This window comes from Psychrobacter sp. CCUG 69069, assembly GCF_021023115.1.
In the GTDB taxonomy this organism is placed as follows: Bacteria; Pseudomonadota; Gammaproteobacteria; order Pseudomonadales; family Moraxellaceae; genus Psychrobacter; species Psychrobacter namhaensis.
Window position 1 is genome coordinate 57,672 of record NZ_QQAI01000006.1, and the last position, 103,377, is coordinate 161,048.

Annotated in this window: 83 protein-coding genes and 1 tRNA gene (1 of these 84 cut by a window edge); 39 read left to right on the top strand and 45 right to left on the bottom strand. The window is 44.9% G+C overall.

From position 1 onward, the window contains the following. A protein-coding gene (locus DVY93_RS05880) for a glycine betaine ABC transporter substrate-binding protein (RefSeq protein WP_230709718.1) crosses the window boundary here: on the bottom strand, positions 1-912 show its beginning. The gene continues 1,020 nt to the left of window position 1, outside the view; only the first 912 of its 1,932 coding nucleotides appear in the window; the start codon lies at positions 910-912; its stop codon lies beyond the left edge, outside the window. Positions 913-1,324: 412 nt separating this feature from the next. Continuing rightward, positions 1,325-2,704 (bottom strand): coniferyl aldehyde dehydrogenase, encoded by a 1,380-nt coding sequence (locus DVY93_RS05885; protein WP_230709804.1) that lies wholly within the window; start codon positions 2,702-2,704, stop codon positions 1,325-1,327. A 481-nt stretch (positions 2,705-3,185) separates the two neighbouring features. Between DVY93_RS05885 and lipB the strand changes: the two genes are divergently transcribed. The 3 genes from lipB (at position 3,186) to DVY93_RS05900 (ending at position 5,356) form a co-directional block, all read left to right on the top strand. Further along, positions 3,186-4,019 carry a lipoyl(octanoyl) transferase LipB gene (gene lipB / locus DVY93_RS05890; protein ID WP_230709720.1) on the top strand — a complete coding sequence of 278 codons (834 nt, stop codon included), beginning with the start codon at positions 3,186-3,188 and terminating at the stop codon, positions 4,017-4,019. 179 nt (positions 4,020-4,198) lie between these two features. Beyond that, the gene (locus DVY93_RS05895) at positions 4,199-4,729 is read left to right on the top strand and encodes an inorganic diphosphatase (protein ID WP_193006087.1); all 531 of its coding nucleotides are present in this window, start codon (positions 4,199-4,201) and stop codon (positions 4,727-4,729) included. Positions 4,730-4,891: 162 nt separating this feature from the next. Then, positions 4,892-5,356: a hypothetical protein gene (locus DVY93_RS05900; protein ID WP_193006086.1), complete on the top strand. Its 465-nt coding sequence runs from the start codon at positions 4,892-4,894 to the stop codon at positions 5,354-5,356. 136 nt (positions 5,357-5,492) lie between these two features. Here the strand turns inward: DVY93_RS05900 and DVY93_RS05905 are convergent, their stop codons facing one another. Beyond that, entirely contained in the window at positions 5,493-6,380 is an 888-nt protein-coding gene (locus tag DVY93_RS05905) for an SDR family NAD(P)-dependent oxidoreductase (RefSeq protein WP_230709722.1), read from the bottom strand. Positions 6,381-6,669: 289 nt separating this feature from the next. On the opposite strand from DVY93_RS05905, the gene DVY93_RS05910 reads away from it, so the two are divergent. Then, a complete protein-coding gene (locus tag DVY93_RS05910) occupies positions 6,670-7,056 on the top strand; it encodes a DUF1622 domain-containing protein (protein ID WP_230709724.1) in 387 nt (128 codons plus the stop codon). Between the two features lie 32 nt (positions 7,057-7,088). On the opposite strand, the gene dusB is transcribed toward DVY93_RS05910, so the two are convergent. The 3 genes from dusB to DVY93_RS05925 form a co-directional block, all read right to left on the bottom strand. Continuing rightward, the gene (gene dusB, locus DVY93_RS05915) at positions 7,089-8,120 is read right to left on the bottom strand and encodes a tRNA dihydrouridine synthase DusB (protein WP_230709726.1); all 1,032 of its coding nucleotides are present in this window, start codon (positions 8,118-8,120) and stop codon (positions 7,089-7,091) included. A gap of 133 nt (positions 8,121-8,253) precedes the next feature. After that, complete coding sequence (locus DVY93_RS05920) at positions 8,254-10,299, bottom strand: BCCT family transporter (RefSeq protein ID WP_230709728.1); 2,046 nt, start codon at positions 10,297-10,299, stop codon at positions 8,254-8,256. A gap of 303 nt (positions 10,300-10,602) precedes the next feature. After that, positions 10,603-11,043, bottom strand: coding sequence for an HIT family protein (locus DVY93_RS05925; RefSeq protein WP_193006134.1), 441 nt, complete (start codon positions 11,041-11,043; stop codon positions 10,603-10,605). A gap of 215 nt (positions 11,044-11,258) precedes the next feature. Here DVY93_RS05925 and DVY93_RS05930 point away from each other — a divergent pair, with 215 nt between their 5' ends. From DVY93_RS05930 to DVY93_RS05940, 3 genes are all read left to right on the top strand, one after another. After that, positions 11,259-12,065, top strand: coding sequence for a hypothetical protein (locus DVY93_RS05930; RefSeq protein WP_193006135.1), 807 nt, complete (start codon positions 11,259-11,261; stop codon positions 12,063-12,065). Between the two features lie 195 nt (positions 12,066-12,260). Beyond that, positions 12,261-14,171: a dihydroxy-acid dehydratase gene (ilvD, locus tag DVY93_RS05935; protein WP_193006136.1), complete on the top strand. Its 1,911-nt coding sequence runs from the start codon at positions 12,261-12,263 to the stop codon at positions 14,169-14,171. Positions 14,172-14,429: 258 nt separating this feature from the next. Further along, positions 14,430-15,677, top strand: coding sequence for a cation:proton antiporter (locus tag DVY93_RS05940; RefSeq protein WP_193006137.1), 1,248 nt, complete (start codon positions 14,430-14,432; stop codon positions 15,675-15,677). Between the two features lie 57 nt (positions 15,678-15,734). Here the strand turns inward: DVY93_RS05940 and DVY93_RS05945 are convergent, their stop codons facing one another. The 4 genes from DVY93_RS05945 to DVY93_RS05960 all read right to left on the bottom strand — a co-directional run bounded on the left by DVY93_RS05945 (position 15,735) and on the right by DVY93_RS05960 (position 20,595). After that, a complete protein-coding gene (locus DVY93_RS05945; RefSeq protein ID WP_230709730.1) occupies positions 15,735-17,147 on the bottom strand; it encodes a serine hydrolase domain-containing protein in 1,413 nt (470 codons plus the stop codon). Positions 17,148-17,340: 193 nt separating this feature from the next. Further along, positions 17,341-17,910: a beta-lactamase hydrolase domain-containing protein gene (locus tag DVY93_RS05950; RefSeq protein ID WP_230709731.1), complete on the bottom strand. Its 570-nt coding sequence runs from the start codon at positions 17,908-17,910 to the stop codon at positions 17,341-17,343. A 52-nt stretch (positions 17,911-17,962) separates the two neighbouring features. Then, complete coding sequence (locus DVY93_RS05955) at positions 17,963-18,880, bottom strand: MaoC family dehydratase (protein WP_230709734.1); 918 nt, start codon at positions 18,878-18,880, stop codon at positions 17,963-17,965. Between the two features lie 314 nt (positions 18,881-19,194). Further along, positions 19,195-20,595, bottom strand: coding sequence for a 3-oxoacyl-ACP reductase (locus tag DVY93_RS05960; RefSeq protein WP_230709736.1), 1,401 nt, complete (start codon positions 20,593-20,595; stop codon positions 19,195-19,197). A 568-nt stretch (positions 20,596-21,163) separates the two neighbouring features. Here DVY93_RS05960 and DVY93_RS05965 point away from each other — a divergent pair. Together DVY93_RS05965 and ppk2 are read left to right on the top strand one after the other, a co-directional pair. Then, on the top strand, positions 21,164-22,741 hold the full coding sequence (locus DVY93_RS05965; RefSeq protein ID WP_193006142.1) for an acetyl-CoA C-acetyltransferase: 1,578 nt from the start codon (positions 21,164-21,166) through the stop codon (positions 22,739-22,741). 233 nt (positions 22,742-22,974) lie between these two features. After that, positions 22,975-23,988: a polyphosphate kinase 2 gene (ppk2, locus tag DVY93_RS05970; RefSeq protein ID WP_230709738.1), complete on the top strand. Its 1,014-nt coding sequence runs from the start codon at positions 22,975-22,977 to the stop codon at positions 23,986-23,988. A gap of 142 nt (positions 23,989-24,130) precedes the next feature. On the opposite strand, the gene DVY93_RS05975 is transcribed toward ppk2, so the two are convergent. The 10 genes from DVY93_RS05975 to rsmG all read right to left on the bottom strand — a co-directional run bounded on the left by DVY93_RS05975 (position 24,131) and on the right by rsmG (position 33,920). Then, positions 24,131-24,478: a PilZ domain-containing protein gene (locus DVY93_RS05975; protein WP_193006143.1), complete on the bottom strand. Its 348-nt coding sequence runs from the start codon at positions 24,476-24,478 to the stop codon at positions 24,131-24,133. Positions 24,479-24,597: 119 nt separating this feature from the next. Beyond that, on the bottom strand, positions 24,598-25,734 hold the full coding sequence (locus DVY93_RS05980; protein ID WP_193006144.1) for a DNA polymerase III subunit delta': 1,137 nt from the start codon (positions 25,732-25,734) through the stop codon (positions 24,598-24,600). Positions 25,735-25,736: 2 nt separating this feature from the next. Continuing rightward, positions 25,737-26,555, bottom strand: a complete 819-nt coding sequence (gene kdsB / locus DVY93_RS05985) for a 3-deoxy-manno-octulosonate cytidylyltransferase (RefSeq protein WP_230709739.1) — start codon at positions 26,553-26,555, stop codon at positions 25,737-25,739. Between the two features lie 63 nt (positions 26,556-26,618). Next, complete coding sequence (lpxK, locus tag DVY93_RS05990; protein ID WP_193006146.1) at positions 26,619-27,734, bottom strand: tetraacyldisaccharide 4'-kinase; 1,116 nt, start codon at positions 27,732-27,734, stop codon at positions 26,619-26,621. Positions 27,735-27,806: 72 nt separating this feature from the next. Continuing rightward, complete coding sequence (gene msbA, locus DVY93_RS05995; RefSeq protein WP_230709741.1) at positions 27,807-29,594, bottom strand: lipid A export permease/ATP-binding protein MsbA; 1,788 nt, start codon at positions 29,592-29,594, stop codon at positions 27,807-27,809. A 90-nt stretch (positions 29,595-29,684) separates the two neighbouring features. Then, positions 29,685-30,116, bottom strand: coding sequence for an ExbD/TolR family protein (locus tag DVY93_RS06000; RefSeq protein ID WP_193006148.1), 432 nt, complete (start codon positions 30,114-30,116; stop codon positions 29,685-29,687). A 61-nt stretch (positions 30,117-30,177) separates the two neighbouring features. Then, positions 30,178-30,912, bottom strand: coding sequence for a MotA/TolQ/ExbB proton channel family protein (locus tag DVY93_RS06005; RefSeq protein WP_226949485.1), 735 nt, complete (start codon positions 30,910-30,912; stop codon positions 30,178-30,180). 85 nt (positions 30,913-30,997) lie between these two features. Continuing rightward, positions 30,998-32,128, bottom strand: a complete 1,131-nt coding sequence (locus tag DVY93_RS06010) for a ParB/RepB/Spo0J family partition protein (RefSeq protein WP_193006149.1) — start codon at positions 32,126-32,128, stop codon at positions 30,998-31,000. A 158-nt stretch (positions 32,129-32,286) separates the two neighbouring features. Further along, positions 32,287-33,066 carry a ParA family protein gene (locus DVY93_RS06015; RefSeq protein ID WP_230709743.1) on the bottom strand — a complete coding sequence of 260 codons (780 nt, stop codon included), beginning with the start codon at positions 33,064-33,066 and terminating at the stop codon, positions 32,287-32,289. 137 nt (positions 33,067-33,203) lie between these two features. Then, positions 33,204-33,920, bottom strand: a complete 717-nt coding sequence (rsmG, locus tag DVY93_RS06020; RefSeq protein ID WP_193006151.1) for a 16S rRNA (guanine(527)-N(7))-methyltransferase RsmG — start codon at positions 33,918-33,920, stop codon at positions 33,204-33,206. A 361-nt stretch (positions 33,921-34,281) separates the two neighbouring features. Here rsmG and DVY93_RS06025 point away from each other — a divergent pair, with 361 nt between their 5' ends. The 3 genes from DVY93_RS06025 to DVY93_RS06035 all read left to right on the top strand — a co-directional run bounded on the left by DVY93_RS06025 (position 34,282) and on the right by DVY93_RS06035 (position 39,048). Then, the gene (locus tag DVY93_RS06025) at positions 34,282-37,011 is read left to right on the top strand and encodes an ATP-binding protein (RefSeq protein ID WP_230709744.1); all 2,730 of its coding nucleotides are present in this window, start codon (positions 34,282-34,284) and stop codon (positions 37,009-37,011) included. Between the two features lie 168 nt (positions 37,012-37,179). Continuing rightward, a complete protein-coding gene (locus DVY93_RS06030) occupies positions 37,180-38,301 on the top strand; it encodes a helix-turn-helix transcriptional regulator (RefSeq protein WP_193006153.1) in 1,122 nt (373 codons plus the stop codon). A 99-nt stretch (positions 38,302-38,400) separates the two neighbouring features. Beyond that, complete coding sequence (locus DVY93_RS06035; protein WP_230709745.1) at positions 38,401-39,048, top strand: TerD family protein; 648 nt, start codon at positions 38,401-38,403, stop codon at positions 39,046-39,048. A 136-nt stretch (positions 39,049-39,184) separates the two neighbouring features. On the opposite strand, the gene DVY93_RS06040 is transcribed toward DVY93_RS06035, so the two are convergent. After that, positions 39,185-40,168 carry an ion transporter gene (locus DVY93_RS06040; protein WP_193006155.1) on the bottom strand — a complete coding sequence of 328 codons (984 nt, stop codon included), beginning with the start codon at positions 40,166-40,168 and terminating at the stop codon, positions 39,185-39,187. A 158-nt stretch (positions 40,169-40,326) separates the two neighbouring features. Further along, the gene (locus DVY93_RS06045; RefSeq protein ID WP_230709746.1) at positions 40,327-40,554 is read right to left on the bottom strand and encodes a hypothetical protein; all 228 of its coding nucleotides are present in this window, start codon (positions 40,552-40,554) and stop codon (positions 40,327-40,329) included. A 299-nt stretch (positions 40,555-40,853) separates the two neighbouring features. On the opposite strand from DVY93_RS06045, the gene DVY93_RS06050 reads away from it, so the two are divergent. Further along, positions 40,854-41,483 (top strand): OmpW/AlkL family protein, encoded by a 630-nt coding sequence (locus tag DVY93_RS06050; RefSeq protein ID WP_230709747.1) that lies wholly within the window; start codon positions 40,854-40,856, stop codon positions 41,481-41,483. Positions 41,484-41,674: 191 nt separating this feature from the next. Here the strand turns inward: DVY93_RS06050 and DVY93_RS06055 are convergent, their stop codons facing one another. Next, positions 41,675-43,423, bottom strand: coding sequence for a 2-oxo acid dehydrogenase subunit E2 (locus tag DVY93_RS06055; RefSeq protein WP_230709748.1), 1,749 nt, complete (start codon positions 43,421-43,423; stop codon positions 41,675-41,677). 25 nt (positions 43,424-43,448) lie between these two features. Continuing rightward, complete coding sequence (gene aceE / locus DVY93_RS06060; protein ID WP_193006159.1) at positions 43,449-46,262, bottom strand: pyruvate dehydrogenase (acetyl-transferring), homodimeric type; 2,814 nt, start codon at positions 46,260-46,262, stop codon at positions 43,449-43,451. A gap of 522 nt (positions 46,263-46,784) precedes the next feature. On the opposite strand from aceE, the gene DVY93_RS06065 reads away from it, so the two are divergent. The 4 genes from DVY93_RS06065 to DVY93_RS06080 all read left to right on the top strand — a co-directional run bounded on the left by DVY93_RS06065 (position 46,785) and on the right by DVY93_RS06080 (position 57,261). Continuing rightward, positions 46,785-48,902 (top strand): prealbumin-like fold domain-containing protein, encoded by a 2,118-nt coding sequence (locus DVY93_RS06065; protein WP_230709749.1) that lies wholly within the window; start codon positions 46,785-46,787, stop codon positions 48,900-48,902. A 266-nt stretch (positions 48,903-49,168) separates the two neighbouring features. Then, complete coding sequence (locus tag DVY93_RS06070; protein WP_230709750.1) at positions 49,169-49,639, top strand: hypothetical protein; 471 nt, start codon at positions 49,169-49,171, stop codon at positions 49,637-49,639. A 79-nt stretch (positions 49,640-49,718) separates the two neighbouring features. After that, positions 49,719-51,800 (top strand): DUF11 domain-containing protein, encoded by a 2,082-nt coding sequence (locus DVY93_RS06075; RefSeq protein WP_230709752.1) that lies wholly within the window; start codon positions 49,719-49,721, stop codon positions 51,798-51,800. 148 nt (positions 51,801-51,948) lie between these two features. Further along, complete coding sequence (locus DVY93_RS06080; protein WP_230709753.1) at positions 51,949-57,261, top strand: DUF11 domain-containing protein; 5,313 nt, start codon at positions 51,949-51,951, stop codon at positions 57,259-57,261. Positions 57,262-57,436: 175 nt separating this feature from the next. On the opposite strand, the gene DVY93_RS06085 is transcribed toward DVY93_RS06080, so the two are convergent. The 4 genes from DVY93_RS06085 to glpK all read right to left on the bottom strand — a co-directional run bounded on the left by DVY93_RS06085 (position 57,437) and on the right by glpK (position 62,273). After that, the gene (locus DVY93_RS06085) at positions 57,437-58,129 is read right to left on the bottom strand and encodes a TetR/AcrR family transcriptional regulator (protein ID WP_193006223.1); all 693 of its coding nucleotides are present in this window, start codon (positions 58,127-58,129) and stop codon (positions 57,437-57,439) included. 230 nt (positions 58,130-58,359) lie between these two features. Beyond that, positions 58,360-59,388: an endonuclease/exonuclease/phosphatase family protein gene (locus tag DVY93_RS06090; protein WP_230709754.1), complete on the bottom strand. Its 1,029-nt coding sequence runs from the start codon at positions 59,386-59,388 to the stop codon at positions 58,360-58,362. Between the two features lie 303 nt (positions 59,389-59,691). Further along, entirely contained in the window at positions 59,692-60,162 is a 471-nt protein-coding gene (locus DVY93_RS06095; RefSeq protein ID WP_226949493.1) for a hypothetical protein, read from the bottom strand. Positions 60,163-60,680: 518 nt separating this feature from the next. Continuing rightward, the gene (gene glpK / locus DVY93_RS06100; RefSeq protein ID WP_198334069.1) at positions 60,681-62,273 is read right to left on the bottom strand and encodes a glycerol kinase GlpK; all 1,593 of its coding nucleotides are present in this window, start codon (positions 62,271-62,273) and stop codon (positions 60,681-60,683) included. Positions 62,274-62,633: 360 nt separating this feature from the next. Between glpK and DVY93_RS06105 the strand changes: the two genes are divergently transcribed. The 5 genes from DVY93_RS06105 (at position 62,634) to DVY93_RS06125 (ending at position 69,046) form a co-directional block, all read left to right on the top strand. Beyond that, complete coding sequence (locus DVY93_RS06105; protein WP_230709763.1) at positions 62,634-64,292, top strand: TolC family protein; 1,659 nt, start codon at positions 62,634-62,636, stop codon at positions 64,290-64,292. Between the two features lie 102 nt (positions 64,293-64,394). Beyond that, positions 64,395-65,258: a YihY/virulence factor BrkB family protein gene (locus DVY93_RS06110; RefSeq protein WP_230709765.1), complete on the top strand. Its 864-nt coding sequence runs from the start codon at positions 64,395-64,397 to the stop codon at positions 65,256-65,258. Between the two features lie 48 nt (positions 65,259-65,306). After that, on the top strand, positions 65,307-66,515 hold the full coding sequence (locus DVY93_RS06115; protein WP_230709767.1) for an HlyD family secretion protein: 1,209 nt from the start codon (positions 65,307-65,309) through the stop codon (positions 66,513-66,515). Between the two features lie 3 nt (positions 66,516-66,518). Further along, a complete protein-coding gene (locus tag DVY93_RS06120; RefSeq protein WP_198334072.1) occupies positions 66,519-67,844 on the top strand; it encodes an ABC transporter permease in 1,326 nt (441 codons plus the stop codon). After that, complete coding sequence (locus tag DVY93_RS06125; protein ID WP_193006171.1) at positions 67,844-69,046, top strand: ABC transporter permease; 1,203 nt, start codon at positions 67,844-67,846, stop codon at positions 69,044-69,046. Before DVY93_RS06120 ends, DVY93_RS06125 begins: the two co-directional genes overlap by 1 nt. A gap of 87 nt (positions 69,047-69,133) precedes the next feature. Here the strand turns inward: DVY93_RS06125 and sthA are convergent, their stop codons facing one another. Then, positions 69,134-70,783, bottom strand: coding sequence for a Si-specific NAD(P)(+) transhydrogenase (gene sthA, locus DVY93_RS06130; RefSeq protein WP_230709770.1), 1,650 nt, complete (start codon positions 70,781-70,783; stop codon positions 69,134-69,136). Positions 70,784-70,945: 162 nt separating this feature from the next. After that, positions 70,946-71,842, bottom strand: a complete 897-nt coding sequence (gene ppsR / locus DVY93_RS06135; protein WP_226949486.1) for a posphoenolpyruvate synthetase regulatory kinase/phosphorylase PpsR — start codon at positions 71,840-71,842, stop codon at positions 70,946-70,948. A 626-nt stretch (positions 71,843-72,468) separates the two neighbouring features. Between ppsR and ppsA the strand changes: the two genes are divergently transcribed. From ppsA to DVY93_RS06165, 6 genes are all read left to right on the top strand, one after another. Beyond that, entirely contained in the window at positions 72,469-74,853 is a 2,385-nt protein-coding gene (ppsA, locus tag DVY93_RS06140) for a phosphoenolpyruvate synthase (RefSeq protein WP_230709772.1), read from the top strand. 129 nt (positions 74,854-74,982) lie between these two features. After that, on the top strand, positions 74,983-75,978 hold the full coding sequence (locus tag DVY93_RS06145; RefSeq protein ID WP_198334073.1) for an RDD family protein: 996 nt from the start codon (positions 74,983-74,985) through the stop codon (positions 75,976-75,978). A 302-nt stretch (positions 75,979-76,280) separates the two neighbouring features. Then, positions 76,281-76,685 carry a 30S ribosomal protein S6 gene (gene rpsF / locus DVY93_RS06150; protein WP_101205443.1) on the top strand — a complete coding sequence of 135 codons (405 nt, stop codon included), beginning with the start codon at positions 76,281-76,283 and terminating at the stop codon, positions 76,683-76,685. Positions 76,686-76,701: 16 nt separating this feature from the next. Next, positions 76,702-76,932, top strand: coding sequence for a 30S ribosomal protein S18 (gene rpsR, locus DVY93_RS06155; protein ID WP_010198808.1), 231 nt, complete (start codon positions 76,702-76,704; stop codon positions 76,930-76,932). Between the two features lie 20 nt (positions 76,933-76,952). Further along, complete coding sequence (gene rplI, locus DVY93_RS06160) at positions 76,953-77,456, top strand: 50S ribosomal protein L9 (RefSeq protein WP_193006175.1); 504 nt, start codon at positions 76,953-76,955, stop codon at positions 77,454-77,456. Positions 77,457-77,781: 325 nt separating this feature from the next. Further along, the gene (locus DVY93_RS06165) at positions 77,782-78,006 is read left to right on the top strand and encodes a hypothetical protein (protein WP_193006176.1); all 225 of its coding nucleotides are present in this window, start codon (positions 77,782-77,784) and stop codon (positions 78,004-78,006) included. A 77-nt stretch (positions 78,007-78,083) separates the two neighbouring features. On the opposite strand, the gene DVY93_RS06170 is transcribed toward DVY93_RS06165, so the two are convergent. Genes DVY93_RS06170 through cobT form a run of 3 tightly spaced genes read right to left on the bottom strand, consistent with a single transcriptional unit; the run spans position 78,084 to position 80,589 of the window. Next, positions 78,084-78,650: a histidine phosphatase family protein gene (locus DVY93_RS06170; RefSeq protein ID WP_230709774.1), complete on the bottom strand. Its 567-nt coding sequence runs from the start codon at positions 78,648-78,650 to the stop codon at positions 78,084-78,086. A gap of 32 nt (positions 78,651-78,682) precedes the next feature. Beyond that, a complete protein-coding gene (gene cobS / locus DVY93_RS06175; RefSeq protein WP_198334075.1) occupies positions 78,683-79,546 on the bottom strand; it encodes an adenosylcobinamide-GDP ribazoletransferase in 864 nt (287 codons plus the stop codon). Next, the gene (gene cobT, locus DVY93_RS06180; RefSeq protein ID WP_193006179.1) at positions 79,546-80,589 is read right to left on the bottom strand and encodes a nicotinate-nucleotide--dimethylbenzimidazole phosphoribosyltransferase; all 1,044 of its coding nucleotides are present in this window, start codon (positions 80,587-80,589) and stop codon (positions 79,546-79,548) included. The genes cobS and cobT overlap by 1 nt, the downstream gene beginning before the upstream one ends. 221 nt (positions 80,590-80,810) lie before the next feature. Between cobT and DVY93_RS06185 the strand changes: the two genes are divergently transcribed. Next, a complete protein-coding gene (locus tag DVY93_RS06185) occupies positions 80,811-82,169 on the top strand; it encodes a GntP family permease (RefSeq protein ID WP_198334076.1) in 1,359 nt (452 codons plus the stop codon). 31 nt (positions 82,170-82,200) lie between these two features. Next, on the top strand, positions 82,201-83,337 hold the full coding sequence (locus DVY93_RS06190; protein WP_193006181.1) for a glycerate kinase: 1,137 nt from the start codon (positions 82,201-82,203) through the stop codon (positions 83,335-83,337). Between the two features lie 83 nt (positions 83,338-83,420). Here DVY93_RS06190 and DVY93_RS06195 read toward each other — a convergent pair whose 3' ends face one another. Next, a complete protein-coding gene (locus DVY93_RS06195) occupies positions 83,421-84,290 on the bottom strand; it encodes a LysR family transcriptional regulator (RefSeq protein WP_230709776.1) in 870 nt (289 codons plus the stop codon). 107 nt (positions 84,291-84,397) lie between these two features. On the opposite strand from DVY93_RS06195, the gene DVY93_RS06200 reads away from it, so the two are divergent. Continuing rightward, positions 84,398-84,898 carry a lactoylglutathione lyase family protein gene (locus DVY93_RS06200; protein WP_230709778.1) on the top strand — a complete coding sequence of 167 codons (501 nt, stop codon included), beginning with the start codon at positions 84,398-84,400 and terminating at the stop codon, positions 84,896-84,898. Between the two features lie 73 nt (positions 84,899-84,971). Here DVY93_RS06200 and DVY93_RS06205 read toward each other — a convergent pair whose 3' ends face one another. Both DVY93_RS06205 and DVY93_RS06210 read right to left on the bottom strand, forming a co-directional pair. Continuing rightward, the gene (locus tag DVY93_RS06205; RefSeq protein WP_193006225.1) at positions 84,972-85,310 is read right to left on the bottom strand and encodes a RidA family protein; all 339 of its coding nucleotides are present in this window, start codon (positions 85,308-85,310) and stop codon (positions 84,972-84,974) included. Between the two features lie 58 nt (positions 85,311-85,368). Beyond that, a complete protein-coding gene (locus DVY93_RS06210; RefSeq protein WP_193006184.1) occupies positions 85,369-86,616 on the bottom strand; it encodes an NAD(P)/FAD-dependent oxidoreductase in 1,248 nt (415 codons plus the stop codon). A 501-nt stretch (positions 86,617-87,117) separates the two neighbouring features. Here DVY93_RS06210 and ychF point away from each other — a divergent pair. The 4 genes from ychF (at position 87,118) to DVY93_RS06230 (ending at position 91,312) form a co-directional block, all read left to right on the top strand. Beyond that, positions 87,118-88,209, top strand: coding sequence for a redox-regulated ATPase YchF (ychF, locus tag DVY93_RS06215; RefSeq protein ID WP_193006185.1), 1,092 nt, complete (start codon positions 87,118-87,120; stop codon positions 88,207-88,209). Between the two features lie 142 nt (positions 88,210-88,351). Next, positions 88,352-88,951, top strand: a complete 600-nt coding sequence (locus DVY93_RS06220) for a hypothetical protein (protein ID WP_230709782.1) — start codon at positions 88,352-88,354, stop codon at positions 88,949-88,951. Positions 88,952-89,127: 176 nt separating this feature from the next. Continuing rightward, a complete protein-coding gene (locus DVY93_RS06225) occupies positions 89,128-90,546 on the top strand; it encodes a deoxyguanosinetriphosphate triphosphohydrolase (protein WP_230709784.1) in 1,419 nt (472 codons plus the stop codon). Positions 90,547-90,631: 85 nt separating this feature from the next. Beyond that, positions 90,632-91,312, top strand: coding sequence for a TetR family transcriptional regulator (locus DVY93_RS06230; RefSeq protein WP_198334079.1), 681 nt, complete (start codon positions 90,632-90,634; stop codon positions 91,310-91,312). 21 nt (positions 91,313-91,333) lie between these two features. On the opposite strand, the gene gspK is transcribed toward DVY93_RS06230, so the two are convergent. From gspK to tsaA, 8 genes are all read right to left on the bottom strand, one after another. Then, the gene (gspK, locus tag DVY93_RS06235) at positions 91,334-92,416 is read right to left on the bottom strand and encodes a type II secretion system minor pseudopilin GspK (protein WP_230709787.1); all 1,083 of its coding nucleotides are present in this window, start codon (positions 92,414-92,416) and stop codon (positions 91,334-91,336) included. 54 nt (positions 92,417-92,470) lie between these two features. Next, positions 92,471-93,250: a type II secretion system minor pseudopilin GspJ gene (gspJ, locus tag DVY93_RS06240; RefSeq protein ID WP_230709789.1), complete on the bottom strand. Its 780-nt coding sequence runs from the start codon at positions 93,248-93,250 to the stop codon at positions 92,471-92,473. After that, complete coding sequence (gene gspI / locus DVY93_RS06245; RefSeq protein WP_230709791.1) at positions 93,247-93,690, bottom strand: type II secretion system minor pseudopilin GspI; 444 nt, start codon at positions 93,688-93,690, stop codon at positions 93,247-93,249. Before gspI ends, gspJ begins: the two co-directional genes overlap by 4 nt. Positions 93,691-93,720: 30 nt before the next feature. Continuing rightward, the gene (locus tag DVY93_RS06250) at positions 93,721-94,548 is read right to left on the bottom strand and encodes a prepilin-type N-terminal cleavage/methylation domain-containing protein (protein ID WP_230709794.1); all 828 of its coding nucleotides are present in this window, start codon (positions 94,546-94,548) and stop codon (positions 93,721-93,723) included. 157 nt (positions 94,549-94,705) lie between these two features. Beyond that, entirely contained in the window at positions 94,706-95,389 is a 684-nt protein-coding gene (locus DVY93_RS06255; RefSeq protein ID WP_193006192.1) for a TetR/AcrR family transcriptional regulator, read from the bottom strand. Between the two features lie 229 nt (positions 95,390-95,618). After that, on the bottom strand, positions 95,619-96,407 hold the full coding sequence (locus DVY93_RS06260) for a TatD family hydrolase (RefSeq protein ID WP_193006193.1): 789 nt from the start codon (positions 96,405-96,407) through the stop codon (positions 95,619-95,621). A gap of 143 nt (positions 96,408-96,550) precedes the next feature. Further along, entirely contained in the window at positions 96,551-98,338 is a 1,788-nt protein-coding gene (locus DVY93_RS06265) for a GspE/PulE family protein (protein WP_198334082.1), read from the bottom strand. 74 nt (positions 98,339-98,412) lie between these two features. Then, positions 98,413-99,261, bottom strand: a complete 849-nt coding sequence (gene tsaA / locus DVY93_RS06270) for a tRNA (N6-threonylcarbamoyladenosine(37)-N6)-methyltransferase TrmO (protein WP_193006195.1) — start codon at positions 99,259-99,261, stop codon at positions 98,413-98,415. A 438-nt stretch (positions 99,262-99,699) separates the two neighbouring features. Here tsaA and DVY93_RS06275 point away from each other — a divergent pair, with 438 nt between their 5' ends. The 4 genes from DVY93_RS06275 (at position 99,700) to DVY93_RS06290 (ending at position 102,558) form a co-directional block, all read left to right on the top strand. After that, complete coding sequence (locus DVY93_RS06275; protein ID WP_193006196.1) at positions 99,700-100,473, top strand: ferredoxin--NADP reductase; 774 nt, start codon at positions 99,700-99,702, stop codon at positions 100,471-100,473. Between the two features lie 144 nt (positions 100,474-100,617). Beyond that, positions 100,618-100,704, top strand: a tRNA-Leu gene (locus DVY93_RS06280). Between the two features lie 182 nt (positions 100,705-100,886). Then, the gene (locus tag DVY93_RS06285; protein WP_201600851.1) at positions 100,887-102,164 is read left to right on the top strand and encodes a tyrosine-type recombinase/integrase; all 1,278 of its coding nucleotides are present in this window, start codon (positions 100,887-100,889) and stop codon (positions 102,162-102,164) included. A gap of 79 nt (positions 102,165-102,243) precedes the next feature. Then, a complete protein-coding gene (locus DVY93_RS06290; RefSeq protein WP_230709796.1) occupies positions 102,244-102,558 on the top strand; it encodes a hypothetical protein in 315 nt (104 codons plus the stop codon). Between the two features lie 97 nt (positions 102,559-102,655). Here DVY93_RS06290 and DVY93_RS06295 read toward each other — a convergent pair whose 3' ends face one another. Continuing rightward, positions 102,656-103,120: a hypothetical protein gene (locus DVY93_RS06295; protein ID WP_230709798.1), complete on the bottom strand. Its 465-nt coding sequence runs from the start codon at positions 103,118-103,120 to the stop codon at positions 102,656-102,658. Positions 103,121-103,377 lie beyond the last annotated feature (257 nt).

Genomic DNA, 103,377 nt, shown 5'->3' on the forward strand with positions numbered 1-103,377 from the left:
CAAAAATACTAAGGCTTGCTCCTCCCCGCTGCGTTTATTTTCACTCATCTCTAAGATAGCACCATTGAGCTCATCCGAGGTAAATTGTACTTTTTTGAAGGCCTCTACCAACTCAGGGTTGTTATCGATAAATGGCGTAGATACCGCGATACCTAAAGGCGATACAGGAAACCCAGAGACACAGCTGGCGGTGCCATCGGCTCGTAACAAGTCTTGCCAACAGGCGTCATCATGATCGGGAAACTTGAGTGGGGCAAAATCATACTTTGCCATCAATCCTGTGGGTTGCCAATAATAAAACAATAGGGGTTTGTGTTGCTCAAAAGCGGAAGCAATCTCGGCATCAAGCGCAGCACCAGTCCCAGGATGAACGTTGTTAAATACTCTGTCCAGACCTGTGTTTTTTAACAACCGAGTATTAAAAATCTCGCACGTCCAACCAGAGGGACAGTTCATGAAGCGTGACTTGCTAGGGTCTTCTGGATCTTTAAAAAGATCCGCGTATTTAGGTAGATCTTGATAACTGCGTAGCCCAGGGTTCTCTTCTAGGACGTATTTAGGGACATACCAACCTTGAGTCGCTCCGCCCTTGAGCGTATCCCCAATGACTGCTACTTTGTCGTCTTCAATGGCCTGCTCCATGATTGGCGAGCGCCCAACCCACTGCTCACCAATAACCTGAATGTCATTTTGTGACAAGGCTGTCTCAAGCGCGGGCCCTGCTCCTGGCACCTCCTCTATCGTACAGCCATAACCGTCCTCTGCGATATGCTTGAGCACACCAGAGATGAATTGACCGCTCTCCCACGTTAGCGCCCCAAACTTGATGGGTGACGCGCAAGCGGCGGATGCCGATATGGGCAGTAAAAACGCACTCATACACAGTAAACTTAACGCAATCCATTGGCGCATGCTCTGTCCTATTTATTATCTGTATCAACATTAAAAACGTTGTTCAAAAAACAGACTGTTAGTCATACGCCTCCTACTCTGTATGAGTTCACATACCTACAGAGTAAACCTTGTATATTACTCAAACAGTATTCTACGGTTGTTTAGCCTTTTTATAAAGTGTAGCGATTTATAAGGGTGATCACAAACACTTATTTATCAATTATCTAGATGGCTTTTACACTACCCTACGCACAGACAGTCACCGTGAGCGCTTATCATCCGTTAATATCGATTTCTTGAGTAAAAAAAATAGCACCCACTTGCGTAGGTGCTATCTAGGTACTATCACTGATCAGTCCACTAATTTGAGCCAACCACTTTAAGACGGTTATTTTAAATCATGCATTTTAAAAGTTTTACTTTAAAACGATTATTTCAAAAACAGGGCCATGGCTTTTTTAAACAGCCCGCCATAAGGCGGCAGCAACAGATTCATGCCATTTAGCTTGGCTTGTACAAAGACAGGTTTCATGTGGCTTAGACGCTCAAATCCAGCTTTACCGTGGTAAGCACCTGTACCAGAATCTCCGACGCCACCAAACGGCAAATCATGCTGCGCAACATGCATAATCACCTCATTAATACACAGGCCACCAGAGACCGTATTGTGACGTATTTTTTCTAACCCACTGTGGTTATCGCCAAAAACGTATAGCGCCAATGGCCGTGGACGTGAGTTGACGAAGTGAATCGCGTCATCAAGCACCTCATAATGCACGAGTGGTAAAATGGGGGCAAAAATCTCCTCTTGCATCACCTCACTATCAGGCGCAGGCTCACTCACTATGACTGGTGGCATCAGGCGCGTTTCAATATGAGACTCAGCAGTGGTCAACGCATGTATTTGATCCGCTGACAGCGCGTTAAGATAGCCTTTTACGCGCTTGAATTGCTCAGCGTTGATAATGCGTGAATAATCTGGGTTATTTTCGATATTAGGATAGTGCTTTGCCATCCACTCTTTTGCCAGCTGAATAAATTGCTCATGATAGTGCCGCTGAATCAATACATAGTCCGGTGCGATACAGGTCTGACCCGCGTTTAATGTTTTGCCCATCATCACCCGATTGACCACAGACTCTAAGTTGGCATCATCTAGTACAATTACTGGTGACTTACCACCAAGCTCAAGTGTCACAGGCGTTAAATTAGGAGCAGCGGCGGCCATAACTTTTTTGCCCACGGCAGTGGAGCCTGTGTAAAGCAGATGGTCAAAGGGCAGCTCGCTAAAGGCTGCAGCAATCTCAACCTCGCCCAGCACCACACAGATCATATCTGGTGAGAAATAACGAGCAATCGTATCGGCAAACGTCTGAGCAAATTGCGGTGCTGCCTCACTCATTTTGATCATGATCCGATTACCCGCCGTAAGCGCATCGATCATCGGTCCGATTGCCAAAAACAGCGGGTAATTCCAAGGCACCATGATACCGACCACACCGAGCGGCTGTGGCTGAACTTCATTATGAGCTGGCATATACAATGGTGAAATAGAAACACGCTGTGCTTTCATCCACTTTTTGCCGTGTTTTTTGGCATGGCTGATTCCAGTGAAGCTAGGAAACAGCTCGGCAAATTGGGTCTCTGATTCGCTACGGTAACCGAAGTCCTCGCTAATCGCTTTCGCAAAACTGGCTTGGTTATCGCTAAGCATGATCTCTAGGTTGTCCAGCTGTGTCTCACGAGTGCCCCAGTCATTTATTGGCTGCGTACGGCTCAATGTTTGTAGGTGGGAAAACTGCGCTTTCATCTCATCGATTGTTGTTACTGTACTAAGCGCGTCAGGCAGACGTTGCGACGCAAGATCAGTGGCGCTTGAGGCTTGCTCATTGATGGCTTGGGTATTATCTGTCATTTTTCTTCCTTGTTGTATGCGTTGGTGTGAACAGGCGACGCTGGATTAAAGACGTTGAATGTTTAGTCCAACACTCACTTTAATAGCCTGTCCTGACCATAAAATTCATCAGATTCCGTTCATTATACTTTAATGTAGCGCATCGCCTGTTCAATGAACAGCACATTAAGTTGACTGCCGCGTTTGTATGAGTGAAGGGTCTATTCAAGGTGATGAGATGCAGCCCAGTTTGTGCTATTTCTAACTTTTTTCGTTATTCTTATTGAGAGATTTTTACAATGACAAGAGATAGTTTTGTGTAACTGTCTTTAAAACTGCTACACTGCTTACCAGTAATAAAGACCTTTAAACCTGACAAGAATAAGACACAACTCTCATGCAAAATGCCACGCAACCGCTTAATGACACGCTAATCAGCAAATCTCTGTCAGCCGCCGATTATGTTCCTACTCTCGATGCGATGCTGTCGCGCACCCTAGCGCGTATTGATTTAAAAAAACAACAAGGTCTGCGCACCCCTGATGAGCTATGGATCGTCGATCATAATGATGTCTATACGCTTGGACAAGCCGGCAAAGAAGAGCACATATTACAACGTACCAATACGCCTATTATCAAGACCGATCGCGGTGGTCAGGTGACATGGCACGGTCACGGACAGCTGGTGGTTTACTGGTTGTTTGATTTAGACAGTCTTAAGTGGAGTGTCCGCAATTTGGTCTCCCATGCTGAGCAAGCCATTGAAGATGTCATCAATGACTGCTTGCATAGCTCGTCTTTACCCAACACGGCTAATATCAGCGCGCATGCACGCCGTGATGCACCAGGTGTTTACTTATATGCTGATGCTTCAGCAGTAAACAATAAGGCTAACACGGGCGCTAACAACCTATCCTTTGATAGCACGATTATGCTGGGCAAAATGGCTTCTCTAGGTTTTAAGATCAAGCATGGTTTTAGCTATCATGGCATCGCGATTAATTTAAATTGCGACTTGGCAGCGTTTAATGCCATCAACCCTTGCGGTTATGCTGGTATGCAAATGTTACGGCTATCAGATTTTGTGACCATGCAAAAAGAGCCCGCGGCACAAACAATGCAGCCAATAAGCGAGTCATTAAGCTATGAGACAATCACCCAAAAGCTCATCGATAATATCGCCAAACGTCATGCTGGACTGATTGAGTTGCGAGCGATAACGCCAAAATAATGTCTTGAGTCTTTTTTTGCATAATATCTTGCACGCTTAGACTTAAGCATTATGAGAAAATTCAACCCAAACTTGTTATAATCGCATTCAGCATAAATCGGACGCAGCAACAGCCTTGCAGCATCCCAAGCTTAACCCCTTATTCAAACACCTAAAACAAAAGAAAATTGGAGTATTTTATGGCAGATTTTAACAAAATTTTAGATGCAGGCGACGTAGACGGCGGCGTTATCAACGTGGTAGTCGAAATCCCAACTGGCAGCAGCCATAAAATCGAATGGAATCGCGAACTGGCCGTATTTGAGCTTGATCGTATTGATCCACAGATTTTTGCTAAACCTTGTAACTACGGTTTTATCCCGCAAACGCTTGACGAAGATGGTGATGAGCTTGACGCGTTGATTTTAACTGAACAGCCTCTACCCACTGGTATCTTCCTAAAAGCCAAGGTCATTGGTGTGATGAAATTCGTCGATGATGGCGAAGTCGATGACAAAATCGTTGTGGTACCTGCTGACGACCGCGATACAGGCAACGCTTACAACAGCCTAGATGATTTACCAAAGCAGCTTATCAACCAGTTAGAGTTCCACTTCAGCCACTACAAAGACCTGAAAAAAGCGGGCACAACTGTGGTTGAGTCTTGGGGTGACGTGAGCGAGGCCAAAGAAGTGATCAAAGAATCTATCCAACGTTGGAAAGATTTATAATCCACCGAAGGTTGGTACTTGAGCTCATAAAGGTAAGTACATCTCAAATACCGCAGTCATCATCGTGATTGCGGTATTTTTTTGCTTGAATACGACGGGTTTAAAATGGTTATAATGAGCCCTATTACCCATTTTTGCAAATACGCCGTATTAAGGACAGACATGTTTAATCCCGACCCTAGCACAAAGGCGGTCAACACCAAGTTGCCAAAAGAGGTCATCATGATGATCGAAAAAAACAACTTAGTGATGGCCATCAAAACATTGGCCACAGACCAAAACATCAGTATGGATGAAGCCAAGAATAGGATCGATGCTTATGAGACGGTATTAAAGGTAAAACAACAACAAAAACTCAATACTATCGCCAGTAAACAAGGTATTCCTAATCAAGCTATCAGTTTTGATAGAGAGCAAGAATCTGACGCCTCCGGCCCACTCATAAAAAACCGTGTCAAGACGACTGAGGGGAGCCAAGGTTTCAAAGGCTTACAGGATGGTGTTGATAGCCAGCTCAATCACTTGGGCTATAAAAAACCCTTTCTACCTTATTGGTTAAAACGACTGCTCGTTATTGCCGTGGTGATGGCAGGGCTGTTCTGGATATTGTGGCAGGTATTTGGCTAAGGGATTCAACGAGAGGTTTGGATAGCGCTTAAAAAGCATCTCTAGTTTATAAAGTAGTGAGAGAGGTAATAACAAAGAAATACCGACATATCTGTTTTTTATTACCCTCTCAGCAAAAATATTGGCTCACTGTATGCTAGTGGTGCTCACCTGGTAGAATTCTGGCAAAGGCGCGCTGCGCAAAGTTTGGTTTACTATCCGTCGTTTGGGCTGCTGTCGAACTTGGAAAAATACGATAGCCAATGGACTGTATACCCACGTTAAACGCTGGCACCAATGAGTAAGTTGCCGATGCAAATTTACCCATATTACTGGCGATACTGTTTGGCTTATGGACGATGGCTTTTGCGACCATCATTGCCGCTTCATCTGGCATCAAGGCTGGCATGTAACGATACAGCTTGGTTGGTGCAATCATCGGCGTACGTACCAATGGCATAAAGATATTGGTCACTTTAATATTATCCCCTTTGACCTCAGCCGCCAAACAACGACTAAAAGCGTCTAGCGCGGATTTTGATGCGACATAGGCCGCAAAACGTGGACTGTTTGCCAATACGCCAATTGAGGAGATATTGACGATTTGACCGGTTTGGCGTCCAATCATCGTTGGGAGAAAACCAAGAATAATTTTGACCGCACCAAAGTAGTTAACCTCCATGGTGCGCTCAAAATCATGAAACCGATTGACCGACTCATGCACTGAGCGGCGAATTGAGCGCCCAGCGTTATTGACCAATACATCGATGTGCCCAAAATCCTCAAGAATTTTTTGACTGGTTTCTTCAATATCATCCATATCAGTGAGATCACATGGATAGTAACTGGCCCGACCACCAAGCGCTTCAATATTTTCTTTGACGGTTTTTAATTTGTCTTCGGTACGTGCCAATAAAATAACATGAGCACCGCATTCACTGAGCAAAAAGGCGGTACGCTCACCGATACCACTTGAGGCACCCGTGATGATAATATGTTTATCTTTAACGGTTTCCGTTATTGTCTTTTTCGAGGGATTCGCCATAAAAAGTCCTTTTTTTTGTTCTATGCCTATGAAGGTTCGGTTATAGCATAGCAAAAAAGCATGCGATGAAGGGGATAAAACAGTCGTCTCAGCCAGTTAATTTGACGATTTTAGACGCTCATGTTTAGACGCTCATAGATTTACAATAGCGTTTCTAGTGGAATATCGCTTTTTGCTTATTATTGATGTATTGATGTATTGATGTATTGATGTATTGATGTATTGATGTATTGATGTATTGATGTATTGATGTATTGATGTATTGATGTATTGATGAGGAGAATACGTTTTGATACCAACACTGGCCCACTATATTGACTTAATTGCTAAAATAGTCGAAGTCATTGGCGTGCTTATTATGTTTGTTGGACTGTTTTTTGCTTTTTATCGGGGCATACGTTCATCATCAGGTTTCAGTCATGACACCTACGTCGAAATAAGACAAACGGTTGGCAAGTCTATCTTACTAGGGTTAGAGGTATTGATTGCTGCTGATATCATGGCCACTGTCGTGACAGAACCAACACTACGCAGCATCCTTGTCTTGGGTTTTATCGTCCTCATTCGCACTTTTTTAAGCTTGTCTCTACAAGTCGAGCTAGAAGGCCGCTTCCCGTGGCAAAGCAAGCAATCTGCCACTAAAAAATCATCTCCCAATTCAGTCGAAAAAAATTAGCGTGTTCTGAATGAGGGAACACTGAGTAATTTTTATTCATGCGCGTGTAAGAAGTCCTCAACCACCCGAAACTGTCCAGCGGTGCTCTCTTCACCATACATCGCTTGACGAAAAGCATTAGAGTTCGGAATGCCTGTCGTGTACCAAGCGATGTGCTTACGAGCGATCCGGCAGCCAGAGTACTCTCCATAAAAATCATACAGCTCTTGTAGATGCGCCAGCACAATGTCTTTTATCTCACCCACACTAGGAGCAGCGTGGCTCTCACCAGTCCGTAAGAAGTGCTCGATATCACGAAATATCCATGGCTGTCCTTGCGCCGCACGTCCAATCATCACCGCATCACATCCTGTCAACTCGTAGACGCGCTGCGCTTTTTGCGCACTATCAATATCACCATTGGCGATCACTGGAATACTGATGCTTTCTTTGACCTCACGTATCAACTCGTAGCGCGCCTCGCCAGTATACATATCCTCACGTGTGCGCCCATGAATGGCAATCGCAGCAATGCCTGCTTGTTCAGCGCGGCGCGCCACACGCAAAATATTTTCTCGGCCATTTTCGAACCCCAACCGTGTCTTTAACGTCACGGGCACATCCACGGCATTGACAGCGGCATCTAGCAAGCGTGCGACCAAATCTTCATCTTGTAGTAACGCAGATCCTGCCAGCTTACGACAGACTTTTTTGGCAGGACAGCCCATATTGATATCGATAATCTGCGCGCCATTATCAACCTGATAACGGGCAGCTTCAGCCAGCTTGTCTGGCTCTGCTCCTGCGATCTGCGCAGAAATAGGCGCGATCTCGTTATCAAAATTGGCACGATAGAGAGACTTTTTGCGGGCATATAGTGCCGTATCGGCAATAATCATTTCGCTGACCGCGTGGCCTGCACCAAACGACTTACACAATCGGCGAAAGGGATTGTCTGTCACACCTGCCATAGGCGCAACCATAAGACGATTTTCTATCGCCAGACCGCCGATATTTAACGGCTGCAATAATGGATGGTCAGATACTGACAAAGAGGAAGATAAGACTGAAGAATCGGTAGGCATAGAAAACGGCTTGCAGTTAATGAAAGTAAGTCAATGAAAACAAGCCGTTATTCTAAGGGTTCGTACACATATTGCAAGCTATTCGCGCGAATAACTTGCATCGACAAGCACTAATTTTTAATCATGGAATGCATCATTTATCAAACACACTACCCTGCTCCAACGTGATGTCTTCATCATGTTCTTGCATACGCCACGGTAAACTATCAGGTGAGACGTTTAAGAAGTGTAGATATTTTTCGAACTGATCAATAATGTCATTAATGACCGACTCTGGCTGATAACCGTATAAATCATAAGTTTGTCCACCACGGCGCAGATAAACCTCTGCACGATGGTGATGCTCTTGGGGCAAATCACTTGCCTTATCTTCGGTATAATAATCAGGCGCATCGTGCTCAGACAAGCGCACTTCGTACCAGAAATCCACATCATCGCCGCGTTGTAGCTCTAATATCGCACGGTTATTAAGCTCATCATAGTTCACCGAAGGCTGCCAACCAGTCTCAGCGAATTTCTCTGACACCTCTATCATTGAGGGCATGACTACCTGTTTAATATAGCTTAAGACCTTGTCACGTGTAGGTTGATCGGTTATATAGTCAATCCGATCACGCCACGCTGATGATTTGAGCAGGTGCGGCGGCAGTTTGTTGTTATTGCCCAAGCTTTGGTTGCGATGGCCTTCGATACGTAACGCACGCCACATACCAAACATCGCAATCAACATAATAATGGCAAACGGTAAAGCACTAACGATAGCCGCTGTTTGCAAGGCTTCTAAGCCACCAGCCAGCAATAACGCTGAAGCTACTGCCCCTTCAGTGACCACCCAAAATGTTCGCTGCCACCAAGGCGTGTCACTACGACCACCGGCTGCTAACGCATCAATGACCAATGACCCTGAATCCGATGACGTCACAAAAAAAGTGATGATCAATAAAACCGTTAATGAAGATACGATCTGGGTAAAAGGCAAATTCTCTAGTAACTTAAACAATGCGATTGCTTGGTTGTTTTGAACTTCACCAATGAGTGAGTTATAGCCATCGACCATAATCATGTTCAGTGCAGTGTCACCAAACACCGCAAACCAAAAGAAAGTAAAGAAGGTTGGCACCAACATCACACCAAGTACAAACTCACGGATGGTACGCCCACGACTGATCTTAGCGATAAACAAACCGACAAATGGGGCCCAAGCAATGGTCCACGCAAAGATAAACAACGTCCAGTTACCAATCCAGTCATTGTGCTCATAGGCTTGTAAACTAAAGGTACGCTCAACGATATTACCTAAATAACTGCCCGTATTTTCCATAAAGGCATTGAGGATGAAGACTGTGGGGCCAACGATAAACACAAATAACATCAGTGCTGTCGCTAACACCATGTTTAAAATAGATAACCGTTTTACGCCTTTGTCCATACCCGCTAATACTGATATCAATGCTGCAGCGGTAATCACCGCAATGGCAATCACTTGAATCCCCGTACTGACTGGGATCATATCTGGCAGTAGATAGTTTAAACCTGCATTAATTTGCGATACTGAGAGACCTAGGCTGGTTGCGATACCAAACATTGTCCCTACAATGGCAAACACATCAACGGCATGACCGATAGGGCCATGGATTTTATCACCGATAAGCGGATAGAGCGTCGAGCGCATGGAGAGAGGAAGACCATGGCGAAAAGAGAAATAGGCCAACGACAACCCTACCACCGCATAAATCGCCCAAATATGAAAACCCCAATGAAAATAAGCAATTTGCATCGCCTCTTTTGCTGCCGCAATAGTCTCTGGTGCCGAGATGGGTGGACTCGCAAAATGCATGACCGGCTCTGCCACGCCAAAGAACAATAAAGCAATCCCGTAACCGGCCGAAAATAGCATGGCAAACCACTCAAGAAACTTATACTCCGCCTCAGCATGATCAGGACCCAGCTTAATTCCACCATAAGGTGAAAATGCTAATACAATAATAAACAATAAAAAGAGCGCCACTGCCAACATGTAAAACCACCCAAATGTTTCAGTGGTAAAATTGAGCACGTCGCTAAATAATGCGCCTGCAGCATCTGGATTGATGGCCGTACCAATCACCAACAGCAGCATAATAATGGCCGCTGGGACAAACACTGGCAGCAAAATAGTAGAGCGAGGTAATTTAGTCATAAAAAATGATTCCCTCAAAAAGTGATAATAAAAATAACTGTGCCTTTTTAAACAAAATTATTGTTTATTAAATTTGTTTAAAAAGGCAAAAATGTGGGCAAGTTTAGGTAAGTAGTCATAATATTTATCACAAACTTTCCCAAAACCCTAGATAAGCCTTGTATTTGTAACACTACTTTAACTAACATTACATGACTGTTACCAAAAAATAAAAAAGACAGCCCATAGGCTGCCCTTTCTCACATTAAAAATTAAGCGTTAAGAAGAAATCAAAAACGACGCCTATAGCCCCCGTTAAAGGGACTAAGCAGTAATAGCAGCAGCAAGTTGCTTTGCCATGTCTGCAAGTTTAGCGCTTTCTACTTGGGTCACCGCATGGCGACCTAGCTCATGGATACTTGAGGGTATCAGGTGCACATGATAGTGAAAAACAGTTTGCCCAGCTTGCGCGCCATTTAACTGCATTTGAATGACACCTTCACGCTCAAACACTTGACGCTGCGCCTGCATGACCTTTTTAGAAGTCATCAAAACAGCCGCTGCATAGTCAGGCTCAAGGTCTGCTAAATCAACGGCTTTTTGTTTAGGTATTACCAGCACATGACCTTCTGCTTGCGGCATGATATCCATAAAAGCAAGGGTTTTATCGTCTTCATAGACTTTATGATAAGGAATATCACCATTTAGCATTTTGGCAAAAATATTGTTGTCATCATAAGTGGTTTGTTGCTCGTTTTGGCTCATTTTTGTTCCTTTGAATGGTTATGAAATGAATAATACATGTATATTGAAACTATCCTCTATAATATACTGGACGAAATGGGGTTTAAGTACAAGCCGGGCAAGCATTGGTACGATAAATTAACAAGTCTAGGCTCACCGCTATCGCTCACTAATTTATTGGCGAGTCAGGCGCTTTAAATGTTATATTAATAGTCTATTTTAATAACGCTATGTCTATGGATTTGCCTACTTTTTCGACCCGCGCGTCAGATAACAACGACACTTACTCAACGCTTAATGATACGGCACCAACGTCAGTGTCCAATACCTCTCCGCCTAGTAATGGTATTGGCTCAGAACACCCTAACGCTACCAGCGAAGAGCATACTCAAACCATTGACCCAAACGCTATCATTTTAGCTGAAGCGTTGACAGACAAAACCATCAGTTGGCAGATACACAACTGTAAAATCATCAAAAAAACCGTAACGCAGGATTTGCCTCTACCTTTTTTATATCATTATGACAGCTTGAGTGATGCCGTGAAACAAACCCATCCGCTGACCCCTGCATTGCTGGCTTCCTTTAACACTCCCATGACACCAAACGATGCGGCACAGCTGATCGGTATTGAGGAAGGGCTGATAAGTAGCCCATGGCATGTAAAAGTGATTGGTTCGTTAGTGGTGTTTAGTGAAGCATTGCAGTTAGCGGTACGGCTACATTGGACGAACACAGGCAAAGAGACACAGCAGGTTTATGTTAAGGAGGCCGCTGATGCGATCGCCGCTGCTTTTAAAGACTGGCAGTTTTTTGGCCGTGTCGATGTCCTCTATAAAAACGACAAACAAACACTAATCAGTATTGACGAACAAGATAGCAGCGCTCAAACACCATCACCTGAGTCGTTATTGACGATAGACGCTAATGGCGAGTATCAATTGCTGTTGGCCACCCATGCGTTGGCCGTCATAACAAAGCTAGAAGCGGACAAAGTCGACTTGCCATGGTTTGATAAGGCGATATTAGAGCGCCTTGATTAGCATCTTACCTACATGTCTTTTACTGTGTTAAAAGCCGTGACGATCCACCAATTATTTTTAGTTACTCATATCTAATGGTATGGTAAAGACCTAGTATTATTCACTAGTCCTCGCCCTATATAAAAAGCACACTATCAGTACCACAGCTGAGGACGAACATTTTCACCACCCTCGCCTATTTGTAAGGAATATCACATGGATTATCGCTCAAAAACCTCTACCGGCGGTCGTAATATGGCAGGTGCCCGCGCTCTATGGCGTGCAACGGGCATGACTGATGGCGACTTTGGCAAACCAATTATTGCTATTGCCAACTCATTTACCCAGTTTGTACCGGGTCACGTGCATCTCAAAGATCTTGGACAGATGGTTGCACGTGAGATTGAAAAGGTTGGCGGTGTGGCAAAAGAGTTTAATACTATTGCAGTCGATGACGGTATTGCCATGGGCCACAGCGGCATGTTGTATTCACTACCAAGCCGCGACTTAATTGCGGATTCAGTGGAGTATATGGTCAATGCTCACTGCGCCGATGCCCTAGTGTGTATCTCCAACTGTGACAAGATCACCCCAGGTATGCTAATGGCGGCAATGCGCCTAAATATTCCAGTGGTGTTTGTCTCGGGCGGTCCGATGGAAGCAGGTAAAGTGATTGCCAGTACCGTGGGCCACAGTCATAACAACGATGGCGGCAGCGACGTCCACACCACTGACAGTAAAGGCAATGCCATTCGTAAGCTTGATCTTGTGGATGCGATGATGGATGCCGCTGATGACAGCATCAGTGATGAAGATGTGTTGGCTATTGAAAGCTCAGCCTGCCCAACCTGTGGCTCATGCTCTGGTATGTTTACCGCCAACTCAATGAACTGTTTGACCGAAGCACTGGGTTTATCATTGCCAGGCAATGGCTCACTATTGGCGACTCATGCCATGCGCCGTGAGCTGTTTTTAGAAGCAGGACGGACCATCGTTTCATTGGCCAAACGTCGCTATGAGCAAAATGACGACTCTGTGCTACCACGTTCTATTGCTACCAAAGCGGCTTTTGAAAACGCCATGAGCTTAGACATCGCCATGGGCGGCTCAACCAATACTATCTTGCATTTGCTGGCGGCGGCCAATGAAGCAGAAGTTGATTTTAAAATGGCTGATATCGACCGTTTGAGTCGCGGTGTGCCTTGCCTGTCTAAAGTTGCTCCCGCCTCGCAGAAGTACCATATGGAAGACGTGCATCGTGCAGGCGGTGTGATGGCTTTACTCGCTGAGCTTGATCGGGCAGATCTACTCACTACCGACTTGCCAACCATTCATAGTGCCACGATGAAAGAAGCCATCGACAAATGGGATATCATGAATCCGGACAATACCGAAGCACGAGCGTTGTATATTGCAGCGCCTGGTGGTGTTCGTACGACTCAAGCATTCTCGCAGTCAAAAGAGTGGTCTAATCTCGATGTCAATCGTGAGTCAGGTTGTATCCGTAGTGCTAAACATGCCTATTCAGAAGATGGCGGTTTGGCAGTGCTTTACGGGAATATCGCCGAGCGCGGCTGCGTGGTCAAAACCGCAGGCGTCGATGAAAGTATCTTAACCTTCACTGGTCGTGCGCGCATCTTTGAATCACAAGATGACGCAGTCGCTGCTGTGTTAGACGACAAGATCGTGGCCGGTGATGTGGTCATCATTCGCTTTGAAGGGCCGAAAGGTGGTCCTGGCATGCAAGAGATGCTTTATCCCACGACTTACCTTAAATCAAAAGGTTTGGGGAAAGAGTGCGCCCTACTCACAGATGGGCGCTTCTCTGGCGGTACGTCAGGGTTATCCATTGGTCACGCCAGCCCTGAAGCGGCTGAAGGCGGTGCGATTGGCTTGGTTGAAGAAGGAGATACCATTCACATCGACATCCCAAATCGTACCATCAATATGCTAGTAAGCGATGCCGATCTGGCCGCTCGTCGAGAAGCAATGGACGCGCGCGGTCGTGATGCATGGAAGCCTGTCAGTCGTGAGCGTCATGTCACGCCTGCCCTACGTGCCTACGCTGCTATGACCACCAGTGCCGATACTGGCGCGGTACGTGACGTCAGTCAAGTTGAACGTTAAGCCTTAGCTTCCAAGTAATTTCTTAAAATACTTCTATAACATCCTATTAAGCCTGCACTATGCAGGCTTTTTTTCACCAAAAAACAACACAGCTGTCGTTTTGATAACGATTTTTTGCGGTAATAAAATTTTTCTGGCGTCATGATAGGGTTTGTTGATAGCTGCTCTTTTTATCCTTCATACAGATAGTTATTGAATCCATTCATATTCCGTCTCACAGAATAGCCTTTTACCAAAATAGCAGCGTGCATAAAAACTATGATTGAAAACTACAATTTATTCTTATTGATCTGCGGTATCGCTTTTTTGCTCGGGGCGCTATTTCCTATCCTCTTTAAGCGCACCCCTGTCTCCTTGCCCATGCTCCAAGTCACGTTGGGGGCGATAGTGGGCTACTTTTGGATAACACTCGATTTTTTAAATCCCATTGAAAACGGTGTGGTGATTGAAAAACTGACTGAAATTGTGGTGTTGGTCTCATTAGTGGGTGCAGGTATCAAGATTGATACCGAACTATCTTGGCAGTTATGGCGGCCTACCGCTCGCCTTTTGCTGATTACCATGCCGATTGGTATTTTTGCGATGGCAATATTGGGTTATTACGCGTTTGGCCTAAGTCTAGGCGCCGCCATCTTGTTAGGTGCTGTCCTAGCACCCACTGATCCCGTATTGGCATCCAGCATTCAAGTCGGGCCTCCCAATACAGGCGGCGAGGACACACCGCGCTTTATTTTAACCTCAGAAGCAGGATTGAACGATGGGTTGGCTTTTCCATTTGTTTACTTGGCGATAAAGACAGCAGAAGCCTTTAGTGAAGGCGATCACTTTACTAGCGAGTTGCTTTGGTCGTGGTTTACCCATGATGTAGTATGGAAAATTGGTGCAGGCTTACTGGTGGGGATTTTTGTCGGAAAAATCATGGCCAAGCTGGTATTTTCAAAATACAGCAAAGAGACAACCATCTCCCAAGGTTATGTAGTCATTGCCCTGACATTGGTGGCTTACGGCCTAGCGGAATTTGTCCATAGTTATGGCTTTATCGCGGTATTTGTAGCAGCGTTTGTCTTTCGCCGCTCAGAACGTCAACATTCTTACCATCAAAAACTGCATGATTTCGCTGAACAATCAGAAGGCTTATTGATGTCATTGGTTCTGGTCACGTTCGGCATGTTCCTTGGACAAGGCTTACAATCTGGGGTTGAGCTAACCTGGCGAGTCTATATCGTCAGCTTTACGTTTTTGTTATTGATACGCCCTCTTGGCGGTTTTATTGCGCTAACAGGGTTGAGACTCCCGCATACCGAAAAATATGCGATCTCAGCCTTAGGTATTCGCGGGATTGGTACCCTATACTATTTGTCTTACGCACTCAATCAAGGTTTTTTTGGTGAGGAAGACGCGCTCAAATTATGGGTGGTCTGCTCCATTGTCATTTTGGCCTCAATTTTTATTCATGGTCTTAGCGCCCCAAGGCTGCTTAAAATGACGCCAAACAAAAATGATTAACCCAATAATAGGCTTGCTGTACATTCGCTTGCTTGAATGATGTATCAAACCATTTTTTTAGCTTTTTGCCAGCGCCTCATCTACCAAATCAAGTACGGCTTCTGTTAGGGCAAACTGACGGACATCATTTAGCATGGTGGCATCAAAGTTATGGATAAAGGCAAACGACAGTTGCCGCGCAGGGTCACACCAAGCCACCGAGCCGTTATAACCCATGTGTCCAAACCCTTGCTTGCGCGTATCTCCTACCTCGTTATCGGTTTTTTGACACAGACTAAATAACCGATGATAGCCCAAGCGCCACTGCATGGGCGCTGGCATGACTGCATCTAAACCTGCAACTTGCGGTGTGGATAGCTGCTCAAAAGTTGCTTTATCAATAAGCACTCGCCCCTGCCACGTACCGCCATTGGCTAACATCGCATAGATGACGGCCAACGCCTGAGCGGAAGCGACACCGTTGGCCGCGGGAATAATGGCCTGTAGTGTCTCACGACTGTGATAATCAATAGGCTGTTTACCAGCAGGTATGAGCGCCGCCTTATAATTTTTTAGGTTAAGCTGGCTGGTGTTGAAGTACAAACGATTAATACCAGCCGTGTCTAATACAGGCGGGGTATTTTGCGTATTATTAGATGAGCCTTCTACTTTTTTAGCATCGACACTGCGCTGCTGCCAACAAACCGCACTGGGTAAATTTGCATAAGTATGTAAGGTACGTTGCGAATCGACTTTCAAGGTAGGTTTATGGCGCTTGTTACGCAGCTGCGATCCGTCCTCATCTGACACCCCAAAGTCTTTGACCAGTGTGGCTACTTGCGCCACTTTTTTATTGGGTACGCCAAAATAACAACTGTCTGCAATGCCCAAAGGCTCAGTCAGATAGTGCTTCAATGCCTCAGCTAACGACAACTCAGTGACCGCTTCTATCACGCCGCCTAACACCCAACCATAGACCAACGCACTATAAGCACTGTCATATAATGTCGCGTTGTCAGGAGCTGCTATCGGCATCGCAGCAACTTTACTGAGCATCAAATGCCAATCAAGTAACGCATCACTGTCCGCATCGATACTCTGAATTGAAAATAAATTGGCCTGATGCGACATAACGCGACGCAAGGTGACTTTCTCTTTGCCACGCGCCGCAAAGGCTGGCCAATAGCTAGCGATAGTAGCATCATAGTCGAGCATTTTCTTTGATACCAACACATGAACCAGTGTGGCTAACACGCCTTTGCCGGTAGAAAAATTAATCGCCAAGGTGTCAGGTTGCCATGCCACGTCTGGGCGCGCCATGCCCACACTCACCTGAGCAATACACTTATTTGCCTGATAGACAACCACCGCGCCACCTGCCGGCGCATCATCAAGCTGTAAGTCTGTGAATAATTGCTGTAAACGGTGTTGTAAGTTGATAGTCATCTGTTTATTAGTTTCCTGATGGTTTTCTTTATTGTTATCAGTCATGGCAGGCTGCATCATTTTTATCAAACAACCCATTTATCAAATAAATAAGTGTCATACGTACCGCCCCTTAGCATTGAATGTTAAACACTTGTATGATCCATACCCATAGATTGCGTGCTCACAAAAAAGGCCACCTATTGGTCGCCTCTTTGGTACTCAGTGCTGCTTAATCACACTTTATCATATTCTTATCTTAGCGCGGCACCAACAAACGATTATGGACCTCTTGCTCAAGCTTCGTCAAACCATGACTACGCCCACGTTCCATAGCAGTATCCATCTTACGGCCACGCAGCCAACCTGCACGCAGCGCAATTGCTGCACCCACTCTATTGCCTGACCCACAATGCATGGCTATTTTTTTGCCATGATACTGGCGCAATATATTATCAAACGCCAGTATTTTAAGCTGTTTTAAGTCGGCAGCGCCATTGATCGGCAGATGCTCATAGTGCATACCTGCATGCTCAACTGCGGCTGCCTCATCAAAGCTCAATTCATCATCAGGCTGCAAGTTAATCACCAGCTCAACGCCAGCTTGCGCTAAGCTGGCCACCTTTTCATCATCAAGCGCTCCGCAGACTATGGTGTTTGCATCAGGACGAAAATAAGCGTCAAAAACAGTAGCGAGATCCACACCATTATCAGCAGGGCTACTGTCAGTGGTGGCTTCGTTGCTAGCGCTGTCGTTGGCAGCGGCTATATCAGCCACCGCAGCGCTATCAGATTGATATTTGCTGGTTACTTTTTTTTGTGAAGTCATAATGATAAATTTGTTCGTTAAATATGGCGGTTAAGATAAAAACTGTCGTCTGCTATTTACTATCGCTCTGTAGCGTCACAACCCCTGCCAGATGTGGCTTGTCATTTTTTGAGCTATACAAGCCAAACACACAAGTGTCTTCTGTGTCTTCAAGCTGTGCGACCGGATCAGCGATCAGCTCGACTTCAGCGGGCAAAAAGATTGGCAGCTTAAATGAGACGTCGACTTTACAGGCGTCAGGCAGCTCATCCATCATGGCAAGACACTTAGCCTTTGACCACATACCGTGAGCAATCGCCTTAGGAAAGCCAAACGCACGCGCTGATAGTGGATGTAAATGGATAAGATTAAAGTCCCCTGAAACAAACGCATAACGACGGCCAATATCTTCTGGCACCTCAAAGATACTATGCACCCCTTCCTCGTTGACCAGCGGTTTAACCGTGACGGGGCGTGGGGCACTTTTCTTGTCTTTGCTACTGCTAGGCTTTTTGCTGCGTGACAGATAAGTTGAGGTCCCCTCCCAAATCACCTCATTCTCTGATTTGACGGTAGTCACAAAGTCAAACTGTTGTCCTTGGGCATGGTCACGTAAATTATCAAAAGTGACTGACAGGGCCACCGTTTCACGCTCACCGATAGGACGATACTGAGTGACACTATTATCAACATGCACCAAACCTAACATGGCAAACGGGAATGGCTCTTTGACCATCATGTTCATTTGCAGGGTTTGGGACAGTACCGAAAAATAGGTAATAGGCACTTTACCGTTATCCGTAAAACCGCAGATTTTACGATAATCGTTTAAATTTTCCTGATCGATGTGCAGATCATCCACATAATAAGTCGCTTGCGGCAATTGTTCTCTACTAATTTTGCCACTATTGCCGATAGGCAGTAAACTTTTTACGATATTGGCGTAGGTAGTATGCGCTTTTGGCAACGCATCATAATGTTTGTCTGACATAAATAAATCCTAAGTGGGGCTTGAGCAAATTTTCTTGAGGCACCTAAAGATGCTATGAATACGTTGATAAAAGCCTGTCATTAAATGAGTTATAAGCTTATATTCTAATAATCGCATAAAATGCTACAACGGCAAAGCGCCATTTAGCTTGTAGTCCTTGTGTTTTTATCATAAAAAAGCCACCCTTGGGCAGCTTTATTACAATTTATCAGCAATTTTTTCGTAAGCATATGTGAGGTAATTTGGAAATAATATGACATATCATACATTTACCAGATACCTAAACCCTGTCTACGCTTACTGTTCGGTGAGGGCTAGGCACCAAGCAAGCTTTGACCACAAACGCGTACTGTGTTGCCATTCAAACCGCCAGACGCAGGCGATGCCAACCATGCGATGGTCTCAGCCACATCTACTGGTAAACCACCTTGGCTCATTGAGTTCATGCGACGACCTGCTTCACGAATGGCAAAGGGAATGGCTTCGGTCATTTGGGTTTCGATGAATCCTGGGGCAACGGCATTGATCGTCATGCCTTTTGCGTTGTCTTCTAATTGTTTTGCTGTGGCATTAACCAAACCAATAACACCCGCTTTAGAAGTCGCATAATTGGTTTGACCCAAGTTACCAGCAATACCTGAGATTGATGAGACACAGACGATACGCGCGTTTTCTTTTAGGATATCGTTGTCTAACAAGTAACGGTTTAACTTAGCAATGCTGCTTAAGTTGATATCGATAACCATGTCCCATTTTTTCTCGTCCATTTTTGCCAACGTCTTATCACGAGTCACGCCAGCATTGTGAATGACTGAGTCCAAACCACCGCGCTTTTGCGCTGCGTCTGCAATTTGTGCGCCAGCGTCATCACTAGTAATATCAACGGTTAAGATAGAGCCGCTGATTTCGCTAGCAACTTTTTGCAGATCCGCTTGTTGCTGCGGTACGTCAAGGCAGATAACATGAGCGCCTTCGCGGGCCAATACACGGGCGATGGCTTCACCGATACCGCGACTGGCACCAGTCACCAGCATGGTTTTTCCGCCTAGTGGTTGAGTCCAATCCACATCGACTGACTCGCCTTTGCTAACACGTACTACCTGTCCTGAGACATAGGCTGAACGTGCTGACGTAAAGAAGCGCAAAGTCGAATCTAGGTTTTGCTCAGCCCCTTCTTCAACATAGATAAGCTGAGCGGTAACACCACGCTTAAACTCTTTACCCACTGATTTTACAAAACCTTCAAGCGAACGCTGCGCCAAAGCAGTATCGATATCAGTAATGCGTTCTGGCGGACGGCCAATGACGATCACGCGACCAGATTTTTCGACGCGACGAGCAACGCTGTGAAAGAACTCATATACTTCTTTGAGCTGATCGGCGTTACTAATATTACTGGCATCAAACAATAAAACTTTGAATTTATCATCGCCACCCGTGTTGGCTTTTGCTTCTACGCCTGCATCTGCAAGTGCGTCTTTGATATCATCACGACTATTCACGAAAACTTCTGCATGGACGTCTGCCAAAATACGCGCTACTGACTCGCTAACACTTTTATTCTCACCATCAGCGCGTCCAACCAGCACACTCCCGCGTACCAAACGCTCACCACTCTCAAAACGATCAAGAGACACAGGTAAAGGTAAGCCTAGATTCTTGGCAACCTTTTTGCCAATAGAAGACTGAACAAAATCACCATAACGGTCTGACATAATATAATCCTATAGCTAATGGTTAAATAATAGTAAACAGAAAATGCAATGCTCCTATTATATGTATAGGCGCATCAACATCATCATCGATATTTCATAAATGGGTCTAAAACTTATCTTAACTATACACTTTCATCATAAACAAGTCCAAAAACTGCCGATGTCTACAACAATCTGTAAACAAGCTAGTATACAAGCTGGCAATCTTTTCTAGCGTCAAAAAATACCAGATTGTGCTAAAATTAGACCTATAAGTTATGGGGAATGCAATTATCGATAACAATATATTATTAAAAACACCAATATGCAATGCCAGTACTTGATACTCACTGGTATATGTAAATGGCGTTTGTGCGCCCAAAGTGGTGACTGCTCTTATAAAAGTGACACACAATTTGCCAAAGACATACATTAAGGGTATAAAAAACGCTTTATCTTAAACATCTATAAGGCGGCATAAATGATAGTATTTGCTCATTGTTTGTTTTCACTGATTTAACCCATACTTTTTATTTTATTGATTTGAACGCCCATTTTTCTTCTACCCATATTTTTTAAGGATAATACTATGAGTAATAAAAATAATCACTCTGATAGCCCTGTTGTCGAAAGCACGGTTGTAAAAGCTCATGACGAAGATAACAAAGACTCAGTGACTGAGTCAGTAGCGGATTCAGCTACTACCGACGCCAATGAGCCAAATGTTTTTGACACGGTTGCAAACTCAAAAGCGGCTGACGTAAAACCTACGGATAACCAGTCAGACAGTACCAAAAAAGAAGCAAAGGATGATAAAGCTGAAAAGACAGTTAACAAAAAATCAGCGGATACGGCTAAAAAAGCCAGCAAAACCAAGCCAGCCTCAGGTCAAAACCGGGTGGCTATCTTAGGTGGGAACCGTATCCCATTTGCCCGTTCAAACGGCTCATACGCTGATGTCAGCAATACAGACATGCTGACTGCCGCTTTAGATGGTCTGATTGAACGCTACAACCTGCAAGACGAAGTATTGGGTGAAGTGGTGGCTGGTGCAGTCATGAAGCTAAGCCGTGATATCAATTTAACTCGTGAAGCCACTCTAAACACAGCACTTAATCCCCATACGCCAACTTATGACATCTCGCAAGCGTGTGGTACTGGTTTGCAAGCGACGTTTGCCTCTGCCAATAAAATTGCGTTAGGACTTATCGATTCAGCCATTACCGGCGGTGTCGATACCACCTCTGATGCGCCTATCGCGATCGGCGATGGTCTACGTAAAGTACTAATTAAATTAGGTGCTGCAAAAAACAACAAACAACGTTTAAAAGCACTGATGGGCCTCAACCCAAAAGACTTGATAGATTCGCCGCAAAACGGTGAACCCCGTACTGGACTGTCGATGGGTGAACACCAAGCAATCACCACACTTGAGTGGAATATCAGCCGCGAAGCCCAAGATGAGCTTGCTTTCAACAGCCATCAAAACCTTGCGCGTGCCTACGATGAAGGTTTCTTTGATGACTTAATCACTCCATACAAAGGTCTGACACGTGACAATAACTTACGCCCAGATACTACGTTGGAAAAGCTAGGTAAGTTAAAACCTGTGTTCGGCAAAAAGAACGCCAATCCAACGATGACAGCTGCCAACTCTACCCCCCTAACCGATGGCGCTTCTTGTGTCCTATTAGGTACTGATGAGTGGGCAAAAGAACATGGTCTTAAGCCACTGGCTTATATCGTTCATCAAGAAACTGCTGCCGTTGACTTCATTGGTAAGTCTGGAACGACAGAAGGGCTACTAATGGCACCAGCCTATGCCGTACCGCGCATGCTTGAACGTGCTGGTTTGACGCTACAAGATTTTGATTTTTATGAAATCCATGAAGCCTTTGCTTCACAAGTGTTATCGACACTCGCTGCTTGGGAAGACGAGACATTCTGTGAAGAGCGTTTAGGGCTTGATGCACCGCTTGGTTCTATTGATCGCAGCAAACTCAATGTAAATGGTTCCTCATTAGCAGCAGGCCATCCATTCGCCGCGACTGGTGGTCGTATTTTAGCCACTGCTGCTAAGTTACTGGACCAAAAAGGCTCTGGCCGTGCCCTAATTTCTATCTGTGCCGCTGGTGGTCAAGGGGTGACTTGCATATTAGAGAAATAGATCTTTATTTGCTGGAGTCAACAAACAAGTAGCTTTGGTATTTTACGGCACCCTTTAATCCATAGATTAAAGGGTGTTTTTGTGTGCTCCTTCCACCCTCGCAAAACAATTTAGTTACACTCTCTTTAATAACACAATAATAAAACGTAGCCAACTCATAGCCGCACTAGGAGATATGCTAAAGTAAGGGGATAACCAATAAAAATCATAACAACACTTATTAGGAGTTTTTTATGGGTAGTATCCCATCGGCCATTGACCCAAAATCCCTAACGCGGCAAGAGCGTAAGGAGCTTAGTACACCTGAACAAGACAGCTTTATTGAACGTATGGACAAAGAAGTCTTTAACGATGAGCTACGTCGTAAGATGCATGAAGACCTCATTGACACTTATGATGAAGAGCTTGAAAACGAAATAGATGATTACATCCGTGATTTTCGTTTTGACGGACGCGAGATGAGCGAACAAGAAAGGTTGGATCGCCGTACGTATTTCCAAGAGTTGGTGCGACTACAGCGAGAGCTTATCAAATTACAGGATTGGGTGGTTGATCGTGGCGAGCGTATCGTCGTGATATTTGAAGGTCGGGACTCTGCAGGTAAAGGTGGGGCGATCAAACGTATCACTCAGCGCTTAAACCCACGCGTTTGTAGAGTGGCTGCCCTACCTGCACCGACTGAGCGCGAACAATCACAATGGTATTTTCAGCGTTATGTAGCACACTTGCCCGCAGCAGGAGAAATTGTGCTGTTTGATCGTAGTTGGTACAACCGTGTGGGTGTCGAGCGCGTCATGGGCTTTTGTACTGATGAGCAATATGAAGAGTTTTTTCAGTCGGTTCCTGAATTTGAACGTATGTTGGTACGTTCAGGCATCCGCTTAGTAAAGTATTGGTTTTCAATTACCGATGATGAGCAGCACTCGCGCTTTATGAGCCGTATCCATGATCCCCTTAAACAATGGAAGCTGTCAGCGATGGATTTACAATCTCGGCGACGGTGGGAGGACTACACCAAGGCAAAAGAGACCATGTTTGAGCGGACTCATATTCCTGAAGCCCCATGGTGGGTTGTCGAAGGAAATAATAAAAAACGCGCAAGGCTAAACTGTATTGCGCACCTACTAGAACAAATCCCTTACAAAGAAGTGCCTCGGGAAGAGGTGGAGTTACCTGAGCGCAAACGTGATGACGAGTACTATCGCGAACCTATACCAGACGACATGTATGTACCACCCCGTTATTAACCGTACTCATTCTATCAACGCTTATTTCGCCGACAAAAAAACCGCCTTATATGCTTATAACGCGGTTTTTTTCGATGATTTGTACAAAGCCTAGCCCTGATACAGTCGTTTTCATTGTAGATAGGTACAGATAAGACAAACTTTACATGGTATAAGTGGACTGCACACCCTCTACTTTACCCGCCAATAATCTTTCAACTTCGTTTTTAATTCTTTGACCCGCCACATCAGTCCCAATCTGCACCGCAAAACCGGCTGGACGTCCGCCTTGTGTTTTAGAGTTTATCCAAACCACCTTGCCATTCATGGGTAAACGTTCGCTAGAGTTGGGTAAAGTAACAGCGATAAACACTTCATTGCCTAATTGCTGAGCTTGGTTCGAGGGCACAAATAAGGCGCCATTGTTTACAAAGGAGAGATAGCTGGCGTATAACGTGTCGATATTTTCAATATGACAGGTTAAAATCCCGCCACGTCCTGGCATTGCCATAGTCAGCTTCCTTCATTAATTGGATATGATATGTGTTACTAATGGTATATAGACCAACACCTTTATGACGCATCAAACAAGCTATCATGAATCGCGATAGTAGTTCTTTATGTAGTTCTTTATAAGGATGCCAATTCTTGCATCAGCTTATCATAGACAAATTTTTCTTGCACATTTTGTTGCAGCGCAGTTTTGCCCTCTTGTAAGCTACTGGCAAACGCTACAAGTCCACTGTCAGCAGGTTGATAAACGTCTAAAATCGCTGTTAGATTGACATCATTTTGTAGAGCGCTCAGCCCTAGACAGACACGGCGCAAATCAAGCAGCATCATCTCAGACAGTTGGATAAATTCTTTGACATCCAGCTGATTTTGCCAATAATCACTTGCGGCCACACTACTGCGCTTACCACTACGTAATGCCTGCCACGTGGTCAGCCACAGGGCACGCTTGTCATACCATGGTGCTTGCGCCATGGCTATCGCGGCGAGCGGTGCACCATTTGCAAGTTGGATAAGCTGCTCAATTGCCGCCGTACTGACCGCTTCACGATTGATGGTATGGCCTAGCGCTTGTGTCACATAATCAACGGCTACCGTAGACTCAATTGTTTGCAATGCCAGCTGCTGGACACGACTTTTGATGGTGGGCAATAACTGGGCGGGCGCATCACTCATTAAAAACAAATGAACCTGTGCTTGTGGTTCCTCTAACGTTTTGAGTAACGCGTTGGCCGCAGCAACTGTCATTTGCTCAGCATGATCTAACACACAAATGCGCATCCCTTGCCCACCTTGATAAATAAAAGGCTGCAAGGCACGAATGTCATCCACTTTAATCTTAAGTGTGCTACTGCTAACTGCTTTGGCATTTTTTTTATCTGTTGCTTTGCTACTCAATTTTTCTGTGTTATCAGCATGGTCCACACCATTTGGCATACAAGCAATCGGTAACACTTGCAAGCTTGGATGCGTCCCTGATTTTAGCCACTGACAGCTCTCACATTCTGTACAAGCACCTGTGGGATGGCGGTCTCGCTCATGGCACAGTAACCAAGCCACGAACCGCCATACAAACGCACGTTTGCCCATCCCCTGCATACCTGCTGCGAGCAGCGCATGAGGCAAAGACTGCTGTGACGTCAGCACCCGCTGCGTCAATTGCGACCACAATTCTCGCTGCCACGGTAATAACGGCGCAAAATACATGCTGTCTGTGGTCTCTACTACGCCTTTATTTTCCATCATATCACTCATGGCTATGATTCAGCAGGGTTTTGAAAATCGGCTAAGCTCATCGCATTTAAACGATCCAAGTCTTCTTGGGTATCGACACCTGCTGGTAACTGGCAGGCAGCGGCGGCAATCGCGATATGTCCACCATTCTCTAAAACCCGTAGTTGCTCTAGGCTTTCGAGTACCTCAAGCGGTGTTTGTGGCCAATGCACAAACTGCTGCAACAGACTGACGCGATAAGCATACAACCCTAAATGACGATAAGCATTTTTTGGTGGTTGTTTGTCACGCTCATTGGCCAATACAACATCACGCTCGCAAGGAATGGGTGCTCGGCTAAAGTACAACGCACGTTGTCTGCTCTCAGAATGTTGACTGACCACTTTGACCACTGATGGACGCATAAAAGTCTCATAGTCGTCGATAGGCTCACACAAAGTGGCCATCACGCTGTCACTGTCTGCTACCAAAAGCGTCTTCACTTGCTCCAACAATAACGGCGGCACCAGTGGTTCATCACCCTGCATATTGACGATAATATCATGCTCAGCCCAACCTTTGAGGGCAGCGACTTCGGCCAAACGGTCAGTGCCTGACGCGTGCTCACTACTGGTCATCACCACCTCAAACCCAGCATCTATGCATACTTGCGCAATACGCTCATCATCCGTGGCAATGCACATATCGTCCGCGAACTGTGCTGCCTGTGCCTTTTCAGCCACCCAAAGAATCATTGGCTTGCCATGAATATTCAATAATGGCTTACCGGGTAGCCGTGTGCTTTTAAAGCGCGCAGGAATGACAATATGCGTTTTAGCGGTTGTGAGGTCGACTGGTAACATGCATTATTCCTATGGCAATTTTTATATGGTTTACAGCATTATCCATTGTTTGCTTTGGTGTCTTTACTTTTTTTTGATTTGAATGCCTACCTGTTTTAGCTGCTGCTCCAAACGAGCATAACAGCTGTCAGAGAGCACGGCGGTGACGGGTAACACCCATAACCTACTCACCAGTTCTATATACTCATCCGTTAGCGCTTGCTCGGCGGTATATTTTAATAAAAGCGCTCTTATTTTTACCGCGTCTTTTGTGGTAACAACGACTGGATAATCGCTATACTGTAACAGCTCAGCCAAGCTAAAATCATAATGGTCAGGATAAGGATGCCCGATAACTTCAAAGCCAAGTAAGTTTAAGGTATCAAAAAAGCGCTGCGGATAGCCGATACCACTCACTGCATGTACCTTGCTACCCTTTTTAGGCGGTTTGCTACTTATGGGATTATTAAATGATGCAGATTGCCATAAAAGCTGCATATCATCTGCTTTTAGATGCATTGTCTGGTCATTAACTTGAGGCTGACGACTGTCCTTTTGACGTTTACGAGTCTGAGCTGCTACAGCCTCTAGGCTTTTATGGTAAATGACACTTGCCCCTTCTAACCGTGACATTGGTTCACGTAAAAACCCTGTGGGTAGTAGCTGTTTGTTACCAAAACCCCGTGCCGCATCTACCACAATCCATTCGATATCACGTTGCAGAGCATAGTGCTGTAAACCATCATCGGCAATAATCAATTGCAAATCAGGATAAGCCTCTAACAAGGTGGTAATCGCTTGCGCGCGATTGGGGCATACCGCCATGGCCACCCCTGTCATGTTGACAATTAAACAGGGCTCATCCCCTACCACATTGGGCAAACTGGTGTCTCTAACCAGCGTTGGCATCTGGCTGGTGTCGCCGCCATAGCCGCGGCTAATAACACCAACTTTAATGCCTTGATCTTGCAAGTAGTCTACCAAAGCAATAATCAATGGTGTCTTGCCACTACCGCCTACACTAATATTGCCAATAACCATAACAGGTACGGGCGCACGATAACTGGATAACACCCCCACCTTATAAGCATAACGACGAATCGTCGTAATGAGGCCATATAACCAGCTAATAGGTAGCAGCAGCCATAGCCAAGCGGCTTGACGTTGCCATGCACGCGTTACTGTCGTCTCAATACTCATTAGGGTTGGCCATTTATCCTACTGGTTTCGCGCTGCGTAAACGTCAAAGTTGTCCTAAAATATCTACTACACTTACTCAAAATCACGTTCATACATTTGCGCATAGTGGCCTTGTTGCTGCATCAGCTCATCATGGGTGCCGAGCTCAACAATCTGCCCACCATCTAAGACAGCGATACGATCGGCTGACTCAATCGTTGTCAAACGGTGAGCAATGACCAACGTTGTACGGTCTTTCATAACATTATCAAGCGCTTGCTGAATGTAGTATTCTGATTCATTATCAAGGGCGCTGGTGGCTTCATCTAAGATCAAAATTGGCGCATCTTTTAATAAGGCACGAGCAATCGATAAGCGCTGACGCTGTCCGCCAGACAATTGTAACCCTTCTGCACCGATTTGACTTTGATAGCCGTTTGGCATCTTCATAATAAAATCATGCGCAAAGGCATCTTTTGCGGCTCTCTCAACTTCCGCTTGTGTCTTATTGGCTAAGCCACCATAAGCGATATTGTTAAATACGGTGGTATTAAACAGCACCACTTGCTGATTGACCATCGCAATCTGCGCGCGTAGAGACTCGAGAGTAATATCCTCAATCGGTATACCATCTAGCGTAATGTGACCTGACGTGGTCGATAAAGTACGTGTCAACAGATTAACCAAAGACGATTTGCCCGCGCCACTTCGCCCGACCAAAGCTACCGTCTCACCCGCTCTTACGTCTAACGTAAAGTCACGCAAGGCCACAGTAGAGTCTGGATAAACCAAGCTAACATTATCCAGTTTGATTTCACCTGTCAAAGCTGGGCTAAGCACCCCTGTATCTTGTTCTTCTGGCTCATCTAATAACGCAAATATTGATTCACCAGCGGCAATCCCTTTTTGCAGTTTTTGGTTGACATCAGTCAGCGAACGCACCGGCTTACTGAGCAAGCCTGCAGCCGCGATATAGGAGATAAAGGCACCGGCAGAGATGTTGTCTATCACTGCCGGACGCAAAGCGAGCCATACCACAACCGACATGGCTATTGCCATTAGTAGCTGCACAGCTGGCGTATTGATGCTGTTGGTCACGACGACCTTCATACCCTGGCGCAAGTTCTTTTTTGAGGTTTTATCAAAACGCTTGGCTTCGTAGGCTTGCCCACCATAGTTTTTGACCACTTGATAGCCACCGATGACCTCATTAGTGATGTGACTGACGTCGCCCATCGTCTCTTGTATGCCTTTAGACAGTCTAAGATAGCGCTTGGATGCCACACGGATTAACCACAATATAGGAGGGAGTACGACAAATAAAATTAAGGTCAGGCGCCAATTGCTATAAAGCAAAAAACCTATCAGTGCCACGACTGTCAAACCATCACGTAATAAGGTCTTCATTGAGTCTGTACTAGCAGCCGTTACCTGCTCAACATCAAATATCAATTTAGACGAGATGGTACCAGCTGGATTGGCCAGAAAAAATGAGCTTGGCAAGCGCAGCAGTTTATTAAAGACTTCCACACGCAGCTCATAAACCAGATTGCGTGACACCAAAGCAGAATAATAATTACCCAAAAAACTACCGACACCGCGTACAAAAAACAGTCCGATAATCATAAATGGAAACAAATTTTGCTTGCTCTGATCATTCTGATTGATAGCATCAGTAATGTACTGCAATAACTTAGCAATCCAAATTTCTGTTCCCGCATTAATAGCAAAGCCTAAAATGGTTAGCAGCAGGGCCCACCAGTACGGTTTTAGATAGCTCAATAGCCGCAATAATGTCTTATGTTTGGGTGTGCCTGATGATGCGACTGACACTTTTTTAGCAGAAGTTTTTGTAGAGTCAGGTTGATATGCTTGGCTCATAAAAGCCTCAGTTTGGGAGTTATATTATGAATAGGCTGTGCTTACCACACAGTCTTATAGGGTTTATTTGTGGCAAAAATTTGCTATATATTATTGCGGCAACGGTTGGCCAAGTGGCACGACCGTACTGATATTGAGGTTTAAAAACCCGAGTTTACCAGCGACATCCATCACCCGCACGACAGATTGGTGCGTGGCGTTGGCATCCGCGGCAATAACAAACAGCATATCACGGTTATTACCCGCTTCTTGCTGTAGCATGCTGGTTAACTCAGCTTCATTGCTGCTGGCAAGGGTGATGCCATTGACCAAATAACTGCCGTCTTCTTGTACCGCCACCTCGATGCTGTTTTTTTGCTCGGTCAGTGCGACACCTTCAGCTTCAGGGAGAATGATGTTTAAACGACTAAAGTGATTAAACGAGGTTGCCAGTAGCAAAAACACGATCAAAAACAGTAAGCAGTCAATCATCGGGGTCAAATTAATTTCAAGTGGTTCAACCGTCGGTTTTCTAAAGCGCATATCACTCTCTTTAATTTACCTAATAACCCTAGGCTCGAGGCTTACTAACATGATTGCTGTGTTAAGCATTGGCTGTGGCCACTTTGTCTAGATCTGAGGGGTTCACTGACGACCCATAGCCCACCCTCCCATCTAACGCTGTACCATGATCAGCCTGATTAAAACCAGAAAGATGCGTGCTGTCAAACAACTGATAGTCGTACAGCTCTTGAATCATAAGCCCAGCTTGGGTCTCAAATTGAGCATTAATATCGATAATGCGGCGCTGAAAGTAACGATAAGCAACAAGCGCAGGGATAGCAACAATCATCCCTGCGGCCGTAGTGATGAGCGCCTGTGACACGCCAGCTGCAAGCATTGTGGGATCTTGCATCGCCCCATCCGTAATCGCTAAGAATGAAGAGATAATACCCAATACCGTGCCCAGCAAACCTAGTAGCGGCGCAATGGCCCCGATGGTGCCTAGCATATTGATGTTTTTTTCTAATTGGTGAACTTGCACGCTCGCACGATTCTGCATATGCATCGTCATCGACTCTAATCCATACTGACGATACAGCAAACCAGTCGCTAAAATGTCACCAAGCGCCGTTTTTTCTTTCACGTTCATCAGTTGTGTGCGGCCAATATCCCCATTTTCCCGTAGGCGGGTTATCAACTGCTCGCGCAGTCTGCTCGGTACAATTTTGTTAAACTGTAAAGTATGGCTACGCTCGATAATGATAACCAACGCCAATATTGAGCACACCACAATAGGCGTCATGAGCCAACCACCCGCTTTCACCAACTCCCACATACTGACTCTCTTTTATATTTTTATAAAAACAGACATTGCCAAAACACTTGAAATTGGAACCGTCACTGCAAACGGGTTTAATGCCTCAACCCTGCGCTTCTATGTGCTTAATCAAAGCGGCCAGCTGATCTTGACTATGGAAGAATATCTCAACGCTACCCTGACCGTCTTTTTTATGCTTCAGTTTTACCTGCGCCCCTAGCACGTCTGTCAGACGTTGCGTCAACTGCTCAGCATCGCGAGATTGTACTTGTTCGGTGCGGTTGGTTTTAGGCGGTGGTTGCAAAATGGATTTAACCAGCTTTTCCGCTTCGCGCACCGTCATACCGCCATCAATGATTTTTTGGGCAATGATAGGCTGCTGGTCAGATGATAGGGCTAAAAGTGTACGCGCGTGCCCCATATCTAGAGCGCTGTTTGCCAAATGATCCTTTACCGTATCATGCAGCTGGTTCAGACGCAGTAGATTCGATACCGTCGTGCGTGCTTTACCAACTACCTCAGCGATCATAGCGTGACTCATACCAAACTCTGTATGAAAGCGCTGTAATGCGGCAGCCTGTTCGATCACTGATAGATCTTCACGCTGGATATTTTCAATCAGCGCTAGTGCAATCGCCAACTCATCGGATAAGGCGCGCTCAATTGCTGGAATAACGGACTTTCCTGCCATCTTTGCTGCACGCCAGCGACGTTCACCCGCAATGATTTCATGAGTCACGAATGCTTCACTTTTATCTTCATTCGCAAGCAATGGACGTATAACAATAGGCTGCATCACGCCATGTTGTTCAATAGAAGACGCCAGCTCTGCAAGCGCCGTTTCACTCATATCACGGCGCGGTTGATACTTGCCAGCTTGCAAACGCGTCACATCGATTTGCACCAAGCTGATTTGGTCTTCTACGCTCGTATCCGAGCCAATACCACGCGACTTGTTGGCAGCGGCTTTACTGGTCGTACGCGGCAAACGCGCTTTTCGATGACTGGTATCAGACGTGTCAGGAGCCGTTGGCTTGGCAATCAACGTCTCACTAGGTTTTGCACGGTCTGGATGAGCTGGCGCATGTTTAGTTGGCGTGTCAGCTGGCAAAGCATGGTCACGCGCAGCCATATCGTCTTGCAAGGCAGAGGCGGTAATTTGCTTTTCTTTTTTGATTGACCCCAACAAGGCATCCAAGCCTCGATTGGCAGCCAACCCTCTCTTCTTCGCCATGATTACCTATCCTCTAACGCTAAAATAAAAGCCAAATAATGATTAATGCGGCTTACTAAAGATACAATATTAATTGTTTTATTACCTAACTGGGTGCGTTCACTGCTGACTGGTCAGTTTCTCTTACACACCATTATATTCACTGATGCGCCCTATCATTAGCGGCTTTGTTTTATCACTTCTGCTGCTAATTTTTGATAAGCACGCGCCCCTTTGGACCATCTTTCATACGCGATCACAGGCAGGCCATGGGCAGGCGCTTCTGCCAAGCGAATATTTCTTGGAATGTGAGTTTTATACATAATATCGCCAAAGTGAGCTTCTAATTCAGCAGACACGTCACGAGCCAATGTGTTCCTCGCATCAAATAGCGTTCTTACCACACCGCGGATATACAGCTTAGGATTAAGCTCTGTCAAACGCTCAATGGTTTGCGACAAATCTGCCAATCCCTCTAGGGCGTAGTATTCACACTGCATCGGAATAATCACTCCATCAGTCGCAACCAACGCACTAATCGTCAGCAAGTTCAAGCTTGGCGCACAATCGATAATCACATAATCGTATGGCTGCTTTTGCGTCGCTACTTGGTCATTGACCAAATCAGCCATCGCTGTTTTAAACAACTCGTGACTGTCAGCCTTACCCATCAAAGTAATATCCATGCCGGCCAAATCACGATTGGCACCGATCACGTCAAACCCTGCAGGACTACTGACAATCGCATCGGACAGCGACACACCATCAAGTAGCACATCAGCGATGGTCAGTCCCAGCTCGTTTTTGTCCACACCAGTACCACTGGTCGCATTGCCCTGTGGGTCTAAGTCAATCAGCAGTACGTTCTTGTGCTTAGCAGCCAAGCTCGCGGTCAAATTTACTGCCGTCGTGGTTTTGCCTACGCCGCCTTTTTGATTCGCAATTGCTATGATTTCCATACACTCACTCAATTTAATTAGGGTCTGTTACTATTATTCTATTCTTTTTGTGTCAACTATCGTCATTCCTAGCACTGAATTGTCATCACTACCATACTGCTGTTGCATGACTGCTACCTCAACAAGGTGCTCATAGCTTAGACATTTTTAGCCGACAATTCAATTAAATGACGACTGTCATGCAGGCGTGGTACGGTCAATTTAATGGTTTTTATCAACCAATCACCCTCAAGTGCTTGTAGCTCTTCGTCGCTTGGCGCTTTACCTTTCATGGCGCATAAATAACCCTTGTCCGCCAACCGTGGCTGCGCTACTTCAACAAAGTCTATCAAGCTGGCAAACGCTCTGGACGTGACCACATCGTAGCTGGCCTCATGTGCTTCAATACGTGAGGCAATAGGCTGCATATTAGTTAAACCCAGCTCGCTACTGATTTGCTTAATAAAACGGATTTTTTTCTGATTACTATCAAGTGCCGTACACTGACGCTCAGGCTGGCAAATCGCGATAATAACCGCCGGCAAACCTGCCCCAGTACCGATATCAAGCAGTGACCCTGACGGCAAATGCGTTATAATAGCCAAACAATCAATCACATGTTTGATCAGTGCTTCTTCTGGATCGGTAATTGCGGTCAGATTATACGCTTTATTCCATAACAAAAGCTGATCTAAGTACAATAATAGCATGCGCTGCTGCGTCTCACTTAAGGGTAGACTTAGCGTGTTTATTGCTTGTGACAAGGTATTGGCGAGCGCTGGCAGTTGTGAGCCGAGCTTTACAAAGCCCGTCGGGTCAATATGGATATTGCCCATACTAGCAGACGATGAAGAGGTTTTAGTAGAAGCTGACATACAACGTATTATCCAGTTTTGACATGTGAACCGTCTATTTTATCATGCAGCCTGCCTATTGAATAGTTGCAGATTGCGTCAATGTGAGACATCTTATACTATCTGCCCTGACATGAAGCACATTAATCTTGTTTAATAGCTGCAAAACTACTGTTTATTTACCGCTATACTTGACTCATGATACTTATCTACAGCGTTATGGTAGCTTGTAAGCTATTTTTATTAACTGGCAAATGTTCCTCATAAAAACCCAGTAAACGTAGGGCGCTTTTAAAACGATCTACCAAACACTTATGACCGACAGCCACACCCTCCTATATCTCAAGTATTAAAATACACTAATCGTAAAGACACTAATAATATGGCAACACCTATTTCTACATTGAAAGACAATCAGCAAGCATCAGACACGCCGCACCCTGTTTTTACTGACGTTAAACAACGCTGCCTTATTACCGCAGAACAACTAAAGCGTTATAGTGAGCCAAGTGAGCTACCAACAGACACACGCACAGCGCCTGATTTAGACGTTGGTTTTGGGCAACAGCGTGCAATCAAAGCCTTGCAGACTGCTTTGGACATCAAAGCCAGTGGCTATCACGTGTTTGCCGCTGGTGAAAATGGCTTAGGTAAGCGTACTATTATCAGCCGCTTACTCAATCGCATTGCCGCCGACGCACCGACCCCTGATGATTGGGTCTATGTGCATAACTTCACCGATCCCCGTACGCCCTTGGCTTTGCGCTTGCCTGCTGGTCAAGCCGCACTACTGCAACAGCAAATCAACAGTTTATGGCAACAAGCAAAAAAACGCTTAAGTCAACGCTTTCGTAGTGATCAGTACCAAAGCAAAATCGAAGCCATTAAAAACAACACGCACGAGCAAGAGAGTCATGCTTATGAAGCGCTCAATGCTGAAGGCAAGCAATATGACCTAGCGTTGACGTTTCGCTCCTTTGATAATAAAGCGATGTTTGTCCATCCGAGCCAACTACCAACAGAGAACAACGATCATGATGGTCATAGCCCTAAAGCCTCTGACAGCCATATCAGTGAATCAGAAACAAGTGGCCGTAATAAGGAGGGTCGCCCTAGTACAAATGACCGTCCTACTGACTACGGTAATAGAGAATATGAAGCTGAACTGAGTAACTTTGCACAAAAAAACCACATGCAAAAACGGCTAAGTCAGCTGACCATCGCTTTAGAACAGCTAGAAGACGAAGCCAATGACGCCATAGAAGCGCTGCATCGTAGTATTGCAAGGCGTGCATTACAGCCTTTATTTGCGCCTGTTTATGAGCAGTTTTCCGCTCATCCACTTGTCATTGACTACCTCAAAGCGGTGTTTGCCGATATGGTCACTCACGTAGAGCGTATCGTCAACGGCGATGATGAAGAGTTTGTGACGGCAGTGCTCGCCACAACGCCAAGCCGCTATGCGGTCAATGTCATTGTCAGTCACCCGCCTGATAGTGGCGCCCCTGTCATCTTTGAAGACTTGCCAACACACTTAAACTTATTGGGACATGTTGAGCAAATCACGCAATTAGGCACAGTGACGACGGATGTTAGTATGATTCGAGCCGGCGCGCTACATCGTGCCAATGGTGGCTACCTATTGTTAGAGGCCAGCCACTTACTCGAGCACCCTTATGCATGGCAAGGGCTCAAGCGTGCCTTACAATCACGCAAAATTAAGCTGTCAAGCCTTGAGCAAATGCTGACCTTAACAGGCAGCTTATCGTTATCGCCTGCGCCAATCGACCTTGATATTAAGGTTATTTTGTTAGGCGAAGCGGATTTATATTATGAGCTGCTTGAGCTTGAGCCTGAGTTTGATGCCGTCTTCAAAGTTCGCGCTGACTTTCATGATGATGTGATACGTACCAGCGAGCACGAATTGGCACTGGTCGCCAAAATGGCTGACATCATAGACTATGCCAACCTTTACCCATTTGATCGTCACGCGCAAGCCACTTTGCTTGAGCATTTAAGCTTACAAGCGGAAGAACAAGACCGCTTGAGCCTACACAGCGATTTATTGATTAAACTCCTGCATGAATCCAACCGTCATGCGCGTTTAAACGATGAGAGTATTGTGACTGCTGAACACGTCACGCAAGCCATCAATGATATGGATGAGCGCTCAGGATACTTGCGTGACTTGTATTGGGATGAGCTTAAAAATGGCCAACAGCTGATCCAAACTCAAGGCCGTGCGGTCGGACAAGTGAACGCGCTCACGGTGGTCAGTTATGCTGATAGTGAGTTTGGTATGCCAGCACGTCTGACCGCTGTTATTCAACCAAATATCGGCGCCGGAGAGATACTCGATATTGAGCGCGATGTAGATTTGGGCGGCAGTTTACACGCCAAGGGCATGCTGATTATGACCAGCTATTTGCGTGCGTTATTTAGTCAACACCATGCCTTAAACTTTAGCGCCTCGCTTGCTTTTGAACAAAGCTACGCGCATATAGATGGCGATAGCGCCACTGTCAGCGAAGGCTGTGCGTTATTGTCCGCCTTAGCAAACGTACCTATTGACCAATCTTTTGCCATCACAGGCTCCATGAACCAGCTGGGTGAAGTACAAGCCGTGGGCGGTATCAATGCTAAAATTGCAGGGTTTTTTGATGCCTGCCGCGAGCAAGAACTGACGGGCCAGCAAGGGGTGGTCATACCGATGGCCAATGTCAAACAACTCATGCTGCGTGACGACATTATAGACGCCGTTAACGCTGGCAGCTTTCACATTTATGGCGTCCATACGCTAAGTGAAGCCTTATCATTGATGACCGGCCTGCCTATCGACACGATGAACAAAAAAGGTCGCTATCGCAAAGACACGTTGTTTGGCAAAGTGTTAAGCCGTTTGATGTTGTGGGATGAAAATCAAAACGAAGAAGATGACATTGACGATAAAAAGTCAAAAAAAGAAGACAAGAAAAAGCGCAAAGCCAAACGTCAAAAAAAAGAGGACAAAAGCAGAAAAGATAAACGTCAGGATGAGAAAAATAACAGCGAAGTAACCAGCAATGGGGCGCACGATGACGAACAAAACATTGATAACGATGAGGTCAAATAATTCCTTATATGATAGTCAATCTCCTATAAAATAAAAGCAGTCTATGAGGATACGTGATTACAGACGAACGTCCCTAGACGCTGCGCTGCTTTTCTGCGATGATAAACTGTGAATGGCCCACCAAAAACGGGTAAAAACTGACTGTGACTTCATAAAGGCTATCTCTTAATGACTGTACCTCTTACTGACGCCAACTCCCTGCACGTTCAGACGGACCCTAACGAGCAGGCTAATACGCCAGCTGCGACAGACAGTAGTGCCTCAGAAAGTGCCAGCGATGATCGACATGGCGCAGCAACGACGGCACGGCAATGGCAAGTGCTGTCCCAACTACAGCGCAATCGCTGGGTCGGCACGACACACGTATTTGAGCAGCTTATCATGGCAGGTTTTGACATCAGCTTACGCACAGTACAGCGTGACTTAAATGCGCTGGCCAAACGCTTCCCTATCGAAAAAAACAACGCCAATCCCCAAGGGTGGCGCTGGTGCGATGACGCGCCCTTACAAAGCTTACCGCATATGAATCTGTCGCAAGCAGTCGCTTTTAATATGGTTGAGGCCAATCTCACCCAACTTTTGCCCCCCGTTATCTTAGATGAGTTGTTCCCTTGGTTTGATTTAGCACGGCGACAGCTTAAAAACAGTAAGGTGACCCATTCATGGATAGACAGAGTGCGTATCGAACCTGCCACTCAGCCGTTGATTGCGCCGCATATTGACTTGGACAGCAAAGACAATATTTACCATGCTTTATTTTATCAATTACAGATAAAGGCCTGCTACACACGCAGCAACAAATCACAGGCCAGTGAATACACCCTAAATCCCATTGCGATTATCCAGCGCGGCGTCATTATATACTTAGTGGCCACCCGTACCGACGACCCAGAAGCCATCATCCGCACCTTTGCCTTGCATCGATTTGCCAGCGTGGAGATCCTTGAGAGTGCGGCACAAACACCTGAGAACTTCCAACTCGATACGTATTTGGATGCAGGTGGGATGGGCTTTAGTCATCCACTATTTAGTAAGCTACCCAGTCATGGCAAAAACACACCTATTGAGCTACAGTTCACCAAACAAGCGGGAAAAAGCCTCACTGAAAGTAAGCTAAGTGATGACCAAACTGTCACGTTGAATGACGACGACACCCTGACAATCCAAGCAACGGTCAATTTGACCTCCCAACTGGTCTGGTGGTTACGGGGTTTTGGCAGTGGTCTGTTAAAAGCCACGCCTGAGCTGCTGTATCAAGCTGTGTTGGATAAATCTATAGATCATGAATAACCCTCATAGATAGCCATCATGAATAATAATAGCGCTTAAATTCTGCGGTCTTCAAACCCATCCGACCACTTTCAACATTAAGAATTAAAAAGGAATGTTATGTCAACTACGACCCCATCACCATTACTTTCAGACAGTTTAAAAGGACTGGGTTTAGATGCGGGAACCTTGTTTTTTGCGCTGAACTACGAATTTACTAAGATTGAGCCAAAAGGCCTGTTTAAGCGCTTTAAGAAAAACCAAGGTGCGATTGACATTGACTTAGCCTGCGTCTTGTACGATGAGCTTTGCACCATTCGTGACATCGTTTGGTTCAAGCAATTGCGAGATAAAGCTGAATCCGTAAAACATCAAGGTGACAGTCTAAATGGCAAAGATCGCGGCGAACAAGCGATGTATCTGGCACCACTTGATCAAGAGCAGATAAGGCTATTCTTGGATAAGATTCCAGCCCATATCACCCACATCGCTATGATAGCCAACTCTTATCACGATCATCCGTTTTCTCGCGTCAAAAAAGGCGAGATTCATCTGAGTGATGATGAGGGCAATCGGTGTTTTGAAGTCAATCTAAAACAGCTACCCCGTGATTGCACGACGCTTTGGGTCGCCCATTTGCGCCGGGAGGTCGATGACTGGCATTTAACGCTACATAATTTGCCACTGTCTGCTGAGGGTCTAGCAGAGTCAGCAAAAGAAGTGGCACATGAATTGGCGCGATCCCTCCCCATTCCGCAAGGCGTGTAAGTACTACTGAGGGCGTGTCCTTATTTTGAAAACGTAGAAGGGTGCGGTGTGTTATAACACCGCACCCTTCTCTTTTTTAAAACATTAAATATTCACTATCAAGTTTCGTCATACAAACAGCTGACAAGACAAGACTTTATAGTGGCTCACCGCAATGGGGACAGAAGTTCTTTTGTCGTATTTCTACCTCTCTTTCGCGCCGCTCAAGCTCTTGCTCGCGCAGTACCTGCAGTACGATATTTTGTGCCTGCTCTTTATCCAGTCCTAGCTCTCGGCGAATTTTATCAATCATCATCTGATTCTGTACCAAGTCAAAGTCACTATCAATCAGTTGCTCGCGAAAGTGTTGCTCAAGCTCCTCTCGGCGCTGCGCCAACTCATTGGCCAGACCGGTCGCCAAAATACCGGCAGGCAATGCGGCCAAGCCCACACCCAATATCGTAATGATGGCACCCAATATTTTGCCCGCATTGGTAATTGGTATGACATCACCATAACCTACTGTGGTAAGCGTCACCACCGCCCACCACATGGCTTTGGGGATTGACTCAAACTCTTCTGGCTGCGCATGGTTTTCAACCAAATAGATACCACTAGAGGCGGTCACGATCATAATAATTAAGATAAAAATGACCGCTTGAAATGAGCCTCGCTCTTTACTGATCACCACCAGCAAGATACGCAAAGAAGCAAAATAGCGTGTCAGTTTAAGAATACGAAACAAACGTAGAATACGTAAGAAGCGCAAATCGATGGAGACAAAGAAGTTTAAGAATGCAGGGGCAATAGCGATCAAATCAATCAACGCTGAGGGGCTCTTTAGCCACTCCCAACGCTGTCGCCAAGTCGTGTGATCGGGCTTTGCTTCGGCAACACTCCACAAACGTAGCAAATACTCGATAGAAAATATCACAATAGAGAAGTTTTCAAACCAAGTAAAATAACTTTGATAGGGGTAATACCACTGATCAACAGATTCGGCAATGACTGCAGCCACATTGGTCATAATGAGAAATATAAGAAAATAGTCGACACAACGGCTAAATAGCGTGTCATGCTCATCATTTTGCAAGATGTTGTAAACAAAAAGACGCAAGCGCCGTATAGATTGGAGTAGCATGCCGTCCCTATGCGGTGAAACACCGGTCTTATATTAATAGAATAAAGCAGCCATCACAGACTATGACCCTAACGCACGTTTCTCGCAACCAGCTTACCACCATAAAAAAGTACGACTAATGGCGAGATTGGCTGTTTATTATGCATTATGATAAGTGATTATACAAAATTTGAATAATAAATGTAGACAGCGACAAACAACACAAATGCCACCGCTAAGACAGCGTATCTTAAAAACTGCTCATCCGCACGTAATTGCTGGCTGACATCTTGCGCAGGTAATAAGAACAAACCGCACTCCGGACAACAAGCATCCATTCGATTCAATATCTTTGCAGAACGGGCGTTTTCACAGCGGAGTGGAGAGTTACTACAATAGCCAAGCATACTAGGTTACGCCTCCTTTATATCATAATGACTCAGTCACAATACAGGTCAAACCCGACTCCCAACGCTCATCACTTTTACAGAATCTCTGACTGCTTAATTTTGAGTAACAACAGCGCTATTTAAGAAATAAAGAAATATAAAAGCAATTAAAACCTTACAGAAAGAAGGGTTTTGTACTATAATAGAGAGACAGTGTTACAGATTACTAAAGAAACATAACATTGTGTATCGGTAACTAATGTCATCCCTCATTAGGTATTTACCAATCATCATCTATTACGTTGAGGAATCAAACGATGAAACTACAATCCCTAGTTTTAGCCGCAGCCACTGCTCTTACCATGACCACTGCCTTTGCTGTCCCTGCCGGTACTTGGTCTGTTGCTGCTGGTGCACACTATGTTGACCCTAAAAGCGACAATGGCACTGTAAATGTAGACGGCACAGATTTTTCTGTTGACGTCGATGGTGATGTACGTCCAACCATCAGTGGTGAGTACTTTATCGCTAACAACGTTGGTGTGGAACTGCTTGCGGCCATTCCGTTTCATCATGACTTTACACTAACTAATGCAGCTGACGTTGAAGTTGAGGGGAAGACCCAACATTTACCACCTACCCTATCTCTACAATATCATTTTGATGGCTATAACATGCCAATGAATATCAAACCATTTGTTGGTGTGGGTGTCAACTACACGACTTTCTTTAAAGAAAGAGTTGCTGTTGGTGATTTAGATCTTGATGATAGCGTTGGTGTTGCCGGTCACATCGGTGTTGACATCCCCTTCGCTGACACTGAGGCGTTTCGTATTGATGCCCGCTATATGGACATTAAAACAGATGCTACTTTAGACGGTAACGACATCGGTGAAATCGATATCAGCCCTTGGGTATATGGTGTGGCGTTTGTAAAACAGTTCTAAGATAGCCACTGCTATCAACCGAGTACCATAAAAAAGCCAGCTAATAAGCTGGCTTTTTTATGGTACTCGGTTGATAGCTCAAAATAAAAGAATGACGCAAAAAACATCCTACCAAAAATCATCAAGCATAAAAAAGACCATCCGTGGACAGTCTTTTTTTAAAAAATAATGTTATGAATGAACAATCAAATCTAAAGCAAAATACGGCGCGGATCAGCCAGTAGTGTTGCGATATAGCGGGTAAACACAGCGGCGTCTGCCCCGTTAATAACACGGTGATCATAAGACAATGATAGCGGTAACATGAGACGCGGCTCAAAATCTTGCTTTTTAGCATTCCAGCGGGGCTGCATACTTGCTTCAGAGACGCCTAAAATACCAACTTGTGGCCAATTTACCAGCGGCGTAAAGGCTGTACCGCCTAAATTACCTTGGCTAGATATGGTAAAACTTGCACCTTGTAAGTCTTTGGTGCTGAGTTTCTTGTCCCGAGCTTTGACGGCAAGCTCGCCAATCTCAATAGCAATTTGCTTCAGACCTTTGTCTTGCACATTTTTGATAACAGGCACGATTAAACCGTCATCCGTTGCCACAGCAATACCCATATTGACACTTTTACGCAAGATAACTTGGGTATTGTCATCGCTCAAATGACTGTTAAAGCGGGGATGCTGCGTCAAGGCGTAGGCAGTGGCTTTGACCACAAATGCCAAGATGGTAAAACCAATCCCTTCCGCTTTCATGCCCCCTTTTAGCTCACCGCGTAGCTTTTCGGTCTCAGTGATATCAGACAGATCAAACTGCGTCACTTGCGGCAACAGCGTATTGTAGTTAAGCTGCGGTATGGAGACTTTTTGCAAACGACTGAGATCTTGCGCTTCTGTCTCACCCCAGATCTCTGTGTTACTCATATCAGGAAGTGTTGGTAACCCTGAGCTGACTGGACTACCGGCCGCAGGAGCAGCTTTTTGAGTGCTTAGGCTTTCTTTAACATGGGCAAACAAGTCTTCTTTTAGGACACGGTCATTCAGTGCCGAACCACTCACTTGAGTGATATCTACGCCCAATTGACGTGCTAGCTTACGCACGGCAGGACCAGCATACACATCGACCAGCTTTTCATTGACCTGTGCTTCTGTCAGCTTGTCTTTTTTCTGATTATTGGCGGTATTGGTCGTGGTAGATTTAGCCGCTTGCTTTGGCTCACCAGTTGTTTGCTTATCCGCGCTACTGTCTGACTTAGCTTGCGTAGAATCTTGCGCAGCGGGTGTGTCAGATTTAGACTCACTCGCATCTGCATTGCTTGCTTCATCTGAACCGCCACCCATGATGACAATAAAATCTTGACCGTTAGCGACCATATCACCCGCTTCGACCAATATTTTTTCAATCTTGCCTGCTACTGGTGCGGGTACTTCAACCGACGCTTTATCAGACTCAATCAGTAAAATTGACTGATCAGCGCTAACCGTATCGCCGACACTGACCATAATCTCAGACACTTGGGCTTCATCGACACCTAGGTCAGGCAGTGCGTAAGTGATTGCCTTTTCTGAACTATTGGCTGGCGCACTAGACTCAGTCTTATCTTTAGAGGCAGAATACGATTGCTGGTCTTCTGCTGCTGTTGTTTGACTGTCACTGTCTTGAGTATCTACGTCATTAGTATTTACATCGGTATCGGCAGCATCATTGCTATTATCTGCAGCACCATCCTCGCTCTCAATTTCAATCAGCACCATACCTTCACTGACCTGATCACCAACGGCAACGCTAATTTTGGTGACCTTACCAGCAGCAGAGCTTGGGACTTCAACCGAGGCTTTATCGGATTCTAGCAAAATGATGTTGTCATCTTTTGCGATGACGTCACCAACCTCTACCATAATTTCGCTGACTTCAGCGCTATCGACACCCAAATCGGGGGCTTTAATGTCCATGGTTTATCTCCTTGTCTTATGATTATTATTCTTTGACATCGCCATCATTGAGTAAAGTCGCATCCGCTTGATCTTCAGCACGGCCTTCGTTGCTGATCTCTTCATCTTCCTCACCGACAAACTCCGGCACAGGATTGGGATTGACATTGTCGGGTGCTGGCGCATCTGGAAAATGATCATAATGAGGCTGGATTTGCCATGCAGGTGGCTGATCCGCTTCAATACCGAAGCTTGAAATCGCATCTTTAACCAAGCGCATTTCTACCTCGCCCTCATCTGCTAAGCGTTTGAGGGTTGCGACGACAATATGAGCCGCATCGACGTGGAAGAAGCTGCGTAGTTTTTCGCGAGTGTCTGAGCGGCCATAACCATCGGTCCCAAGGGTGGTATAAGGGCGATTATCAGGCAACCATCCGCGTATCTGTTCTGAGTAGTTACGCATGTAATCCGTCGCTGCTACGACAATCCCTTCGTGCGGTGCCAATTGCTCGGTGACCCAAGGCACTTTTTCTTCTTCCATTGGGTGCAAGCGGTTGTAATCATCGCAAGCCATTCCATCACGTGTCAGCTCGTTGAAGCTGGTCACGCTCCAAACGTTGGAGGTAATATTAAACTCGTCTTTTAAAATCTTCGACGCTTTTTGTACTTCACGTAAGATCACACCAGACCCTAACAGCTGTACTTGACTTGAGCCATTGTCCTCAAGCAGATACATACCGCGCTTGATACCTTCCTCGCAGCCTTCTGGCATCGCAGGCTGCTCGTAGTTTTCGTTCATCAGTGTCAAGTAATAATAAACGCGCTCGCCTTCTCCGTACATACGGCGTAAGCCATCATGCATGACAACAGCCAGCTCATAACCGAAGCATGGATCATAACTGACGCAGTTGGGTACCACATTAAATAAAATCTGTGAGTGTCCATCTTGATGCTGCAAGCCTTCGCCATTTAGGGTGGTACGACCCGCTGTCGCGCCCAATAAAAAGCCCTGCGCTTGACAGTCGCCCGCCGCCCACGCCAAGTCACCAACGCGCTGGAAACCAAACATAGAATAGTAGATGTATAGAGGTATCATCGGTAAAGCGTTGACTGAGTAACTGGTCGCAAGCGCAATCCACGTACTCATCGCACCCGCTTCATTAATACCCTCTTCTAGCATATGACCATCGATGGCCTCTTTATAACCCATCAACGCCTCACTGTCCTCGGGCGTGTACTTTTGGCCTGACGCTGAATAAATACCCAACTGGCGGAACATGCCTTCTAGACCAAAGGTACGTGCTTCATCAGGAACGATAGGCACGACACGGTCTTGGATGTCTTTGTTTTTTAGCATCGCTGATAGCAGACGGACAAACATCATCGTCGTCGACTGCTCTTTGCCATTACTGCCTTTTAACACACGATCGAATATGGATAAATCAGGTATGTTTAATGGAATATGTCCACTACGGCGATTTGGTAAATGCCCACCCAACGCTTCACGGCGACCTTTTAGATACTTCATCTCAAGCGAGTCTTCTTTAGGGCGATAAAACGGTAGTGTCTCAAGCTCTTCATCGGTAAACGGCAAATCAAAGCGATCACGGAAATACTTCAAAGAGTCATGATCTAACTTTTTAATTTGGTGCGATTTATTGACAGCCTGTGCTTGCGTAGAGAGACCATAGCCTTTGACGGTTTTAACCAAAACAACCGTTGGTTGCCCTTTAGTCTTCATGGCTTCACTAAAAGCGGCATACACCTTTTGGGGATCATGACCGCCGCGGTTTAGACGGGCAATGTCTTGATCAGATAGCGCATCAGCCATCTCTTCTAGCTCTGGATACTTACCAAAGAATTCTTTACGAGTAAACTCAGGCGTACGCGCTTCATATAACTGGTACTCACCATCAACCACTTCTTCCATACGATGTTTAAGCACGCCTGTATGATCATTGGCAAGCAAACTGTCCCAGTTACCACCCCAAACCACTTTGATCACCCGCCAACCTGCGCCGCGGAATACAGACTCTAACTCTTGAATAATTTTGCCATTACCACGAACAGGACCGTCAAGACGCTGTAAGTTACAGTTAATCACCCAAATCAGGTTATCCAGCTTCTCACGACCAGCAAGTGATATCGCCCCTAAGCTTTCTGGCTCATCGGTCTCACCATCTCCTAAGAAGGTCCAGATTTTACGATCTTCTTTTTCAAGCAAACCACGGTTTTCCATATAGCGATGTACGTGCGCATGATAGATCGACATGATAGGGCCGAGTCCCATAGAGACCGTCGGGAACTGCCAGTAATCAGGCATGAGATATGGATGGGGATAGCTTGATAAGCCTTTACCACCGACTTCACGGCGAAAGTTATCTAGCTGATCTTCACTCAAACGCCCTTCTAAATAAGAACGTGCGTAGATACCTGGAGCTGAGTGACCTTGATAATAAATCATGTCACCACCGAAATGATCACTCGCGGCTCGGAAAAAATGGTTAAAACCTGTCTCATAGAGCGTGGCACTAGAGGCAAATGTCGCTAAGTGCCCCCCTAAATCGTCGTCGTTTTTGTTCGCACGCATGACCATCGCCAACGCGTTGTAGCGAATCAACGCCCGAATTTTGCGCTCAATCGTCAAGTCACCAGGATACATTGGCTCGTCTTCAACTGCGATCGTATTGATATAAGCGGTATCGAGGCGATTAAACGGCAGACCTTCTTGGACCGCCATATTGTATAAGGCTTTTAGTAGAAACTGAGCACGATCCTTATCTGCATGTTTGATAACAGACTCAAAGGCTTCCAGCCACTCTTGGGTTTCGGTGCTATCAGCATCCTTATAATAATTCATCTTCGTTGTCCTTTTTTGTCAGTCCATCCTGCCTAATACAGGACGTTATTAAATCAAATTAGTGTGTTCATAGTGTCTTACGTGAATGGTTCGCTCAATGACTTCCTTGTTAATTTTAAAAAGTGGCATTTAGTATGGTGCCTTTACGTGACCATGTATGACCGCCTAGTTATAGAAAGTCACGTGCCAACTTAATGTGTGGGGTTAATTATCAAATAATAATAACGCTTTATTATAGGCGTTTATGGAGGGGTTGTTTATAGCGATAAGAAAATGACGATATGACAAGTATTTCTGAAATAAATAATGATTAGTGATTAGGTAAATATTTGCTAGAAATACTGTTGAAATTTTTGTTACTGTAACTAATCTAACATAGCTACTCGTCTGACTATTCTAACCTTTTATCTTTTTTAGTAAGCTTTTTACTACCATTTTCATTATATTCAGTTATTTAAAGTTAATAGTTTTTATTATCTTAGGTAGTAATATTTTTTCAAAAATTGGCTTTGAGGTAATTAGATGGACAGTAACAAACATCCTAGCCTTGAAATGGGTGTAGAAGTCAATAAAATATTAAGTCTTATTGGCTCTGTATTTTTCCTTGTTTTGGTGTTAGTTACTAATAACGCCCATGCTAGTTTTGAATCGACTGACACTTCTACCACTGGCATGTGTCCAGCCAATCATAAAATGTATTATATTGGTGCAAACCCTCCTACCTCTACGTCTACTTTTCCTGTAACTTCACAACCCCTTAGTTGGTCAGCAGGAGGTTTAACCCGTAGCTTTACTTTTAACGAAGCTGCAGGTAATAAAGTATTTAAAATTCAGTTTTCAGGATTAATAGACTTAAATACTAGTGATGGGACACCGCCATTTTATGGATCCATAAACGGCAGCACATCTTCTGCCCTTAATTTAGTCCATGCCTCAACTTCAACTGTAACAAACCATATTCTAAATATTAGTATCAATCGCTCTATTAGTAAGTCAGGCTATAAAATACAAGATTTAGACTCCTTAACCTCTAGAGTTATTGTTGGCTATTTTCTTCTTATTTTTCCAATATATGAAGATAGAACACCATATATTGAACAAGTGGATGTCTCTGCCAATAGTGGGAAGCTGACATTCAATAATGCTTTTCATACTGCTAACAATCCTGCTCCTAATACCAGTATAGTTACTGGGATCAAAGGTAGAAACTGCGCAGCTGGTGAGTGCAATATTGATGCCGCCTGGGGTTATAAAGCAGCCAATAGTATTCTGAATTTAAAACATAATAATACGTTAAACGAAACTAGTGGTGTACATGCTATCGGTTACTCAGACTTTTACTTCTGCCTAGCACCACCTAAGCTTATTATTAAAAAACAGCTGACTGCTACTCGTGTTAATGATAGCGATACTAAACGTGATCAGTTTAACATCAAGGTTTCAGGAGGCACTCTAAACCCCGATGCAAACAACTCACCAGCATCGTTTACGACTACTGGCTCGGGGCAAACCATTAGTAATACCAGCAGTCTTATCTCTCTAACACCAAATACTAGTTATACAATCACTGAAAGCGTACTAAACGGAATAAATCTTGGTGAAATGACGAACTATGACACCAGCTACACTTGTACCAATGCCACGGCGGGTAGCACCTCCATTATGCCTTCTGGAGCCACCTCCTCTTTTACCCTATCAAATTTAAATTACGGTGATGAAGTCACTTGTACCGTTACTAATACACCAAAAACTTATACCTTCACAGGCTATGTGTTCAATGATAATGGCGGTATTCAAGCTAGTGACGATACAAAACAAAATGTTTCTTCTACCTTCACTGGTAACCAAGAATACTTCAACGGTGTTTTTGATCGAAGTAAAGAGCTAGGGATTACCGCGCCTGGATTGCAAGTACGCCTGACAGACTGTGTTGGCGAAAATGGTGGCGCCAATATAGCGACTAGTTCACTAAACCCTCAACCTGTGTCAACTAACCCTTTAGGTCAATACCAATTCAATGTACAAGCAAATGTTATAGCCGCTTTAAAAGAGCGGAAAGTTTGTGTTGTTGAAATAGAGCCAAGTGGGTGGGAATACAGTGTTGATACTACTAATAACAATCGTATCGTTAATTTAGTAACCAACATTTATAACTATAAAACTGAAGAGGGATCACGTAATCTAGACTTCGGTGAAGTAAAAAGCGATAACACTGCGTTAGTACTCAAAAAGTATCAGTACATACATGAGTGTAACAACCTACTTGACTATACTACTATCAATGACAGTAGTGACCCAACAGCTGGATTTAGTATGGTATCTCCCAACCGTGCTATGAGTCCGGGCATGTGTATTGCCTACAAGGTTGAAGCTTATAACCGTGGCCATGTTACGCTGGAAAATATAAAAATCTCTGACACGCTACAGAGTGATTCCGTCAAATCGGTGTTTCATTTGCCAGTACCAATGGGTACTCCTTCAACGTTGTTTACATCAGCAAACAACTCTGCCCCGATGGGTGTAAATGGCACTATTATCTCCAACGTATTTAACTTAGAAAATACAACCGCGACTAACACAGCCAACAGAGCCATATTGTACTTCAACACTAAGTACGGCACTACTGTGAACCCTCAGTAGCTATTTTTTCTTGCACATTTAGATCATTTATGATTTAAATTTTAATAAACAAAAGCCCTATCTTATTAGATAGGGCTTTTGCCGTTTAGCCACCTCAACTTACCATTTATCGTTTTTGAGCTGAATATTTGTAATGGTTGCGTGACAATATAATCAAGTAAATATACATATTTCTATTAGTGCTACTTATATAAAATTACAGACAATAGACGGCAACTTATCAAGCTAGCACGTCATTGCCAGCTATGGTTTAAGAAGGATTTTCCATGAAACATTTCAAGCTCTTGCACAATGTCCTATTGGCTACTTTGGCTTCTACCTGTCTACTGAGTCTGAACGTAGCTTACGCTGATGATGCTTTAAAAATGGAGCTCACGGTCAATCAAGTCATCAAAAACGCAGAGGGTAAAGTCATCTACTCGCCAGTACGCACAGCACCCGCGGGTACAGTGGTTCAATACAAAGCCGCTTACACCAACACTATCAATAAAGACATTAACGACTTGATGGTAACCCTCCCTATTCCAACAAATATGACATTCACTGGTGAAGCAATTCCTGCAAGCGCACAAGCCAGTACCGATGGCAAAAACTATGCTGAAATGCCTCTGATGCGTAAAGTGAACGACAAGTTGGTGAAAATCCCCCTATCTGAGTATCGCTCGCTACGTTGGAATATCAAACTATTGCCAGCTAATAAGTCTGCAGTTGTGGCCCTTCATACAGTTGTTGACTAATAAAATAACTGATGACACTACGTCAGTTACTGCTCTTGAATCCCAGTTTCTAGTCCTTCTTTAATTTCGGAGTCTTTGTATGAAAACACACCTTTTCAATTACAGCTTGTTAGCCACTGGTATTGCCGCTGTACTATGTATCAGCTCTACGGCTAACGCAGCTACAAGTGGCTCTACTACGACAACCATCGATATTACCAACCAAGCTAGCGCTACCTACAATGTAAGCAGTCAGCCGCAGCCTCGTGTCACATCTAACATAGTAAAAATTGTTGTATCAGAACAAGTATCTTTCTCATTAGTTGCGCAGAATGACGATTCAGAAGTAGGCGGTACACAAGGTGATGATGCAAACATTAAACAAGAGGTAGCCCCTAATGGGTTTGCCTCTTTTAAGCATACGTTAACAAATACGGGTAACCGTACTGATACTTATACTATAACTCTGGATGGGACTCCCGATAGATATGATGTAGTGAACTCGAATGTTTCATACGTTATATATGCCGAAGATGGCACGGTAATTAGCTCTCAGGCAAACATGGATTACAGTAGCGCTAACGGCCAAGCATTCCCTCTAGAAAAAGGTCAGTATATTGACTTTACTATTAACGCCAAGACTACAGGCAACAAAGGCGGTAGTACTCAAACATTACAGATATCTGCTACTAGTGCGTCTTTAGCGGCTAACTCAACTGCTTCAACTTCTAGCCTTACGAATACTAATAGCTCATTCACAAAACTACCTACCTTCGAGATTGTTAAGATAATTACCAATGCTTTAGATCTCAATGATATTAATGATACTGCTACTTACCAGCTTGTCGTAAATAATGATGGCAATACTGCGTTCAACGCTGATGCTACTGATATTACTATCACAGATATGTTGCCACCTGGTCTCGTACTTGCAGAAGCATTGTCATCGGCTAACATCACTTCCAGTGGCCAGGCTACTAAAGGAGTTATTGATACTGGTAACGCAGGTGATACCGGCTTCAATATTACTGGTATCAACATCCCAGTAGGTCAAAACATCACCATCGTCTTTAAAGTAAAACAAGATGGATCAGGCGCACTTAACCCTACAACCGCCATCAACCATGCTAAAGTCACTGATGATTTAGATGACAACCCTCTCACAAACAATACACTTATCGATAGTACAGATAGTAGTATTGAAAACGTTTCTACATTTTATGCTACTGACGATACTGACAATCTCAATGGCGAGATATCAACTGGTGCAGGTGATGACTCAACTATGCCATTATTAACTATCAAGCGATCTCTCAGTCTAAGTGGTGTTACTACTAAAGAAATTGCGCCCACTTCCGGTACTGATGGTCAAGTTACCCATCAAACAGTTATTACCAATAAGGGTCAAGACGTCGAAGGCGATACCGCTGGTGAGTTGACTTTCACTATTACTGATGATGATGGTAATACGCCTGATGCCATTAGTGTCGTCTCTAGTAATGTCACTATTACTTATGATGCGGACGGTACTGGCAATATCGCCACAGGAGAGCCCATACCTATATCCCCTACCCTTAAAAATGGTGTAAGCGTATATGATATCCATACCGCGTTACCTGGCGGTATAGCAACTAATGGGACTGTCACTATTAATTATAAAGTAGAGTCAATTAAAGCCCCACTTTTCACATCAGCAGATTCTGACACCCCCACTAAAGAAAACACTGTTGTTAAGTTAATTTTGAATGGTGAAGGTGCCCCTACAGTAAATCCGGTAACAGACACTACCACTGTCAAAGGCCTAACGTTAGATAAGTTCCAAGCATTAGACATCAACTGTGATGGCAACATTTCAGGAGCAAGTGAAATCGCCTTCACAAAAGATCCAATCGAACAAGCAGAACCTGATCAATGTGTGATTTATAGAATCGATGCTAAAAACACTTCTTCTGCGGCCCCATTAGGTTTTGCCATTACAGGTTTGAACATCTCGGATGCATTGTCTCAATTTTCAGCCGGTGCTGACTATGTAACAAATTCGGCGACGTCTTCCGCAACTGCTGGATCTACTATTGCCAGTCCTACTGTGGACAGTACTGCTATTAGCACTACTGCTTCTACTCTAGCGCCTCAAGGTACAGCGACACTGAGTTTCAGAGTGAAGATTAAAAATAATCGTTAAACGATCACTCTGTATCGTCAATTTTATTCAAATAGATAGTTTTAAGGTCTATAAGCATCTAACGGGGCTTATAGACCTGCCTTCACCTAAAAACCATGCGGCTAAAGTACTCTAAATCAAACAGTGTGTTTTATTGGATAAGCGACATATGACAGAGCAGTCAATGACATTGTCTAAACCCACGTCATTACGCAGCGTTCAGATTTCTGCGTTGACGTTAGCCATGTTACTTATCCAATCGAACATCGCGATCGCAGATAATGCCTCAACTCCAGCAGCAAACCCTCAGTTGCAGATCATCAATAATATTGCCAATGCCAGCTATCACGTCAACAGCCAAAATGACACAGCGATTGCTACTGCCTCAAATCAAGTACAAGTCAAAGCCTCCCATCTGCCTGAGTACGGTATTGGTTTGACTCAGCAGCCGGTACATACCGTCATGCCCAATGCCTTGGTAAACTGGGTTAATGTCCTAAGTAACACCAGTTATAGCAATCAAACTGTTAAGCTAACGTTAGATATCTCTCCTACCCTTTCTAATGTAAAAGTTTATCAGGAGCTAAAAGACAAAGGACGTGTAGAGCTTTTTTTCGATAAAAATTTTACCACCCAAATTAAGCTTGGACATAGCGAAAGCATCCAGCTTATCGTACAAGCTTTGTCAGATCCTAATGGTAAGAGTGGCGACACTGCCAGCGTTAAGATGGGGGCAGTTGTATTAGAAGATCGATCAGTGTCAGCCGCTAATGCTATAGATGAGTTACTCATCGTTGAACCTGAGATAAAATTCACGACCTCTGGGTTTGATGAAAATAAAACCACCTTACAAATCGGTGAGAATGTCTATGTCGATGCCAGCTACGCGCCATGTAACGTCCAGCTAGATCAGCCAGATCAGGTGTGGGTCACGATCACCTCGTTATTGACTGGTGACAAATACTCATTGAAAGCGCTTGAAACGGGCAACAGTACGGGTAAGTATCAGTTGTCTGCACCGACACAAAACAATGCCAATGCTGTCAATGACAAGCTCATTCAGACGTTAGCAAACGATACCTTAACTGCTAGCTTGAACGCTTGTATCGCGCCCTCTGTCGGCACGGGAGATGACCAGCTACCGAACGATGGCGACTTAACGGCACATATCGATGACTTAGATACGCAAATCAGTGTCATCGATGACAACCCAAGCCTCGTTGTGACCAAAGAAAGTGACGTGAGAAGTGCTGAGATTGGTGATTACGTCAGTTATACCATCAATGTCTCCAATAGCGGCAACTCTACGGCTTTTGATGTACAACTAAAAGATGCCTTACCACGTGGTTTTGACTATGTGGATGGTAGCGTGCGCCTCAGTCAAACTACTGATATCGACATCAATAAAGCACAAACCACTGAGTTTAAAGCTGACGGTAAATATCAGGTATTAAACTTGGGTAATATAGCAAACGGTGAAAGTAAAAAAATCACATACCGTGTACTGATCGGCGCTTCATCATTGGGCGGTGATGGGATCAATCGTGCAACTGCCATTGCTCATAATGAGCAAGGTCAACGCTTAGCATCAAGAGAAGCCCAATGGAAAATTGATGTAGAGCGTGGGGTCATGAATACCGATGGCATCATCATCGGTAAGGTCTACCACGATATCAACGGTGATGGCATTCAACAAAAAGAAGATGGCGAGCTTGGCGTTGCAGGCGTGCGCATCTACATGGAAAACGGTAATTTTGTCATTACCGATCCTCAAGGTAAGTATAACTTCTATGGTGTGAGCGCCAAGACTCACGTCCTAAAAGTTGACCGTACGACGCTTCCTCATGCCACCGACATGATCACCCAAAGTAACCGTAATACTGGGGATGTAGGTAGCCGTTTCGTGGATTTAAAGTACGGTGAATTGCATCGGGCTGACTTCGGAGTTATTGGCGATACGAGCAATAGCACTGAGCGCTTAAACATAGAGCTGATCGCTCGTAGTCAATCCGTGAGTGCTAAAAACGACACACTTGAGCAAGCAGTAAAAACCGAGCTGACTTTAGACCCTGACTACGATCGTGACAACACGGATAACGTAGATGCTAGTGGCTGTAATGTCAACGCTGATCTAGATTTGGGTAATAATTGTGACTCCGCTATTGTCAATGAAATGACTGATCCCGCTGCCAATCGTGTGAATATGTCGACTACTACTGTTGTGCCTCCGGTAGAAAAAGAGCTAGAAGAGTACCTAAAAGAAGTGGCTAGTAATGATGTGGCTTTTATTAATCTTGGCGAAGGCCAGCAGCTGAGCACGTATAAACAACTGGTACAGGTACAAGCGCCACTTGGCTCACTGTTCACCCTATACGCCAATGGAAAAGCAGTATCAGAGCAGCAAATCGGTAAAACCGCTGAGCAAGAAAAGCAGCGTGTTACTGCTTTTGACTACTATGCCGTTGACTTACAGCGCGGCCACAACACCTTACGCGGTGTGGCTACTGACGTAAACGGTAACGTTATCTCTGAGCAGACCATCAAAGTATTAACCCCTGACAGTTTACAAGCGATCGATTATCGTACCCAAACGCAACTAGTCGCAGCTGATGGCATAAGCGAATACCAAGTCGTTATCAGCCTAAAAGATCGTGATGGCCGCCCTTATATCGCCTCAACACCAATCACCATTGATACCAATATTGGTCGTGTCAATCTTAATGACAGCAGTAAAGAGCAAGCGGGCACTCAAGTTATCGTCTCTGGTGGCGAGCTACTAATACCAGTGACCGCGCCAAGCGCACCAGGTAAAGGTGAATTGGTCATTGACACGGGCAGTCGTAAACAGATCATTCCGTTACAATTCACGGCCAAACTACGTCCACTCATTGCCGTTGGTATCGTTGAAGGCACTGTCTCGCTCAAAGACTTCGATGGCGATAGCATCACTGATGCTCAAGGTGCATTCGAGCAAGAACTCCACGACTTTGCAGGCGATGATAACTATACGGCTTCTGGTCGTGCGGCGATGTTTCTCAAAGGTAAGGTGCGCGGCGACTATCTTTTGACATTGGCTTACGACAGTGACAAAAAAGGCGAGCGTTTGTTCCGTGATATCGAGCCTGGCGAGTATTATCCTGTATACGGCGACTCATCAGCCAAAGGCTTCGATGCGCAGTCTACCAGCAAGCTTTATGTGCGCTTGGACAAAGGTCGTTCGTTTGCGATGTATGGTGACCTAAAAACTCAAATTGATAACGATGAAGGTATCAAGCTGGGTCAATACAACCGTACGTTGACCGGTATAAAAGCTCAGTATGAAGACAATAATACTCGCATTACTGCCTTCATGGCCGAAACCAGCACTAGCCAGCGCGTCAATGAGACTCGCGGCTTAGGCATATCCGGCCCCTATCCATTGGGCGAAAACTTTGACGCCGTTGTAGAAAACTCAGAAACCGTTGAAGTGATCACGCGTGATGCAAACAATCCTGGATTGATCATTCAACGCACGACGCTTACTCGTTTTGCTGATTATGAGATTGATCCTATTAGTCGCAGCTTATTTCTAACAGCGCCTATTGCTAGCCAAGACATCAATGGCAACCCTATTTATCTACGTGTCACGGTAGAAGTAGACGAAGGCGGCGAAGAGTACTTGGTCGGCGGTATTGCTGCCAAGCAACAGCTGACTGATAAAATCGCTATCGGCGGTAGCTACATTCATAGTGACGACCCGCTGAATCAAGAAGAACTGGCAAGCGTCAACAGCGTCATTAAACTCAATGATACGCTAAAGCTGGTTGCCGAATACGCGATGAATAAAACTGAAAACCCAAATTTTCAGCCCAGCAATCAGGTTAATACGACAGAATTAGACGGACGTGACGCTAAGGGCAATGCGCTACGTGTCGAGCTCGATTTTGATAATAAGAAAAACACCCGTGTTAAAGCTTATTATAAAGACACTGATGAGGGTTTTGTGACTGGTGCCTCGCCACAAACGGCTGGCCGTGAAGAGTCAGGCGCTGAGGTCACTCACTTAATCAATGATAAAAATACCGCCCTAAAATTTGAAGGCGTACACACTAAAGATCACACAACCAAAGCCAGCCGAGAAGGTATTTTGGCCAGCATTGAGCAACGCTTGAGTACCAATGTCGTAGGCGAGATTGGTGTACGTTATTATAAACAAGAGGCCACTGCGGCCTCACGCAATACCCAAGCAGCCACAGACGTCGTAGATGTTACCGACGACACTGTCTTTAATGATGACATCATCAATCAATCAGCACTGAATAGTGTCAATGATGCTGAAAAAGACATCGAAGGTATCACGGCCCGAGCGCGGCTCACCGCACGTTTACCAAAGCTAAATAACTCTTTAGTGTTTGCAGAGTATGAGGAAGATATTGATAACAGTGATCGCAATGCCACATCTATTGGCGGTGAGACGCCGCTAGGTTCCTTGGGGCGTCTGTACGCTCGTCATGACTTAATCAACAGTCTATCTGGTAGCTATGGTTTGGATGATACGGAAGAGCGGCAGCGTACGGTGGTTGGTTTTGATGCCAACTACATGAAAGACGGCAAAGTTTATAGCGAATATCGTATGCGTGACGCCATCAGCGCCCGCGAAGCTGAAGCGGCTATTGGCCTAAAAAACAAATGGTATGTTCAGCAAGGCTTAACGATAAACACTTTGTTTGAACGGGTTGAATCCCTAGAAGGCGATACCGAAAATACCGCAACGGCAGCCGGTATCGGCGTTGAGTATCTTGCAAAAGAAGACTATAAAGCCTCTGCTCGTCTTGAAAAACGCTGGGGTGAGACCAGTGATACGTTGTTAGGTAGCGCTGGCATTGCTTATCGCTATACCGATGACGTCACTTTACTGGCTAAAGACATCTACTCACAAGTCACCTATGATGATGGCGTGCGTACAATCAACCGCTTCCAACTTGGCGCCGCGTATCGTGATTATGATAGCAATCAGCTAGACATGCTGGCGAAGCTTGAGTATCGCTTAGATGATAACAGTACAGGCGACGATGCTTATCAAAAAGATGCGGTTGTTTGGTCTTTGAGTGGTAATTATCACCCAACGCGGCCCCTCACCTTGTCTGGGCACTACGCAGGTAAGTACACTCAGTTTGGTGCCGATAATATCAGCAGTGACAATACAGCTCACGCGCTTTACGCTCGTGGTCTTTATGATGTTAGTCAGCGCTGGGATATCGGCTTACAAGCGGGCACTTATTGGAACAAACAAGCGGATGATATGACTTATATGCTGGGTGCAGAAGTTGGTTATAGCCCGATGACCAATCTTTGGTTGTCATTGGGTTATAACTTTATGGGCTTTGAGGATGAAGACATCGCTTATGATGACACCACGCAACAAGGCGCCTACTTTAGACTACGCTTTAAATTTGATGAAGACTTATTCACGCGTGATGACCCACATAAAAAAAAGCTCTAACCAATACTGCTACCTTATAATTTATCCATATTGTCGTGCTATTTACTGATGACAACACGAGCGTTAAAGTTTGCCGCTGGCAAAAATGAACGCCGACCTATAAATACAACCACAAAAAAGCCGACATGGTATGCCGGCTCTTCTATACTCGCTACCTATGCCTAAACCATCCACATTAGCGGTTTTTACGGGGAAGTTTTTCTGGCAGATAGCAACGTAAATAAGCAATAAACGCGGTGTTTGCTTCTTGAATATAGTCATTGGTAATCGTTTGATGACGGCGATAAGACAACGTGAATATAGCGTTGACAATACTATAAGCAATTAACAAGGTGTCTTGAATATCATCGAAGTTTGGCATCTCATAACGCTCTGATAAGCGCTTATAAACCAAATCAACGATTTGATGATCTATATCTTCGCCAAAGCTATCACCTTCAAAGTCAGGCGTGTTGGTGTCATAAATCAGCTTGGCTTTGGTTTCATCGCTATGGAATATCATCACACACTTATCGATAAGTGCGGTGAGATACCCTTGCCATCTGTCATAATTACCAATATCGACCGTTTCTACCATCTCCAATATTTCGATAGCATTCAAAAAGCGTAGGGCTAAAAATATTGCTTCGATATTAGGAAAAAAGTGATAAGCAGAGGCTCTTGGAATACCTGCTTCTTCACATACAGCAGCTAAGGTAATATCGTTAATAGCCTGTGTTTCACTCAACTTTTTGGCCCCAGCCAAAAGTTTTTGACGGCGCGCACGGCCTTGTTGACTGGTAAATTTGAACTTGTTTGGTACCAGTTTTTTTGCCAATTCCGAGTCTACCAACACATCTTCAATTTTTTCGTCTTTGTTTTCGCTCATCATAAGTCTCTTAATGTTACACCCTATTTTATAAATATAATCTTCAGTGGATAGTATTCATCCCAAATTGAAGGATTACTTCCTATTAGCTATAGTATAGCGCTAATACTATTAAGGCTAATGGAGAGGCATCATAAACGCTTGTACACTATCAAGCAAGGGAGATAAATGGGTTAAAAATAATGTGGGGGCCAACAATTTAGTAGAGTTGACCATTCAATGTAATAAAATTAGTCGTTAAGTTTAATTTGCGCTCTTATAATACCATGATCGATGACCCTATCTGCATAATCCCACTTCAAATGGTCATTAAAATAGTCAACCCGCTCGACCCGACCCAGTGAAAACTTGCTATCAGGTAAGAACTCTTCTGAAACAAATAATTGATCGATCACCTCTGGCATACCTTGATATATATGGGTGTATGCCACATCTTTCATCCAACCATAACGCGCTTGAATACGAGCGGCATCAAACAACGCAACGTCACGCATACTTTTATCGTAGTTGACTTCACCCGTCTCGCTCATCAATTGCGTGGTCACGCTACCCGTGACATCGTTCATATCACCTAACAAAATCAATGGCTCACGAGTATGATGCAAGCGCTCAATGATCGACAGACGAATAGAGGCCGCTTCTGCGGCGCGCATGCACAAACTACGAAGCTTGGCACGGACTCGAATGTTTGGATCGTCCATGTCTTCTAGTAGCGCCCCGTTTTCATCACGCAAGAAAAAAGCGCGTTTGCTTTTTAGATGTGCGGTAATGATAGTGATTGGCTGACCATAGGCGTTGACACGTAAGAGTAAGGGCGGACGATTAAACCGTTGATAAGGACCAATATCAGGAATATCAATCACCGCCTTTGGTACCACGTCTTCGAGCAAACGACTCTCTAATTGCTTAAAGCGACTGATAATACCGACAGCTGGCGTATGTTGCGCCCCTTTACCTTGCGTATATGGACTTGCACTGTCGTTGCTTGCCAATGGAATCACCACATGCTCAGGCTGAAAACCTAATGAGACAGCCAATGCTTCAAGCGCCTTACTGTCCCACACTTCTTGTACAGCAATGATATCGGCATGGGCCTTTGCTAATAAATCACTAATACCGCGCAGTTTATGTTGGTACTCTTTATCGGTATAAGCGGGCGCATTGTCATAATAGATACGATTGGGATTAGCAAGATTCAGTAAATTAGCCGTTGCTATGTAGAATTGCTTTTGTCGGCTTCCATTCGCATCATTGGTCATAAATTACCTATAATTATCGTCATTAATCCCAGTTTATTACAATTACACGCCTCTGATATTAAGATATCAAACCGTACTAATTCATAGTAAAACCCATCTCATAGTAGGATCTACCATAAAAAAGCCTCCAAAGAGACCTTTGGAGGCTTTAAAATAACATAAATTAGTTTGGTTTTCTCATCTGTAGACCAATATCTACAATCAGACTAACTTTAGTGATGAGATAGTAAGATTTTGTATTGTTGGCTTACTAAAATGAAGTCAGCTATTAGTCATACTTCATAACGTCGTACTCATTTAGCTCTATGATACGCGATTCCAAGCATCACGTGATGCTCTACGGGCATCATTCCATTCCATACGAGAGTCACCTTTGACTTCATGCCATGAACGTTCTAAATCGGCTTCATGATCTTCAAAACGGGCATCCGCAGGATAGCGTGCGCGATTGGCGTAACCAACTGCATAAGCTGGATGCATATCCCGGTCAAAGTCATACCCTTCTCTGTAGTAATCCGCCTTTGCATGTTCTGCACGCCAGTACGCTTCTTCACGTGTTGGGTCAATCGCTTCTGCTGCTGCATGGCCAGCACCGCCACCAACGATAGCGCCAATAGCACCACCAATTAGAGTTCCTAGCGGTCCTGCCATGGTACCGATCGCGGCACCTGCTGCGGCACCGCCCACTCCACCAATACCTGTACCTACTGGATGCGAACCTGGCTCGCCTGTGATCATGTCAGCGTTTAAATCTTCTTTTGTTTCGTCTGACATATGTTTTACTTCGTCACGATCGATAGCATCATGATCACCTGCAACATAGTCCCGTTCCACGCGGTCATCTACGATATTGTCGTTTTCATGTCTAACGACTCGATTACCGGTTACCGTATGATCACGATCCGTTAATCGACGTTCATTGTCATCAATGATGCGCTCTCTATCCCCTACTTCACGGTAGTCATCATCAATTACACGATTATTAGGGTCTGTAATGCGGCCATCGTTATTCATAGTATTGTCCTTAAATTCGTTGTTATATATTAGAGTTATTAAAGGCTAATTTATTGATTAATAAGAATTAGCGGTCTTACTTAATTTGTCTAAATAAAGTATAGGAATTTATGGCCAAAGATCGATAGATGGGTTATGTAAACTCTGTCCGAGTTACGATTGTCTTGCGTTACAGCCTGTATCTTTATATCAGTTCTGTAGAACGGTAGAGCCTTTTAGGTAATTAGCCGCTCAGGGGTTAGCGCGGTTTAACGACTCTGCTTAACTATTTATGCGACTTATACGACGCTCAAAGCTCTATTTATAGCCTGCTGCCATTTGTGCAGATGCGCCTCGCGGATATCAGCAGACATTTTAGGTTCAAAAACCCGATCAACTTGCCATGAGGTTTTTATAGTTGCTTCATCGTATAAACCCGCTTTTAACCCAGCAAGTAGTGCCGCTCCTTTGGCAGTGATCTCTGTATCCTTAGGACGCAGTACAGGCACATCCAATAAGTCAGCTTGAAACTGCATCAGTAAGTCATTGTTGGCCGCCCCGCCATCCACTCTTAGCTCGGTGAGAGGCTGAGGGCTGTCTTTTTGCATGGCGATCAGTACGTCATAAGACTGGTAAGCGACCGCCTCTAAAGCGGCGCGGGCAATGTGGGCTTTGGTCGTGCCGCGGCTCATACCCGTGATACTCGCGCTGATGTCCGTGCGCCAATAAGGGGCACCAAGCCCTGTGAATGCAGGTAACAATACCACGTCCCCACTATGGTCGACTTGCCGCGCTAACGCCTCGATCTCACTGCTTTGTTGAATCATACCCAAATTATCGCGCAACCATTGGACAATGGCGCCAGCCATAAACACGCTACCCTCCAACGCATAAGTCACTTCTTTTTTGGGTGGTTGTAGCATACGTCGACCGGATTGTACGATCTGATCAAACGAGAGACTCTCTGGACGAGTGGTCGCAGACTTTCGTTGCCAAGCAACGGTGGTCAATAGCTTATGCTCACTAAGCTTGGGCTCTTTGCCAATGTTCATTAGCATAAAGCACCCGGTACCATAAGTGTTTTTTGCCATACCCGCATCAAGACAACCTTGCCCAAAAAGCGCTGCCTGCTGGTCGCCCAGTACTGCATGGATGGGGATTTGTTTGGCAAACAGCCCTTTTTTGGTTTTACCAAAGTCACCATCAGAGGGTAGTACTTTGGGCAGCATCGTCATTGGTATCGCAAAACAGGCGCACAGCTCTTCTGACCACGCCATTTTATGAATATCATATAATAGGGTACGAGAAGCATTGGTCACATCAATGACATGCTCACCGCCAGTGAGCTTATATATGAGCCAACTGTCTATGGTACCAACAGCCAATTCATTTTTATTGGCGCGTGCACGCCACTTGGGATTATGCTCTAGTAACCAAGCGATTTTGCTGGCACTAAAATACGAGTCTAAGCGCAAGCCTGTGATACGTTGCACAGCACTTGCCATGTCCTCATGACTGTCACTAGCTATGCTACTCGCGCGCTCAGCAGCAAGCGTTTTACAATAGCTTGCCGTACGCCTATCTTGCCAAATAATGGCCGGTGCTAAGGGTTTGCCTGTCTGCTTATCCCAAATGACAATAGACTCACGCTGATTGGTAATCGCAATACTGGTGACATCGGTGGCAAGCAGTCCTGCCTGATTGATGACGTCATGCGCACAGCTAATCTGTGTCTGCCAGATTTGTTGCGCGTCTTGCTCGACAAACCCCACTTGCGGTGTTTTCAATATCGTTGGCTGCTGCGCCATTTTGATCGGACGCGCGTGATCATCGTACAGTATCGCTCGGCTTGATGTTGTGCCTTGATCTAACGCCAAAATATATCCTGTCATTACTCACATCCTGTCTTATTTTATACATTTTTGTCATTTGGGATTTTACAGCCGTCTCTGTTCTAATCGCCTATGTTTTTTATTATCAACGCCCATCCCTCACGTCTTGCTAGTTAAGATACATAGCACATAAACGGCAGTCATTCAATGAAAAATAAGCCTATAATGAGCATTGACCCGTCACTATTGTGGCACTACAGTGTACGCTTTGTTATTGGTCACAAAACGCGCGACTGTGTTGACAGTCTACACTATCGTCCTCGCATGAATGGGAGTTAGCGACGTCAGTCGATATTTTTAACAGGTTACGTGACTCTAAAATCAAATACCTTGTACTCTAATTAATGGCTTATGTGACTTATGAAATTTGCTTTATCAACTCTGTCTACTGCGGTGTTGACGGTTACGCTCATGGGCTTAACTACCTCTGCCTTGGCAAGCGCCAACGAGAATAACACTGGGGCGCAAAATGAAGTAACGTCCGTCACTGTGACGCAAGTTGTGGACGCTGATGACCAAAGCCTTGCTCAAGACGCGAGCACTACAAACAACATCACGCCCGCTAACACTGAGCAACAGCGTAAGCTGACACCTCTTATCGACCCTATTACCCGCAAACGTATCGATAACAGCTATCCATTAGAAGTATCTAGCCTATTAAGCCTTGAGCAAGCGCAACGTATTTTGTTGCAAGTTTCCCCAAAAATTGCTGCCAATCAAGCAGCGATTGCCGCCAGCGAGTATCAAACTGACGCGCTCAAAACCATAGATAACCCTTTGCTATTTGCCCGAGTATCAGCCAGTGCTTACAACTTAGACGCGGATGTTGACTTATCGACGCTCAAAAACAACATTGTGAATGACGTTAACACGAGTGTTGATGATGTGATTCCCTCCATTCCACCACCCTTAGAACTCCCAAACTTCGGTGAGTTGGTTGGTGAACGTATTCCAGATTCATACGAATTAAAGCGCTCGGGCTCAACAGCTGGGGCAGGTCTTGGTGTGGTGTGGCCAATTTATACGGCTGGACGCACCACTGCTTTGACAGCCGCCTCCAATGCCCGCACCCAAGAAGCCGTAGCAGACAGTCTGTTGGACACCAATGAGCTTTATGACACCTTAATTGAGCGCTATTTTAAGGCACAACTGGCGATCATTGCCGCCTATTTACGTGAAGACGCTTATGATACGTTACAGCAGACCGACCATATGGCGCAGCGCCTTTTTGAAGAAGGGTTTATCTCGCGTGTGGATCGCTTAGAAGCCCAGTCCGCACTGGCTGATGCAAAGAGTGAGTCAGTCAATGCCAATAATGATGCCCGTCTGGCTATGATGGCGCTACAACGCCTACTGCGTACTGATTATCGCATCAAACCCACGACCCCTCTGTTTGTTTCCAGTCGTCCTTTACCAGACGTCACCTACTTTCAAGAGTTGGCGCTCAGTAATCACCCGGGGCTACAAAAAGTCGCTGCCAAACGAGCCCAGGCTGAGCAGTTACACGCCCTATCAGACACCGGTTATAAACCGACCGTTATGCTCTATGGCTACGGACAAATAGAAAAAGACCCCAGCTGGGTCGCCGGAATATCTGCCAGCTGGAAGCTGTGGGGTGGAATCGATAAAACAGCGTCATTGGCATCGAGTAACGCCAAAATACGTCAAGCGGACCTGTCTGAGATTGAAGTCAGTGACAACCTATTACTCTTGGTTGAGAAGAACTGGCACGATGTCAATAATGCCCAGTCACGTTATCAGGCGTTACAAAGCAATGTAGATTTGGCCGCAGAGGTACTGCGTTTGCGTCAATTGGGATTGCAAGAAGGTGTGAATACGCCAATCGATGTGGTACAAGCACAAACGCAGTCCCTCAAAGCACGTACTGAACAAGCACAAGCGGCGAATAGTTATGTACAGTCATTAGCCGCCCTTATGCAAAGCTGCGGTACACCTCTCGCCTTTAACGCTTATCTCAATGCGGCCGACATTCGGCTGCCGACCTTGTATACTGAATAACGATTTTATGTTACAAAATCATAGGGCGTGTTGATAGACGCTGATACCGATTATCACGCAACGACTCATACCATTACTAACCCTATTGTGGATGACTGTTTTATGACAAAAATAACTTCTAAATTACCAAGTGGGCTACAGCCTTTGTTAGCAACGTGGCGTATTGCGAACAACTCCAATATTTGGGCGCATTGCGCAAGCGTCGGTTTTTTTGGTTTTTTGTCCATTTTTCCAGTAATGGCCGTGTTTGTACTGCTTTATGGTCTCGCGTTTACCCCCACTGAGATACAAGCACAGATCTCGTTGTTACGTGCCTTTATCCCTGATAGTGTTTATGACATCCTTAACGCACGTTTAAGCGAGTTACTCTCTAACACCACGTCCACACTCACTTTTAGCCTAATTATATCGAGCCTGCTCGCTCTCTATGCTGGCTCTAAAGGCATAAAGTCTTTGATTATCCTTATCAATCTTGCCTTTCATATCTCTCAAGAACGTAGCTTTATACAACGCACGATTCGAGCGCTTGGTTTGACCTTGGGCGCGGTCGTGGTTTTGATCATAGCGATCTCCTCGATTGCTATTATTCCTTTAGGGGCCGCCTATTTTCCCTTCCCTCAAGTCGCTAAGACGATTGCGCTTTGGAGCAGATGGCCGATATTGGCTGGTATCATCTTCTTAAGCTTTCTAAGCCTATATCGCCTAGCCCCAAACCGTGATGCCAGAGCGCTAAAAAAACTGATGCCAGGCGCCACTCTAGCGACTGTCCTCTGGATTGTGTTGTCTGTGTTATTTTCGATTTATGTGCAAAACTTTAATAACTACAGCGCTGAATTTGGCGCGCTTTCAGCAGCCGTGGTCATTATGCTATGGCTTTATTATTCAGCATTTATCATCGCCTTTGGGGCTATTTTTAACTCTGAAATCCTAGAAAGCGCCAAACCTTATGCGGTTCGTATGTATTAGTAATAAACCCTTTACTCTCAACTTTATGGCTTTAGGAATCTCACTGTCATGACTGACGCTACCAACGGATCAGACAACTCACGCAAGTTAAACGACTCAGAATCATCAACCACACCAAACAGCCACGACAATGAGCAAACACCTGCCAGCCCTGACGTTGATGAAGGCCCTGCTGACCAATCGAGAGCGGCGCCCAATTATCAACGCACACCTGCAAAAACAAATAAGCCCGCCATGACAAAAAAAGGACTGCTCGCTTTACTTTTTTTGATCGTAGTGGGCGTCATCGCTTATGGTCTGTATAAGAGTAATCAGCACAGCGAGCCGCAAGTTGTGACGCTACAAGGACAAATGCAAATGCAGCAAACGTCCATTGCGGCAAAAGTGCCAGGCCGGATTGCTCAAATTTTAGTAACAGAAGGTGATATGGTGACGGTTGGTCAACAGCTGATTGAAATGGACTCGCCTGAAATTAACGCTAAGATCAATCAAGCACGGGCCGGCAAGCAAATGGCACAAAGTCAGTTAGACAAAGCAGAAAATGGTGCCCGTCCACAAGAGATCGCTCAAGCAAAAGCGGCATGGCAAGCCAATAAGGCCGCGTCTGATTTGGCAGAAAACACGTATCAGCGCGTCAACCGCCTTTATGAAGAAGGGCTAATGGCACGGCAAAAACGCGATGAGGCGTATGCACAATACCTAGCCACTCAAGATCAAACCGAAGCCGCGCGCTTGCAGTATGATTTGGCGATGGAAGGGGCACGCAGTGAAGACAAATCAGCCGCGATGGCGCAAGTCGCACAAGTCGACGCCCAACTAGAAGAAGCACTGGTAGCAAAAGAAGAAGCCAATTTAACAAGCCCTATCGCTGGTGTTGTTGATGATGTCATTGTTAATGCTGGTGAAGTTATCGGTCAAGGCGTGCCTATCTTGACGTTAGTCAACACCAATGATCAATGGGTGGTGCTAAACGTCACCGAGACGTATTTGAATCAGTTTGCGATTGGTCAGCAGTTTACTGGTACGATTCCTGCACTCTCGTCAGCCAATAAACCTTATACCAAACTGTTTACCGTCTATGCCACGTCGACGCTGTCTGACTTTGCTACTTGGCGCCCGACCAACAATGATGACGGCTTCGATGTACGTACTTTTGAAGTAAAAGCACGGCCAACGACTCCTGATGCACGTATTCGCTCAGGTATGAGCGTTATTGTACGTATCAATCCCGCCCCTAATAATCAAAACCAAGAGTAAGCCATGCGCCTGACTAAGCTAAGTGGGGCTTTTGTACGTAGCGCGGCCTACGAGCGACGGTTTTTAGCCAAAAACCCATGGGACTTTACCATGGTAGTCTGGATACCACTCGCAACTGTGCTGCTGATTTGGTGGATATTTTCCCGCACTCAGGTAACAGATTTACCCATTGGGGTCATCGATCAAGACAGCGGCCCTATTGCCCACACTGCCGTACGTTACTTAGAAGCCAGCCCTACTCTGACGGTAAAACAGCGGTATTATTCAGAGGCTGAGGCAGAGTCAGCCATCTTGCAACGTGATATTTATGCTATCGTCGTTATTCCTCATAACTTTTCTCGCAATATTTTATCGGGCAAGCCAGCCCCACTGATTTTGCAAGTAAACGCTCAGTACGGTACGCATTCAGGTATCATTCAAACCAGTGTCCAAACCATCGCAGGTACATTATCAGCAGGCGTTGAGATACAGCGTTTAATCAAGCAAGGCATGGCGCCGTCGCAAGCAGCAATCGCTTACTCACCGATTAAAATACAACGCATCAGCCTATTTAACGCAGCAACCGACTATCAGCAGTTTTTAGCATCAACCGTTATTCCTGCGCTGCTACACATTTTGGCCATGGTTATCGGTGCGACGACCATGGGCCGTGAGCTGCGTGATAGAAAACTTGGGCACTGGTATCGTTTTATTAATACCAGCCCGCCTAACTTGACCTTATGGACGCACCGTAAAACAAAATCAATCTTAGCAACAGATCATCCAAAAAACCGTCAAGAAGGGTGCAAAAAGGATAAGATCCCTAGTAAAAGCACAGCTACCGAACAAATAGACGTTTTGGTGTTGTTGTTTGGCTTACTGGGGAAATATTTTTGGCCGATATTGGCCTATAGTGGTTGGGCGATGTTAGCGCTCTGGTTTGCCACCCCCCAAGAATCCATTGCCATCCGCTCAGTCACGGTCACCTATATCGGTCTGATACTACTGCTGACGCTGTCCTTTTGGCTCGGTGCTATTTTTACCTTAAGCTCATTCTCGTTACGGATGGGCCTGTCTTCTACGGCGTTTATGTCAGCACCTTCTTACGCCTTTGCTGGCGTCACTTTTCCTTATATGGCCATTAGTGACAGCGCCCAGCGCTGGTCCAACGCTCTACCACTGACCCATTATCTAAAGCTGCACATTGCACAATTGCAGATGCAGGCGCCTGTGGCGGTGTCGTTGCCGATTGTTTATGGGCTTACCCTTGCGACATCGATTGCGCTGTTTTTGACCGCGTTATTAACCAAACGCGCACTTTTGCATCCTGAACGTTGGGGGGCACGCTAATGTCACGGTCATCACACCATAATGTGTCTACCACAGCAGCAGACTCAAAAGCACACTCGTCCTCACAAAAATTTTTAGGCAGTTTTTTACAAACCATAACAGATATCTTTTCTGATAAAGGCGTTCTTTTACTATTAATGATTGCCCCTATCATTTATGGCTTCTTCTACCCTTGGCCGTATTCAACAGAAGTGGTCAATCATGTGCCAGTTGGTATCATTGATAACGACAATAGCAATCTATCACGAACCATCGTGCGCTATGCCAGTGCCAGCCCCCAATTGGATACAAGACACTTTCTCAATGAACAAGAAACTAAAGAAGCCATGTGGTCAGATGAAATCGCTGGATACATGATTATTCCAAGCGGACTTGAGCAGCAAGTGTTGTCTGGAAAAGCCGCTTACGTCAGCGTCCTTGGTAATGGTGGTTATTTTCTGTTAAATAAAAACGTACAGATGGGGTTCTTAAAAGCCGTTAGTACGGTATCAGCCGGTATTGAGGTTAAAAAAGAGGTAGCACAAGGCGCATATTTAGCGACGGCAGCGGCCAACACTCAAGCGGTGCCATTAGAGATTACTCCTTTATACAATCAAACAGAAGGTTACGGCGCGTACGTCGTGCCAGCGGTCTCTATTCTTATTTTGCAACAAACACTTTTAATAGCGACGGCGATGCTAATTGGCACGCTATATGAGCAACGTCGCCATACCACCAGTGTTCGTGGCTGGCTTGGGCGTATTACGGCGCTTAGTATGTTCAGCTTCATTGTTGGCTGCTTTTATTATGGTTGGGCATTTGAGCTACATCACTATCCGCGCGGGCAAAACATGCTTGGCAGCCTGCTATTTCTGCTGCTGTTTTGTCCGACCGTGGCGACGCTTGGGTGCGTACTGGGGCTTTGGTTCCGTCAGCGTGAGCGCAGTATGCAAATTTTGATTTTCAGCTCCCTACCCATGTTTTTTGTCAGTGGCTATCCATGGCCAGCCAACCAGCTGCCCGAGTTTTTACAAATAATACGTTGGTTGATACCCACCACCCCTGCTATTAACACCTCTGTCCAGCTGAACCAAATGGGCGCCAGTGTCTCACAAGTCGCTACTGGATTTTATGCGCTTGCTGCTTTATGGGTATGTTACTTTGTCCTGCTCATGTTGATCCGCTGGCACAACTCTGTAAAGCAAGATAACGCCTTGCTCTAAGGCACATTTAACAGACAACAATCAGCCAAAAAAAAGCGCCCACAACATTAGTGGGCGCTTTTTGTATTTATTTTAGACTGTCAGATCTTAAAAAACCCGATTCAAGCCGTTCAATGCAGCCACGCGGTATGCTTCTGCCATCGTTGGATAGTTGAAAGTCGTATTTACAAAGTACTCAAGCGTATTGTTGCTCTTACACTTCATCACAGCTTGACCGATATGGATAATCTCTGAAGCGTGGTTACCGTAGCAATGGATACCTAGAATTTCTAACGTATCACGATGGAATAATATCTTTAATACGCCCGAACGTTCACCGATGATTTGTGCCCGTGCCAAATGTTTAAAGAACGCTTGACCCACTTCATAGGGGACTTTTTCATCCGTCAGCTCTTGCTCTGTTTTACCGATACATGAGATTTCAGGAATCGTATAGATACCCGTCGGTACACTAGATACTGGCTCAGCATCACTGTCACCCACCATAAAGGCAGCGGCACAGCGCCCTTGGTCATAAGCAGCAGACGCAAGCGATGGCCAACCAATGACATCACCAGCCGCATAAATATTTTCGATCTCAGTACAATACGTGTCATCCACTTTTAATTGACCACGACTGTTTGCTTTGAGACCAATGGCTTCTAAGTTTAAACCTTCCGTATTACCTGAGCGACCATTTGACCAGAGAATGGCATCAGACTTGATTCTTTTGCCACTCTTTAGATGTAAGACCACGTAATCATCATGAGTCTCCAGATAGTCAATCTCTTCGTTACTCCGGATAAGCACACCAAACTGTCTAAAGTCATGCGCGATAGCATCACTAATTTCACTGTCTAAGTAGTTGAGTAGCTGATCTTGGTTATTGATTAAGTCAACTTTATAGCCAAGACCGGTAAAGATAGAGGCATACTCGCAACCAATGACCCCGGCACCATAAATGATGATTTTTTTAACCACATAATCCATTTGCAAGATTTTGTCAGAGTCAAAAACGCGTGGATGGTTAAAATCTAGAATATCAGGACGATAAGGACGGCTACCGACGGTGATAATCGCTTTATTAAAAGTGATGGTTTCATAAACATTGTCATCCACTTCAATACGCAGCGTGTGGGCGTCGACAAAGCTCGCCCACCCTTGAATGACTTCAATACGATTGCGCTCATAGAATCGTGTATGCGTACTGACTTGACGACGGATCACTTGACGCGCCTTAGCCAACACTTCATTTAGCGGCACTTGCTTATATTCCATCGCCTTGGTAAACATAGGATCACGGCGAAAGTTAATCAAGTTAAATACGGATTGGCGTAATGCCTTACTGGGAATGGTACCGACATGAGTTGAATTACCGCCTACTTGGTCACGCGGATCGACCACGACGACTCTTTTGCCAGATTTGGTCAGCTTCATGGCCGCCGCTTCACCAGCTGGACCTGCCCCTAAAACAACGGCATCGTATTCATACTCGTGATTGTCACTTTTTAGACGGCGAGAGTCTTTAGTAAAACCGGATTTGATATCAATTCGCGTGTCATCGAGCGGATTAACAAGGTCAGGATGATGCATGACATCATCAGTGACCTGCTCGTGGGTTTGCTCTATTTTTTGCTTTTTGTTTTTACCTTCGGTATGTTCAGGGCTTGGCACGTGTCCGCTTGATTTATTTGATACTTCGGTATGAACGTCTTTACCCGTATCATTGGTCTCGTCACTTGCACTTTTACTTACCATGGTGTCCTCTTTATTTATTGGTTCTATTTAAGGTGTGTATGTAAGAGTTGATATTTTTCAAATTTAAGCTGGCTAGCAAAGGTTTGCTTACCATACATCGTGAGTGTAGGAAATTTTTACAATGTTGATGACAGCAACCACTATATATAAGACAGTATCTCATCAACCGATTCGGCGCTTAAGTCCGGTCATCTGTAGGATACGCGTGGCAATTTCTTCAACAGACATCTCAGACACATCTAAGCTTGGGATGCCATGAGTGATATAAATCCCCTGTATCGCACGCTGCTCTTGCTGACATTGCTGATAGCTAGAATATCGACTGCCCGCGCGGCGTTCCTGACGAATTTTTACCAAGCGATCTGTGTCAATTAATAGACCAAACAGCTTGTCCTTGTGCTCACGTAACGCTTTTGGTAGCTGATTGTCATACAAATCATCTTCAGTCAGAGGATAATTGGCGGCGCGAATACCAAATTGTAATGCTAAGTATAATGACGTCGGTGTTTTACCCGAACGCGATACCCCAATCAGAATAATGTCTGCTGCGTTATAATGGCGAGTCCGTGCCCCATCGTCATTGTCTAAAGCAAAATGAACCGCATCGATACGTTCTTTATATGTCTCAGAGTCAACATCATCGTGTGCATGACCTGAATGTCCATCTGGCTCCACGCCAGTCTCTTCAGCAACGCGCCCAATCAAGCCTTCATACATGTCTAAATTACAGCTTTGGGCAGAGTTGATCTTTTCACGAATCTCAGGGCTCACAATCGTATCAAACACCAAGGGCAACAAACCGTCTCGTTGATAGGCCATATTGATCTGCTCGACCGCATCTTCTGCCCGTTCCAAACTATCCACATATGGCAATACTCGGGTCTCAAAAGGGACCGAGGCAAACTGACTCAAAATAGCACGGCCAAGCGTTTCAGCGGTAATCGCTGTACCATCCGAGATAAAAAACGCCGTTCTAACAGCTTGGGAGCTGTCTAAGTTGAGCGCATGGCGGTTTTGAATAGTGGGATTCACTTGTTCCGCTGGATTGCTTGAATACATAACTGTGGCACCTCGATTAAAAACACAATAGTGACCTTCATTGCGCTTGTGTCTCTCACCTATTTTTAACTGATGTTGCGTGGTCTGACGGGACGCTTTAGATCAGCACTGATATTGACTACTTATATCAGAACCAGTCTCTACTATTTATGCCATACATTATACGCATAATAGCGGCCTAATAGAAATCAATGTTACAGGTGTACACCTAGAAATCCACATAGAAACTCATATAGAAACCCAGACTGTTTTTAGTCTGCTCCTCTTAATTGATTGTACTTATCGTAACGTTTCAGGGGTCACCTTGGTTAAACTTGCCTAATGTGTGGCAAGATACACATCACAGAACATATTAAGCCCGCTTTTATGCCGTTAAATTTACTTGTTTATAAGCCCATTTCTTAAAACCGTGAAGTCGTACGGGCATATATTGACCTTGTGTAAGGCCTCTTTATTCACCTCTGAAAATTAATAATAACCGCGACTTCTATGAATGTGTGTAGCAAACTCGACAATTTGTATCTTTTTAACAAGTTTTTTGGTTCAACCCCTCGAAATTGTCCTAATATAGCGGTATAATTTACCGTTATAATCTTTACTAAATAACCTTATTTTCTGGAGTTATCATGGCAGCGCAATCTACAGCACTTGTAATCAATCTTGATCAGCTAGGAAAAGACGACATTGATATGGTCGGTGGTAAGAATGCCTCACTTGGCGAGATGATCAGTCATCTTTCTGATTTAGGCGTGAGTGTGCCAGGCGGTTTTGCCACCACTTCAAATGCATTCAACCGTTTTTTAACAGAAACCGGCTTGCTGGACAAAATCAATAGCGAGCTAAAAACGTTGGATGTGAATGATGTCAATAAGCTTGCTGCCACTGGTAAAAAAATCCGTACTTGGATTATTGAACAAGAGCTGCCTAAAGATCTTGAGCAAGAAGTGCGTCAATCATTTGAAACCATGAGTGGCGGCGAAGACATCGCGGTTGCGGTACGCTCTTCTGCCACTGCCGAAGATTTGCCAGATGCGTCATTTGCCGGTCAACAAGAGACCTTTTTAAACATTCGCGGTATTGATAACGTTCTGATTGCTATTAAAGAAGTGTTTGCATCATTATACAACGACCGTGCCATCTCTTACCGTGTCCATAAAGGTTTTGAGCACGAAGGTGTTGCGCTATCTGCAGCCGTACAGCGTATGGTACGCTCAGAGACTGGCGCTGCGGGCGTGATGTTCACGCTCGATACCGAAAGCGGCTTTGATCAAGTGGTCTTCATTACCTCAAGCTACGGTTTGGGTGAAATGGTGGTTCAGGGTGCAGTAAACCCAGATGAGTTCTATATCTCAAAACAGTTACTAGCCAATGGTAAGCCTGCCGTTATTCGCCGTAACCTAGGTAGCAAGCATAAGAAAATGGTCTATGGTGACGAAGGTAGCACGGCAAAATCCGTTAAAACCGTTGATGTTGAAAAACAAGACCGTATGCAGTTCTCTTTGTCTACTGAAGAGCTAACCTCTCTTGCCAAACAGGCCGTAACGATCGAAAAGCATTATGGCCAAGCGATGGATATCGAGTGGGCAAAAGATGGCGATACTAACGAAATCTTTATCGTGCAAGCACGTCCTGAGACTGTTAAAAGCCGTCAAGACAGCAATGTCATGGAACGTTATGTCATCGATACGACTGGCGCAAAAGTATTGTGTGAAGGTCGCTCAATCGGTCAACGCATCGGTTCAGGTAAAGTCCGTATCGTAAGCAACCTAAACGAGATGGATAAAGTGCAAGAAGGCGACATCTTGGTATCAGACATGACTGATCCTGATTGGGAGCCTGTCATGAAGCGTGCCTCTGCTATCATTACCAACCGCGGCGGCCGTACCTGTCATGCTGCCATTATCGCACGTGAGCTAGGTGTGCCAGCCATCGTGGGTTGTGGTAACGCCACTGAGCTTTTGGTTGATGGTCAAGAAGTGACTGCCTCTTGTGCCGAAGGTGATACTGGCTTTATTTACGAGAGTCTGATTGATTTTGAAGTACAGACCAACTCTGTCGAGTCTATGCCAGAGCTTGCCTTCAAAGTCATGATGAACGTTGGTAACCCAGATCGCGCGTTCTCTTTCACGCAAATGCCAAACGAAGGTATTGGTCTTGCGCGTCTTGAGTTCATCATCAACCGTATGATTGGTGTCCATCCAAAAGCGTTGCTCAACATGAACAGCTTGCCACGTGAAATCTCGCAAGCCATTCAAGAGCGTATCGCAGGCTATGCCTCACCGGTTGACTTTTATGTTGATAAATTGGTCGAAGGCATCTCAACCCTAGCCGTTGCCTTTATGGATCAGCCCGTTATCGTACGTATGTCAGATTTTAAATCAAACGAATACGCTAACCTGCTTGGCGGTAAGTTGTACGAACCATCAGAAGAAAACCCAATGCTTGGTTTCCGCGGTGCTAGCCGTTATGTCTCTGATAACTTCCGTGACTGCTTTGAGCTTGAATGTAAAGCGCTGAAACGTGTACGTGATGAGATGGGCTTGACCAACGTCGAGATTATGATTCCATTCGTACGTACGGTTGGCGAAGCCGCTGAGGTCATCGAGTTACTGGCAAAGAATGGTCTAAAACGTGGTGAGAACGGTCTACGTGTCATCATGATGTGTGAACTACCGACCAACGCCCTACTAGCCGAAGAATTCCTAGAACACTTCGATGGTTTCTCAATCGGCTCTAACGACTTGACTCAGCTTACCCTTGGTCTTGATCGTGACTCAGGCATCGTCTCACATCTATTTGATGAGCGTGACCCTGCTGTTAAGAAACTGCTCACTATGGCGATCGATGCCTGCCGTAAGCAAAACAAATACGTGGGTATCTGTGGCCAAGGACCATCGGACCATCCAGATCTTGCTTTTTGGCTCATGGAGCAAGGTATCAGCTCTGTGTCATTGAACCCTGATTCAGTGTTAGACACATGGTTCTTCTTAGCTGGTGAAGAAACGAAATAAGCCATCACGTTCAGTCACAGCAGTAATTCACACAGTCATTAAAGAAACAATTATTAGGGTCTATTTGAAAAATATTAAATAGACCCTAATACTAGGTATCATATATAGTGACTTAAGATATGACTAACTATGCAGGCAATTATGCAGATTTTCCTTGCTCGAAATAACGTACAAGCTGGTCCATACGATTTGGAGCAACTTAATATCATGTTGGCGTCTGGTGAAGTATTACTAGATGATTTGATGTGGCACGAAGGCTTAGATCAATGGCAGCGCGTTGGCACCTTAACCAATAATCAAACGGTTTATAGACCGACCAATATTGGCAGTTCGGATGTTAATGACTCTATTATTAATAACGTCACGATCTTTCCTGAAGATAAAGCCAGTAGTGATCAAGATGGCAAGTCAGTATCGTTAGATAGATTGTATGGCAAGCCTGAGCGGCCAAAAGACACAAGTAAAAAAGTGAAAGCTGACATGACAAGCAACCGTCAGCAAACACCGCATAACAACGTGTCCTTAAATAAATCTAGTATCAAAAAAACCGCTACGGATAAAGACAAGGTCATTGGAAACGTCGTACTTGCGCCTATCATGTCGCGGGTGCTCGCTACTGCCATTAATGGCTTACTGTATCTATTGGCCATTTTTCCACTAGTGATGGCTTTGACCAACATGGATGTGGATTATAGTAAATTTCAAAATATCCAAGATATGGACGCCGCTTATCAGTATTCCATGACGCTGATGGAAAGCCTTCCTAGCAGCACACTGATGATGTCGCAAGTCATGGTCTTTGGTTTATTTGCGTTGCAGTTGGTCTTTATCACCATGCGTGGTCAGTCACTCGGTAAGCTGCTGACGGGTATTCGCGTCGTGGATCAAACCACGCATCGTCTGCCATCATTTACCAAACTTATCGGTGTACGAACGTTACTGCTGTTTATTATTTACAATTTATTGTTCTCTTTTACTAGCTTCTTAGGTTTTGTCATTATTGCGGTTCACTATTATATGGCCTCTAAAAGCGCCAAAAATATTGGTTGGCATGATAAATTGGCTAAAACCTTAGTGGTGAAAGCTGACAGCAGTCAATTGGTCAAAGAACCCAAGATAAAATAATCGATTTTCATCCTGATGGTTAGTTTGGTTCTTAATCACATGCCTGAGTTCTTGCATAAAAAAGCAGCGTCTCATCGTTGCTTTTTTGTTGGTAATAAACAATGGCGTGTTGGCATATTTTATTATGGGCGCCTGAGTGATTAACCTTTGTGTTAATCACTCAGTACTGTTATAATACGGCGCTTTATAAACTAAGCTTATCCTCTCCTGTATTTTTTATATTTACTGGACATTAGGTTTACCTTATAAATCTCCTTGCTATTAACATAGGGTTAATAGCTACTAATCCGTAAGGAGTCATAATGCGACATTACGAACTGGTGTTACTTGTACACCCAGACCAAAGCGACCAAGTGGTCGGCATGGTTGAGCGCTACATCAAGTTAGTTCAAGACAACAACGGTGTTATCCATCGTCTAGAAGATTGGGGCCGTCGTCAACTGGCTTACCCTATCAACAAGATTCACAAAGCTCATTACGTTCTTTTCAATATTGAAACTGACGGCGAGACTTTGGCTGAACTTGAAGAATTATTCCGTTATAACGACGCGATCATTCGTAGTCTAGTTATGCGCCGTGACGAAGCTGTCACTGAAGAGTCGCAGTTAGCCAAGAATGCCGATGAAAAACGCGCACGCAAAGCAACTACTCGTCGTCCAGACAATCGTGAAAACGATAATGACGACAACGACAACAGTGAAGACTAATTAAAGGAGAATACTCATGGCACGTTTCTATCGCCGTCGCAAATTCTGCCGTTTCACTGCTGAAGGCATCACTCACATCGATTATAAAGATGTTGAATTGCTAAAACAGTACATCAGTGATAATGGTAAAATCGTACCTAGCCGTATTACCGGTACCTCTACTAAATATCAGCGTCAACTAGCGACTGCTATCAAGCAAGCTCGTTACTTATCGCTACTTCCATACACTGATAACCATCAAGGTTAACCGCTAACTAGGAATGACTCATGCAAATTATTTTGTTACAGCGTATCGTCAACCTTGGTAAACTCGGTGAAACTGTCGATGTAAAACCAGGTTACGGACGTAACTTTCTTATCCCTCAGGGCAAAGCGCTACCTGCGACCAAAGCTAACATTGAAAAGTTCGAAGCACGTCGTGCTGAGCTTGAAGCTGAAGAAGCAAAAGAAGTAGCTGTTGCTCAAGAGCGTGCTGATGCTTTAACTGACGTTAATGTCATCATGCGTGCTAAATCAGGTGACGAAGGCAAGCTATTCGGCTCTATCGGTACTCGCGATATCGCTGAAGCATTGACTAACTCAGGTCTAGAAGTTGACCGTGCTGAAATCAAGCTTCCTGAAGGCACACTACGTCAAATTGGCGAATATAATGTTGATATTCAGCTACATCATGACGTTACTGCTAGCATCTTAGTTACTATTTTGTCTGAAGACAATAATAACGAAGATCTAGATGAAGAATCTGCTGATGAAGACTACTCTGAAGAGTAATTTTTGAAATAGTTAGATTCAGTCTGTAAAAAAGCCAACAACCTTGAGTTGTTGGCTTTTTTTTGTGTCAGTCTACTTACGGCTGAATACCAACATCATGACTTTATCTTACGCCACTATTTTGTGACTCTTGATACGTTAAACACGAATGCTTGCACCCACTTTTTATCCCTTATTTTAAAACTAGGTAGCGCGGTAACGGACGGTAATAAACAACTTAAAAGCTGTTACTAAACAACAAGATACTCCCTAAAAAATCATCTTTATTATTCTCAGTTGAATTGGTATCCTGTCTGTATCTTATTTACTAATAGAGCGCGATAATATGATCAATACCAATGATAAGTTGTTATGTATACGAGGTAATGACTTTTACTCAGAAGGCGAGGTCTATACCGTTGGTAGAATTGTAAATAACAAGTATTTTCAGCTACTTACCGGTAGTAACGATGATCACTGGTATGCCACACTCGATGAAAAAGGGATCTACGTAAGCTTTGATTCGATGTCAGCAAAAGACAATAAAGCATGGTTTGATAAGATAGCCTAGCAGTCAAAGAAGTCACCACATGCTTACACTCAACATACGAATGGTCATGACACATGGCCATTTTTTTGCTTAGTAGACTATAAGTAGACTAGACGACTGCGCTCTTGATACTTTACCGAACGTGGCCACTCACTGGCTCTCGTCGGCACCTTTTGCCCGTCAGCAATCATTTTAGCAGCAGTGATCCAGCCCGCATGACCGACAGCTAATGTGGGTTTGTTATTTCTTTTGCCGTTGTTTTCGATCACTCTAGCCTTCATCCATCCTTCAACACGATCAAAGAGCTGGTGTAAGCTTTCACCCTTATCACAAGCAAAATGCGCAAAGTCATTGCACCAGTCATCAATTTCTTGCTGAGTAATCTGTTCCCACAGACAACCGTCCCATACGCCAAAATTGATCTCAGCAAGCTCAGGGGCGACTTGACATTGAAATCCACGTTGCGCCAATATCTGACCAACCTTTAGTGAACGCTGCAAAGGACTTACCCAAATAACTCTAGGCAATTGATGCAAACGTACAAAGCGCTCGATTTTATTAGCAAGCCGTTTTAGTTTGCGTTTATCTACCGCTATGTCTGTCTGCCCAATGCACCTGCCCTGCGCGGTGCGCGGTTTAGGGTGGCGCCAAATGTAGAGAACCATTAAGAGAGTGTTACCTTTTTGATGTTTAAATATTAGATAAACGGTAGCGATGCCGCCAGACCTACATAGATCGCCACTTCGCTCAGCTGCTGCGTGGCACCCAGCCCATCGCCCGTATAACCATCGAGTCGCCTACGTAATAAGCGCCGCATGTAATCTGTGGCTATCAGGGCAAGTAATAGCGCCAACAACCATTGACCCACACCAATCTGCTGTACCGTATAGGGAAAAATGAGCGTTACTAGTACGCCGGCTAACAGCAGCCAACCACTGCTTAATAGTCCTTGTAATGGCGTCAACTGCTGCGCCATGGGTTTGGCTTTGGCATGTTCGATCTCCCCGCCATAAGGCAGTAAAGCGAGCAGACTAATACATAGTAAACGTGATGCAGTGTGGCCAATGATAAGTGCGATGATAGCCACTGATGGTGGCATGGAGGCCAACAAGGTCACTTTGAGTAGCAGCGCTGACACTAGACCTAAAACACCATACGTTCCCAAGCGTGAGTCTTTCATAATCGTTAACGTACGCTCACGAGTCAAACCACCGCCCAAACCATCACAACTATCGGCCAAACCGTCTTCATGAAAAGCACCAGTAAGCCTAATACCAAACACTGTACTAATCACCGCAGCTACTAACGGCGTAAATAAAACACTGCCAAGCCAAAACACGCCAGCACAAAGTAAGCCAATCAGCAAACCGACTGCTGGAAAATGACGACTGCTCTGATGCAACCACTGCGGATCATAGCTGGAAAATGAGGGAACGGGCAGGCGCGTTAAAAACTGCATGGCAACCAGCAGCAGACGCCATTCATATTTTATGAGCTGTCCAACCGTTGGTCGCGTTGGTGCGTTCTTTGACGGTTTTGGTTGATTTAGCGACTGTGACATCAGTGGTTTTGTCCGCTAACACCAGCATCACTAAAACTTGCCATGTCATTAATAATGGCACAAGCAGACTGCAAGAGCGGATACGCTAGCGCCGCCCCGCTCCCTTCGCCTAAACGCAGGCCCACGTCCAATAATGGCTTAGCGTTTAACAACGTTAATAAGTGTGCATGCCCCGGCTCGACCGAGTGATGAGCAAACACAGCGTACTGCGCCACTCCTGGTGCTAAGCGCTCAGCGACTAACAAAGCCACACTGGCAATAAATCCATCCATTAAGAGAATACGACGCTCGCTGGCGGCTTGAATTAGCGCACCTGTCATCATAGCAACCTCAAGCCCGCCTAGTGCTGCGAGCGCCGCTAACGGTGCTGTTGCCTCACTATGACGCGCCAATACCTGCGTTAAAATATCGTGCTTGTGCTGCAACCCTGCATCATCAAGACCCGTGCCACGACCAATACAATCAGTAATAGGCACATCACCCAACCTTGCCAACAACAAACTGGCCGCTGAGGTGTTGCCAATACCCATCTCTCCAACGATCAACAAGTTACCAGGGGCCTCCTTAGCCACTTTCATACCGTTTTCTAACGCCGCCAAGCATTCACCCTCTGTCATGGCAGGCTCTGTTAGCGCATCGCGACTCCCATGACGTACTTTACAATCCAGTAGCTGCGCGTGGGGGGCAAAATCCGTATCTACGCCAGCATCGACTACTTTTAGCTCAATCTGGTGTTGGCGCGCCAATACATTGATCGCCGCCCCACCTTGCAAAAAGTTTTCAACCATTTGCGCGGTCACCGCACTCGGATACGCGGAGGTGCCATGTTTGGTTAAGCCATGATCAGCGGCAAACACCCGAATCTGTGGCTGCTCAATATGCGGCTTGGTGGTACCTTGAATCATCCCCAATTGCAATGCCAGCGCCTCTAACCGTCCAAGGGCACCAAGTGGTTTGGTTTTTAGGTCTAGAATTTGCTGGAGCTGTTGACGTCGTTCGTTATTCTCTATAGTAGCGATAGTGGGCGCAGTAAATGTGATCAAAGGGTAGCATCCTGATGTTGGTACATGTAAAACAAAACCACATACTAGCAGAGTGTGTGGTTTTTGCCATTAATAAAGTCATATCTGGGCCGAATAGGTTTCCTAGCAGCGCGTATTTACGATAGAATATGCCCCTTTAAAATTCCCTATCATTATTGATGCTAAGCTAAGTAATAATGGCATGAATAATTCACTAAGATATCAATTATATAGAGACAGTAATGATCGTATTTTGGCTTGTGCTGACCATTCTTTTTATTATTTTCGCCACAGCAAAGTTAAAGTGGCATCCTTTTTTAGTATTGATATTATCAGCCTTTTTGGTGGCCTTATTTTACCAAGTACCTCTTAACACTGTCGCTAAAACGATCTCTGATGGCTTTGGTGGTATCTTAGGTTACATTGGTTTGGTGATTGTATTTGGTACTATTATCGGTTTGATTCTTGAAAAAACAGGTGCCGCCATTGTGATGGCAGAAACGGTCATCAAAGTATTGGGACCACGCTTCCCTACTTTGACCATGTCCATTGTTGGTGCCGTGGTGTCAGTACCTGTGTTCTGTGACTCTGGTTACATCATTTTAAACTCTTTAAAGGAGTCTTTAGCCGAGCGTTTACGCGTGTCTAGTGTGGCGATGAGTATTGCCTTAGCAACGGGTTTGTATGCCACTCATACCTTTGTACCACCGACCCCAGGACCGATTGCAGCAGCAGGGAACTTGGGATTAGAGACAAATTTAGGCTTGGTCATCATGGTGGGTGTGGTGGTGACGGCTGTGGCAGTGTTGGCAGGCTGGTGGTGGTCGAACCGCTTCTTGAATGCCACTCCCGACAATATAGATGCGATGGACGCGCCAGCCGCGACACTACCTGAAAACATGAAAACCCGCGACGACTATAGCCACATGCCGTCAGCAACGATGGCGTTTTTACCCATTATCGTACCGATCGTCTTAATCTGCTTATCTTCCGTTGCTAATTTTCCAAGCACGCCATTCGGCAGCGGTATAGTGACAGACATCTTGGTGTTTATTGGCAACCCTCTCACCGCGCTGCTTATTGGTTTATTTCTGTCGTTTTTACTCATTAATACGGATCAAAAAACGCAGCAGATTAGTGACAGTATCTCACAAGGTTTAGTGGTAGCCGCTCCCATCCTATTGATTACTGGTGCTGGTGGGGCGTTTGGTGCCATGCTAAAAGTCACTCCGATTGGGGATTATTTGGGCACGACTCTATCGGCATTAGGACTGGGTATTTTTATGCCGTTTATTGTCTCAGCCGCTTTAAAAACCGCGCAAGGCTCGACCACAGTCGCTTTGGTTACTACCTCGGCCATGGTTGCCCCACTATTGGATCAAATTGGTCTCGACAGTGAGCTTGGCCGCGTGTTTTGTGTCATGGCCATTGGTGCGGGCGCAATGACGATCTCTCACGCCAATGACAGCTTTTTTTGGATTGTTAGCCAGTTTAGTCGCATGAGTGTGGCACAGGCTTACAAAGCCCATTCAATGGCTACTGGTATTCAAGGCGTGACCAGTATCATGTTTATCTGGTTATTAACCTTGGTATTTATTTAACGTATTAGCGGCAATATTCAAAGAGAATTTCATGAAAATTTTAATCGCTCCCGACTCGTTTAAAGAAAGCTTAGAGGCATTAGATGTGTGCCATGCTATCCAGTCTGGATTTAGTCAGGTGTTTCCAAACGCTGACTATACGTTATTACCCATGGCGGATGGCGGCGAAGGTACTTCTGCGGTTTTGTCTTATGTGTTGGGTGGACGCTGGAAAGAAGTGAGCGTTCACGATCCCTTAATGAGACCAATTACCGCAAAATACTTGCTGTTACCCGATGCCACGGCGGTCATTGAAATCGCCCAAGCCTGCGGCTTACATCTGTTAACAGAGGCAGAGCGTAATCCTGTCGTTGCTAGCAGTTATGGTGTGGGTGAGCTTATTGCAGATGCTTTAGGTGAAGGGGTCAAACGCATCATCATCGGTCTGGGCGGTAGCGCAACCAATGATGCTGGTCTAGGCATGCTAATGGCGTTAGGTATGACGTTCCACGATGTGAATGACAGCCTACTCACCCACGGCGGCGGCGCGCTTGCCAGCTTACACCGATTAGATAGTACAAACCTTCATACAAAGGTGCGAGAGACCGTGTTTGAAGTGGCTTGTGATGTGACCAATCCACTGTGTGGCCTTCTAGGGGCGAGCGCAGTATTTGGTCCTCAAAAGGGCGCTTGTCCACAACAAGTCGCTGACTTAGACAAGGCTTTAAGCCACTTTGCCGCCACATGTGCTCAGCATGGCTATCCAGAATGTCAGGAAGTAGCGGGTGCTGGAGCAGCAGGCGGCCTTGGTTATGCCTTGATGAGCTTTTGCAATGCCCAGTTAAAATCAGGTTTTGATACGGTCGCCGAGGTTGCCAGCTTATCAGAGCACATTGCTGATGCGGATCTGGTGATCACAGGCGAAGGTAAGCTTGATGTGCAAACCGCGATGGGCAAAGTGGCAGGCGGCATCAGTCAGCTCGCCAAAGCCACTCATACGCCAGTTATTGCGATTTGCGGTAGCGTGGATGGACTAAAACCTACTCAGACCAATCAATTCGATGTCATTATGCCGAGTATCCAAAAGATCGACTCGATTGATAATGTGCTCCGCACGGCTTATCACAATATAGAGACGACTGCTGTTAACATCGCCGCAAGTATCAAACTTGGGCAAAACTTGAAATAATAACAGTCTATCAAATGTAGAGCCATTGAACGCCGTTGATAGCTCTACATTGAGCCTTACATTGGACCTTTACTTCAACACTGCTATAGCCATCTTTTTACTTCATCAATGACCGTGTGCATTCTGTTAGAGAGTGCATGCTGTCGTCTGACCGCAAGGTATAGCGTCTCGCTCACGGCAACTGGCAAATGATGGCTTTTGATCAGCTCAGGCTTTTGATAAGCCGCCACAGCATGTGCTGGCAAGACAGTAAAGCCTATGCCCCTACCAACTGGCTCTAAAATCAAACCAATCTGATTAGAAAAGCCTTTTTTGTCAAAGTCATTGATATGCTGAAATTCATCATAATTGGCAGTCAATAACATACCCGCATGATGGGCACCGTCTGGATGATCAATAAAACCAAGCTCTGTGAGCTTCTCCCAGCTTGGCTCTAACGTAGTGGCAGGTGTCACCAGTATCAATGCTTCTTGCGCCATAGGCTTGCAACTAACCGTCTCATCATCTGAGACATTTGTCATAAAACCAAGATCAATCTCATGATTGGCCAGCGCTCGCTCTATATCAGAATTTGGGGCAAAGCGATAATCAATCACTAGCTTTGGATGCTGCTGCTGTAACGTCAAAAGCTGCGGAAATAGCTTGAGCCCCACACTACCAGGCGACATTAAGCGCACGAGCCCTGCATAAGGGGGATCCTCGCCGATACGCTGCTGCAGATTTGATAAGCGCTGCAGTATCTCACCCCCTTCCCGATAGAGCTGCTCACCTGCGTTGGTCAATGAAAACAGCTTGCCTTGACGAATCAGTAGTTCTGTATCCAACTGCTCCTCTAGTTTACGCACGTGCTGGCTCACGCCAGACTGTGTCATGTATAGACGTCCAGCTGTACGAGTAAAGTGCCCAACGTCAACGAGCGTACAAAAAGTGCGTAACCATGTGATATTTATCATTAAAATTTATACTTATTTATATAATATTTGATAATTTTACATAATGACTGTGCGTTTGTACACTGATCTCACCTTAAATAAGCGTACAGCCAATAGGAGCACAAGCAATGAACAACGTTTATCCAAGAAGCTTTTCGCACATCGGTCTTTCAGTCCCTGACTTGGAGGCCGCCGTAAAATTTTATACTGACGTGATGGGTTGGTACACCATCATGGAGCCAACTGAGATTGTTGAAGATGACAGCCCGATTGGTGAGATGTGTACTGAAGTATTCGGTTCAGGTTGGGGCAGTTTCCGTATCGCTCACCTCTCTACTGGTGACCGTATCGGTGTGGAGGTTTTTGAATTCAAAAATCAAGAAAACCCTGAGAACAACTTTGAATACTGGAAAACAGGCATCTTTCACTTCTGTGTGCAAGATCCAAATGTTGAAGCGCTCGCTGAGCGTATAGTGGCAGCAGGTGGCAAAAAACGTATGGAAAAACCACGCTACTACTATCCTGGTGAAAAACCGTATCGTATGATTTATATGGAAGACCCGTTCGGCAATATCGTTGAGATATATAGCCACAGCTACGAGCTTATCTACAGCGAAGGCGCCTACTAAGCCAAGCGTAAAAAAGGACACGATATCTTTATCATGTCCTTTTTTACTTTATACAGGCATTAAAATGGGTCTATTATTCAGCAGCGATGGCGATCATCTCAACCAATAACTCAGGACGTGCCAATGCAGACTCGCCGCACGCACGCGCTGGTGGCTGCACGCCTTCAAACCATTTATCATAGACTTCATTCATAGCCGCAAAGTCTGCCATATTTTTTATCCAAACTGTCACTGACAACAGCTTGGATTTGTCGCTACCCACTTCTTCTAGCAACGTTTGGATCTTTTCCAAACAAGTCAATGTTTGCGCTTTGATATCGTCTTCTGCATTACCTACCTGACCACATAAATAAATAGTCTGGTTGTGAATTACAGTTTTACTCATACGTTGATTGCTATGTAGCTTCTTTATCATGTCATATCCCTTTCATTTATGAATTTAAATCTATACTTAGCCAGTCAAATTGCTTTTAGTTAGAAAAACGCTGGGCGCTAAACGGGGCAAGATCGACCAATGCAGGCTTATCATGAATCATTTCTTCAACCAGACGACCTGTCATTGGCCCCAACGTAAAGCCTTGATGGCTGTGACCAAAGGCAAACCATAATTTGTCATGCTTATCAGCAGGACCGATGACGGGTTTCATGTCCGGCATACAAGGACGCGATCCTGCCCACGCTTCACTTTCTACTGCGTCTTCTAACGGCAAGATCTTTCTCGCAAATTTTAAGACGGTTTTTAGTTGCCCGAAGTTTTTCGGTGCGTCCATCGTGGTCATTTCAGCACCCGTCGTGATACGGATGCCCTGCTGCATCGGGCCCATGACGAAGCCTTTGTCCATATCAAACATACTGTGCTTGATCGTATTTTTATCCGTCACTTTAAAGTGCTGATGATAGCCACGCATTGGGAACAGTGGCAAATTATAGCCAAGCGGTTTGATCAAATCATTGGACCACGGGCCTGCTGCGATGACCAACTTATCGCTATAATAAGTCTCGTTATCAGTGATTATTTTCCAGCCTTCGCTATCTTGGACGATTTCTTTTACATCGCTTTCTTTAATGGTGCCCTGCATGTCTTGAAAGTTCTTTGCATAGGCTTTTACAAGCGAGCTTGGGTTTGATACTTGCCATGAGTTCAACCAATGGATTGCACCAACAAAGCCCTCAAAATTGGCGCTCGGCTCCATTGCTTTTAGCGCTGCAATATTTAATACGTTATGTTCAACCCCTTGATTACGAGCATCAATGGCTGACGCTTGAGCCTCTTTAAACGTCTCTTCTGAGCGATGCAGTTGTAACCAGCCATCACGAGTAATTAGCTCATCAGCACCAGAGGCGCTAATCATGGTTTGGTGCTCACTGGTACAATGCGCGATCAGCGTCTGCCACTCAGATTCGATTTTTTTGACTGACGCGGGTGTAGAGTACTTCCAGTACTGGAGCAGCGCTTGGTGATAACGCAAAATTGCCGGTATGCGATAGCGGATATCAGTGCCTTGGTTTGGCAACACTCTGATCATTTCAGTCAGCTGACGAGGAAAAGGATGCGTATGAATGGCTTCGCGCTGAATCAATCCTGCATTGCCATATGAGGTCTCCGACCCGGGCAACTTCTTATCTAACAGTAACACTTTTGAGTGGTTTTTTTGTAGATGCCACGCAATTGAGGTGCCAACCATACCTGCACCGATAACGATAACTTCATAGCGCATAACCTGTCCTTTTCTTATGGTATTAATACAGAGTGTCAAATATGAGGGTCTAACAGATAAGGTGGTAATAGTAACGTATTGGGCTAAATATTAAACCCTTATCTAATAAATATTTTTACTATTAAAAACTTTTGGCTATGAATTTTCAAACTAGGTATTTTCAAAAGGAATAAACAGAGGGTTGAGCATTCATTTTCTAACCAATTTGATGAATTATTGAGGTTTGAGAATGAGTAACAAGAGACACTCTATCAGACAACACACGCTGATAGCAGAAGCCGTTTTGAGACCCAATAACTTTTTATGAGCATACTAAACCTCACTGCTACTGAGTATTGGAAATCCAAACTTCTAACGCAACAACCTCACCCATATTGGGTTAAATTTGCTACAATACGCCCAATTTTGATTTACTATTTGACTGCGTTTTATACTGACTAAGTGTCAGGTCTTATACTGTCTGAATACCAACTGATTTTATTAATACATTGAGAGAACACTATGGGTTTTAATTGCGGCATCGTCGGCCTACCAAACGTGGGTAAATCCACCTTGTTTAATGCTTTGACCAAAGCGGGAATTGCCGCTGAAAACTTTCCATTTTGTACCAAAGATCCCAATACGGGTATCGTACCAGTACCTGACCCACGTCTAAAGAAGTTGGCTGATATCGTCAATCCTGAGCGCGTACTTCCAACGACGATGGAATTCGTTGACATCGCAGGTTTGGTTGCAGGCGCATCAAAAGGCGAAGGTATGGGCAACCAGTTCTTGGCCAATATCCGTGAGACCGATGCGATTGCCCACGTGGTACGCTGCTTTGATGATGACAACGTGGTACACGTCGATGGCCGCGTCAGTCCTATTGATGATATCGAAACCATCAACACTGAGCTGGCACTCGCTGACTTAGAAGCCGTCGAGCGCGCTGTGTTTAACTTGACCAAAAAAGCCAAAGGCGGCGATAAAGACGCACAGGCCATGCTGGAAGTGTTCAAAAAGATCGAACCATTACTGGCTGAAGGTAAAGCTGCTCGCGCTGCTAACTTAGACGCCGATGAGAAAAAACTGATTAGAAGCTATGGTCTAATCACGCTAAAGCCAACCATGTACATTGCTAACGTCTCTGAGGACGGCTTTGAAAACAATCCATACCTCGATGCGGTCCGCGATTATGCGACTGGTGAAGACTCTATCGTCATCGCCCTATGCAACCAAATCGAGTCTGAAATCGCGCAGCTTGATGAAGATGATAAAAAAGACTTCCTAGCTGAGATGGATATGCTCGAGGCCGGTCTTGATCAGGTGATTCGCGGTGGTTATGACTTACTTGATATGCAGACTTATTTCACAGCAGGCGTGAAAGAAGTACGCGCTTGGACAGTCGCCGTTGGTGCCACAGCGCCGCAAGCAGCTGGCGTGATTCACACGGATTTTGAGCGTGGCTTCATTCGTGCTGAAGTGATTGCTTATGACGACTTTATCGAACATGGCGGTGAAAAAGGGGCGGCAGCCGCTGGTAAATCACGCCTAGAAGGCAAAACTTATATCGTACAAGACGGCGATGTGATGCACTTTAGATTTAACGTGTAATAACGCTGTATCCTGAAGTAAAAAACCAATATAGAGCCATCTATATTGGTTTTTTTTATGGCTAATATGTTATATTATAACATAACTTTTAAAATTCTTATGTTTGCCCTATTCTACGTTTGCTTTTACAAGGCCATTTTTCATGCTAGCACTTTCCCGCACTCATTCCACGACCGCTCTGCTTTGTTTGTCTTTTCTCATAGTAAGTGCAGGCTGCCAACAACAAGCTGATGAGCCAAAACCAAGTAGCGCTGCTGTAGCGCTTGACTCAACTGCTGAGGCCTCACATGATGAACACACGCACGACGCGCATGCAGACCACGATGAGCACAGTCATGAGGAACACGCACACAGTCACGGTGAACACAGTCACGGAGAACACGGTCATGAAGGCAATCATGAGGGGCACAATCATGACGCAACAGACATGACCACTTACGCGTGCCAGCCTGAACAGACAATTAAAGCGCATTATGACCCCGAAAATAATGCCCAATCTGCTACCAGCGCACACCTATTGATCGAGGGTATTGAGTACGATCTGACAGCAATGACGCTACCTCAAACCGACCGTGCTGGTGCAGTGTATGAAACCGATATTGGCATCACTAATGATGCTGGGATGAGATGGCAAGTGAATGCTGACACGACTAGAGCGATATTGAGCAATAAAACACTGGACGGCAGTGTGGCTAAAGATGCTGAAACCGTACTATTCGATTGTCAAAAAACGGACAGCTAATACGGCTTAATGACTGCTTAAGCGACTCCCTCTTATCTCCAACATTTATCTCAAAAAGAGTGCCGTTGCCTAACCAAAAACAGGCGGCGGCAACAGATGAACCGACGCGACTATTTTGCTATGCTAAGAAGCAATATAACAAATACTATCGGCTCATCATTGGGATCACAATAATAATGTCTAACCACCTATCTCTCTCATCTGCCACCACACAGTGGTCGCACTTACTCAGCGCCCAACGGCTCGGCTCATCCAAAGAACCCAAAACAGGTGAAACGGCGCGTTCGCACTTTCATAAAGACTATGACAGACTGGTCTTTTCTCACTCCTTTCGCCAGCTCAATCAAAAAACGCAAGTCCATCCATTGACCAATCAGCTTGGTATTCATACTCGCTTGACCCACTCTCTTGAAGTGTCTTGTATTGGCCGCTCTTTAGGGATGATGTCAGCAGAAAAGCTCCATGACACGTTAGGTAGCGGTCTACCCAGCGGGGTCTCGCCAGCCGATGTCGGGGTGATTGTACAAGCAGCGTGCCTCGCTCATGATATTGGCAACCCACCCTTTGGCCATGCCGGAGAATACGCCATTCGCGACTGGTTTAGGCAACCTGTTCCTCAAGCTAGGTTGCAAAACCTGACCCTTAATGAACAGTTGGATCTACTGGCATACGAAGGCAATGCTCAGGGGTTTCGGCTATTAGCGCGCAATGAGCACCATCCTGATAAAGGCGGTATGCGGCTAACCTGTGCAACCTTGGGTGCCTTTATGAAATACCCGTGGCTAGCGTCTCACAGCAACGATGTCAGTAATCATAGTATCAACAGTAACGTGCAGAAATTTGGCTGTTTCGATAGTGAAGCCTCACAATTAGAAGAGTTGGCAGCGTGCCTGCACTTACCGCGCTCAGAGCAACACGATGGCTTTGCCCGTCATCCGTTGGCTTACTTGCTGGAAGCGGCAGACGATATCTGCTACGCTTTGATAGATTTAGAGGATGGCATCAATTTAAATATTTTAACCTATGAGGATGTGGCCAGTATATTTTATGAGCTGATTGGCGAGCGTCCTAGCAATAACCAGCTGCCCGCCCACATGTCCGTTAGGCAAAGTTTGGCGTCATTGCGAGCACGTGCCATGATGCGTTTGGTCAATACAGTTACTGATGCTTTCGTGGCTAATAACGATGCTATGCTCGCTGGAAAACTGAACGGTAGCTTGTTTGCCCATTGTGACACTAGCGTACAAAACGGCATTCACCAAGCCAAACAACTAGCACGTGAGCAAATATTTAACCACCCAAGCAAGGTAAGAATGGAGCTGATGGCCAATCAATGTTTGCACCGTCTGCTAGATGCCTTTATGCCACTCGCTTGGACTGGCACTCAAGCCACACTCACGTCATTACCTATGTCCTTTGAACAGCAACGCTTACTAAAGTTACTACAGCCACATTTTGACGAACATCGCCGCGAACTATCAGACAATACTTATCACAATATTTTGAATATCTTAGACTTTATTACCGGTATGAATGATCATGAGGCTTATCGGTTGGCGCAAGAGTTACAAGGCCACTGGGGCACGATGGTTTAATAAATTAACATATGTGGCGTATTTCAGTCGTATTTACGCGCTGAAATGAGTATCATAAACCCCTATCGGATAATTTTGAAATATTATGAGCAGTCGCGAACAAAAAAAACTTCAAACTCGGCACGCCTTTTTTAATGCTGTGCTGGATTTATGTATGACAGGGCAGTCTTTTAGCTCCATCAGCCTCAGACAGGTAACACGTGAGGTGGGCGTTGTGCCGACTGCGTTTTATCGGCATTTCGATGATATGGAGTCGCTTGGACGAGCCTTGGTGGTAGAAGAGCTAGGAGGCACCTTAGCCATATTAAGCGATAGCTTACAGATTGGCCGTAAACGTAGTTTTGATCGCCAAATCGCTAAGAGTATCCAACTCTTTTTGTATATGGTCAGTGATCAGCCTTACTACTGGCAGTTTTTAGTCAGTGAACGTTATGGCGGCTCAGACGCCGTGCGAAAGGCCATTAATGAGCTGGTCAAAAAGCACGCCCACAGCTTAGCGGAAGATCTCGCGCTACAGCCAGCGTTTACGCACATCAATGACTATGACCGCCGTCTGTTGGCTGAGGCTGGCGTAAATATGTTCTTTTCTTGGATCATCGATTGGTTAGAGTTGACCTATACTGAAGACCATGATGATGAAATCGATTTGAATGAGATTGAAGAGAATAAACAGACGATGCTACACAACTGTACCCGCCAAGCACAGATGCTTTTTTATGGCGCTTACAATTGGAAGTCCAGTGAGGAAACCCTTTTAAAGGATTGATCACTCGTTTTAGGAGAGTGATTAAAAACTGGGTCTAAAAGCCCATAGCCGCTGCGCCACTACGTCGATTTGCTTGGTTTTTTTGCTGTCGCCGTTATAGTTGGCACCGTTAGGGACATTGTTATTGGCGTTATTGCCATTTGAGCTGTTGTTATTCGCGTTGCTACTACCTTCAGCATCATTCGCCGTTTTACTCACCAATACAGTGGCATAACGGTATTTTTCCTGCCCGACCGTTGCATTATCAGTAACCGTAATAAGCGTCATAAAAGCCTGACTATCAACGGCTAATAGTGGCGCTAATGCGGCTCGTTGTTCTTCGTTTAAACCGCTCAAATTTGGCAATTGCCACACAGCATCAATAGACTCTAACGCCCGCTGCGTCCGCATGTCGACCAGTCCTTGCATCTGCTCACTAGTAGCGCCGTCTACCAGTGCAGCCAATAAAACAGGACTGGCTGTATTAATATTAACCGGTACAAAGTAGGGAGCCGCCGTGATATAAGGGCGTAGTGTCGCTAGCACGTCAGTATTGACGCCTCGAACCGCTTGCAGCTGATCAACACTAACAAAGGGCTGATTTGGCAACGTATTATTGACTGTCGCACTCGATTGCTGAGAGTAGACTGTACTTTCGTTACCACCGTCTTGATACACGTCGCTGTCTGTGTCTTGATAGTCAAGTACCGCGATGGCAATGTCAGGCTCTAAGTTCAATTGTGTCAGCAGTCTTTGAAAGAGTGCTAAAGCGGCTGTATCTACCGCTCCCTTCTGATATAAGTTGTTGATATTAAACCGACTGGCTTCATCACGTAACTCGACGCTGATGCTATGCGTGCCTAAGGTATAAGGTGGAATGGGTTGTGCCCAAATATCCTGCTCGCTGTCGGTATCATTTAGCTTATCGTCAGCACGAATCACCGTGAGGGCCAATTGCTGACCTGCATGAATGTCTTGTAATAACTGGTTTTGGTCAAACAATAAGCCGCTACGCCTAATAGCAATCTTTTGGCTGGCAAGCATCGCCCCTGCGACCACAGTAATACTGACTACTAATAGCAAGATAGTGAGCAGCGCTACCCCGCGCTGAGAATGGGCTGTCATTGACATAAATTGCCTTCGTTATTGAGCCAATAAGCCATTTTCAATACTGCCTTTTCAATTACTGGTTTCCTCACCGCCGCTACCTCCCTCGCTACCATCATTGCCATTGTTGTTGCTGTTTTTATTAGGGACGTTTTGACGACTGCTCTGGGGTAACGGCTGCGGCGCGAGCGCCCACTGCCAAGTAATTGGCATGTCTTGATAAGTAAAACTAACGGCAATACCTTTTGGCAGTAAAGCCACTTCAGGCTGCATATCTACTGTACCAGCTGGTTGTTCAGAGGTTATATTTGTACCGACACTACTGCCGTCTTTGTTCGGAAATGTGCTGCTCGGCTCTGGTAAATACGCTTGCCAACGGCCTGCGGTGACGCCTTCTAGCAACACGCTGTCTAAGCTGACGCTATCACGCCCAACATCCAAGCTGGTGTACTGGCGGCGTATTAAGCGCTCATCTACAAAAACGTATTCGACATGCTGCAAACTAGTACTGCTTTGATAGCGCGGATCAGGATCGGCAAAGCGTACAAAGCTGACCTGCTCGCCATCTAAGCGCATAAAAGGCTCAGGCTGGATGTTACTTGCTTGGTTACCATCATTGCTGCTGATGCTATCTTGTTGGACATTGATCGCTTGATAAGGAATGATTTGCCCCATATCTTGCTGTAGCTGTAGATAAGCATATTGCAATACTGCCAAATTATCCGCATGGAACTGCGCCCGTTCACGAGCACGGTTGACACTGTCAAACACTTGCCAACCCGCCACCGCCAGCATCGCAAATATTGCCATGGCAACCATCAGCTCAAGTAAGGTAAAGCCGCGCTGACTCATGGCACACGACCATTTGGGTTTAAACTAGCCAAATCCAAACTGCCAACCTCTTGCTCAGCGCTGCTTAACATCACATCGATGTCTGTCACAGCACTACGCGTTTGTCCATCAATAATGGGAGCAACAGCGATATTCACTTGTTTTAAGGCAGGTGTCATGGCGTCACCCACTGTCATAACCACTTGCCAATCACGACCTTGAGCATTGACAGTCTGAGTACGACTTGCGGTCAGCCACGTCTTTTGAATACGCAAATCAGACGCCGCGTTTTGTGCGACAAAGTGCGCCAGCGTGCGGGTGCGCAATACATCGACTGAGTGCAGGTAGGCGCTACTGGCCCGACTGGCCGCCACAGCGACCACTGCCAAAATGGCCAAAGCAACCATCACCTCAATCAAGGTAAATCCACGCTCACGCTTAGACTGAGAATAGGTAGGCATAGTAAGCGACTTGGAAAAGATAGCCATCCACTATAACCCCTGTCCGATCATCATACTACCATCAGGCATAATCGTAATCACCTCACCCACCAAACGCGAATCATGCAGCACTTCAATGGTGACGGGAGTCGCTTGCCCAGTACCAAACCATAGGACCTGTGGCACTGCTTGATCGGCAAACCACGGCTGTAGTGTTTGTTTTTGTCCAGAACTTGATAAGTTACCAGACTCTAAGCTTTGAATCCTTAAGCTGACCCCAGCAGGCAGTTCAGGCAAGCTGACTTCTGACTCCCTCTCCCAGCTCGGGGTTGGCGGTTGGTCGCTCATAGCCCCTGACATAGTGTTCAAATCGGTAGACAACTCCATGGCATTTTTGGGGCGACTGTCTATACTACTCGATGTGATGTCAGCGCTTTGATAAGCGACATAAGGATTTGATAAGGTGACAATCACAGGGTTTACCTGACCTTCTTTATCCGCTTGTAAAACTAGCCCCATGGGCTGCATACGCTCAGCTGATAACAGACGAACATAACTTAATGAATCGGTAAGATGTTCATAAAAAGCACGGTTTTTGCGGGATTCACTGCTACCAACCGACAAACTCATCATGCCAGCAAATATAGATAGAATAACCACCACCACCACGATTTCAACGAGGGTAAAACCCGTTTGCGATCGACAAAGGCTTAATGGTTTAGCAGAGAAAATCTGAGCGTTTTTTAACAGCGAGTAGTCACTGCAACAATGACGAGGGGGCAGACTGAACTTTGTTTTATGATAGGTAGAATGTTGCGGGTTGATGCTTAAATGGCAAATGGCCGCTGAGCTGGACTGAGTCTTGGCAGTGACCGGCATATGGCACCTATAAGCTTATTATTAGGTTATCATGTATAAAGTGACATCACTATTTTTAAAACACTGAACAGATAGGGTTGCCCGTGTGGCACTATAGAATATTGCAACACGGAACGCTTACGGTAGTACATTGAGCTTCGAAAGAGTCACAGGCAAGCTAGTAATTGGTATTGCGATGCTCTTCTGACTCGGTATCGATTTGTTCTACCAGCTCTTGCATATCTTCATCCATCACCCCATCCTCATCGGCAGGATAATGGCTGGGGAGCTCAAGCATTTGTTGGACAAACGCGTAACGCAAGGTATCACGGCGGCCCAAATAACGCTGATAAAAGCTTGAATTTAATAACCCCGCTCCGCCTTGACCCATTGCCCAAATGGAAGATAAATAATCGCGAGTACTCAGGTTACTATTTTCATCTTTTAAGTAAGCACTGATAATATCAATCAAACGCTTCATGCGCTGGCGGCGTATATCGTAAAGCTCACCAAATAAGCGATTGAGACCCGTCACTGATGCCGCCAAACGCTCTTCGATTTGGTTAAGCAGCATGGCTTTTTGTGGGTTAAACAGCTGTTGAAAAATCATGCGGGCCACGCCTGCCGACGGACAATCATCAATGCGATTGATCTCGAACAACTGCTCTTCATAACGAATGATAATGCGCAAATAGAGCTCATCTTTACTGGAGAAATGCTTGTACAGTGTGCCTTTAGCCAAATCAAGCTGGTCTGCCAAACTGTCTAAAGTGATATCACCATCGCCTGACTCAAGTAGCAGTTGCTCTGCCATCGCTAAGATATTTTCTTCTCGTGCCTTGAACTGATGCTGACGACTCATAATCTCTCCTAAAACCTGACAAGATTAAGCATATGACCATTGTTTACACTAGTACGTCGGCAAAAAAGTATGAGGCTATACAAAGACTGCTCGAGGACGACAATGAGAATATGCTTATGTTTGCTAAATAGTCATAGATAATTATATGATTACGCTTGGTATTTAACGATATAGCGCGCAAACCATATGGTGATTTCATAAATGACTGAGTGGTCATAGCATACCCATTTTAGTGGTACTGTGCCAGTAAATTTTCAAAGTTTTTTGCAGTCAAAGCGCCTATCTCCTTGCTACTACAGCCATACATGTCTGCGAGATAAGCTGCCACGTAGGGTACGTAAGCCGGCTCATTAGGTCTACCACGTTTAGGCACAGGTGCTAAATAAGGGCTATCCGTTTCGATCAGCATTCTATCTCTGGGCATTTTTTGAGCGGCATCTTGGATCATTTGCGCACTCTTAAAGCTTACAATACCCGAGAAAGAGATATAAAACCCTAAGTCTAAGGCGCGTTTCGCTGTCTCCCAATCTTCGGTAAAGCAGTGAATAATGCCATGTTCAGCGCCCTCACTTTTTAAGATATCAATGGTGTCTTCTTTGGCATCACGCATGTGGATCACGAGTGGCTTTTTTAGACTTTGGCTCGCGTGAATATGACGTGCAAGACTGGCTTGTTGTTCTTTTTTATTCTCAGTTGACCAATAATAATCCAGACCCGTCTCCCCTATTGCCCATACATGATCAGCACTGGCCGTTTCTATCAGCCGCTCGATGGTCGCTGATTGTAAGACCTGAATATCTTCACAAGGATGGATACCCACACTCATCCCTAAATTTAGCCTCTCATCACCATAAGTGCGTACAATGTTGGCAATATCATCATACTCAGCAAAATCACACATAATCGCCATCGCACGGGTGACGTTAGCGGCTTTCATAGCGTCAATCGCGCCAGACAATTGGCCGTCATACTTAGTCAAATCTAAACGGTTCAGATGGCAATGACTATCAGTAAACATAAAAACTCTCATTAATAAAAATTATAAATAAAAAAGTTAGGTCAAAATTCAAAGTTGTATGGGTGTTTATTGCTCTAAAGACAGCAGTTTTCAAGTCAGGTAAAAGTCACTTACTTATCATACCGATTTATAAATACTTGACATCAGTGCAGCGGCACGACACGCATCACCTCTTCTATGGTCGTCAGCCCTTCACTAACACGCTTTGCACCTGATAAGCGTAATGGCTGTACCCCTTCGCGGTACGCTTGCTGCTTGAGTACGTCTAAATTTGCATCGGCGGCAACCAACTTTTTTAATTCGTTGGATAACGGCATGATTTCATATAGGCCAACACGGCCCTGATAACCGGTATGGCGACAGCGCTCACAACCTTGCGCCGTATAGATCTGTGCTGGCACTGGCGCACGCCAAGGCTGTACCAGCTCTTGCCATTGAATCGCTATCTCACTATCTCGCGTCACATCCACCGCTTGCTTACAGTGCGGACATAACGTCCGTAATAAGCGCTGTGCCATCACACCCAATATCGTCGCTGAGGTCAAAAAAGGCTGGATGCCCAAATCGTGTAGACGAGTGAGGGAGCTTGGGGCGTCATTGGTGTGCAAAGTCGAGAGCACCAAATGCCCTGTAAGGGAGGCTTGCACTGCCATGTTTGCCGTTTCGGCATCACGAATCTCACCCACCATAATGATATCCGGGTCTTGACGCATTAATGAGCGGATACCATCAGAAAAATACAAATCGACGCCTGGGTTGACCTGCATTTGATTAAACGCCGGCTCAATCATCTCAATCGGATCTTCGATCGTACAGACATTGACTTGCTCAGTGGCGAGCTGCTTGAGCGTACTATATAGGGTGGTGGTTTTACCTGAGCCAGTTGGTCCTGTGACCAAAACAATACCGTTTGGATGCGCCGTTAATTCATGCCACGTTTCCAGCTGTTTACCAGATAGGCCGAGCTGAGCAAACGAGCGCACCAGCACCTCAGGATCAAACACGCGCATGACCAACTTTTCACCGAAAGCAGTCGGCATGGTAGAGAGACGTAGCTCAGTCTCCAGCCCTTTTGGGGTACGGGTTTTTAGACGACCATCCTGCGGTTTGCGTTTTTCTGCGACATTGAGCCGCCCTAAGATTTTAATACGCGCCGTGACCGCCACGATAATCGCCAGTGGCATCTCGTAGACGGTATGGAGCACACCATCTATGCGAAAACGTACCTTGCCTGTCTCCCGCCGCGGCTCTAGATGAATGTCACTGGCACGCTGTTCAAAGGCATATTGTAGTAACCAGTCAACGACTCTGACGATATGCTGATCATTGGCATCGGGATTGGTGTTGTCACCCAGCTGCAATAGTGCCTCGACATTGGTGACATCAGCTGCCGCCCGTTTATGGACACTATTTGCCCCCGCAATCGCTTGCGTGACTTGATAGAACTCTCGGCGATAGCGATTAATCTGTTCAGGACTAAGATAGACCGTGCGATAGCTTTTAGATTTGATTAACTTGTCAATGTTTGCTTGCCAGTCCGTATAAAACGGCTGATCTGTACCGATGACCACCTCATCTAAGCTCACCTCAATCGGTAAAATATGCTGCAAGCGTGCATACTCAAAGGACATCAGCTGTGTCACGGCTGGAACATCGACTTTTAAAGGGTCAATACGAACAAGTGGCATACCCGCTTTTGCGGCCAACCATTGATTCAACCAAGCCAACGTTAATTTATTGTCAGCGCTGTTATCAGGCGCATGACCATTCGGCAAGCCAAACTCACTGATGGTCAGCAGTGGATGCTGTGCCTTATCACGGCGGCTAGTAATCACTAGATTGTAGCCACGCTGATCAATCACCTTGTCGACCAAAAGCTCATCTAGGCACCAACGCAAATCAATCACTATTGAATAGTTCTGAACAGACATATTATTCTTCTTTTATTACGGGTAAATAAGTTACTGATAGTGAGGAGTGCGGTACTAGTGACGCTCATTTGCCGCTACAAACTGACTGCTACAACAGAACTTATTTGTAACTGTCCTGACTCTAGCAACTGAAAACTGACATCGACAGACTTATAGCGCATAATAAATGGCATCTTTAATTCATGACGGCGATACGCTGGACGCGGGTCTTGCGCGATGAGTGCTTTAATCGCGTCGATATCAGAGAGGCTCAATTGGTTTTGTATCTTGTATAGCAGCGCAGCGACCGTAGCAGGTTCTGTATCAGTGGGTTTATTATCACCTCTACCCGACTCTCCTGTATGAACCAACGTTATAAATTGTGCATACGCTGACTCAGTGATAGTCACCTCCGACGACACAGGGGCAGTGGGTGCAAAGCCACTCTCTGCTTGGGCGATAGCGTCACTATAAGCCACATAGGGTTTGATATCGATAATAGGCGTGTCATTTATCATATCTGCACCGCTAATGATAAGCAACGCACGTCCTTGTACCACCGCCACACGCTCAAGCTTGACCACAGACAGTCCTAATGCCGAAGGCCGATACATACTTCGACTGGCGAACACGCCTATTTTTTGATTGCCACCGAGTCTTGGTGGTCGTACTTGCGGGCGAAATTCCCTGTCTGCTTTATGCAAGCCATTGCCCTTATCAAGATAGTTATGATGAAATTGCCAACTGACCCAAATATGACTAAACGCCTCCAAACCAACGAAAGCCGCTGGCGTATCATAAGGCGCTCGCATCTCAATAACACTGGTCAACGCGACCAGATTTGGCTGCCTTGGCGCACCAAACTTTTGTGATAGCGGCGCACGATGGTAGCCAATAATTGGCGCACGATGACTCTCATCTTGGGACACCTTTTCACCCCACATACACTGTCTCCCTGCGTGACAAACTGCTACTGTTAAACTGATATGCCCAATCTTACAAAATTATTCGCTAACGATATTCCATTTTATCATGCCCCATCGTCACTGCTGGACGGATTTTTATTTTAAAGTTTGTTATTATGAGCGAGCCATTCAATGACAGCCGTTTAAGCTCGTAGACTCTCGTACGTTTCTGTAGACTTTGTAGGCATCTATACGTACTCATAACATCCGACAAAATGTTAGAATAGCATTTGAAATTTTTGATTACAGACTATCTACCGTGCCCAAACTCTGGCAAAACTGATGTGTTAACAACAACTATTTAGACAACCATCAGACTCCAGATACGGCGTTATAATTTTTATTTGTCATTGAAATTATTGATTTTACACATATTTAACTTAACGTTACAGTTAGCAACTTATTAACGAGGACTTTATGTCAAAACTTCGCACCGAAACGGTCACAGAGGTTCATCATTGGAATGACTCTCTATTTAGCATCAAAACCACTCGTGACGACGGCTTACGTTTTCGTAATGGCGAGTTTGCGATGATTGGAATCGTTGTCGATGGCAGGCCATTGTTGCGCGCTTACTCAATTGCTAGCCCTAATTACGAAGACCATTTGGAATTCTTTTCTATCAAAGTGCCAGATGGTCCACTGACGTCACGCTTGCAGCACATCAAAGTGGGCGATGAATTGTTGGTCAGTAAAAAACCAACAGGGACCCTAGTGCTAGATGACTTACTACCCGGCAAACACCTTTATATGCTCTCAACAGGCACAGGATTAGCGCCATTCTTAGCGTTGGCGCGTGACCCTGAAGTCTATGAGCGCTTTGACAAAATCATTTTGGTACATGGCGTACGTCATGCAGAGGATTTGGCTTATCGTGAGATGTTCGAAAACGAGCTGCCCAATGACGAAATCTTTGGAGAATGGTACCGCGAAAAATTCATCTACTACCCGACCGTGACTCGTGAAGAATTTAAAAACCAAGGCCGTGTGACCGATTTGATGAAGTCAGGTAAACTTTTTGAAGACATTGGCTTACCCCCTATCAACAAAGACGATGATCGCGTGATGATATGCGGTAGCATGCCTTTTAATGCAGAAGTCTCAGCGATTTTAGATGATTTCGGTTTAACGGTTTCACCGCGTATGGGTGTCCAAGCGGATTATGCAGTTGAGCGCGCTTTTGTTGGATAAACTACATTTTTTGGCTTTGATTGATAATTATAGTAAATAATTCTTGACGGTGAAAAAAAGGCTGCTATAATACGCAGCCTATACAGAGTTAACCCTGTAACCCAATTCGATAATATCTATCCAATAGACGTTATCTTCTAACATGCCAGTGTGATGGAATTGGTAGACATGACGGATTCAAAATCCGTTGCCTTTAAAAGCGTGTCGGTTCGAGTCCGACCACTGGTACCACTATACGAAACCCTTACAGTCTATAGATTGTGAGGGTTTTTTATTGCGTGAATTATTTATAAATTGGTCGAGTAATAACAGCGTAAAATAAAATTTTGATACTATCTTGATACTTTAATACATCTGCATGTTCACGTATTATAGTGCTATTAATATAATAACTGCGGCGTGACGGATGAATTATGAAAGTTAAGCTTAGTAAGAAGTTTATCGATTCAGTTGCATATGCTTCAAATGGTACAGACATCTACATGGATGAAGTATTAACGGGTTTTGCACTTCGTGTGGGTAAGCAATCTAAGAGATACACGCTTCATAAACGCATCAATGGTAAGCTCTATCGTGACGAAGTTGAAGAAACACATCTAATCACTTTGACTGAAGCTCGTGAAAAAGCGAGCACGATGATAGTCAACATAAAAAAGGGACTTGATGTTTACGATGGTTATCACGCTACTCCAAAGTTAAAAGACATTCAAGATTCTGATATACCAACACTTAATGAAGCATATACCTACTTTAAATCTATGAAGCCAAATCTTGCCAGCCGTACTATTGAAACTTATGATCAGCAAATACTTGGTCGACTCGATGACTGGCTTGATATATCGTTAAACGATATAACTAAAACTATGATAAGTGAAAAACATAAGGAAATCAGCAAATCTAGTCCAGCTCAAGCGAATGCTACTATGCGAGCTCTTCGATCAGTATGGAATTATTGTCAAGATAGCTTCTTAGATGACGATGAGGAGTACATAATAAAGGATCAACCCATTCGAATACTGAATGCCAAAAATGATTGGAACAAAATTAAACCTCGTACTCGTCATGTTGAAGAAGAGTATTTAGGAGTATATTTTAGAACTTTGATTGAACACCGTGACGGTAGTTCTTTCAAACAAGCATCTTATAGCAATAATGCTCGTGATCTTTTACTGCTTTTTATGTTTGCTGGAGTTCGCTTAAATGAAGCGCAGACACTAAGATGGGAAGATGTAGATCTTGACGCTGCTCGTATCGTTTTTAAAGCCACTAAAAATGGTTCTGATTACCATATGCCTACTGGAAAAATACTTCAAGCCATACTTAGTGAACGCTATAGATTGAGCAATGGAGAGCGTTGGGTATTTCCGAGTGATTTGAAAAGAAATAGCGACCACGTTAAAGATTTGAGCGGTAGTTATCATTCAATATCAAACAAAGCTGGCTTGCACATTACGCCTCACGATTTGCGTCGTACATTTGGCACTGTCGCTAATGGTCTTAATGTAACCTATCCAGTGTTAAAGAGACTGCTCAATCATCGTGAGGCTAAATCTAGTGATGATGTGACACTACATTACATACAGGTATCACAGCGACAATTACGTGAAGCTTTAGATGAGATTGAAGCTTTTTATTGCAAGCATATAGGAATGACTCAAGATGAGGTGATTAAGAGTCTCTTACAGACATAACTTCATATAATTTTTTAAAGTTCTGTACAACTAACTAATCGATAGAACATGTAATGACATTTTGATTAGGAGACATACTATGGGTATCAAACTTGAATTTGGTATGACACAGAATAGTAGAGATCAAAAAATCTGTGTTGATTATTGGGCATATGATCATAAGGAGGATTATCTTGAACATGTACAAATGCTATGTCAGAAATATAGAATCAGCTCAAATCTATTGTTTGAGACGATTGCTCAATGTTACGCTTGTTTAGATGATATGCTCTGTGAGTACTGTGCAAGTGCTTGCCCGTTAGAGATGCCAGCAGATATCCTATATATGCGTGCTCAAGATAGTTGGTGTTGTATGGTTTGCAAAAACGCAGTATGGCAAAAGGATTACGTTTGATCGCTTTCAAACTTATATAGTAATTATTGCAAAATCTACAGTAGTAAATTACATTATATGATTTTTTATAAACAATCATATATGCCAATTATTCTGATTAAACTGGTTCACTATCTCTAGTAACCCATTTACCAAACTCAAAACTCTCGTTATATTTGATTTTGAAACTGTTGTTTACAAGGTAAACACATTCCGTATTAAGAGTTGTATTCGAAGTATAGAATTTTTCTGTATTAAGACCTAAATGCTTTATAAAAAGCGGCTTAGTGAAAAATTTTTTTAAATAGGTACTATATTGACCATCTCTATCTATGACAAAACCACATTCAACACAAGTGTTGACTATAAAAACTTTGTTAAGTATTTCACTACGCACCTTTTTTATGGGTGAAAAAACATAATTCTTAGAAAAATGTGTATTAATAATTCTAAGCTCTTTATCGCTACAATCTTTTATTTTCTTAGAACGTACTTTATAGTCTTCTTTATATCTCACCTCAGAAATTATCGGATTGGAGTAACCACATTTAGCGCAAGAGTCTTTACTCACCCCTAAAGTCATCTCAGTGATACCGTTGGATTTAAATCTAAACTTTGTAGAGGTGAATCGCTCATAAGGTATAAAAACTAGGCCCTGTGAAACCAATCTTTGTATAAAATTCTCTAATGGTAGTGTAATAGGCTTAAATGAATGAACCGCCCCGGGATTGTCGGAGACTCAACATTCTGAGAGAATACGACAATGAAAAAACAAACCTACACTCCTGAGATTAAAGAACGCGCCGTTCGCATGCTGATAGAAGCGTTGGGCGACTATCC

Coding starts and splice junctions, on each gene's coding strand:
- DVY93_RS05885 (WP_230709804.1), bottom strand. CDS start 2,704: ATGAAAGCGCAGTTTTCCCACCTACAAACATTGAGCCGTACGCAGCCA.
- lipB (WP_230709720.1), top strand. CDS start 3,186: ATGCAAAATGCCACGCAACCGCTTAATGACACGCTAATCAGCAAATCT.
- DVY93_RS05895 (WP_193006087.1), top strand. CDS start 4,199: ATGGCAGATTTTAACAAAATTTTAGATGCAGGCGACGTAGACGGCGGC.
- DVY93_RS05900 (WP_193006086.1), top strand. CDS start 4,892: ATGTTTAATCCCGACCCTAGCACAAAGGCGGTCAACACCAAGTTGCCA.
- DVY93_RS05905 (WP_230709722.1), bottom strand. CDS start 6,380: ATGGCGAATCCCTCGAAAAAGACAATAACGGAAACCGTTAAAGATAAA.
- dusB (WP_230709726.1), bottom strand. CDS start 8,120: ATGCCTACCGATTCTTCAGTCTTATCTTCCTCTTTGTCAGTATCTGAC.
- DVY93_RS05920 (WP_230709728.1), bottom strand. CDS start 10,299: ATGACTAAATTACCTCGCTCTACTATTTTGCTGCCAGTGTTTGTCCCA.
- DVY93_RS05925 (WP_193006134.1), bottom strand. CDS start 11,043: ATGAGCCAAAACGAGCAACAAACCACTTATGATGACAACAATATTTTT.
- DVY93_RS05930 (WP_193006135.1), top strand. CDS start 11,259: ATGGATTTGCCTACTTTTTCGACCCGCGCGTCAGATAACAACGACACT.
- ilvD (WP_193006136.1), top strand. CDS start 12,261: ATGGATTATCGCTCAAAAACCTCTACCGGCGGTCGTAATATGGCAGGT.
- DVY93_RS05940 (WP_193006137.1), top strand. CDS start 14,430: ATGATTGAAAACTACAATTTATTCTTATTGATCTGCGGTATCGCTTTT.
- DVY93_RS05945 (WP_230709730.1), bottom strand. CDS start 17,147: ATGACTGATAACAATAAAGAAAACCATCAGGAAACTAATAAACAGATG.
- DVY93_RS05950 (WP_230709731.1), bottom strand. CDS start 17,910: ATGACTTCACAAAAAAAAGTAACCAGCAAATATCAATCTGATAGCGCT.
- DVY93_RS05955 (WP_230709734.1), bottom strand. CDS start 18,880: ATGTCAGACAAACATTATGATGCGTTGCCAAAAGCGCATACTACCTAC.
- DVY93_RS05960 (WP_230709736.1), bottom strand. CDS start 20,595: ATGTCAGACCGTTATGGTGATTTTGTTCAGTCTTCTATTGGCAAAAAG.
- DVY93_RS05965 (WP_193006142.1), top strand. CDS start 21,164: ATGAGTAATAAAAATAATCACTCTGATAGCCCTGTTGTCGAAAGCACG.
- ppk2 (WP_230709738.1), top strand. CDS start 22,975: ATGGGTAGTATCCCATCGGCCATTGACCCAAAATCCCTAACGCGGCAA.
- DVY93_RS05975 (WP_193006143.1), bottom strand. CDS start 24,478: ATGGCAATGCCAGGACGTGGCGGGATTTTAACCTGTCATATTGAAAAT.
- DVY93_RS05980 (WP_193006144.1), bottom strand. CDS start 25,734: ATGAGTGATATGATGGAAAATAAAGGCGTAGTAGAGACCACAGACAGC.
- kdsB (WP_230709739.1), bottom strand. CDS start 26,555: ATGTTACCAGTCGACCTCACAACCGCTAAAACGCATATTGTCATTCCT.
- lpxK (WP_193006146.1), bottom strand. CDS start 27,734: ATGAGTATTGAGACGACAGTAACGCGTGCATGGCAACGTCAAGCCGCT.
- msbA (WP_230709741.1), bottom strand. CDS start 29,594: ATGAGCCAAGCATATCAACCTGACTCTACAAAAACTTCTGCTAAAAAA.
- DVY93_RS06000 (WP_193006148.1), bottom strand. CDS start 30,116: ATGCGCTTTAGAAAACCGACGGTTGAACCACTTGAAATTAATTTGACC.
- DVY93_RS06005 (WP_226949485.1), bottom strand. CDS start 30,912: ATGTGGGAGTTGGTGAAAGCGGGTGGTTGGCTCATGACGCCTATTGTG.
- DVY93_RS06010 (WP_193006149.1), bottom strand. CDS start 32,128: ATGGCGAAGAAGAGAGGGTTGGCTGCCAATCGAGGCTTGGATGCCTTG.
- DVY93_RS06015 (WP_230709743.1), bottom strand. CDS start 33,066: ATGGAAATCATAGCAATTGCGAATCAAAAAGGCGGCGTAGGCAAAACC.
- rsmG (WP_193006151.1), bottom strand. CDS start 33,920: ATGTCAGCTTCTACTAAAACCTCTTCATCGTCTGCTAGTATGGGCAAT.
- DVY93_RS06025 (WP_230709744.1), top strand. CDS start 34,282: ATGGCAACACCTATTTCTACATTGAAAGACAATCAGCAAGCATCAGAC.
- DVY93_RS06030 (WP_193006153.1), top strand. CDS start 37,180: ATGACTGTACCTCTTACTGACGCCAACTCCCTGCACGTTCAGACGGAC.
- DVY93_RS06035 (WP_230709745.1), top strand. CDS start 38,401: ATGTCAACTACGACCCCATCACCATTACTTTCAGACAGTTTAAAAGGA.
- DVY93_RS06040 (WP_193006155.1), bottom strand. CDS start 40,168: ATGCTACTCCAATCTATACGGCGCTTGCGTCTTTTTGTTTACAACATC.
- DVY93_RS06045 (WP_230709746.1), bottom strand. CDS start 40,554: ATGCTTGGCTATTGTAGTAACTCTCCACTCCGCTGTGAAAACGCCCGT.
- DVY93_RS06050 (WP_230709747.1), top strand. CDS start 40,854: ATGAAACTACAATCCCTAGTTTTAGCCGCAGCCACTGCTCTTACCATG.
- DVY93_RS06055 (WP_230709748.1), bottom strand. CDS start 43,423: ATGGACATTAAAGCCCCCGATTTGGGTGTCGATAGCGCTGAAGTCAGC.
- aceE (WP_193006159.1), bottom strand. CDS start 46,262: ATGAATTATTATAAGGATGCTGATAGCACCGAAACCCAAGAGTGGCTG.
- DVY93_RS06065 (WP_230709749.1), top strand. CDS start 46,785: ATGGACAGTAACAAACATCCTAGCCTTGAAATGGGTGTAGAAGTCAAT.
- DVY93_RS06070 (WP_230709750.1), top strand. CDS start 49,169: ATGAAACATTTCAAGCTCTTGCACAATGTCCTATTGGCTACTTTGGCT.
- DVY93_RS06075 (WP_230709752.1), top strand. CDS start 49,719: ATGAAAACACACCTTTTCAATTACAGCTTGTTAGCCACTGGTATTGCC.
- DVY93_RS06080 (WP_230709753.1), top strand. CDS start 51,949: ATGACAGAGCAGTCAATGACATTGTCTAAACCCACGTCATTACGCAGC.
- DVY93_RS06085 (WP_193006223.1), bottom strand. CDS start 58,129: ATGAGCGAAAACAAAGACGAAAAAATTGAAGATGTGTTGGTAGACTCG.
- DVY93_RS06090 (WP_230709754.1), bottom strand. CDS start 59,388: ATGACCAATGATGCGAATGGAAGCCGACAAAAGCAATTCTACATAGCA.
- DVY93_RS06095 (WP_226949493.1), bottom strand. CDS start 60,162: ATGTCAGACGAAACAAAAGAAGATTTAAACGCTGACATGATCACAGGC.
- glpK (WP_198334069.1), bottom strand. CDS start 62,273: ATGACAGGATATATTTTGGCGTTAGATCAAGGCACAACATCAAGCCGA.
- DVY93_RS06105 (WP_230709763.1), top strand. CDS start 62,634: ATGAAATTTGCTTTATCAACTCTGTCTACTGCGGTGTTGACGGTTACG.
- DVY93_RS06110 (WP_230709765.1), top strand. CDS start 64,395: ATGACAAAAATAACTTCTAAATTACCAAGTGGGCTACAGCCTTTGTTA.
- DVY93_RS06115 (WP_230709767.1), top strand. CDS start 65,307: ATGACTGACGCTACCAACGGATCAGACAACTCACGCAAGTTAAACGAC.
- DVY93_RS06120 (WP_198334072.1), top strand. CDS start 66,519: ATGCGCCTGACTAAGCTAAGTGGGGCTTTTGTACGTAGCGCGGCCTAC.
- DVY93_RS06125 (WP_193006171.1), top strand. CDS start 67,844: ATGTCACGGTCATCACACCATAATGTGTCTACCACAGCAGCAGACTCA.
- sthA (WP_230709770.1), bottom strand. CDS start 70,783: ATGGTAAGTAAAAGTGCAAGTGACGAGACCAATGATACGGGTAAAGAC.
- ppsR (WP_226949486.1), bottom strand. CDS start 71,842: ATGTATTCAAGCAATCCAGCGGAACAAGTGAATCCCACTATTCAAAAC.
- ppsA (WP_230709772.1), top strand. CDS start 72,469: ATGGCAGCGCAATCTACAGCACTTGTAATCAATCTTGATCAGCTAGGA.
- DVY93_RS06145 (WP_198334073.1), top strand. CDS start 74,983: ATGCAGGCAATTATGCAGATTTTCCTTGCTCGAAATAACGTACAAGCT.
- rpsF (WP_101205443.1), top strand. CDS start 76,281: ATGCGACATTACGAACTGGTGTTACTTGTACACCCAGACCAAAGCGAC.
- rpsR (WP_010198808.1), top strand. CDS start 76,702: ATGGCACGTTTCTATCGCCGTCGCAAATTCTGCCGTTTCACTGCTGAA.
- rplI (WP_193006175.1), top strand. CDS start 76,953: ATGCAAATTATTTTGTTACAGCGTATCGTCAACCTTGGTAAACTCGGT.
- DVY93_RS06165 (WP_193006176.1), top strand. CDS start 77,782: ATGATCAATACCAATGATAAGTTGTTATGTATACGAGGTAATGACTTT.
- DVY93_RS06170 (WP_230709774.1), bottom strand. CDS start 78,650: ATGGTTCTCTACATTTGGCGCCACCCTAAACCGCGCACCGCGCAGGGC.
- cobS (WP_198334075.1), bottom strand. CDS start 79,546: ATGTCACAGTCGCTAAATCAACCAAAACCGTCAAAGAACGCACCAACG.
- DVY93_RS06185 (WP_198334076.1), top strand. CDS start 80,811: ATGATCGTATTTTGGCTTGTGCTGACCATTCTTTTTATTATTTTCGCC.
- DVY93_RS06190 (WP_193006181.1), top strand. CDS start 82,201: ATGAAAATTTTAATCGCTCCCGACTCGTTTAAAGAAAGCTTAGAGGCA.
- DVY93_RS06195 (WP_230709776.1), bottom strand. CDS start 84,290: ATGATAAATATCACATGGTTACGCACTTTTTGTACGCTCGTTGACGTT.
- DVY93_RS06200 (WP_230709778.1), top strand. CDS start 84,398: ATGAACAACGTTTATCCAAGAAGCTTTTCGCACATCGGTCTTTCAGTC.
- DVY93_RS06210 (WP_193006184.1), bottom strand. CDS start 86,616: ATGCGCTATGAAGTTATCGTTATCGGTGCAGGTATGGTTGGCACCTCA.
- ychF (WP_193006185.1), top strand. CDS start 87,118: ATGGGTTTTAATTGCGGCATCGTCGGCCTACCAAACGTGGGTAAATCC.
- DVY93_RS06220 (WP_230709782.1), top strand. CDS start 88,352: ATGCTAGCACTTTCCCGCACTCATTCCACGACCGCTCTGCTTTGTTTG.
- DVY93_RS06225 (WP_230709784.1), top strand. CDS start 89,128: ATGTCTAACCACCTATCTCTCTCATCTGCCACCACACAGTGGTCGCAC.
- DVY93_RS06230 (WP_198334079.1), top strand. CDS start 90,632: ATGAGCAGTCGCGAACAAAAAAAACTTCAAACTCGGCACGCCTTTTTT.
- gspK (WP_230709787.1), bottom strand. CDS start 92,416: ATGACAGCCCATTCTCAGCGCGGGGTAGCGCTGCTCACTATCTTGCTA.
- gspJ (WP_230709789.1), bottom strand. CDS start 93,250: ATGAGTCAGCGCGGCTTTACCTTACTTGAGCTGATGGTTGCCATGGCA.
- gspI (WP_230709791.1), bottom strand. CDS start 93,690: ATGCCTACCTATTCTCAGTCTAAGCGTGAGCGTGGATTTACCTTGATT.
- DVY93_RS06250 (WP_230709794.1), bottom strand. CDS start 94,548: ATGCCGGTCACTGCCAAGACTCAGTCCAGCTCAGCGGCCATTTGCCAT.
- DVY93_RS06255 (WP_193006192.1), bottom strand. CDS start 95,389: ATGAGTCGTCAGCATCAGTTCAAGGCACGAGAAGAAAATATCTTAGCG.
- DVY93_RS06260 (WP_193006193.1), bottom strand. CDS start 96,407: ATGTTTACTGATAGTCATTGCCATCTGAACCGTTTAGATTTGACTAAG.
- DVY93_RS06265 (WP_198334082.1), bottom strand. CDS start 98,338: ATGTCTGTTCAGAACTATTCAATAGTGATTGATTTGCGTTGGTGCCTA.
- tsaA (WP_193006195.1), bottom strand. CDS start 99,261: ATGTGGGGTGAAAAGGTGTCCCAAGATGAGAGTCATCGTGCGCCAATT.
- DVY93_RS06275 (WP_193006196.1), top strand. CDS start 99,700: ATGTCAAAACTTCGCACCGAAACGGTCACAGAGGTTCATCATTGGAAT.
- DVY93_RS06285 (WP_201600851.1), top strand. CDS start 100,887: ATGAAAGTTAAGCTTAGTAAGAAGTTTATCGATTCAGTTGCATATGCT.
- DVY93_RS06290 (WP_230709796.1), top strand. CDS start 102,244: ATGGGTATCAAACTTGAATTTGGTATGACACAGAATAGTAGAGATCAA.
- DVY93_RS06295 (WP_230709798.1), bottom strand. CDS start 103,120: ATGACTTTAGGGGTGAGTAAAGACTCTTGCGCTAAATGTGGTTACTCC.